At 46.6% G+C, this 115,343-nt stretch carries 113 protein-coding genes and 2 pseudogenes (2 of these 115 cut by a window edge); 44 read left to right on the top strand and 71 right to left on the bottom strand.

The genetic code is table 11. The annotated features are described in order from the left end of the window. The 11 genes from flgL to degS form a co-directional block, all read right to left on the bottom strand. Window positions 1-575: the 5' portion of a flagellar hook-associated protein FlgL gene (gene flgL / locus ACWJJ4_RS02845; RefSeq protein WP_003151396.1), read on the bottom strand. 343 nt of this gene lie to the left of the window's left edge; 575 of the gene's 918 nt are visible here — the first part of the coding sequence; it begins with the start codon at window positions 573-575; its stop codon lies beyond the left edge, outside the window. Between the two features lie 11 nt (window positions 576-586). Continuing rightward, a complete protein-coding gene (flgK, locus tag ACWJJ4_RS02840; RefSeq protein ID WP_015387629.1) occupies window positions 587-2,104 on the bottom strand; it encodes a flagellar hook-associated protein FlgK in 1,518 nt (505 codons plus the stop codon). A gap of 15 nt (window positions 2,105-2,119) precedes the next feature. Next, the gene (locus tag ACWJJ4_RS02835; RefSeq protein ID WP_003151394.1) at window positions 2,120-2,602 is read right to left on the bottom strand and encodes a flagellar protein FlgN; all 483 of its coding nucleotides are present in this window, start codon (window positions 2,600-2,602) and stop codon (window positions 2,120-2,122) included. A gap of 14 nt (window positions 2,603-2,616) precedes the next feature. Continuing rightward, the gene (gene flgM, locus ACWJJ4_RS02830) at window positions 2,617-2,883 is read right to left on the bottom strand and encodes a flagellar biosynthesis anti-sigma factor FlgM (RefSeq protein ID WP_003151393.1); all 267 of its coding nucleotides are present in this window, start codon (window positions 2,881-2,883) and stop codon (window positions 2,617-2,619) included. 69 nt (window positions 2,884-2,952) lie between these two features. Beyond that, window positions 2,953-3,372 (bottom strand): TIGR03826 family flagellar region protein, encoded by a 420-nt coding sequence (locus ACWJJ4_RS02825; RefSeq protein WP_043867469.1) that lies wholly within the window; start codon window positions 3,370-3,372, stop codon window positions 2,953-2,955. 73 nt (window positions 3,373-3,445) lie between these two features. Continuing rightward, the gene (locus ACWJJ4_RS02820; protein ID WP_217365449.1) at window positions 3,446-4,135 is read right to left on the bottom strand and encodes a phosphoribosyltransferase family protein; all 690 of its coding nucleotides are present in this window, start codon (window positions 4,133-4,135) and stop codon (window positions 3,446-3,448) included. A 5-nt stretch (window positions 4,136-4,140) separates the two neighbouring features. Beyond that, on the bottom strand, window positions 4,141-4,425 hold the full coding sequence (locus ACWJJ4_RS02815) for a late competence development ComFB family protein (protein WP_017418816.1): 285 nt from the start codon (window positions 4,423-4,425) through the stop codon (window positions 4,141-4,143). Between the two features lie 57 nt (window positions 4,426-4,482). Then, a complete protein-coding gene (locus tag ACWJJ4_RS02810) occupies window positions 4,483-5,868 on the bottom strand; it encodes a DEAD/DEAH box helicase (protein WP_109955204.1) in 1,386 nt (461 codons plus the stop codon). A 107-nt stretch (window positions 5,869-5,975) separates the two neighbouring features. Beyond that, complete coding sequence (locus ACWJJ4_RS02805; protein ID WP_003151387.1) at window positions 5,976-6,824, bottom strand: DegV family protein; 849 nt, start codon at window positions 6,822-6,824, stop codon at window positions 5,976-5,978. Between the two features lie 97 nt (window positions 6,825-6,921). Further along, window positions 6,922-7,611 (bottom strand): two-component system response regulator DegU, encoded by a 690-nt coding sequence (degU, locus tag ACWJJ4_RS02800; protein ID WP_003219701.1) that lies wholly within the window; start codon window positions 7,609-7,611, stop codon window positions 6,922-6,924. Between the two features lie 76 nt (window positions 7,612-7,687). After that, window positions 7,688-8,851, bottom strand: coding sequence for a two-component sensor histidine kinase DegS (gene degS, locus ACWJJ4_RS02795; RefSeq protein ID WP_003151385.1), 1,164 nt, complete (start codon window positions 8,849-8,851; stop codon window positions 7,688-7,690). A 222-nt stretch (window positions 8,852-9,073) separates the two neighbouring features. On the opposite strand from degS, the gene ACWJJ4_RS02790 reads away from it, so the two are divergent. Next, complete coding sequence (locus ACWJJ4_RS02790; RefSeq protein ID WP_060657503.1) at window positions 9,074-9,721, top strand: YigZ family protein; 648 nt, start codon at window positions 9,074-9,076, stop codon at window positions 9,719-9,721. Window positions 9,722-9,725: 4 nt separating this feature from the next. Next, window positions 9,726-10,901, top strand: a complete 1,176-nt coding sequence (locus ACWJJ4_RS02785) for an LCP family protein (protein WP_071392366.1) — start codon at window positions 9,726-9,728, stop codon at window positions 10,899-10,901. 89 nt (window positions 10,902-10,990) lie between these two features. Here ACWJJ4_RS02785 and ACWJJ4_RS02780 read toward each other — a convergent pair whose 3' ends face one another. The 12 genes from ACWJJ4_RS02780 to ACWJJ4_RS02725 all read right to left on the bottom strand — a co-directional run bounded on the left by ACWJJ4_RS02780 (window position 10,991) and on the right by ACWJJ4_RS02725 (window position 25,313). Further along, window positions 10,991-12,067: a glycosyltransferase family 4 protein gene (locus ACWJJ4_RS02780; protein WP_003151382.1), complete on the bottom strand. Its 1,077-nt coding sequence runs from the start codon at window positions 12,065-12,067 to the stop codon at window positions 10,991-10,993. Between the two features lie 132 nt (window positions 12,068-12,199). Then, a complete protein-coding gene (gene tuaH, locus ACWJJ4_RS02775; protein WP_070082461.1) occupies window positions 12,200-13,396 on the bottom strand; it encodes a teichuronic acid biosynthesis protein TuaH in 1,197 nt (398 codons plus the stop codon). Between the two features lie 19 nt (window positions 13,397-13,415). Further along, window positions 13,416-14,174: a teichuronic acid biosynthesis protein TuaG gene (tuaG, locus tag ACWJJ4_RS02770; RefSeq protein ID WP_003151380.1), complete on the bottom strand. Its 759-nt coding sequence runs from the start codon at window positions 14,172-14,174 to the stop codon at window positions 13,416-13,418. Between the two features lie 23 nt (window positions 14,175-14,197). Continuing rightward, the gene (gene tuaF / locus ACWJJ4_RS02765; protein WP_454021407.1) at window positions 14,198-14,878 is read right to left on the bottom strand and encodes a teichuronic acid biosynthesis protein TuaF; all 681 of its coding nucleotides are present in this window, start codon (window positions 14,876-14,878) and stop codon (window positions 14,198-14,200) included. Then, window positions 14,875-16,362, bottom strand: coding sequence for a teichuronic acid biosynthesis protein TuaE (tuaE, locus tag ACWJJ4_RS02760; protein WP_094247450.1), 1,488 nt, complete (start codon window positions 16,360-16,362; stop codon window positions 14,875-14,877). The genes tuaF and tuaE overlap by 4 nt, the downstream gene beginning before the upstream one ends. A gap of 67 nt (window positions 16,363-16,429) precedes the next feature. Beyond that, complete coding sequence (tuaD, locus tag ACWJJ4_RS02755; RefSeq protein WP_454021406.1) at window positions 16,430-17,770, bottom strand: UDP-glucose 6-dehydrogenase TuaD; 1,341 nt, start codon at window positions 17,768-17,770, stop codon at window positions 16,430-16,432. 4 nt (window positions 17,771-17,774) lie between these two features. Then, window positions 17,775-18,971, bottom strand: a complete 1,197-nt coding sequence (gene tuaC, locus ACWJJ4_RS02750) for a teichuronic acid biosynthesis protein TuaC (protein WP_173612789.1) — start codon at window positions 18,969-18,971, stop codon at window positions 17,775-17,777. Next, on the bottom strand, window positions 18,968-20,416 hold the full coding sequence (tuaB, locus tag ACWJJ4_RS02745) for a teichuronic acid biosynthesis protein TuaB (RefSeq protein ID WP_454021405.1): 1,449 nt from the start codon (window positions 20,414-20,416) through the stop codon (window positions 18,968-18,970). Before tuaB ends, tuaC begins: the two co-directional genes overlap by 4 nt. A 36-nt stretch (window positions 20,417-20,452) precedes the next feature. Beyond that, complete coding sequence (locus ACWJJ4_RS02740) at window positions 20,453-21,112, bottom strand: exopolysaccharide biosynthesis polyprenyl glycosylphosphotransferase (protein ID WP_003151373.1); 660 nt, start codon at window positions 21,110-21,112, stop codon at window positions 20,453-20,455. Window positions 21,113-21,330: 218 nt separating this feature from the next. After that, window positions 21,331-22,821 carry an N-acetylmuramoyl-L-alanine amidase gene (locus ACWJJ4_RS02735; protein ID WP_070082466.1) on the bottom strand — a complete coding sequence of 497 codons (1,491 nt, stop codon included), beginning with the start codon at window positions 22,819-22,821 and terminating at the stop codon, window positions 21,331-21,333. 21 nt (window positions 22,822-22,842) lie between these two features. Continuing rightward, the gene (locus tag ACWJJ4_RS02730; RefSeq protein ID WP_102422842.1) at window positions 22,843-24,963 is read right to left on the bottom strand and encodes a SpoIID/LytB domain-containing protein; all 2,121 of its coding nucleotides are present in this window, start codon (window positions 24,961-24,963) and stop codon (window positions 22,843-22,845) included. A gap of 32 nt (window positions 24,964-24,995) precedes the next feature. Continuing rightward, window positions 24,996-25,313, bottom strand: coding sequence for a hypothetical protein (locus tag ACWJJ4_RS02725; RefSeq protein WP_003151370.1), 318 nt, complete (start codon window positions 25,311-25,313; stop codon window positions 24,996-24,998). 181 nt (window positions 25,314-25,494) lie between these two features. Between ACWJJ4_RS02725 and tagU the strand changes: the two genes are divergently transcribed. Then, window positions 25,495-26,412, top strand: a complete 918-nt coding sequence (gene tagU, locus ACWJJ4_RS02720; RefSeq protein WP_071392375.1) for a polyisoprenyl-teichoic acid--peptidoglycan teichoic acid transferase TagU — start codon at window positions 25,495-25,497, stop codon at window positions 26,410-26,412. 32 nt (window positions 26,413-26,444) lie between these two features. Here tagU and wecB read toward each other — a convergent pair whose 3' ends face one another. Beyond that, complete coding sequence (gene wecB / locus ACWJJ4_RS02715; RefSeq protein WP_003151368.1) at window positions 26,445-27,584, bottom strand: non-hydrolyzing UDP-N-acetylglucosamine 2-epimerase; 1,140 nt, start codon at window positions 27,582-27,584, stop codon at window positions 26,445-26,447. A gap of 228 nt (window positions 27,585-27,812) precedes the next feature. Between wecB and galU the strand changes: the two genes are divergently transcribed. Beyond that, window positions 27,813-28,697 (top strand): UTP--glucose-1-phosphate uridylyltransferase GalU, encoded by an 885-nt coding sequence (gene galU / locus ACWJJ4_RS02710; protein ID WP_025853545.1) that lies wholly within the window; start codon window positions 27,813-27,815, stop codon window positions 28,695-28,697. A gap of 38 nt (window positions 28,698-28,735) precedes the next feature. Here galU and tagH read toward each other — a convergent pair whose 3' ends face one another. The 5 genes from tagH to tagD form a co-directional block, all read right to left on the bottom strand. Continuing rightward, window positions 28,736-30,280: a teichoic acids export ABC transporter ATP-binding subunit TagH gene (gene tagH / locus ACWJJ4_RS02705; RefSeq protein WP_146284017.1), complete on the bottom strand. Its 1,545-nt coding sequence runs from the start codon at window positions 30,278-30,280 to the stop codon at window positions 28,736-28,738. 20 nt (window positions 30,281-30,300) lie between these two features. Further along, window positions 30,301-31,128, bottom strand: a complete 828-nt coding sequence (locus ACWJJ4_RS02700; protein WP_003151365.1) for an ABC transporter permease — start codon at window positions 31,126-31,128, stop codon at window positions 30,301-30,303. A 185-nt stretch (window positions 31,129-31,313) separates the two neighbouring features. Further along, complete coding sequence (locus ACWJJ4_RS02695) at window positions 31,314-33,488, bottom strand: CDP-glycerol glycerophosphotransferase family protein (RefSeq protein WP_326355157.1); 2,175 nt, start codon at window positions 33,486-33,488, stop codon at window positions 31,314-31,316. 49 nt (window positions 33,489-33,537) lie between these two features. Next, window positions 33,538-35,076 carry a glycosyltransferase family 2 protein gene (locus ACWJJ4_RS02690; RefSeq protein WP_014305939.1) on the bottom strand — a complete coding sequence of 513 codons (1,539 nt, stop codon included), beginning with the start codon at window positions 35,074-35,076 and terminating at the stop codon, window positions 33,538-33,540. A 137-nt stretch (window positions 35,077-35,213) separates the two neighbouring features. After that, on the bottom strand, window positions 35,214-35,603 hold the full coding sequence (tagD, locus tag ACWJJ4_RS02685) for a glycerol-3-phosphate cytidylyltransferase (protein WP_003151361.1): 390 nt from the start codon (window positions 35,601-35,603) through the stop codon (window positions 35,214-35,216). Window positions 35,604-35,958: 355 nt separating this feature from the next. On the opposite strand from tagD, the gene ACWJJ4_RS02680 reads away from it, so the two are divergent. Both ACWJJ4_RS02680 and ACWJJ4_RS02675 read left to right on the top strand, forming a co-directional pair. Next, on the top strand, window positions 35,959-36,729 hold the full coding sequence (locus ACWJJ4_RS02680) for a WecB/TagA/CpsF family glycosyltransferase (RefSeq protein WP_015387615.1): 771 nt from the start codon (window positions 35,959-35,961) through the stop codon (window positions 36,727-36,729). 32 nt (window positions 36,730-36,761) lie between these two features. After that, window positions 36,762-37,928: a CDP-glycerol glycerophosphotransferase family protein gene (locus ACWJJ4_RS02675; RefSeq protein ID WP_454021404.1), complete on the top strand. Its 1,167-nt coding sequence runs from the start codon at window positions 36,762-36,764 to the stop codon at window positions 37,926-37,928. A gap of 60 nt (window positions 37,929-37,988) precedes the next feature. Here the strand turns inward: ACWJJ4_RS02675 and ACWJJ4_RS02670 are convergent, their stop codons facing one another. Together ACWJJ4_RS02670 and manA are read right to left on the bottom strand one after the other, a co-directional pair. After that, window positions 37,989-40,634, bottom strand: a complete 2,646-nt coding sequence (locus tag ACWJJ4_RS02670) for an N-acetylglucosaminidase (protein ID WP_454021403.1) — start codon at window positions 40,632-40,634, stop codon at window positions 37,989-37,991. A gap of 140 nt (window positions 40,635-40,774) precedes the next feature. Further along, complete coding sequence (manA, locus tag ACWJJ4_RS02665) at window positions 40,775-41,725, bottom strand: mannose-6-phosphate isomerase, class I (RefSeq protein WP_077723181.1); 951 nt, start codon at window positions 41,723-41,725, stop codon at window positions 40,775-40,777. 216 nt (window positions 41,726-41,941) lie between these two features. On the opposite strand from manA, the gene ACWJJ4_RS02660 reads away from it, so the two are divergent. The 3 genes from ACWJJ4_RS02660 to ACWJJ4_RS02650 are packed head-to-tail and all read left to right on the top strand — an operon-like array spanning window position 41,942 to window position 45,632. Continuing rightward, window positions 41,942-43,393 carry a spore germination protein gene (locus ACWJJ4_RS02660; protein WP_070082474.1) on the top strand — a complete coding sequence of 484 codons (1,452 nt, stop codon included), beginning with the start codon at window positions 41,942-41,944 and terminating at the stop codon, window positions 43,391-43,393. Between the two features lie 5 nt (window positions 43,394-43,398). Further along, window positions 43,399-44,505: a GerAB/ArcD/ProY family transporter gene (locus ACWJJ4_RS02655; protein WP_063636504.1), complete on the top strand. Its 1,107-nt coding sequence runs from the start codon at window positions 43,399-43,401 to the stop codon at window positions 44,503-44,505. Beyond that, complete coding sequence (locus ACWJJ4_RS02650; protein WP_025853555.1) at window positions 44,502-45,632, top strand: Ger(x)C family spore germination protein; 1,131 nt, start codon at window positions 44,502-44,504, stop codon at window positions 45,630-45,632. The genes ACWJJ4_RS02655 and ACWJJ4_RS02650 overlap by 4 nt, the downstream gene beginning before the upstream one ends. A gap of 3 nt (window positions 45,633-45,635) precedes the next feature. Here the strand turns inward: ACWJJ4_RS02650 and ACWJJ4_RS02645 are convergent, their stop codons facing one another. Both ACWJJ4_RS02645 and ACWJJ4_RS02640 read right to left on the bottom strand, forming a co-directional pair. Continuing rightward, window positions 45,636-47,048 (bottom strand): glycosyltransferase, encoded by a 1,413-nt coding sequence (locus ACWJJ4_RS02645; protein ID WP_454021402.1) that lies wholly within the window; start codon window positions 47,046-47,048, stop codon window positions 45,636-45,638. A gap of 92 nt (window positions 47,049-47,140) precedes the next feature. After that, window positions 47,141-48,517, bottom strand: coding sequence for a sugar porter family MFS transporter (locus tag ACWJJ4_RS02640; RefSeq protein WP_025853557.1), 1,377 nt, complete (start codon window positions 48,515-48,517; stop codon window positions 47,141-47,143). Between the two features lie 304 nt (window positions 48,518-48,821). Here ACWJJ4_RS02640 and ACWJJ4_RS02635 point away from each other — a divergent pair, with 304 nt between their 5' ends. From ACWJJ4_RS02635 to ACWJJ4_RS02625, 3 genes are all read left to right on the top strand, one after another. After that, complete coding sequence (locus ACWJJ4_RS02635; RefSeq protein ID WP_003151348.1) at window positions 48,822-49,808, top strand: LCP family protein; 987 nt, start codon at window positions 48,822-48,824, stop codon at window positions 49,806-49,808. A 154-nt stretch (window positions 49,809-49,962) separates the two neighbouring features. After that, window positions 49,963-50,820, top strand: a complete 858-nt coding sequence (locus tag ACWJJ4_RS02630) for a Cof-type HAD-IIB family hydrolase (protein WP_146275660.1) — start codon at window positions 49,963-49,965, stop codon at window positions 50,818-50,820. Window positions 50,821-50,926: 106 nt separating this feature from the next. Next, window positions 50,927-51,649: a sunset domain-containing protein gene (locus ACWJJ4_RS02625; RefSeq protein ID WP_070082477.1), complete on the top strand. Its 723-nt coding sequence runs from the start codon at window positions 50,927-50,929 to the stop codon at window positions 51,647-51,649. 38 nt (window positions 51,650-51,687) lie between these two features. On the opposite strand, the gene ACWJJ4_RS02620 is transcribed toward ACWJJ4_RS02625, so the two are convergent. From ACWJJ4_RS02620 to pgsB, 5 genes are all read right to left on the bottom strand, one after another. Next, window positions 51,688-52,923: a C40 family peptidase gene (locus ACWJJ4_RS02620; RefSeq protein WP_454021401.1), complete on the bottom strand. Its 1,236-nt coding sequence runs from the start codon at window positions 52,921-52,923 to the stop codon at window positions 51,688-51,690. Window positions 52,924-53,072: 149 nt separating this feature from the next. Then, the gene (locus ACWJJ4_RS02615) at window positions 53,073-53,234 is read right to left on the bottom strand and encodes a hypothetical protein (protein WP_003151344.1); all 162 of its coding nucleotides are present in this window, start codon (window positions 53,232-53,234) and stop codon (window positions 53,073-53,075) included. A gap of 7 nt (window positions 53,235-53,241) precedes the next feature. Then, window positions 53,242-54,390, bottom strand: a complete 1,149-nt coding sequence (locus tag ACWJJ4_RS02610; protein ID WP_017418784.1) for a CapA family protein — start codon at window positions 54,388-54,390, stop codon at window positions 53,242-53,244. Window positions 54,391-54,408: 18 nt separating this feature from the next. Then, window positions 54,409-54,858: a poly-gamma-glutamate biosynthesis protein PgsC gene (gene pgsC / locus ACWJJ4_RS02605; protein WP_003151340.1), complete on the bottom strand. Its 450-nt coding sequence runs from the start codon at window positions 54,856-54,858 to the stop codon at window positions 54,409-54,411. Window positions 54,859-54,872: 14 nt separating this feature from the next. After that, complete coding sequence (gene pgsB / locus ACWJJ4_RS02600) at window positions 54,873-56,054, bottom strand: poly-gamma-glutamate synthase PgsB (RefSeq protein ID WP_003151337.1); 1,182 nt, start codon at window positions 56,052-56,054, stop codon at window positions 54,873-54,875. A 730-nt stretch (window positions 56,055-56,784) separates the two neighbouring features. Between pgsB and ACWJJ4_RS02595 the strand changes: the two genes are divergently transcribed. The 10 genes from ACWJJ4_RS02595 to ACWJJ4_RS02550 all read left to right on the top strand — a co-directional run bounded on the left by ACWJJ4_RS02595 (window position 56,785) and on the right by ACWJJ4_RS02550 (window position 66,803). Further along, a complete protein-coding gene (locus ACWJJ4_RS02595) occupies window positions 56,785-58,254 on the top strand; it encodes a spore germination protein (protein WP_172615027.1) in 1,470 nt (489 codons plus the stop codon). Next, window positions 58,244-59,335, top strand: coding sequence for a GerAB/ArcD/ProY family transporter (locus ACWJJ4_RS02590; protein WP_071392385.1), 1,092 nt, complete (start codon window positions 58,244-58,246; stop codon window positions 59,333-59,335). Before ACWJJ4_RS02595 ends, ACWJJ4_RS02590 begins: the two co-directional genes overlap by 11 nt. Then, window positions 59,325-60,458 carry a Ger(x)C family spore germination protein gene (locus ACWJJ4_RS02585; protein ID WP_077722949.1) on the top strand — a complete coding sequence of 378 codons (1,134 nt, stop codon included), beginning with the start codon at window positions 59,325-59,327 and terminating at the stop codon, window positions 60,456-60,458. The genes ACWJJ4_RS02590 and ACWJJ4_RS02585 overlap by 11 nt, the downstream gene beginning before the upstream one ends. 93 nt (window positions 60,459-60,551) lie before the next feature. Beyond that, window positions 60,552-61,541, top strand: a complete 990-nt coding sequence (locus tag ACWJJ4_RS02580; protein ID WP_003151331.1) for a LacI family DNA-binding transcriptional regulator — start codon at window positions 60,552-60,554, stop codon at window positions 61,539-61,541. Beyond that, complete coding sequence (gene rbsK, locus ACWJJ4_RS02575) at window positions 61,534-62,415, top strand: ribokinase (protein WP_003151330.1); 882 nt, start codon at window positions 61,534-61,536, stop codon at window positions 62,413-62,415. Before ACWJJ4_RS02580 ends, rbsK begins: the two co-directional genes overlap by 8 nt. After that, window positions 62,412-62,807, top strand: coding sequence for a D-ribose pyranase (rbsD, locus tag ACWJJ4_RS02570; RefSeq protein WP_454021400.1), 396 nt, complete (start codon window positions 62,412-62,414; stop codon window positions 62,805-62,807). The genes rbsK and rbsD overlap by 4 nt, the downstream gene beginning before the upstream one ends. A 16-nt stretch (window positions 62,808-62,823) precedes the next feature. Then, entirely contained in the window at window positions 62,824-64,317 is a 1,494-nt protein-coding gene (locus tag ACWJJ4_RS02565) for a sugar ABC transporter ATP-binding protein (RefSeq protein ID WP_414094061.1), read from the top strand. Continuing rightward, window positions 64,307-65,278, top strand: a complete 972-nt coding sequence (rbsC, locus tag ACWJJ4_RS02560; protein WP_003151325.1) for a ribose ABC transporter permease RbsC — start codon at window positions 64,307-64,309, stop codon at window positions 65,276-65,278. The genes ACWJJ4_RS02565 and rbsC overlap by 11 nt, the downstream gene beginning before the upstream one ends. Before the next feature lie 13 nt (window positions 65,279-65,291). Beyond that, complete coding sequence (gene rbsB, locus ACWJJ4_RS02555) at window positions 65,292-66,209, top strand: ribose ABC transporter substrate-binding protein RbsB (protein ID WP_070082484.1); 918 nt, start codon at window positions 65,292-65,294, stop codon at window positions 66,207-66,209. Window positions 66,210-66,269: 60 nt separating this feature from the next. Continuing rightward, window positions 66,270-66,803 carry an SH3 domain-containing protein gene (locus ACWJJ4_RS02550; RefSeq protein WP_003151321.1) on the top strand — a complete coding sequence of 178 codons (534 nt, stop codon included), beginning with the start codon at window positions 66,270-66,272 and terminating at the stop codon, window positions 66,801-66,803. Between the two features lie 123 nt (window positions 66,804-66,926). Here ACWJJ4_RS02550 and ACWJJ4_RS02545 read toward each other — a convergent pair whose 3' ends face one another. The 3 genes from ACWJJ4_RS02545 to alsS all read right to left on the bottom strand — a co-directional run bounded on the left by ACWJJ4_RS02545 (window position 66,927) and on the right by alsS (window position 70,094). After that, window positions 66,927-67,451, bottom strand: coding sequence for an NAD(P)H-dependent oxidoreductase (locus ACWJJ4_RS02545; protein WP_003151320.1), 525 nt, complete (start codon window positions 67,449-67,451; stop codon window positions 66,927-66,929). 102 nt (window positions 67,452-67,553) lie between these two features. Next, on the bottom strand, window positions 67,554-68,321 hold the full coding sequence (gene budA, locus ACWJJ4_RS02540) for an acetolactate decarboxylase (RefSeq protein ID WP_003151318.1): 768 nt from the start codon (window positions 68,319-68,321) through the stop codon (window positions 67,554-67,556). A gap of 60 nt (window positions 68,322-68,381) precedes the next feature. Then, window positions 68,382-70,094 (bottom strand): acetolactate synthase AlsS, encoded by a 1,713-nt coding sequence (gene alsS, locus ACWJJ4_RS02535; protein ID WP_003151317.1) that lies wholly within the window; start codon window positions 70,092-70,094, stop codon window positions 68,382-68,384. A 156-nt stretch (window positions 70,095-70,250) separates the two neighbouring features. On the opposite strand from alsS, the gene alsR reads away from it, so the two are divergent. Together alsR and ACWJJ4_RS02525 are read left to right on the top strand one after the other, a co-directional pair. Further along, a complete protein-coding gene (gene alsR, locus ACWJJ4_RS02530) occupies window positions 70,251-71,159 on the top strand; it encodes an acetoin biosynthesis transcriptional regulator AlsR (protein WP_003151316.1) in 909 nt (302 codons plus the stop codon). 194 nt (window positions 71,160-71,353) lie between these two features. Further along, on the top strand, window positions 71,354-72,685 hold the full coding sequence (locus ACWJJ4_RS02525; RefSeq protein WP_167860489.1) for an arsenic transporter: 1,332 nt from the start codon (window positions 71,354-71,356) through the stop codon (window positions 72,683-72,685). Window positions 72,686-72,733: 48 nt separating this feature from the next. Here ACWJJ4_RS02525 and ACWJJ4_RS02520 read toward each other — a convergent pair whose 3' ends face one another. The 3 genes from ACWJJ4_RS02520 to ACWJJ4_RS02510 form a co-directional block, all read right to left on the bottom strand. Continuing rightward, window positions 72,734-73,408 carry a hypothetical protein gene (locus ACWJJ4_RS02520; protein WP_007407530.1) on the bottom strand — a complete coding sequence of 225 codons (675 nt, stop codon included), beginning with the start codon at window positions 73,406-73,408 and terminating at the stop codon, window positions 72,734-72,736. A 41-nt stretch (window positions 73,409-73,449) separates the two neighbouring features. Continuing rightward, a complete protein-coding gene (locus ACWJJ4_RS02515; protein WP_146275672.1) occupies window positions 73,450-74,343 on the bottom strand; it encodes a spore coat protein in 894 nt (297 codons plus the stop codon). Window positions 74,344-74,465: 122 nt separating this feature from the next. Further along, on the bottom strand, window positions 74,466-75,560 hold the full coding sequence (locus ACWJJ4_RS02510) for a CotH kinase family protein (RefSeq protein WP_015387604.1): 1,095 nt from the start codon (window positions 75,558-75,560) through the stop codon (window positions 74,466-74,468). A 140-nt stretch (window positions 75,561-75,700) separates the two neighbouring features. On the opposite strand from ACWJJ4_RS02510, the gene cotG reads away from it, so the two are divergent. From cotG to ACWJJ4_RS02495, 3 genes are all read left to right on the top strand, one after another. Further along, window positions 75,701-76,267 carry a spore coat protein CotG gene (cotG, locus tag ACWJJ4_RS02505; protein WP_096034907.1) on the top strand — a complete coding sequence of 189 codons (567 nt, stop codon included), beginning with the start codon at window positions 75,701-75,703 and terminating at the stop codon, window positions 76,265-76,267. Window positions 76,268-76,423: 156 nt separating this feature from the next. After that, complete coding sequence (locus ACWJJ4_RS02500; RefSeq protein ID WP_014419051.1) at window positions 76,424-77,044, top strand: flavin reductase family protein; 621 nt, start codon at window positions 76,424-76,426, stop codon at window positions 77,042-77,044. A gap of 164 nt (window positions 77,045-77,208) precedes the next feature. Continuing rightward, window positions 77,209-77,553 carry a DUF4181 domain-containing protein gene (locus ACWJJ4_RS02495; RefSeq protein ID WP_070082489.1) on the top strand — a complete coding sequence of 115 codons (345 nt, stop codon included), beginning with the start codon at window positions 77,209-77,211 and terminating at the stop codon, window positions 77,551-77,553. An 11-nt stretch (window positions 77,554-77,564) separates the two neighbouring features. Here the strand turns inward: ACWJJ4_RS02495 and ggt are convergent, their stop codons facing one another. Further along, window positions 77,565-79,142 (bottom strand): gamma-glutamyltransferase, encoded by a 1,578-nt coding sequence (gene ggt / locus ACWJJ4_RS02490; protein WP_454021399.1) that lies wholly within the window; start codon window positions 79,140-79,142, stop codon window positions 77,565-77,567. Between the two features lie 207 nt (window positions 79,143-79,349). Between ggt and ACWJJ4_RS02485 the strand changes: the two genes are divergently transcribed. Genes ACWJJ4_RS02485 through chrA form a run of 3 tightly spaced genes read left to right on the top strand, consistent with a single transcriptional unit; the run spans window position 79,350 to window position 80,963 of the window. Then, the gene (locus tag ACWJJ4_RS02485) at window positions 79,350-79,826 is read left to right on the top strand and encodes an Lrp/AsnC family transcriptional regulator (protein WP_003151298.1); all 477 of its coding nucleotides are present in this window, start codon (window positions 79,350-79,352) and stop codon (window positions 79,824-79,826) included. A 13-nt stretch (window positions 79,827-79,839) separates the two neighbouring features. After that, window positions 79,840-80,430, top strand: coding sequence for a chromate efflux transporter subunit ChrB (chrB, locus tag ACWJJ4_RS02480; RefSeq protein ID WP_077722956.1), 591 nt, complete (start codon window positions 79,840-79,842; stop codon window positions 80,428-80,430). Further along, window positions 80,427-80,963: a chromate resistance efflux protein ChrA gene (gene chrA, locus ACWJJ4_RS02475; protein ID WP_052586801.1), complete on the top strand. Its 537-nt coding sequence runs from the start codon at window positions 80,427-80,429 to the stop codon at window positions 80,961-80,963. Before chrB ends, chrA begins: the two co-directional genes overlap by 4 nt. A 26-nt stretch (window positions 80,964-80,989) precedes the next feature. Here chrA and ACWJJ4_RS02470 read toward each other — a convergent pair whose 3' ends face one another. Then, complete coding sequence (locus ACWJJ4_RS02470) at window positions 80,990-81,208, bottom strand: hypothetical protein (protein ID WP_454021398.1); 219 nt, start codon at window positions 81,206-81,208, stop codon at window positions 80,990-80,992. Next, a complete protein-coding gene (locus ACWJJ4_RS02465; protein ID WP_454021397.1) occupies window positions 81,205-81,750 on the bottom strand; it encodes a flavodoxin family protein in 546 nt (181 codons plus the stop codon). Before ACWJJ4_RS02465 ends, ACWJJ4_RS02470 begins: the two co-directional genes overlap by 4 nt. A gap of 122 nt (window positions 81,751-81,872) precedes the next feature. Here ACWJJ4_RS02465 and ACWJJ4_RS02460 point away from each other — a divergent pair, with 122 nt between their 5' ends. Continuing rightward, on the top strand, window positions 81,873-82,754 hold the full coding sequence (locus ACWJJ4_RS02460) for a LysR family transcriptional regulator (protein WP_077722959.1): 882 nt from the start codon (window positions 81,873-81,875) through the stop codon (window positions 82,752-82,754). A gap of 85 nt (window positions 82,755-82,839) precedes the next feature. On the opposite strand, the pseudogene ACWJJ4_RS02455 reads toward ACWJJ4_RS02460, so the two are convergent. The 7 genes and pseudogenes from ACWJJ4_RS02455 to ACWJJ4_RS02425 form a co-directional block, all read right to left on the bottom strand. Further along, window positions 82,840-82,902 (bottom strand): annotated as a pseudogene (locus ACWJJ4_RS02455) (endonuclease V); the annotation flags it as partial. Next, a pseudogene (locus tag ACWJJ4_RS02450) lies at window positions 82,895-83,326 on the bottom strand (DUF1963 domain-containing protein); the annotation flags it as partial. The pseudogenes ACWJJ4_RS02455 and ACWJJ4_RS02450, both read right to left, overlap by 8 nt. 63 nt (window positions 83,327-83,389) lie before the next feature. After that, window positions 83,390-84,715 (bottom strand): UDP-glucose dehydrogenase family protein, encoded by a 1,326-nt coding sequence (locus tag ACWJJ4_RS02445; protein ID WP_015387591.1) that lies wholly within the window; start codon window positions 84,713-84,715, stop codon window positions 83,390-83,392. 199 nt (window positions 84,716-84,914) lie between these two features. Further along, entirely contained in the window at window positions 84,915-85,679 is a 765-nt protein-coding gene (locus ACWJJ4_RS02440) for a tyrosine-protein phosphatase (RefSeq protein ID WP_454021396.1), read from the bottom strand. Window positions 85,680-85,724: 45 nt separating this feature from the next. Beyond that, on the bottom strand, window positions 85,725-86,414 hold the full coding sequence (locus ACWJJ4_RS02435; RefSeq protein ID WP_014305982.1) for a CpsD/CapB family tyrosine-protein kinase: 690 nt from the start codon (window positions 86,412-86,414) through the stop codon (window positions 85,725-85,727). After that, complete coding sequence (locus ACWJJ4_RS02430; RefSeq protein ID WP_070082498.1) at window positions 86,401-87,147, bottom strand: YveK family protein; 747 nt, start codon at window positions 87,145-87,147, stop codon at window positions 86,401-86,403. Before ACWJJ4_RS02430 ends, ACWJJ4_RS02435 begins: the two co-directional genes overlap by 14 nt. Window positions 87,148-87,362: 215 nt before the next feature. Next, window positions 87,363-87,506 carry a hypothetical protein gene (locus ACWJJ4_RS02425; protein ID WP_003151259.1) on the bottom strand — a complete coding sequence of 48 codons (144 nt, stop codon included), beginning with the start codon at window positions 87,504-87,506 and terminating at the stop codon, window positions 87,363-87,365. Between the two features lie 203 nt (window positions 87,507-87,709). Here ACWJJ4_RS02425 and ACWJJ4_RS02420 point away from each other — a divergent pair, with 203 nt between their 5' ends. Both ACWJJ4_RS02420 and ACWJJ4_RS02415 read left to right on the top strand, forming a co-directional pair. Further along, the gene (locus tag ACWJJ4_RS02420; RefSeq protein WP_454021395.1) at window positions 87,710-89,320 is read left to right on the top strand and encodes an SWIM zinc finger family protein; all 1,611 of its coding nucleotides are present in this window, start codon (window positions 87,710-87,712) and stop codon (window positions 89,318-89,320) included. Further along, a complete protein-coding gene (locus ACWJJ4_RS02415; RefSeq protein WP_102422822.1) occupies window positions 89,307-92,081 on the top strand; it encodes a DEAD/DEAH box helicase in 2,775 nt (924 codons plus the stop codon). Before ACWJJ4_RS02420 ends, ACWJJ4_RS02415 begins: the two co-directional genes overlap by 14 nt. 113 nt (window positions 92,082-92,194) lie before the next feature. Here the strand turns inward: ACWJJ4_RS02415 and ACWJJ4_RS02410 are convergent, their stop codons facing one another. From ACWJJ4_RS02410 to ACWJJ4_RS02395, 4 genes are all read right to left on the bottom strand, one after another. Next, complete coding sequence (locus ACWJJ4_RS02410; protein ID WP_025649370.1) at window positions 92,195-93,052, bottom strand: Cof-type HAD-IIB family hydrolase; 858 nt, start codon at window positions 93,050-93,052, stop codon at window positions 92,195-92,197. Next, window positions 93,049-93,831 carry a DeoR/GlpR family DNA-binding transcription regulator gene (locus ACWJJ4_RS02405; RefSeq protein WP_003151250.1) on the bottom strand — a complete coding sequence of 261 codons (783 nt, stop codon included), beginning with the start codon at window positions 93,829-93,831 and terminating at the stop codon, window positions 93,049-93,051. The genes ACWJJ4_RS02410 and ACWJJ4_RS02405 overlap by 4 nt, the downstream gene beginning before the upstream one ends. 209 nt (window positions 93,832-94,040) lie before the next feature. Then, a complete protein-coding gene (locus ACWJJ4_RS02400) occupies window positions 94,041-94,382 on the bottom strand; it encodes a single-stranded DNA-binding protein (RefSeq protein WP_003151249.1) in 342 nt (113 codons plus the stop codon). Between the two features lie 97 nt (window positions 94,383-94,479). Next, window positions 94,480-94,833, bottom strand: a complete 354-nt coding sequence (locus tag ACWJJ4_RS02395) for a hypothetical protein (RefSeq protein WP_003151247.1) — start codon at window positions 94,831-94,833, stop codon at window positions 94,480-94,482. A 172-nt stretch (window positions 94,834-95,005) separates the two neighbouring features. On the opposite strand from ACWJJ4_RS02395, the gene ACWJJ4_RS02390 reads away from it, so the two are divergent. Continuing rightward, complete coding sequence (locus tag ACWJJ4_RS02390; protein WP_003151245.1) at window positions 95,006-95,416, top strand: YwpF-like family protein; 411 nt, start codon at window positions 95,006-95,008, stop codon at window positions 95,414-95,416. 44 nt (window positions 95,417-95,460) lie between these two features. Here the strand turns inward: ACWJJ4_RS02390 and mscL are convergent, their stop codons facing one another. Together mscL and fabZ are read right to left on the bottom strand one after the other, a co-directional pair. Continuing rightward, window positions 95,461-95,856 (bottom strand): large conductance mechanosensitive channel protein MscL, encoded by a 396-nt coding sequence (gene mscL / locus ACWJJ4_RS02385; RefSeq protein ID WP_015418395.1) that lies wholly within the window; start codon window positions 95,854-95,856, stop codon window positions 95,461-95,463. Between the two features lie 56 nt (window positions 95,857-95,912). Then, window positions 95,913-96,338 (bottom strand): 3-hydroxyacyl-ACP dehydratase FabZ, encoded by a 426-nt coding sequence (gene fabZ / locus ACWJJ4_RS02380; protein WP_454021394.1) that lies wholly within the window; start codon window positions 96,336-96,338, stop codon window positions 95,913-95,915. Window positions 96,339-96,533: 195 nt separating this feature from the next. Between fabZ and ACWJJ4_RS02375 the strand changes: the two genes are divergently transcribed. Further along, entirely contained in the window at window positions 96,534-97,598 is a 1,065-nt protein-coding gene (locus ACWJJ4_RS02375) for a response regulator aspartate phosphatase (protein WP_003151240.1), read from the top strand. Between the two features lie 17 nt (window positions 97,599-97,615). On the opposite strand, the gene ACWJJ4_RS02370 is transcribed toward ACWJJ4_RS02375, so the two are convergent. From ACWJJ4_RS02370 to spoIIID, 4 genes are all read right to left on the bottom strand, one after another. Beyond that, window positions 97,616-98,437, bottom strand: a complete 822-nt coding sequence (locus tag ACWJJ4_RS02370) for a flagellar hook-basal body protein (protein ID WP_146284632.1) — start codon at window positions 98,435-98,437, stop codon at window positions 97,616-97,618. A 24-nt stretch (window positions 98,438-98,461) separates the two neighbouring features. Further along, complete coding sequence (locus ACWJJ4_RS02365; protein ID WP_007614310.1) at window positions 98,462-99,259, bottom strand: flagellar hook-basal body protein; 798 nt, start codon at window positions 99,257-99,259, stop codon at window positions 98,462-98,464. 159 nt (window positions 99,260-99,418) lie between these two features. Then, window positions 99,419-100,420 carry a cell shape-determining protein Mbl gene (gene mbl / locus ACWJJ4_RS02360; protein ID WP_003151237.1) on the bottom strand — a complete coding sequence of 334 codons (1,002 nt, stop codon included), beginning with the start codon at window positions 100,418-100,420 and terminating at the stop codon, window positions 99,419-99,421. 179 nt (window positions 100,421-100,599) lie between these two features. After that, on the bottom strand, window positions 100,600-100,881 hold the full coding sequence (spoIIID, locus tag ACWJJ4_RS02355) for a sporulation transcriptional regulator SpoIIID (protein WP_003151236.1): 282 nt from the start codon (window positions 100,879-100,881) through the stop codon (window positions 100,600-100,602). Between the two features lie 331 nt (window positions 100,882-101,212). On the opposite strand from spoIIID, the gene ACWJJ4_RS02350 reads away from it, so the two are divergent. Beyond that, window positions 101,213-101,626, top strand: a complete 414-nt coding sequence (locus ACWJJ4_RS02350) for a MarR family winged helix-turn-helix transcriptional regulator (RefSeq protein WP_014305988.1) — start codon at window positions 101,213-101,215, stop codon at window positions 101,624-101,626. A 24-nt stretch (window positions 101,627-101,650) separates the two neighbouring features. Continuing rightward, a complete protein-coding gene (locus tag ACWJJ4_RS02345; protein WP_024085905.1) occupies window positions 101,651-102,847 on the top strand; it encodes an MFS transporter in 1,197 nt (398 codons plus the stop codon). 36 nt (window positions 102,848-102,883) lie between these two features. On the opposite strand, the gene ACWJJ4_RS02340 is transcribed toward ACWJJ4_RS02345, so the two are convergent. The 3 genes from ACWJJ4_RS02340 to ACWJJ4_RS02330 all read right to left on the bottom strand — a co-directional run bounded on the left by ACWJJ4_RS02340 (window position 102,884) and on the right by ACWJJ4_RS02330 (window position 106,429). Beyond that, window positions 102,884-104,338: an NCS1 family nucleobase:cation symporter-1 gene (locus ACWJJ4_RS02340; protein WP_454021393.1), complete on the bottom strand. Its 1,455-nt coding sequence runs from the start codon at window positions 104,336-104,338 to the stop codon at window positions 102,884-102,886. Between the two features lie 163 nt (window positions 104,339-104,501). Next, window positions 104,502-105,866: an MFS transporter gene (locus ACWJJ4_RS02335; RefSeq protein WP_003151229.1), complete on the bottom strand. Its 1,365-nt coding sequence runs from the start codon at window positions 105,864-105,866 to the stop codon at window positions 104,502-104,504. Continuing rightward, window positions 105,863-106,429: an isochorismatase family protein gene (locus ACWJJ4_RS02330; protein ID WP_007614320.1), complete on the bottom strand. Its 567-nt coding sequence runs from the start codon at window positions 106,427-106,429 to the stop codon at window positions 105,863-105,865. Before ACWJJ4_RS02330 ends, ACWJJ4_RS02335 begins: the two co-directional genes overlap by 4 nt. A 252-nt stretch (window positions 106,430-106,681) precedes the next feature. On the opposite strand from ACWJJ4_RS02330, the gene ACWJJ4_RS02325 reads away from it, so the two are divergent. Then, window positions 106,682-107,893 (top strand): ammonium transporter, encoded by a 1,212-nt coding sequence (locus ACWJJ4_RS02325; protein ID WP_060673906.1) that lies wholly within the window; start codon window positions 106,682-106,684, stop codon window positions 107,891-107,893. 17 nt (window positions 107,894-107,910) lie between these two features. Next, the gene (locus ACWJJ4_RS02320; RefSeq protein ID WP_003151222.1) at window positions 107,911-108,261 is read left to right on the top strand and encodes a P-II family nitrogen regulator; all 351 of its coding nucleotides are present in this window, start codon (window positions 107,911-107,913) and stop codon (window positions 108,259-108,261) included. Between the two features lie 52 nt (window positions 108,262-108,313). On the opposite strand, the gene ftsW is transcribed toward ACWJJ4_RS02320, so the two are convergent. Beyond that, window positions 108,314-109,468, bottom strand: coding sequence for a putative lipid II flippase FtsW (gene ftsW, locus ACWJJ4_RS02315; protein WP_003151221.1), 1,155 nt, complete (start codon window positions 109,466-109,468; stop codon window positions 108,314-108,316). A 164-nt stretch (window positions 109,469-109,632) separates the two neighbouring features. Here ftsW and ACWJJ4_RS02310 point away from each other — a divergent pair, with 164 nt between their 5' ends. Beyond that, a complete protein-coding gene (locus ACWJJ4_RS02310) occupies window positions 109,633-110,208 on the top strand; it encodes an undecaprenyl-diphosphatase (protein ID WP_003151220.1) in 576 nt (191 codons plus the stop codon). A 16-nt stretch (window positions 110,209-110,224) separates the two neighbouring features. Here the strand turns inward: ACWJJ4_RS02310 and ACWJJ4_RS02305 are convergent, their stop codons facing one another. Both ACWJJ4_RS02305 and ACWJJ4_RS02300 read right to left on the bottom strand, forming a co-directional pair. Further along, a complete protein-coding gene (locus tag ACWJJ4_RS02305) occupies window positions 110,225-110,647 on the bottom strand; it encodes a VanZ family protein (RefSeq protein ID WP_070082500.1) in 423 nt (140 codons plus the stop codon). A gap of 91 nt (window positions 110,648-110,738) precedes the next feature. Further along, on the bottom strand, window positions 110,739-111,608 hold the full coding sequence (locus ACWJJ4_RS02300; protein WP_017418752.1) for a M23 family metallopeptidase: 870 nt from the start codon (window positions 111,606-111,608) through the stop codon (window positions 110,739-110,741). A 138-nt stretch (window positions 111,609-111,746) separates the two neighbouring features. Between ACWJJ4_RS02300 and ACWJJ4_RS02295 the strand changes: the two genes are divergently transcribed. Both ACWJJ4_RS02295 and ACWJJ4_RS02290 read left to right on the top strand, forming a co-directional pair. Then, window positions 111,747-112,238 (top strand): GNAT family N-acetyltransferase, encoded by a 492-nt coding sequence (locus tag ACWJJ4_RS02295; RefSeq protein ID WP_101563124.1) that lies wholly within the window; start codon window positions 111,747-111,749, stop codon window positions 112,236-112,238. Further along, on the top strand, window positions 112,235-112,684 hold the full coding sequence (locus ACWJJ4_RS02290; RefSeq protein WP_003151216.1) for a DUF5362 family protein: 450 nt from the start codon (window positions 112,235-112,237) through the stop codon (window positions 112,682-112,684). The genes ACWJJ4_RS02295 and ACWJJ4_RS02290 overlap by 4 nt, the downstream gene beginning before the upstream one ends. 31 nt (window positions 112,685-112,715) lie before the next feature. On the opposite strand, the gene ACWJJ4_RS02285 is transcribed toward ACWJJ4_RS02290, so the two are convergent. Continuing rightward, on the bottom strand, window positions 112,716-113,153 hold the full coding sequence (locus tag ACWJJ4_RS02285) for a DUF5392 family protein (RefSeq protein WP_007614328.1): 438 nt from the start codon (window positions 113,151-113,153) through the stop codon (window positions 112,716-112,718). 220 nt (window positions 113,154-113,373) lie between these two features. Here ACWJJ4_RS02285 and cls point away from each other — a divergent pair, with 220 nt between their 5' ends. Both cls and ACWJJ4_RS02275 read left to right on the top strand, forming a co-directional pair. Continuing rightward, window positions 113,374-114,822 carry a cardiolipin synthase gene (gene cls, locus ACWJJ4_RS02280; protein ID WP_070082503.1) on the top strand — a complete coding sequence of 483 codons (1,449 nt, stop codon included), beginning with the start codon at window positions 113,374-113,376 and terminating at the stop codon, window positions 114,820-114,822. A 135-nt stretch (window positions 114,823-114,957) separates the two neighbouring features. Next, window positions 114,958-115,343, top strand: the 5' portion of a protein-coding gene (locus ACWJJ4_RS02275) for a DUF5362 family protein (RefSeq protein ID WP_003151208.1). 1 nt of this gene lie beyond the right edge of the window; 386 of the gene's 387 nt are visible here — the first part of the coding sequence; the start codon lies at window positions 114,958-114,960; its stop codon straddles the right edge of the window (only 2 of its three bases are visible, at window positions 115,342-115,343).

The following is a 115,343-nucleotide window of genomic DNA, read 5'->3' as shown; positions in this document are numbered from 1 at the left end:
TTTTGTGCGACGCCTCCGAAAGCTGAGTTTGGATCAGAATTCACTTTCAGCACTGCTCCGTTTGAGATGTTGATGTTAACATCCGAAGCACCGGTATAATTCTCATAGTTGTACGTATATGTGCCGTCGGCATTTTCAGTGATCGGCGGGACGTCTGAATTTGTTCCGTTAAACAGATAACGTCCGTTTACCTGAGTATTCGCGACAGAAACGAGCTGCTTTTTCAGCTGGCCGATTTCTGTACCGATTGCTTTCAATTCTGTTTCACCGTTCGAATCACTTTTCGCCTGAACCATCAAATCCCGGATTTTCCCCATAATATCCGTTTCCGAGTTTACGCTTGATTCCGAGTTTTCCAGCCATGTAAAACCTTGCGAAACATTCCGCTGATACTGGTTTACCTGCGCAAGCTGAGTACGGTACTGCATTCCCTTCATTGCGACGACCGGATCATCAGAAGCTTTCGTGATTTTTTTCCCCGTAGACACTTGCTGCTGAAGCCGATCGAGCTTGTCATAACTTGAGCCGATAAATCGAAGAGAATTTTTTGCGATCATCCCTTGAGTTACTCTCATTTACTTATCTCCTATCTTCCTCCGGTGCCCATACCGTTAATAATTTTATCGAATATTTCATCCTGCATCGTTATGATCCGCGCAGCCGCATTATAAGCGTGCTGAAACTGAATCATATTTGTCATTTCTTCATCTAAAGACACTGCACTGACTGATTGTCTCCGTTCATCGGCTGAAAGGGTGTTGCTTTCAGAGTTGTTCATAAGATTGGCCGCTTTTTGTGAATTAACGCCCAGCTTTCCGATAAGGGATTCATAAAAGTCATTAATTGTAGTGGTTTCACCGTTAATAGTCAGCTTGCTGTTCTGTACGGCTGCAAGATTTGTCGCGTTTGTGCCGTCACTTTTTTCTCCGTTTAACGACGCTGCGATATTATCAGTAGACGCAAGGATTTTGTCACTGACTTTTATTTTCGCTGCCGCACCTTTTGCCGGCACCGCTTCACCGCCGCTGAAATCAAAAAATGCTGCACCCTGTTCGCCTGTATAGGTCTTCCCTTTTTCATGAACTGCATTAAACGCGTCAGCAAAGGATAGCGCCATATTGTCAAGAGCCGTCAGCATTTCAGGATAAAGACCTTTTTCTTCTCCGTTTGACATATAGCCGTATGATTCAATAAGACCTAAAAGTGAGCCTTTTCCGGTAAATGCATCCGCATTGACCGTACTGCTGCCGACTGACACACTCGACACGAGTCCGCTGTCCTTGTCGTAGTTGATTTTCATTTCTGAAACTGTTTTTGTGTTACCGTCGAGCAGCGTACCGAGAGAATTGTTGTTCCCGTTCAGCAATTCGACGTTAACCGTGCCCTCAGCAGTCGCCAAGGCATGTCCGCCCGACTTATTATATGAAACTTTTATATTTGCCATAGAAGATAATTGATCAATCAATCTGTCTCTTTGGTCATACAAATCATTAGGGAGCATACCGCTCGGCTCAACTGCCGCTATTTGATTGTTAAGGTCATTCAGCTGATTGAGAATGGAATTGACCTGATCCGCTGTGTTATCCAGGTTCTTTTTAATATCACCCTGAATGTTAGTCAAAGAGGTAGATATATAGTTAAAACTTTCGGCAAGAGATTTCCCCTGCTCCTGCAAAACTGAGCGCGCTCCCGTATTTTCCGGATTCGTCGCCAGATCCTGAAGGGCATTCCAAAACGAACTGAGCGATCCGTTTAATCCGTTATTGTCAAGCTCTTTCATGACGCCTTCCATTTGCGACAATGAATTGGAACGGGCTGTATAGTATCCTAATTTTGTATTTTCAGTTCTGTACTGATAGTCTAAAAAACTGTCTCTGACGCGCTCAACTGAACCGGCTTTTACTCCTGTTCCGATTTGTCCGGCCGTCAGATCACTGTTTTTTGATACTGCGGGATAAGGGCTCGTCGATTGTAATGTGACGCGCTGCCTCGTATATCCTTCTGTATTTGCATTTGCAACGTTATTTGAAACTGTGCTCAATGCAGTCTGCTGCGCACTCAATGCACGCCTTGCTGTTTCGAGCCCCATAAAAGTCGATGGCATTGAAAATCCTCCGTTCTAAGCTTTTGAATCGAATAATGTCAAACGGCTGACAGGCTTGCGCGCCGCTTGCGGCTCTTTATAATTCATATTCTCTTTTTCACCCGGCATGATCATATCGAATGCCCCGGAGATGAATTGTAAAGCCTGAATCGTGAGCTGTTTGTTCATCTCATTCACTTCTTTCAGACGGTCAAGAAGCGCAGACAAAGAGTGAAATAACCCTTCAAGCTCCTGTTTTTCACTGCCTGAAGTTCTGGAGATGCATGCAGCAATTGTATTGTCCTCACCGCGGCTGAGAAACTGAGAAGTTAACCTGATTCGTTCTTCCTCAGTCTGCCCGATTGCCTGAATATACTTTTGCTCTTTAGTCAATATGTTGGAGAGCTCTTTTGTTTTACCTGCTTTCAGCGCTTCCGTTTTCTCCTCAGACAGCGTGAGCAGATGTTCATGCAGTGCGCAAAGTCGCTTCAGTTGATCAATAATTGGCTTTGCTGACATTGGCTTTCTCCTTTTTATTGCTTTTTATAAAAATTCACTATGTTTTCAGCGATGCTGTTTGAATCTATTTTATATGTTCCGCTCTCTATATCCGCTTTAAGCTGAGCGATTTTTTCCTGACGTGTTTTAGTGACCGCATCTGACGCATTTTGAAGCTCTTTTGCATGAGAAGAAATTTCCACTTTGTCCTTCGGCTTTGCAGCCTCTTTTTGTACGGCTTGCTTTTCGTAATTTTTTTGGTATGGATTAACGGATTGTGTTCCGTACTGATTGATTTTCATAGGATTCCTCTCGCTTTCTGTTCGCAGTCTAATTCTTTTATCGACTGCGTTATCAGTTAGTTTAGGGAATCAGGTGTTTTTGGTATTATAGGCATAGTATGTGTCTTTTGTACTGTTTTTTTCTTTGGATTCAGCGGCTGTTTTTTGGTTCATATGGTCTAATTGTGACTCAATATCTGTCTGACAGGACTTGCAAAATTTCCCCGTCCTGATCGGATTTCCGCACCTTTCGCAAGGATATGCCAAATTTGGAAGCTGGCTGATCTGAATCCTTTTTTGTTTGATAAACTTGAGGATCAGCTCTTCATCCACACCTGTTTCCTCAGTGATCTGCTGCATCGTCGACTGTCTGTTGATCTGCTTTCTCAAAAATTTATAGACGGTTTCAAATGCTTTTTCTTCTTCTTTAATACATGCCTGGCACACGGTCTGCAGGTTCGTTTTAAAAAATAAAGCATTGCATTTTGGACAATTCGCCAATTCACCCATCGTATTAACTCCTATTCCTTCTTTAATCTGCCTTATATTTCTATCAATTATATCGGCAGAAAAAAAGAATAATTTAGCTCCTGATTAAAGTAAAAGAGGAGACCGATGACGCTTTACCCGCTGTCAGCAGGACTTCGGCGGCTTGATGCAGTGTGGCGCCCGTCGTATAAATATCGTCTATTAAGATGACGTTCATACCTTCGGCCGAGTTTTCGGCTGCTGAAAACTTTTTTTCTGCGGACAGCCTTTCTGTTTTGCTCTTTTTGGATTGTTTTTCATTGTTCAGTCGGATGAGGGGGAAAATGACGGGCATTCCGAGCAGAGAGGCCAGCAGCTCGGATTGATTGAATCCGCGTTCCGCCAGCCGTTCGCCGCTCAGCGGAATAGGGATGAGAGTATGTGTATTTGATGGATATGCCGCTTTAAAGCCGGCAGCAAAGTCACGTTCAAATGCTTGAATGATTTTCGCATCGCCCCTGAATTTAAACCGGGCCAATGAGTCCTTCATCGCATCATTATACAAATATACTGAACGGTTTTGCAGCAGCAAAAAGCGCTTTTCCGTTTTTGATTCCCGGGCCGCACAATCAGCGCATTTTTCATTTGACTCCTGAGGCCTCCCGCATATAGTGCATACGGGGCCTTCAATTTTTTCGAATCGGCTGCTGCATATGGTGCATACCTCTTGCTCGGGCGCCAGAGAAAACAGAGATCTCCAAGTCAATGAACCTGAAATTGGTGAGTCACACAATAAACAATTCAGAGATATTACGCTCCTTCCCGAGTTTCACAGAACTCGCTTGGATTAACCGAAACAATCGCCGCTGATTCAGCCAGAATGACAAGCAGCGCCGTATTTTTCTGTTTATCAACTATCTCTGCTTTTGCATAAGCAACTTTCTTTTTATCTGTAACATATGCCGGCTCAGCCCGGTTTAATGAAAGTGCCAGTACATCATTTTTGCATACCCGGCATGTGCATTTCATATGAAGCTGAGGCATATGGCGGTCGAGAAGTTCCTTTAATATGATTTCTTTAGAATTGACAAGCATGCTGACAGCTCCTCATAGGAAAGTATGAGTATACTGTATCACGTTTTCTGAAATTAACTAGTCCAACAATTTACTTTTTTGTGCCAATTTGTTCATATGTTCTATATGTTTTTTTGCTTTTTTCATTCCGTTTGTCATTCCGAAATGAAACATGACGACATCACCGCTGAAATGTTTATAATGCCTTCCCGTTCTGCCCGCGATCTGTACGAGCGCGCTCTCAGTAAAGATAGGTGCTTCTGCGCCGAGGACACATGTCTGAACTTTGGGTACGGTAACTCCTCTTTCTAAAATCGTAGTCGTTACCAGCAGGTCAAGCCGGCCGTCTCTGAACCGTTTCACTTTATCCTTTCTGAATGTGTCTTCCGCATGCACGCCCTCTGCCCTTACGTTTAATTTCTGAAAATAATCCGTTGTCTTTTTCAATACGTGTACAGACGGAACGAATAAGAAAACCGGCAGCTGTGATTGAAGTTTTTGGCGGACCCAATCCGTTACAGAGCGCGGCAGTTTTCCTTTCTGAAGCTTCTTCTTCCAATTGCCGCACCACAAAAAACGCGGCTCCGGGAGAGGTTTCCGATGATATCTGGCCGGTATTCGAACGCTTTTCAGCAAACCGGCTTCAGCATTCTTTTTTAATGTGTCTGAAGGAGTTGCCGTTACATAAACAAGGGCGCTGTTTTTCTTCCTCGCTTTATCAACAGCGAACCTTAATGTCTCATCGGCTGAAAAAGGAAACGCATCTACTTCATCTATTATCATGACATCAAAAATGTCTCGGTAGCGCATCAGCTGATGAGCGGTTGAAATCATCAGCGGAGTCAAGCGGCCTTTGTCCTCGCTGCCGCCGTACAAAGCAGAAACGTCGACTTTCTCAAATGCTTTTTTCAGCCTCGGCAGCAGTTCAAGTACGACATCTGTGCGCGGAGTCGCGACACAGACGCGCAAACCGTGATTCAGCGCAAACTCGATACCCGGAAACAGCATCTCGGTTTTCCCCGATCCGCAAACCGCCCATACTAACAGCTCTTGTCTCTCTTTTATCGCATCTGTAAGCGCTGCGGCGGCCTGCTTCTGTCCGTCTGTCAGTGTTCCTTCCCAAGAAAGCTTTACAGGCTTCCATCTGTTTTCAGGGGCTTGATTCCAAGAATATAATGATGTCAGTTCATCAGCCCTTCCCATCATGACACAGGCACGGCAATAGGTAATCTGCCTTTTGGCAGAGGGCGCCCAAAATGCCGCAAAGCAGGCTTGATCAGACTGACCGCATCGTTGGCAAACGTAACGGTTTTTCCGGCGGATGATTGACGGCTCGGCCGTTATATATTCTTTTTCTATAAAACGGTTGATGCGATGTTCTGAAAACGGTATCTCAGCTCTCAATAAATGCCGGCCGTAAAAGAAATCCCGCACCTCTGAAAATTCTGAAGCACCTTCGGACATCTCCCTGCCTCCTTTCTGCTCAAAGTATGCCTGCCGGGAATTTTTTTGTCGAATCACGAAAATTTAATAATAAAAAAATCTCCGCCCTTGAAAACGGAGATTTTCACTTAGTTTTTAAAGCACCAGCCGATTCCGATGGCGCCTTCGCCCAAATGGGTTCCGATCACGGCACCGAAATAGCTGTTATAGAATTCGACATGAGGATATTTACCGCTTAACTCCTGTATAATATCCGCCGCTTCTTCTTCCCTGTTTGCATGGATGACAGCGGCCCGCATCGGGATTCCTTTACTTGCATCCTCCCCAAACAGCTCAAAAATTCTCGAAATCGCTTTTTTGCGTGTCCGAATCTTCTCAAAAGGAACAATTACCTTATTGTCAAAATGAAGAATAGGCTTTACCTTTAACAGACCGCCGATAAAAGCCTGAGCACTGCTTAGACGCCCGCCCCGCTGGAGGTGTGATAAATCATCCACCATAAAATACGCACGGACTGTTTTTTTCATTTCTTCCAGCTCTTTTATAATCTCTTCCGGTGAGTCAACACCGTCTTTAATGAGCTGTGCTGCCTTTAATGCATAAAAACCTTGCGCCAAACAGCTGATCTCTGAATCAAAGGGATAAACTTTAATATGATCAACCATAGTGTTTGCCGAGGCGGCGCTGTTATAAGTTCCGCTGATTCCGCTGGACAAATGTATGCTTATGACTGCGTCATATGTTTTGCCCAGTTCTTCGTACAATGCGATTAATTCACCGAAAGAAGGCTGGGACGTAGTCGGCAGCTCATCATGATTTTTTACTTCTTTATAAAAACTTCTCCAGTCGAGTTCTGTTTCTTCGCGAAATGTTTTTTCACCGAAAACCACTTGAAGAGGGATCATATGAATATGATGTTCTTCTCTCATCTCTTTCGGAATATATGCTGTACTGTCTGTTACAACTGCAATCTTCATCACTTTACCTGCCTTATTAAGTACTTAATAAGTATTTTAATAGATATGAAGCAGTAAAAAAAGACTTGCCTATTATGGCAAGTCTTCTCATACATGACTAACGCATCTCTACCCAGCCGTTTTTAATGGCTACGACAACGGCTTGTGTCCGGTCATTAACGTTCATTTTCTGCAAAATATTACTCACGTGATTTTTCACTGTTTTCTCACTGATAAACAATGATTCACCGATTCCGCGGTTGCTTTTTCCGTCTGCAAGCATTTGCAGCACTTCACATTCCCGTCTCGTTAATATATGTAATGGTCTCCGGATTTCCGGGTAAACCTCATGCTGAGGATGAGCAGAAACTCCGCTTGTCGCAAGACGGCGGAATTCGTTGACAAGATTGTGGGTTACTTTCGGGTGAAGGTAAGAACCGCCCTCGGCTACCACTTTCACTGCTTCGATTAAAGTATCTGCGTCCATCTCTTTCAGGAGATAGCCTCTTGCACCTGTTTTTAAAGCATGAGTCACATAGTTTTCATCATCATGGATGGAGAGGATAATCACCTTAGATTCAGGGTACAGCTCAACAAGCTGTTTAGTAGCCTCTACTCCATTTACATTCGGCATATTGATGTCCATTATGACAACATCGGGATGATAATGCTCGACGATTCGAGCCGCCTCATCTCCATCGTCACCTTCTGCTACCACTTCAAAGGTAGGTTCAAAATCCAATATTCTTTTTACACCCTCACGGAATAGTTGATGGTCGTCGATAATAACAATATTTACTTTAGTCACACGCTACGCCTCCTTATCCTATTGTTCTATATACGCCGCTGTTCGGTCAATATGTCTTTTGGCTCTATTTAACAAATTATAGGCCGAGAGATAACGGAACCTTAATCATGATAAATGTCCCAAGACCTATTTTAGAGTCTATCGTTATCGTTCCTTCAAGCAGATCTACTCTTTCTTTCATTCCCAGCAAGCCGAATGACTTGTTTTTCTTTTGTTTAGCATCCTTAATATCAAAGCCTTTTCCGTTGTCCTTAATGATAAGAACGACAAAATCAGCGGTTACTTCCACTTTTACTGTTATTTCCTCTGATTCTGAATGCTTGAGTGCATTTGTGACGGCTTCCTGAGCGAGACGGAAAAGCGCCACTTCAAATTGCGGGGCAAGCCTTTTGTTCTCCGTGTCTCCGATACACTGAAAATGTATTTTCACCTTTCCGTTGTATTCTTCAGTTGTATAAAGATATTTTCTCAGTGTCGGAATCAGCCCGAGATCGTCCAATGCCATCGGTCTTAAATCATATATAATCCTTCTGACTTCGTAAAGGGCATTCCGCACATTCTGCCGAAGATTTCTGATTTCCTGAAATCCGTCCTCCGTGCCGCGGTCGCGGAAGATCCGTTCAATTAATTCCGATCTCATCATGACATTTGCCAGCATCTGCGCGGGACCGTCATGAATTTCTCTGGAAACTCTTTTTCTTTCTTCCTCTTGGGCTTCGATGATTCTTAAGCCGAAATCTTGTTTAGCCTGCGCATCGGCAAGAAGAAGCCCTACTTGGCGAAGGTCTTGATTCAGGTAATTCAGAACGACGGTTATTTGGCTGACCAATGATTCTGACCGTTCAATGATTTCCTGAAGCCCTAAAAGCCGGCGTTCTAAATCATCTCTGCGCTCCCGCAGCTGCTTTTCACGCTGCTGGATCATCGTCAGTTCCACTTGAAGTTTGTGCGCCTTTTCATAGGCGTTGCGAATTTCTTCTTCGCTGAACTTATGGAAATTTCTGCTTACTTCAGACAAGCGGTTTCGTGCGTGCCGCGTATGAACTTCAAGTTTGTCGCCCAGCTCAATGACTTCGTACACCTGCTGTTTGATCTGTTTGAGTTCTTCAACCAGCTGCTCATATTGCTGGCGCGACTGCTCTCCGATTTGAAAAACCTCGTCCTTGCTCCCGTCCACGGTTTTCAGCATTTTCATAAGTATAGAATCCAAAACTTTGGAGTCCATCTTCGATTTATTCATCTGTCTCCCTCCGTAACGGTGTTGTTATGTATTTTTATTATAAATGTAATTGAACTGCAATTTATGTCGAATTATAATGAAAGAATGCGTATATTCTAGAAAAAAACATTTTTATATAGTATCTTACTCTTTCATGATACCAAAATATGCGCAAAAATTCTAAAGTCTGTTCGAATTTGTAGAAACAAGTCTTTTAATGCTTGTCAGGAGGGTCCAGCAATCATGCTGCACAGCTATTTAACTGTTAAAGAAGCGGGTGAACATGAGATTGTGATTGAAAAATCACGTTTTATCTGTCACCTGAGCCGTGCTGCTTCTGAAGAGGAAGCGCAGGAATTTATACAAAAGATAAAAAAACAGCACTGGAATGCGACTCATAACTGCTCAGCTTATCTGATCGGCGAAACCGACCATATACAAAAGGCCAATGATGACGGAGAACCAAGCGGCACAGCCGGCGTCCCCATGCTGGAAGTGCTGAAAAAACGCGGTCTGAAAGATACCTGCGCGGTGGTTACCCGGTATTTCGGCGGAATAAAGCTCGGTGCAGGCGGATTGATTCGTGCATATGGGAAGTCAGTGTCTGAAGGCTTAAATCATATAGGAGTTACGGAGCGGAAGCTGATGCGGATTATGCATACATCAGCGGATTATACGTGGCTCGGCAAGATAGAGAACGAACTGAGAGAATCAGTTTTTTTACTGAAAGATATCCATTATGCGGATCATGTCGAATTTGAAACGTACGTTGAAGAAAAAGACAAAGAAGCGTTTCTAAAATGGATGACAGAACTGACGAACGGCAAGAGTAAGAATACAGAGGGAGAACTGACGTATTTAGAAACAGACGTCAGCCCTAAAGGAGACTAATGTAATGGCTGAACGTGTAAGAGTGCGTGTTCGAAAGAAAAAGAAAAGCAAACGAAAGATCATATTCAAACGGATTTTGCTGCTGCTTACCCTCGTTTTGTTAGTCGCTGCCGGATTTGGCGGATACAAAGTATACAAAACGATTAATGCGGCAGATAATGCATATGATGCCCTTTCCCGCGGAGACAAATCAAAATTGCGGGATAAAGTCATCAATATGAAGAAAAAACCGTTCTCCATTTTGTTTATGGGGATCGAAAATTATGCCACCAGCGGAAAAGGCGGACGATCAGATTCTCTTATTGTCGTTACCCTTGATCCGAGAAATAAAACAATGAAAATGCTGAGTATTCCGCGTGATACGCGGGTGACGCTTGCCGGTGACACAACCGGTAACAAAACAAAAATCAATGCGGCTTTTGCTAAGGGCGGAGCGGATGAAACCGTCTCAACCGTCGAAGACTTATTAGGCATACCGATTGATAAGTATGTCACTGTCGACTTCAATGGCTTTAAGGATGTTATTGATGAGGTAGGCGGGGTCGATGTAAAAGTGCCGTTTGACTTCGACGAGATGAGTGACGTCAGTAAAAAGAAACGGATCTATTTCAAGAAAGGAAACATGCATTTGAACGGTGAGCAGGCTTTGGCTTACGCGCGGATGAGAAAGCAGGATAAGCGCGGAGACTTCGGCCGGAATGACCGCCAAAAGCAAATCTTAAACGCACTGATCGACCAAATGTCAAGAGCTGGAAATATTGCTAAAATCGATAAAATCGCTGAAACAGCGAGCAATAACGTCCAAACAAATATCCGAATCACTGAAGGACTCGCTCTTCAGCAGATTTACAGCGGCTTTACCAGCAAAAAGATTGATACACTGACCATAACAGGATCAGATTTATATTTAGGCGGAACCGCAACTACGCGCGGAACATATTATTTCCAGCCGGATCCAGCCAATCTCGAAAAAGTACGGCAGGAATTGCAGAAGCACCTGGATTACCCGTCCGGAAGCAGCACGGCGTCCGATCCCGCTTCTGACAGCACCGGAACGGACAGTACGACTGATTCGACTTCCGGCAGCACAGGAACAAGCGGCACAACCGATTCAACCAACGGTACTGCAGGTGCAAACGGTACGGACAGCACACAGTCCGGCGGCACAACAGGCTATTAAGAGTAAACCCGATCCTTTGAGCAGGATCGGGTTTTTCTATATAATAAGAGAATAGCAAAAAAGCAGACCATTCGCATGATCTGCTCTTTTTAATTTTTCTTTACCAATCTTTTGTAAAACTTGGTAAATGGTTTAAATTGTTCATTTACTAACCCTGTGACCTCTGCTATGATTTGCATAAATACAATCAATACAAAAATAATAAACAGCGAAAGCCATATGGTCGCACTTTTCAGCAGGATGGCACTGACGCTGAAAATAAAGCCGATTAAATAAATGATAATGACAGCCGTGCGGTGTGACAGCCCGAAGGCCATCAGCCGGTGATGTATATGTGACTTATCAGGCGCTGAGATCGGCTGTTTGTTTAAAATCCGCCTGATGACGGCGAATGTCGTATCAAAAATCGGCACGCCCAAAATGATGATCGGAATGATGATACTGAATAAAGTAACACTTTTATAAAGACCTAATAATGAGAGTACTGAGATGACGTATCCGAGAAAGAGCGATCCGGTATCTCCCATAAATATCTTTGCCGGGTGAAAATTATAAAATAAAAATCCGAGTGTGCTTCCTATCACGACAAGTGAAAGTGACAGAATAAGGATTTTCCCTCCGGACAACGCCATAACGGCGATAGTGGAGAGTCCGATGACCGACAGGCCGGCAGCGAGTCCGTCCAGACCGTCAATCAGGTTCATCGCATTCGTAATACCGACGATCCATAACACAGTCAGCGGGTAAGCGACCCATCCCAATTCTAAACGTTCCGTTAAAAACGGTACGGAGAAAAAGTCCATTTTCAGTCCCGTGCTCACAATCATAATGGCCACGGCCAGCTGGACGAAAAACTTTACCTTTGCGCTTAATTGGTATTTATCATCAAGGATTCCTAAAATAACAATAATAAACGCACCCACCGTAATGGCGGTCATTTTTGTTTCATTATATATGCCGGCCGCGAGCACACCCGCCGCTACGCCGATAAAGATGGCCAAGCCGCCCATACGGGGCATTATTTTATCATGTACTTTTCGGTTGCTGGGCTGGTCAACTGCACCTATTTTGATCGCAATTTTTTTTACGATAGGAGTTAGGATTAAAACCGTTAGCAGAGAGACAAAAAACGCAACAACTATGCGAAACATGCGTTCGTCAAGCATAAAGAAGTCTCCTTTGGAATTATATGAAGTCTTTTCTGATATTGAACCGTTCCTTCCATTATAATTCTTACTAGTTATTATAACAAGCATCATCAAAAAGAAACACGCAAATCAAAAAATGCGCTTTCCCTTTTAATGGGATTGCGCATTTTTCAATATACCCGTGCATTCGAGCATTCGGCCGAATAAAACATTCCAATCTCGTCTCCGGGCCAATTCACGGCGCAAAGCCTCGTATGATCCGCGGCGGTCCGCTGCCAGAAGCGCTTCGCAGGCCGCGATGAAATCTGCGGGGTCGCTCCCTTCAACGTATTCATAAACGTAAGGCCTTTTGATTTTTGACGTAGAAGAAAGGTTGCAGCCGACAACCGGTTTCCCGGCGGCTAAAAATTCAAAAAGCTTAAGCGGAAATACCGCGTCATTATAAGGTGAATTTTTATACGGCATGATGCCGATGTCGACAAGCTGCATATAGGACGGCACTTCATTCGGCGCGGCAGGTCCCGTCCAGATGACATTCGGGCGTTCCAGAAGCGACTCGAAATCCGGATCGTCCTGAGCCGTGTTCGGGCCCACCAATAAAATCGTCCAGTCAGGCCGCACATCTGCCGTTTCCGCCATAAGCGCAAAATCGAGCTTCGGTTTGATTCCGCCGATAAAACCGAGAACCGTTCCGTTCCGTCCCCGTAAAATGTCTTCATCCGGCTGTTTATTTTCCCGTGAAAACAGGTCATATTCCACTCCGTTTTCAATGGTGAACACTTTCTGGTGCGGGTTCTCCAGCTTTTTTCCGACCTCCCGGTGCAGACAGTCAGATGTGCAGGTGATGGAATCGGCACGCTGAATGATTCTCATTTCCGCCTGTTTAATGATGTTTCTTCTTACATTTGACAGCACACCGGCCCGGCCGCTGATCGGAGCGGCCCACAGATCACTGCAATCGTAAATCACTTCATCCCAAGGAAACAGATCTGCCAGAAGCGGAAAACCGGGGAAGGTGTACCATAAGCAGCAGCGGGCCCCTTCTCCTTCTTCCTTCAGCATGTGCAACAATGGTGAAAGTTTATGCCTGTAACACATGTCTGTATACCTGCCGAAACGGAATGCTTTTTGCTGCATGAGATCCTTTACAGTGAACTGCCGGATTCCCTCGGCGATCCCGGCCGTCTGACCATCATTGGCTCGCGGGGACGGGCATACCCAAATGACGCTTTTCGTTTCTTTTTGCCGGGCGAGAAATTCAGCCAGCCGGTGCCGTCTGTATCTCAGCCGGTCATGCCCCCATTCCGCCGCTCCGACGATTACGTGAATAATCGGTTCCACCTTCATCACCCAGCTCCTCTGACGCCTACAGTCTTTTCAAGACCGCGTTTTTCGCATATTGCATAAAACACCACGAAGCCTTGATAAAATGCAGGCGCTCAATTTCTCTATAAACAAACCACGTTTTTTTTGCGGCTTTCCACTTGTTGCTTGAAATCGAATTCTGCACAAGCCTGTATTCTGAAAGGCACTCATTCAGGCCGTAAGCCGTAAATCCCCTTTTCAGCAGGGAAAGCCATGTCGCTAAATCCTGCCGCGTTCTGATATCAGGCATTTGAATCTGCCCCGTCTGCTCTCTGTCAATCATAACCGTTAAACATCCGATAATCGTGTTTTTTAAAGCTTCATCATATGACAGGCTTTCAGGGGCTTGAATCGTTTTGTCCGTCGGCGTTCCGTCCTGCTCCATGACGCTGTAGCCCGTAAATGAAAAAGCGCAGGACCGCTCTGCCATAAACGCAAGCTGTTTTTGAAGCTTTTCCTTTTTCCATCTGTCATCGCTGTCCAGAAATGCGACATAACGGCCCTTGGCATGTTTAAGGGCTGTATTTCTGGCAGCCGCGGCTCCCCCGTTTTTATCTAAATAAACGACGCGGATCCGCTCATCTTTTTGTTCATATTGCCGTAAAATATCTCTCGTTCCGTCCGTTGAACAATCATCCGCGATAATCATTTCCCAATGCGGGTGGCTTTGATGTAAAACGGACTGAATCGTGTCTTCGATATATTCACTTGCGTTATAAGACGGTGTAATGACAGATACGAAAGGTTTCCAGTTTGTCATGGTCACATCTCCATCGCAGATTTTTACAAGGACTCTCTAAAAAGCTCCGGAATGACAATGAACATAAAGGCAACTGCAATGCCGATTAAAACGCCCAGAACCGCTTTCTTTTTCGGCGGCATGCCTTGTCCCGCCGTTTCATTCATCGGCTCTGAATTGATGACGCCGGCCGCTTTCAGGTTCAGCTGCGTATTTTTCAATTCGTATAAAAATCGTTCCTTATCCACTTTGGCGTCCGCGCTGACGGTTTCTCCTTCAAGCGCAGCAATACTCTGCCGCACTACTTTTGCCCGTTTTTCAAACAGGTCCTGATCATTCTTCAGAAAAGTTGTTATGACGGCTTGAAACACCGATTCGGTCTCCTGTTTGTTTTGGCCGCTGTAGCTGACCGTGATCAATGAATCTGATTGTGTTTCGACAGTCAGTTTACTTTTCACGGCCGCTCTTTCTGCGTCTGTTTTATCAGGCAGAGCCTGCTTTAAAAAGGCATCGCTCGTCAAAAGGAGCGGGATTTCTTTTGTATTGTTATAAAGCGGATGATCATAATTTCCCGCGGCGATCGCGGCTTCTGATGTAAAACTGCTGTTTCCGCTGATTTTTGACGGCAATACATATCCCGCCGCCCCTAACACAACGGGCAGCGCAATGATCCAAATGATATTCTTTTTGATACGCCGGGTTATTCTTGTCAACATATCCTTCATCTCGCATCTCCCTGTTTTTCATAGTACGCCGTGACGGCAGACTCCTTTTGTAAACGCCTCAATATATTGACCGCCGCGATCACGAGCGAGAGAAATACCCAGTGGAAAAATAAATTTGATACGGAGCTTGGGCTGATGCTGCTTACCAAAAAACCGGCCATCGCCGTGATAAGTCCTTCTGTGATCAGTCTTGACTGATTTTCCGATTTTCTTTCATGACATTTATAAAGTGTCCAAAAAAGGAACAAATAGACTGTCAGGTAACCGAGCATCGTAAGCACGCCGAAGTTCGCCATAATCTCGACGAGCCAGTTGTGCACCTCAACTACCCCGCCCGTATCATAAACAGGCTCCGCTTTTAAATAGTAAGAGACATTTCCGGCACCCACTCCGAACCCCCAGGAATCAATCACATAGTGAAAGGCGTTCTTTAAAAGATTCGCCCTCGCGAGGTTGGAAGGAAGCGGCTGCTGTCCCGGCATCGCCTGCGGAGCTGAAAACAGATTCAAGACGGCATTGGTGATACGGCCCGCAAATAAAACCGCAAACAGCGCAGCACCCGCTCCCGCAGCGTACAGCGCGAATTTTTTCAACACGGAAGGCAGCAGGATGAAGACGTATACAGCCGCCCCCGCGCATATGCCCAGCAGACTCGCGCGCGAACCGGTCAAAATGATTAAATACAAAGCGCAGATCGCAAAGAGCAGGCTGACGGCCTTCACATAGCCGTTTTTCATATTTTTCACCGCCGCCGCATACAGAAAGAAACTGATGCACAAAAACGTCGCGAAATCATTTTGGTTAAAGAAAACGGACGTCGGATAATGCTGTTTGTACTGCGGGCCGTTATAAAGCGTGGAGCTCGGCAGATGGTTGTGTGTAAAATGGTTGTAAAAGCCGATCGCCATCACAAAAATGGTCATCACAAGCCATATGCCGTAAAAAACCATCAGCTGATCAAAGCGCTGAATGAACATGACAATAAGATAAATCAAAAACATGCCCATTCCCATTAAAGCTAAATATTTAATCCCGTACGTCACGGATTTTGCCCACAATAACGATAGGAGACCGTATGTAAACCATAAGGCGAAAAACATCAGAACCCCTTTTACATTCACCCGATTCCATCTGTCAATATGATGACGGTTTGTCAGGATGCCGGCGATGTGAAGGGCGCCCGCTCCGATTAATAACAGCCGGTATATAAATAAGCTGAAAAATCCGAGATGAACCGCAAAGAAGGCCTGGTTTAAAAATGTACACGCGATCAGTATATAAATGAGCCCCATAAACATCTGACCGTTTGTTGTAAAGGCGGATAGCAAAGCAAGTCCGGCAATGCCGATCATGGCGGCAAGCAGCAGCACGGTGATTTTTCCGAAGCCGGCATCCGCCCTGACCGCCCCCAGCATGATGCATCCTCCTGTAATGACAGCGGCAAGCAGCACAAGAACATGTGCCGCTGAACGTTTGATACTCACATGGCAAACCCCTTTCCAAAACCGGCAGCCGAGCCGGACTGCCGAGAGCCTGAAAACAAATCTTTTTCTATCTTGCCAGTTCTTTTATTTGCTGATCGGCATGAACCGCCGGACGTCCGACGGAATGATAAGTGAATCCTGAAACCCTCATATACTCCAACGGAAACATATTTCTGCCGTCAATGATGACCGGCTGTTTGAGCAGCTGCTTCACTCTCTGAAGATCCATCTCCTTGACTTCCGGCCAATCTGTTGTAATCAGGCATGCGTCTGCGTTTTTGATGGCACTGTACATCTCTGTGTGATATTCAATGCCGCCTTCTCCTAATATCGCTGACGCTTCGGGAATCGCGATCGGATCATACGCTTTCACGTGAGCACCCTGCTCTTTAAGACTTGTGATGATATCAAGAGCCGGGGCGGAGCGGACGTCATTTGTATGCGGTTTAAAGGCCAGCCCCAGTACGGCCACGGTTTTCCCTTTTAAGGGACCGATGGCGCGGTTCAATTTTTCCGTAATACGGACCCGCTGCTTCTGATTGGTTTCAATGACGGCTTCCATCATTTCAAACGGATAGCCGGCGGCGTTTGCGATATGCAATAAAGCCGTTGTATCCTTCGGAAAGCAGGATCCGCCGAATCCGATGCCGGCCTGCAGAAATTTATTCCCGATCCGGCTGTCAAGGCCGACGCCTTCTGACACGTGAGAAATGTCCGCCCCGACACGTTCGCAAATATTGGCGATATCGTTAATAAAAGATATTTTGGCGGCTAAAAAAGCATTTGCGGCATACTTAATCATTTCCGCGCTTTCAAGATTGGTCTTTACGATCTTCGTACGGAACGGCTTATGAAGCTCTTCAATGACCGAAGCGGCATGTTCGCTTGTGGCGCCGATAACCGCCCGCTCCATCTGCATCGTATCCCGCACCGCCGAACCTTCGCGGAGGAATTCAGGATTTGACGCGACATCAAACGGATATGTTCCCTTTGACGCTTCGCTGACGATTTGGTAAACGAGCTTTCCCGTCCCGACCGGAACAGTGCTTTTGGTGACAATGATTTTGTATCCGTTCAGCTGTTCTCCGATTGTTTGCGCCGCTGCCTTAATGTAGGTCAGATCGGCTTCACCCCTCTTTGACATCGGCGTACCGACGGCGATATAGATGATATCAGCGGCTTTCACAGCCGGCTCAATATCGGCCGTAAAGGATAACCGCCCGGCACTGACATTTTTTTCGGCTAATTCCTCAAGCCCCGGTTCATATATCGGGATGACTCCGTTTTGCAAGCTTCTGATTTTCGCTTCATTGATGTCACAGCAAGTCACATGATGGCCGATTTCCGCAAAACAAGTTCCAGATACAAGACCTACATACCCTGTTCCTAATACAACGATTTTTTTCACAGCTTCATCCCTCTTTCGAAAGGTTCTCCTCTTGCCCGGCCCGGTTCATGACGGACCGGTATTTCTCTTTCAGCGTTTTCGCGTTTTGGCTTGCGTCAAAATACGTGCGGACGGTTTGATAAAGTTCCTCGGCTGTTTGCGGCGTCCAAGCCTCTCCTTCGTCATATTGCAGAATGGATTCTGCCAGCGTGTCAGGCGAACCCGGCTTGATCAGCAAACCTCTATATTTCCCAAATAAAGAAGCCAATCCTCCGACATCGGTACAGATCACCGGCACCTTCAGAGCGAGCGCCTCAATGACCACAGTCGGCATGCCTTCGCTGTAGGACGGCAGCGCCATTATATCCGAGGCCAGCAGATAGTCCTGTACCTTGTCGTTCGGCACTTGCCCCGTGACGATATGAGCGGCTTCACGCAATGAAGATGCGGCTGGACCGTCACCGACAAAGACAGCTTCATATCTTTCATCCAATGACTGAACGGCTTTTGATAAGTCGAAAACACCTTTCTCTTTGACAAGCCTGCCGATGAACACGATCAGTTTTCTATCCGGAGGAAGGCCGAGCCGTTTTCTGACGGCTTCTTTCGTCTCGTTCCTTTTTCGGAAGGCGTCAAGCGTGATGCCGATCGGAAGCACGCTGCACTCCGCTTCGATGAGCTTTTTCATTTGTTCCCGCAGACTGCCGCTCACAGCGTAAATATCGGCTGCTTCCCGCACCGCAAATGTAAATGCGCGATGAGCGCTTTTGCTGTAATGCGGATAGACATTGACATCACTGCCATGCAAGGTCAGCACATACGGGATGCCTAAAGCCTTTGACACAATGGCCGCCGCTCCGCCTGACGGCATGGCGAAATGCGCGTGAATCAGATCGGGCTTCAGGCCATGATTTTTAATTTCGGAAAGAACCGATGACGCCATTCTTTTATGCGGCTGCGCCCATTTCAGCTGCCCGGGAACCGCCTGATAAAACGGCCGGTGGACGGACACACCTTTCCGCCATTCATGCGCCGGCCTTATATCCTTTTGCCGATACGTCTTTTTCAGCACCCGGAATGGCGCGGCGAGTTTCGGCTGCGGACAAATGACAGTCATCTCCGCGCCAAGCTTTCTCAGTTCTTGGGCCTGCGTCTCATGAAAAACGCCTTCTCCCGGCTTCTCACTGCTCGGATATACACTTGTCATCCACAATACCTTCATAGCAAACGTCCTTTTCTTAATTTACTTTTCATATGCGGATAAGCTTTTCCTAACAGGAATAAATAACACAACGCGCCGCAGGCTACGGAGATCGCCAGCCGCAGCTTGACATCAAGGCTGATCCGCTCCGTTCCGAAGCTGGCTGTAAAGGCGATGACACCCATTGCCGCCGTAAGCAGAAACGGTTTGGCCACGGCTTTGAAGTAAGCCGACAGCCGCAGCTTAATGACATATGCCAGCAGCCAGCGCCCGATCAGGAAATTCAGGATGCTGATGAAAGCGTACGTCCAGGCTACCGTCAAGAGATTTCCGGACAGCACGGCGGCGTACAAAGATGCGCTATACAGCAGCATCACCCCGGCGTCCCAATAAAATGCCAGATCGGCCCGCCCTTTTGCCAGCAGCACAGATCCGTTCGGATTCATCAGAACCCTTAAAATCCCGACGATGGCGAGAACGTTTAAAACCGGGACAGCCGCCAGCCATTTTTCTCCGAAAACCGAAGCCACGAATGCATCCGATACTGAAACCAAACCGAGCAAGAGCGGAAAGGATATCAGCGCGAGTATTTTGGTCATATTGAGAAACCCTTCTCTGATCACGCTGTTTTCATGCTTGTTTTTCGCAAAGACGGGAAACGCGACTCTCGTAATGATCGGATTGATTTTTAATACCGGAAGCGTGACAATCTGGTAGGCCAGATTGTAAATGCCGAGCGCCTCGGCGCCGATAAAACTGCCGATCAGAATCATATCAATATTCGCCCCGAGCCGGTTCACAAGCCGGGAAGACAGCTGAAAGGCCCCGAAAGAAAAGAAGCCTTTCATTCCCTTCAGATCAAAAACGAACGCCGGTCTCCATGTTTTTCTGCAGGACACCCAGTACAGAATGCCTTTTGACGATTGCAGCAGCACCTGGGAAATCACATAGGCGAGAATCGGGTCCGTATAAAAAACCGCAGCCGCCAAGTAAACGAAGGACAGCACATTTGAAAAGATTTCAATCTTGCTTAGCGTGTTAAATGCCAGCGCTTTTTGCAGCATATACTGATATTGCTGACCGATCGGCGCGATTAAAAACATGACGGCCAGCACGCGGATTAAATAGACAAGCTCCTCCCGCCGATAAAAATCGGCAATGAGCGGACTGCTGAAAAACAGCAGCGCAAACAGCGCAAGCCCCGTTATGATATTCAGCCAGTACAAGGAAGACATCTGTTTTTCAGTCACATGATCTTTTTGAATGAGCGCGGCGCCAAAACCCATATCAAGCGCAATTTGGGCAAACACCACTACCGTTATGATCATGCCGACAAGGCCGAATTCAGCCAGTGACATGACCCGCCCGAGCAGGGCGAATTGGACGATTTGAATGACCGTAATACACGCTGTCGAAATACTTGTCCATTTGGCGCCGCTCAAAATTTGATTTGTAATACTAGGCATCGTTTTCCCTACTTTTTTGTCTGCTGACCAGAATTTTTATCGCGCCCCGTCACCGGTCCAGATCACTTTGCACGTTTTGAGCATAATCTTCAGTTCCAATGAAAAGGTCAGGTTGCGGATATAATATAAGTCAAACATCAGTTTTTCCCTCGGTGTCATGTCATATCCCCCGTTGACCTGCGCCCAGCCGCTTAATCCCGGCTTAACGGCCAGCCGCTCCGTAAACCCCGGAATCTCAGCCTGAAACTGTTCCGTAAACACGGGACGCTCGGGACGCGGGCCGATCAGGCTCATTTCTCCCCGAAGCACATTTACCAGCTGCGGCAGCTCATCAATACGGGTCCTTCTGATAAAAGCGCCGACCTTTGTCACGCGGGGATCCTTTTTCAGCGCCCAGACCGCCCCCGATTTTTCAGCATCTATTTTCATAGAGCGGAGCTTATACAAATAAAACGGCTTCCCGTCTTTGCCTACCCGCTCCTGTTTATAAAAAGCCGGGCCGGGCGACTCCAAACGAATCAGTATGGAGAACAGGCCCATCACCGGGAGCGCCGCCAAAAGCCCCGCAAGCGCAAACACAATGTCCATGAATCGCTTAAAAGCCAAATAACGGGCCGTTCTTTCCGTAACGGCAGCGGAAGTCCCCTGCCGCACTGCATAGTTATTATTTACATTCATGCTTTTCTCTGCTCCCACTGACACACACCTCACGATTTGTTGGGATGTTTGATGACCTATGCCGTGAGTTTAGCAGATGGATGTTAATTGGAAGTAAAGGAAACGTTAATGTTTATTAGAATGTTTCGATTATTGTTTTTTTATTGTAAATCTATTCATATCCATATTTGAGACAAAGCATAATGAAAAAATAAAAAAACAGACCGGTATGAACCGGTCTGTTTCCATGAAAAAAATTATCTGAAATAGGAGGAAACGCCTTGGGTGATCCCCGCCGCGAGTCTGTCCTTTTTCGTTGATTGTTTTAAAATATTGGCATCAATCGGGCTTGTGACAAAACCGGTTTCTAACAAGACACTCGGCATTTTAGAATACTTAATGACGTAAAATCCGGCGGTTTTCACACCGCGGTCACGCGTGCCGAGAGCAGAAACCATTCTCGGCTGAATATTTTGGGCAAGCCTCAGACTGTTTGCCGATTGGTAGGTTTTATCATAATACGTCTCCGTACCGTTTGCACTGCTGTTATCATTCGCATTTGCATGGACGCTGATGAAAATATCGGCGTTCGCCTTCGCCCCTTTGTTCACTCTCTCCTCAAGCGAATCAAAGGTGTCGCCCTTTCTCGACATTACAGTAAGCGCGCCCGCGCCGTATAATTGATTGTTAAGACGCGTAGCGATATCAAGGTTTACATTTTTCTCAAGCAAGCCGTTTCCGGTTGCACCTGAATCCTGATAGCCGTGCCCCGGATCAATAAAGACCGTTTTGCCGACAACGGGATTTTTAAGCTGCGACGCGGCATTGTTGCTTAAAGATGAAGCACTTCCTATGACGGTGAAGCTGGTGATGTTTTTACTTCCGATATACGTCCGGACGTCTTTTGACAGACTGTCTCCATTCGTCAGCAGGTGAACTCTTCCCTGTTTGGCGCTCAGCACGCCTCCGACGATGGTATCCGCCTCTTTAAAGCCATTGGTAACAAACGTATAGCCTGTGCTTAAGCCTGTCTTTTTTGCAAGATTCACAGACAGGTTATAGCGGTTTTTGCCGCTGATTCTTGAAGGGTTCGGCAGCTTATTATAAAGTGAGCTGCTGATGCTGCTTGTCCCGCCGATGACAATCGTGTTTTTAATCCCTAAGCTTTTGATCGCATTGGACGTAGAACCATTTAACGTTGAATCATTAGTGAATAAAATCGGATATTTTTTAGCGGACGCATAAGAAATCGCAGCCATTCCATCTGCATCAACAAACCCGTTGACCACAAGGGCTGTAGAAGATCTTGTCATTTCACCCGCCACTTTTGCGGCTGTGGCATATCTCGTGCTCCCTGATAACCGTTTGACACTGATGCCTAATTTAGCAATTTGATTTGCGGTATTTTTAGAAACGGCAGGTGTGCCGCCTACGATAATCACATTTTTCGTTTTTAAATCAATTAATCCCTTTTTTGTGCCGGCAGACAGCTGATCTTTATTTGTAAACAGCAGCGGCGCATTTTTTTGATATGCAAGCGGCGCAGCGGCAATTGCATCGGCATATGAAGTTCCGCCGGTGATAATTACCGTTTTCGCTTCACCCCATGATTGTTTTGCCGCCAGTACAGCCGTATCATACCGGGTGCTTCCGCCGATTCTTTTAACCGTGTTGTCAGCCAAAGCGGAAGGGACAAATAGAATGACCCCGAGAATAAAGACGGGGAGACATTTTATGATGAATTTCAATCCGATCTCCTCCACAGAAGTTTAGTAGTTTGTAAGTGCTGTATTAGGATAATAGAACGCAAGAATAGAAGTATACGGCTCTCCGGCCTCCGCTCTTTCTTTTGCTCCGTATTGACTCATTCCTACGCCGTGACCGTATCCCTTTCCTGATATCGTGATTTGCGAAGAATTACCGGACGCACTGGCGTATGTGCTTTTAAAAGATGAAGCTCCGATCATCGTCCTGAGTTCAGACGCTTTCACCTCAACAGATGCAGTCTTGTTCATGACATAGCCCTTCGACTTGTCATTCACATGGTACGTGACCTTCACCGCGGCGTCTTCCGCGCGCTGGCCTTTTGTTTTTCCGGTGAGCGAGAGATCAGAGATGCTTGCAATTTTTATGGAACTTGCATTGGTTTCTTTATTTTTCATCAGCCAATTTTTTATTCCGTTGAGCTGCGCAGCATTTGCTTCGTTTGTTTTAGACCACCAGGATGCGGGATTTTTCATATCCAGACCCGCTGGCAGCTGCTGCTTCTGCAATGTTAAAGACCAGCTGATTTCCGGATCTTTTGTGTCCTTTTTGGCTACTAAATACGGCACGTTCGATCCCCACACTTCATCGCCGGCTTCCATGTAACCGCCATTGCTTGATGAGTAAGTGGCATCTATCAATCTGCCGGAATAAGTGAGCACTTTCCCTTTTGTTCCGTTAACGGCTGCGGTGGCGTTTGGATACCAGCTGTATCCCCCGTAAACCTGAAAGGCCGTTGTATCCGCGACTGTTTGTCCCATCTTGCCGATAGAGTAGGTGCGGGCGGCAACAGCCTGGGCTTTCAGCGCTTCTGTCGGCCAACTTCCCGGCATTTCATTCGGCAGGACACCTTTCAGATAATCCTCAAAAGGAATGTTTTCATTAACAGGTCTTACATATTTGCCGGATTCAGCAGTGAAACTCATATTCCCCAGATATGGCTTCCCGTCAATGCTGATTGTGTTTGCTGTTGAATATTTTTCAGGAACCGCCTTGAAAGACGTTTTTCCGCTGTTAATGCCTGCAACGCCTAATTTGCCGCCGGACGTTTCAATACGGTACGTCTTTCCGTTTACGAGATAAAACTCTTTTGCGTAAGCAGCCTTAACTGAATCGGCAATTGAATTCGCGCTGCCTATTAATGTATAAGAATAGGTGCCTTTCGTTTTAAAAAGGCTGGCCTCGTCGGCGGGTGTTTCGCTTTTTTTGATGTATACAAGCGGCATGTGATTTGCGGCCGCAATATTTGATCCGACTACGATGTCCGCTAATTTAGTCCCGTTGGCAGCCACCGTTTTGCTTGCATCCATGCCAAGCGAAGTGACTGCGTTTGCTGATATTTGATATCTGTTTGATCCGGTAATTCGTTTGGTGACCGAGGCCTTCTTTTTAATTTGATTCTCCACATCTTTGCTGACGCTTGAAGTGCCTCCCATGATGATCACTTTTTTAGGCAGATTGTAGCTCGGAAGGGAGTCTTTTTTCGTCAGAAGAATCGGATAGCCGTTTTGCGCGGCATATGGCGCGATTGCCAGCGCATCCGTATATACATCTCCCGTTACTACGACCGCCTGGTCATAGCTGCCCATTTCGGCCGCAATATTTTTGGACAGATCATATCTGTTTTTTCCGCTGATCCGTTTCGTGCGGCCGTATTTCTTCAATGTCTTTTCCGCGGCTGACGAAATACTGTTCGTCCCGCCGATGATTAAAATATTATCCGGATTGAATTTCTTGATTTGCGCTTCTGTGCTGCTGCTCAGTTTTTTCGCTTCAGTCAGCAGAACAGGCGCTTTCAGTTTATTCGCTAAAGGAATGACGGAAAGCGTGTCCGCAAAATAAGCGTCCGTATTCACGACGACCACGTTGGACGGGTTTTTCCAATACTTAGATGTCGCGGCGTTAGCCGTATCATATTTGGACGCGCCTCCCAATCTGACAACGGAGGAGACATCGCTTCCCGTCAGTTTATAAGTTCCTGAAGGTTCGATATTCAGAGTCGATTTATTACCAATATAATTCGTCAGTTTTACTGAGATATCAGAACTGGCCGCAAAAGTGCTTTCCGGTAATAAAGCCAGGCTGAATATCACAGAAAAACAGACAGCCCATATTGTTTTCTTCAATTTTTATCCCGCCTTTTGCTGATCATGGTGTATTATTTTGCTTTCTCGATTTCCTTGATCTCTTTTTGGCCTTTATCATTTGTGAAATAAGTAATGCTGACTTTGTCATTTTCGCTGAATTTATTCAGAACATCAGAGAAGTCATCAGAAAATTCAAAGCTGACGGGCTGATCATCCACTTTTACTTCAATTGTGTGCGTATCCGCCATACCGACATAATATGCCGTTTCTTTTTGAGCCTGGTTCTCCGAAGAACCGCTTCCCTTCTTTGATTGTTCCGCCGTTCCGCACGCTGCCAATACAACAGAAAAAAGCAGTATTAAGAACGAAGCTGCAATAGTTTTTTTCATTTTTTTCACCTCATCTTTATGTATCGTCTTATACTAACTTTTTTTTAAGGTAATTTTAAGGTCTTTTTGTAACCTTTTTTTAAAGAATTTCGTCTATTACATGGTTATAAGTAAAAATATGACTGGGTTTATAAAGATTAGTAAATTGCATCATGAAAGTTAATAGAAAAGGTGATGACAAATGAGAGCTGAACGAAAAAGAAAGAAGAAAAAGGTTCTTCTGACAATCGTAACAATCATCGGGCTGTTAGTTTTATCATCAGGAGGCTACGTCTACTACTTGTGGCACAAAGCGGCTTCAACGGTGGCAAGCATTCAGGAAGACTTAAAAAAATCGGACAAACGTGACACGGATATAGATCTCGGAAAGAAGGATCCGATTTCTGTTTTAATCATGGGAGTCGATGAGCGGAAAAATGACAAAGGGCGCGCGGACACGATGATTTATATGACCGTCAATCCTAAAACGAATACAACGGAAATGGTCAGCATCCCGCGCGATACGTATACGAAAATCTCCGGCAAAGGTACGATGGATAAAATCAACCACTCCTATGCCTTCGGCGGGACGCAGATGGCCGCGGATACCGTCGAGGATCTGCTTGATGTGCCGGTAGATTACTTTGTGAAGGTAAACATGGAGAGCTTTAAAGATACCGTGGATACACTCGGCGGAATTACGGTGAACAGCACGTTCGCCTTCAGCTACGACGGGCATTCTTTCGGAAAGGGAAACATCAGCCTGAACGGCGAAGAAGCACTTGCCTACACCCGCATGAGAAAAGAAGACCCCCGGGGGGATTTCGGCAGACAGCAGCGGCAGCGCCAAGTGATTGAAGGGATTATTTCTAAGGGGGCAAACATCTCGTCTGTCACGAAATTCGGAGATATGTTTAAGGTCATTGAAAACAATATGAAAACAAACATGTCATTCGATGATATGTGGACGGTTATGACTGACTATAAAAACGCCCGCAGCAAAGTCACTCAGCATGAACTGAAGGGAACGGGGACGAGAATCAACAATATCTATTATTACAAATTAGATGAAGCAAGCCTCGCTTCAGTCAAAAAAGAATTAAAAGAAAGCCTGAAATAATAAAAAAACTCTGCATATGATGCAGAGTTTTTTTATTCTGTAAAAGGCTGCGGACGCGTTTTTCTATAGCCGTACCGATAAAGCAGTTCTTCCGCAATCCGTTTTGAGGCCGATCCGTCACCATAAGGGTTTGACGCCTTTGACATCCGTTCATACTCGGCCTGATCGGTTAAGAGCTGTTTTGTCAGCTGATACACCGTTTCTTCATCTGTACCCGCCAGCTTCAATGTCCCGGCTTTCACTCCTTCGGGGCGCTCGGTTGTGTCCCGAAGCACCAAGACCGGCTTTCCGAGAGAAGGCGCTTCCTCCTGAACCCCGCCTGAGTCGGTCAAAATGAAATTTGCTTTCGCAGCGAAGTTATGGAAATCCACGACCTCCAGAGGTTCTATTAAATGCACCCTGTCCGAATCAGCAAAATGGGCTTCTGCGGCCTCACGAACTGCGGGATTCAAATGAACGGGATAAACGACTTGTACGTCCTCAAACTCTTCAACGATTCTTCTGACGGCCTTAAACATCTGTTCCATCGGCCTGCCTAAATTTTCACGTCTGTGCGCTGTCAAAAGAATCATCCTGCTTCCTTCCAGCTTGTCAAAAATCGGATGAGAATAGTCTTCCCGCACTGTCGTTTGAAGCGCGTCTATCGCCGTATTTCCCGTGATAAATATAGAATCCGGCTTTTTATTTTCAGCAAGCAGATTCTGTTCTGCCTGGCTTGTCGGCGCAAAATTCACATCAGCGATCACGCCCGTCATCTGCCGGTTGATTTCTTCAGGGAAAGGAGAGTATTTATTTTGCGTACGCAGACCGGCTTCCACATGGCCGACGGCGATTTGATGATAAAAGGCGGCAAGGCTTCCGGCGAACGTTGTCGTCGTATCTCCGTGGACCAAAACGATATCTGGTTTTACTTCTTGAAACAGCTTGTCCAGTTTCAGCAAAGCATGAGATGTAATTTCTGAAAGCGTTTGACGCTCTTTCATAATATTCAAATCAAAATCAGGCGTGATGCTGAATGCTTCAAGCACTTGATCCAGCATCTGTCTGTGCTGTGCGGTTACAGTCACCAGCGAATCAATTTCCTGATATTTTTCAAGCTCTAATACGAGCGGAGCCATTTTAATTGCTTCAGGTCTTGTACCGAATACGGTCATTACTTTTAGTTTTTTCAACGGTTTGTCTGCACCTCGTTTTATATGTCGGATATCCCTTCATGTTAACATATTTATGCCGTTTCTTAGATATTGTAAAGCTTAATGGCAAACAAAGCAAAAACCGTTACAAGACTCTTTGAAAGCGGATTAAAAGGTGTGAATTTTAATCAATTGTGGTAAAGTGGAAAAAGACTAGGTTATAGTTCTGAAAAAAAGATTTTGCAGAAACAAGGATGGTGTTATTCAGTGAAGAAAGTACGCAAAGCCATTATTCCGGCAGCAGGTTTAGGCACTCGTTTTTTGCCGGCCACAAAAGCAATGCCTAAAGAAATGCTTCCAATCGTTGATAAGCCGACAATTCAGTATATTATCGAAGAAGCTGTCGAATCCGGAATCGAAGATATTATTATCGTAACCGGAAAAGGAAAAAGAGCAATAGAAGACCATTTCGACAATGCCCCTGAACTGGAACGCAATTTAGAAGAAAAAGGGAAAATCGAACTGCTTCAAAAAGTGAAAAAATCGTCAAATATTGCGGATATCCACTATATTCGCCAAAAAGAGCCAAAAGGACTCGGTCATGCCGTTTGGTGCGCACGCAACTTCATCGGCGATGAACCTTTCGCCGTTCTTCTCGGCGATGATATTGTCCAGGCTGAAAAACCGGGACTTCGTCAGCTGATGGATGAATACGAAAAAACATTGTCTTCCATTATCGGTGTTCAGCAAGTTCCTGAAAGCGACACACACCGCTACGGAATTATCGATCCGTTAACAAATGAAGGCCGCCGTTACCAGGTCAAAAATTTTGTAGAGAAGCCTGAACCGGGCACAGCTCCTTCCAACTTGGCTATTTTAGGAAGATACGTTTTCACTCCTGAAATTTTCATGTACCTTGAACAGCAGGAAGTCGGTGCAGGGGGAGAAATTCAATTAACGGACGCCATCCAAAAGCTCAATGACATTCAGCGTGTCTTCGCTTATGATTTCGAAGGAAAACGTTACGATGTCGGTGAAAAACTAGGATTTATCGAGACGACGCTTGAATTTGCCTTACAGGATCAGGATATCCGCCATAAATTAATTCCGTTCATGAAGGATCTTCTTGAAAAAGAAGAAGCTGGCGAATAGAAAAAGCTGCCGAATCCGGCAGCTTTTTTATGTGATCTTTACTTTTTAGACGTTACCGTCAGTGTTTTATCAGCATTGTTCACAGAAAAAGTATATTCCTGATTTTTAAGCATGAGCAAATTCTGATTGATTTTGCTGCCGCCTTTTTCACTTAAAGCTGAGATGTCTGCAGGACGCGATAAATGAAAAACCACTTCGGAGACTGTATCATTGTCAATCACTACATCCGTTTTTGCATCGGATGCTTTTAATACGTTCCGTCCGTCAGCCGTTTGTCCCGCAGCTGGATTTTTCAATTTGCGCTGCACATCGTCCCGGCTTTTATTGAGATATGAGAGAAACTCTTCTGCTGTTTGGCTTGATAAACTGCCGCTGAAATCGCTGAGTTGAACATCCGTCTTTTTTAAAGCGTTCACTTTATGCAAATCAGTCTTTTTCATAAAGTACTCTTTATCGTCTAATCTCACTTTGGCCGCTTGGTTATTCTCGGCTTCTATCTGCACCTTCGTGCCGAAACTTACACTTGCGGAGGCTTTTCCTTTTATATCTTTTTCAGTGTAAAGGTCCGCCTTTTCAGCTTTTACCAAAGCAGGTTTATTCACAGACTCATAAAGGCCGGCATCGCTCTGTTTGACATCACCGAAAGATGTGATCGCACGCAGAGGCTTGTCTGAAAACATCGAAGCGCCTGCGCCGACAGCCAGCAATGCAAGCAGCGTAATCTGTATCGTATTGGCAATGAATTTAGGCTTCGCTTTCTTTTGCTGCGCCTGAGTGATTTTCTGTTCCTCGGCTGCCCGCGTTCTGCCTTCAATCTGCTCGTTTTGATATTTCTTTTTTTCTTTCTTTGAAAGCTTGTTGAACCAATCCACAAAAGCTTTATATTCTTTTACAACGGCTTTCGTTTCGTCGAACATACGCATTTCGCCGTAATGCATCCAAGCCACCCGGTCACACATTTTCTCAATCTGTCCGATGGAATGACTGACGAAAAAGATCGTTTTGCCGCGTTCTTTAAATTCCGTAATGCGGTCCACACATTTCTGATAGAAAGTCTGGTCCCCTACTGAGAGCGCCTCATCAATAATAAGGATGTCAGGGTCCATGTGCGCCGATATGGCAAAACCGAGACGGGATTTCATACCGCTTGAATAGCTTTTAACAGGCTGATCTATAAAGTCGCCGATATCCGCGAATTCAACGATTTTTTCATAAAGCTCGTCTATCTGCCGATTGTTGAGACCCATCATCAAGCATTTTAAACGGATGTTGTCCTTGCCGCTTAATTGATTGTTTAATCCGGCAGAAATCGCGATTAAAGACGGCTGCCCGTTCATATCAATCTCACCGCTTGTCGGCGGAATGATCTTTGCAAGCAGATTGGACATCGTTGATTTTCCCGAGCCGTTGATACCTACGAATCCGATCGTTTCCCCTTCATAGACGTCAAAAGAAACATTTCGGACAGCGAAAAAACCTTTTTGATTTCTGTTTGGGAAAAACAATCCTTTAATTTTGTCAGACTGTTTTTTATATAGAAAATACTGTTTTGAAACATTTCTGAACGAAACTTTTAGTTTCATCGTATAATCTCCTTACTATATTAAAGAAAGTCAACAAACTTATCTCTGAATTTCATATGAAGAAGTGAACCGACTGTTAACAACAGCAGTGTGACGAACCAGAAATACAGCGTGTATTTCACATCATGGAAAAACCACTGCCCTTCCATAAAGCTGTCTCTGAAGCCCTCGATAATATAGAATAGAGGGTTTAACTTCAAGATGGTCAAAACTTCAGGTCTGTTTCCAAATTTCTCCGCAATGTCCCAGAAAATCGGCAGAAGAAAAAAGAGAAGCCTTGTGACGGCTTGAAGCAAAAACTGATAGTCCCTGATTAATACGCTGATGGTTGAATTAAACAGGCCGAAAGCAAACATAAAACTGATCATGCAAAACAAGTAATAAATATATTGCAGCCAGTGAAGCGTCGGAAACAGTCCGTTGCTCAGCAGCACAATAATATAAATCGCCATCATCACAAAGTAACTGAATAAATTCGATGCTATCACTACAGAAGGCAGTGAACTGATCGGAAAGTTCATTTTCGACACTAAATTTATCCGTTTAAAAACGCTGTTAGATGCATCCAGTATCGTCGGACTGATAAAGAACCAAGGAATTAAGCCGGCCAGCATCCAGACGATGAACGGTACGCTGTCTCCATTTCCAAGCACCATATCATGTCCGCCGCGAATCCCGAGACCAAATACGAACCAGTAAGCCAGCATTTGAATCATAGGGTTGAGAAACTGCCACAATATACCCAAATAGTTCACTTGATACTTTGATTTCGTTTCGTACACTGCAAGCCGCATAATCAGCGGAAATGAGTTGAATTGCTCTTTCAGAATTTTTACCAATGCATTCATTCTAATCTTCCTTAGTCGTAAGTTTTAGGTAATAGCTTTGACTTACAAAAGCACCGCTCATAATTGTAACAGATTACGATGTATTTTTCACTTCATAACAAGCCTGAGTCCCATGAGCGCAACATGCCGTCACTTAAGCAAAAAAGCATAATTAACGTGGTTAAATTATGCTTTTTTACACTTATTTACTTGTCCCCGAAAATCACTTTTACGGCTTTTTCAGACGATTCTCCGGTTTCTAAATAACAGAACTTCTCGTAAAAAGGTCCGAACGAATCCGGAAGCTTATAATCATCTGATTCCGTTTCATTGACCCATTTGATAACGTCACCTGTTTCTTTGACAAGCGGGCCGGGCGCTTCTTTTTCAAAGTCAAAGTAAAACCCTCTGAGTTTATCCCGGTACGTTTCGATATCAGGCACATAAAACAGCATCGGTCTTTTCAGATTCGCATAGTCAAAAAAGACAGAGGAATAGTCCGTTATGAGTAAATCAGAGACCATATACAGCTCACGGATATCTTCGTAGCTGGAGAAATCATACGCAAATCCTTCATACGGTCCGAGATCAAAGTTTTCCGCCACGAGATAATGCATCCGTAAAATAATGACATAACGGTCGCCGATCGCTTCTCTCAATTGGTGAAGGTCTAAATCAAGGTCAAACTTGTATTTTCCCTTCTTATAAAATTGGTCATCCCGCCATGTCGGTGCGTAGATAATCACTTTTTTATCTTGCGGAAGATTCATTTTTTCTTTCAGCGCTTTAATGACAGAAGGGCTGTTATCCGTTTGAAGGAAGTCATTCCGCGGATATCCCGATTCAATCATGGTTTTATTAAACTGAAACGCCCGGGCGAATATTTCGGTTGAATATGCGTTCGGTGAAATCAGGTAATCCCACTTTGAAGCCTCTGTCGTAAAGTTGCGCTTATATTTTTCAGTGTTTGTTCCGGGCATATGCACTTCATCCATATCTACGGCAAGGCGCTTTAAAGGCGTGCCGTGCCATGTCTGGACATATGTCGTATGCTCAGGTTTCGGAATCCACAGCGGCATACGGCTGTTGACAACCCAGTACTCGGCTCTTGCCATGGCAAACAGCCATTTGAACGTAAAGCGTTCGATATAAGGAATTCCTTTATCTTTAAATGTCTGTGAGTAAGCGGGGTTTACACTCCAGCAGAGACGGTATTCCGGCATCTCTTTGCTCATGTATTCATAAATCGCCCGCGGGTTGCAGCTGTACTGTTTTCCGGCAAAGCTTTCAAACATGACAAGTTTCTGTTTGACAGGCAGTTTTCCTGCAAATCTGAATCCTGCTTTGTAAGTGTTCTGTATTCTTTTCTCAATGAACTTTTTCAGCTTATTCTTTCTCCTGCGTACAAAGGAAGCGCCCCGTTTCAGCTTTCCTTTCACAAAATACTCCACGCGGGTGCTGAAGCTGTAATCGTTCATTCTCAGGTGGAGATTTTTCGTTTTCTTTTTCGTGAAAACGTGAAATCTGGCAGGCCCTTTTTCCGTTTTCAGAATCGTGAATTGGTTAGGGTTTACATGTTCAGATTTCAGAACCTTTAACGGTTTGCTGTTGGTGATAATCTCTTCAGCTGTCCCGGCATCTTCAAAAATGAATTGAATATGGAATTGAAAGATGAGCTGCTGATTCAATTCTTTATAAACGGCATTCAAATCAATTTTTGTATCAAAGCCTATCGTGTCAAGCATCGTTGTGTCCTGAACATATTCATCAAGGTCGTGTCTCGGCACGTCGTGAAGCGGATACTTCAGAATGAGAGGCTCCTCTTCTTTTCCTTTTTTCATTTTCAGAATCAGGTTTTTTTCTTTTATCTTTAAGGTTTCTGCCGCATTCAGCCGGAATGCAAAACCTTTCAGATGTAAGCTGCCGTCAGATTCGAGCTCCATTTCATCAATCCGCGTGACGAACTTTTTCTGCAGCAGCTTTAAGGAGAAATTCCCTTTCTTCGTCGTGTAAGGGAAAAAGTACATATGATGAGCCTCATCTTTATAAGAAGACAGTTCAATAGGTTCAAGGCTGGATTTTAACCGTTTTTTACTGATATCACTGTCATCATTGATAAAGGAGACATAGAAATCCAGACATCCTTTGCCGTCCGTATGGTCAGAAAGCAGATCCGTGCTCATGACAGCATGGTACTCTCCGCCCTCTCCGGCCAACCGTTTCAGAGGGACGGAAAGTTCCGCTTTTGTTTTACGATTTATAATCTGAAGAGAAGGCTCTTCCCCTGCAGTGACATTTTCACAGGATATCGTAATGCTGAATGTCTCTTCCTTTATGTTAAGATGTTTTAACTTGTATCTGACAGGATTTTCTATACCCATAAAATAAGTCTACTCCTCTGTTTCAATTAAACATATCCAATCACAATCATCATTTTGTTACTTTCAGTGAAAGGTTCTCCTTCACCGTCCGGTAGAATTGATATTGCAGTCCGTTCGCTTCTGCCGTCACCTTTTCACCGTCTTCTCTGTTTAACATGACACGTTCATAATCGTTATAAATGACATACATAATATAACCGCCAAGTCCGACTTTTTCAATGTCACTTAACGGGATTTCAAGGACGTACCGCCCGTCTCCCAGTGACTGAACCGGAAACTGGTGGTGTACTTTCATGTTATCTCTGTGCTGAAACTGAATATATTGGGCATTATTTCTGTCCTGTCCGAACAAGCGGAACGTAACGGTGAATTTATGATCGGCGAACACCGCGCTTTCCGTTTCTCCGTGCATGCGAAGTTCGACCAGTTTATTTTCTTCATCCGTCAGCGGGCTTTCTAAATAAGCCAGTCCGTCTTTCGTCACGATGTTTTTATCGGGCTCTTTTTTGGACCAGCGGAACAGCTTTTCGACCTCATCATACCGTTTTTGAGTCAGCAGACGGTAGGCTGTTTTATGAATCGGATGAAAAAATGTCTCGGAAATATCGTATTTCGTCTTCTTTAACACATTCAGAATTTCATTGAATTTATTGTAGTAGGCTTCTTTGTTTTCGCTTTTCAGGAAGTGCATCCGATCGAAAAGCCGCGTAATGGAATCGAATTCAATCAGGCGGTTCATCGCCATCTTCTCTTTTTCAGTATCTAATTTTTTGTTCAGAATATACTTCATTACGGCTATGTTCGTGTCGGTTTTTTCCATTATATTGGTCTGCTTTGTCAGCGACTCATTATTGTCCATTCTGTTCAGATAATAGACCGGTTCGGTTGACGTTGAAATATCTCCGCACGCCAAAAGAACATCCATAAAAAATTGCTTATCTTCAGCAAATTTCATTTCCGGATATCTGATATCGTTATCTTTTAGAAATTGTAAGTTCATCATTCTTGCCCGCGGGCCCAGATGATAGAAAATATGCCGGATTGAAAAAGGCGATACCTTCGCTCTGTTCAGCGAAGACTCATGTTTCCCGATCGTTTTTTGACCGTTCACCTGCATTTCGATCGTTTTTCCGACCGCATAATTTACATGATCTCTTTCAAGCATGTCGAATAAGATTTTAACCCCGTTCGGCGCAAACCAATCATCCGCATCCAAAAATGTAATGTACTTCGCATTTGCCAGCTCAATTCCCAAGTTTCTCGGATAAGCCGGAGTTCCCGTGTTGTCTTTCAAAAAGACGACTGTAATATTTTCATACAATTCGGCGTACTCAGTCAGGATGTTTCTGGAATCATCAGTAGAGCAATCATCTACCAGAATTAAAGAAATATGCTGAAAGCCGATGTTTTGAAGGATCACAGAATCAACTGTTTTCCTTACATATTCTTCTGCATTATAAACAGGAACGACTACCGCTACCTTCTTCTCTTCCGCCAATGCTTCTTTGTTTAAAATGGTATATTCGCGTTCTTCTATGGACGGCTTGGACTCTTTTTTATTCAACTTAAAAAAGTTACTAAGATTCATCTTTAAATTCTCCTCTTATTGTCTAGCTTTTTTTCAAAAGCGCATAACAAATATAGCGAAAATAACCTTATATTACAAGAAGTACTCCCTATCCGGAGGGAGTACTTCTTTATCATCTGTATATCCGAATGTTTCAATTACACCCCGGCAATTTCTTTTTTAATCTGTGTGGTGGAAATGCCTTCGGTTCTAGGGAGATAGATGACTTCGCATTGATCTTTAAGGAAATCGAATTTGCCTTCCCAATCGTCTCCCATTACGAACACGTCGATGTTGTGATCCGCTACGTCACGTACTTTTTGATCCCAGCTGTTTTCCGGAATGACTTCGTCGACATAACGGATCGTTTCCAGAATCAGCTTTCTGTGTTCATAGCTGTGGTAGGCCTTTTTTTGTTTTTGCAGGTTGAACTCGTCTGTTGAGATGGCAACAACTAGGTAATCTCCAAGCTGCTTTGCGCGCTCAAGCAGTTTAATATGACCCCAATGCAGTAAATCAAACGTTCCGTAAGTAATGACCTTCTTCATGAAACAAAAGCTCCTTTCTATCATCATACGTATAACAAGCAACTGCCCTGAAATGCTGCGCAGCTGTATCCTTAATCACTAAAGTGCCAATTTCGTACTCATGGAACCTCATTATATCACATAGCCCTGAAAAGGTTAAGCCAATGTAAAACGAAGTTAAATTCCACTTATTAACAAATGTTATTACAATAGGAGTTTAGCAGGGTTTTTGCGCGGTTGATTAAAGAAATTGTTATCTTATTTATATTTTTGTAAAACTATTGTTAAGTTTATCTGAAGGTATTATGTTAAAATAAAGCTTAGCCTAAGTCACGAAAAAATGAAAGAAAATCCCGTACAAAAAGGAGGACGGCAGATGCAGACTGAAATGGTGCACAACCTTTCTTATGTTAATGGAAATTTACAGGAGTTTATTTCATATTTAGACACTTATTATATCGCACAGAAGCAAGGAGCCGTCATTGCGACGGTCAACCCTGAGATCGGATACGCTGCGGCGAAAGACAAAGGTTATCATCAAGTCATTTCTTCCGCGGATTTCGTCCTGCCGGATGGTATCGGCGTCGTGTTAATGTCACGTTTGACGCAGCACCCGCTGAAATCAAGAATTGCGGGATTCGATGTGTTTCTGTCGCTGCTTGGTCTCGCAAACCGGCAGTCTAAAAAAATATTTTTATACGGAGCTAAGCAAGACGTGCTTGACGCCGTTTTGGACCGGATCGGCAAAGAGTATCCGAATATTGAGGTTGTCGGAGCCAGCAACGGTTATGAAGCGGATAAACGCTTCGTCGCCAAACAGATTTCCCGGGCGAAACCCGATCTCGTGTTTGTCGCCTTAGGATATCCCCATCAGGAACAATTTATTTATGAATACAAACATCTTTTCCCTCAGGCTGTATCGATCGGTTTGGGCGGAAGCTTTGATGTGTTCAGCGGAACGGTGAAACGCGCCCCTGAATGGATGATCAAAACGAATCTGGAATGGCTGTACAGACTGGTGACGAATCCGTGGAGATGGAAAAGGATGCTGAACATTCCGAAGTATGCTTTTACCGTTTTGAGAAATAATAAATCAAATAAAAGCCTGTATTCCGAGCAGGCAGAAGATCAAACGAAACAGCTTTAAACAAATAAAACAGCAAAAGAGATTGGTAATCTATGAACTTGCGATCTTTATTCGCCGCTTTTTATTCTATATATCTGTCTGTTCTGGGCGTTTTGTTCAAGCCTGTAAAGCCCAAGAACCATCTGACCCTGCTGGTATCTTTTGAAGAGAATGCACAGGCTCTCATCCGTTCTTACAAAGCGCACGCTGAATCGCTTTCTTATGAAGTGACGGTTTTGTATACGAGACACGCCGTCAGTCTGAAAAAAGAGCTGGAAGGACTCGGCTCTTTTTATCTGAACGAAAAACATCCGCTGCATCTTTTGAAGGCGGTTTTGATCCTTTTTAAGAGCAAAGCGGTGATAACGGATAACTATTTCCTCATGACAAGCGTCTTAAACCGCCGGCCGCAAACGACATGTATTCAAGTGTGGCATGCGAACGGCTCTTTGAAAAAGTTCGGCCTTGAGGATGTGACGAATCAAAACCGTCCGGCATCAGACATCAGCCGTTTTAAAAAAGTGTACCGCTCGTTTGACTTTGTCACCGTCGGTTCAGACGCGATGGCTGACGTTTTTAAAAAGTCGTTCGGCATACGGGACAGCCAGCTGTTAAAAACGGGTGTCCCCCTGACTGACGTGTATTATGAAGAACACAAGCCCGAACTGAAGCACAAATGGCCGAAAAAAATCATCCTGTACGCACCGACATTCAGGGATTATGATATGCAGTCCTTTCGGCTGCCATTCACCGAAGAACAGCTTACAAACGCGTTAAACGGAGAGTATATGCTGCTTGTAAAGCTTCATCCTGCCGTTTTGCATCATATTTCGGCTTCGTTTGAAAGCGAATTGATCAAGAACGTGTCTGACATGCGTCTTCATGATCTCTTGAAAGCGGCTGATATTTTAATTACGGATTACTCTTCCGTGCCTTTTGAATTCGCGCTCTTAAATAAACCGATTTTCTTTTTCACGTATGATCTGGAGGAATATGATCGAAAACGCGGTTTAATCGACAATTATACTTCCGTCATTCCCGGAAAAGCTTGTCATGACAGCGAAGCTCTTCTGGAGGAAATGACGAAAAAGCCATTTCGTGCAGAAGAAATGAAGCGGTTCTCGGACAAATGGAATATGTATTCAGATGGGAATTCGAGTGAAGCGTTATTGAAATTTGCGGAAACAAAAATGAAAAATTGTGCTGAAGCACCTGCCTGAATCTGAGGCGGGTGTTTTTTGCATGAAGAAAGGGCTGAAGTATACACTTCAGCCCTTTTTTTATACTTTCATATACACGGGAACATCATAGTAAAGCGTATAGTCATCCAGCAGTGAGTATAAGCTGTACATGCGGTTTACCTGCTTATACGCCCAGCCGATGTCTGTCGCATACTGATGAGCCGCGGCTGGAGACCATCTCATTTTATACAGCGTATCCTGCTCGTATGAGGGATTGTGAATATAAGACGCACCGATAAATTGGGCTCCGCCGATAATCGCGGCTTCCGGAGTAAACCAGCCTTGCTTATATGCGTATTGTGCGCCGTAGTAATTCGGGTTGCTGTCATAAGCCCCGATGCCGTACATGTTGTAAACCTTTTTACCATTATACATAATGCCGTTCGCAAGCTCTGACGTGCCATTGCCCGTTTCAAGCAAAGCATGCGAAATCAAATACACTTCATTGATGCTGTATTTGCCGGCGGCTGTAATAAAGGCCTGGCCTTTCCCTGTCAGTATTCCTTTATTGACCAGCACTTTTTGATTCAGTTCCGATGCGTTCAGTCCGGCTGTCTGAGAGAGCTTCAGAAATTGAAAGTAATACTTGCTGTCTTGTGCGAAGTGAGCCGGATTGACGTACTGCCCGACTTCGTCACTGCTGGCGTTTCTCCAGCCCATGCTGAGTTTGGCCCAGCCGTTTGTCTGGCCTGTGATGCTGACTTTATCGCCTTTTTTCAACTGCCCGATAATATTGCCGGAGCTGACTTCCGGGGTTGACCGGACGTTCAGGACGTCGGCTGTGACCGTTCCGGAGGCCGTATTGATGTACGTAAGCGATGCATAAGCCGCGGCATCAGTCTGCGGGCTGACTGTCATTTGTTTTTTGACCATATCTGCCAGCGAGATGTTGTAATTGGTATTCATGATTTGCGGTCCGTTTTTTATTTTCAGAATAGCCATCGTCCATCCGTACAGCTTTTTCAGCTTTTGGGAGGCGGAGTCCGCTGACTGCGCTCCCGTGAATTGATTGCGAATGCGGAGTTCATAAACCGGATGGCTTTCACTCGTATAGCCGGCCTGTAATTGTTTGGCGCTGAAAAAGCTCATGCTTTTATTTAAAACGGTTTTACTGCTGAATGTTTCGGTTTTGATGACGTATTGTGCAGAGCCGGTTTTCCCCGTCTCCTTCACAGTGCCGGCCGCTTTGTTTTGCTTGAAAAAAGCAGTCACGCGGTCAATGTCTTCCTTCTTAAGCAGCGGTGCCGTTTCAATTCTGAATTGTGTATACGCCGCTTCACCTGTTTTCTGTGCGGAGGCGGATACTTTTTTCCCTTTAAAAAAATCCAGCGATTGATTGATCTTTGCCGTATCAAGCAGTGATTCGGTTGTGACTTGGTACGTTGTGTCCGTCTGCTTGGATATCGTTTTTGAAATGGCAGTCAGTTTATATCCCGCCAGCAGATTCAATCCTTTTTTTATCTTCGACTGGTCTGCCGTCTGCTGAGAAAGCAGCTGATATTCGTTTTCTGCTGTTTTTCCCGCCGCTGTTCTTGCCGTCTTTACATGCTGCTGGCGGAAAAACGCCTCCGTTTGTTCTGCCTTTGCAGCGGTAAGCTGCCCTGCCGTGATCCGGTAAACGGACACTGATGCTGTCTTTTTGACAGGCGATGCGTCGCAATGCCATTTTTTCTTTTTAAAGAAAGCTTGCACGCTTTGCAGCTGTTTAGCCGTCAGTCCGCTCATCGCGACCGTGTAATTATTCTTCTTGCCGGCTTTTTGATAGCTTCCGCTGACACCCGTATTCTTCTTGATTTGGGTGGTAGCATTTTGTACGGCGCTTACTCCGTTAAAATATCCTGACTGCACGTTATACACGGTTGCTGTTTTGCTTTGGGCATACTTTTGAACGTTCCCTTTGACGCCTGTTTTCTGCTGCAGCTGTTTCGCTAAACCTGCCGCATCAGTTGCATTTGAAATGCCAGAGGCTGTCACGGTGATATTCGGACTGGCCTTTGCCGTGACTTTCAGCGACGACTGCAATCCTGTTTCCTTTTGAAAATCAGTTTGAATTTGAGCGGCTTTTTGATCGCCGGAGATTGTTCCCGATTGGATCTGAAACCGGGCTGTTTCCCGTTTGATCTGACGGTATGACGCTTTCACGCCCGTCTGCTTCGTCAACGCTTGCGAGAGCGCTTTTGCATCCGCATCGGCCGCCATCTCAGAAGTCACGACCTGCATATACGGCTGTTTTGTCCCCGCCGGCTTGACGGCGCCGGTCACGCCCGTTTTTTTCGTCAGTTCGGCAAGAAGATTTTTCGTCTGCCGCTCGTCTGATAGAACGCCTGATGTGACGGTCACGTACGGCTGTTTGCTTCCGCTTGCGCTGTAAGTGCCGGCCACGCCCGTCTGCTTCGTAAAGTCTTTCAGCACGGTTTTCGCATCCGTTTCATCGTGTAAGCCTGAAGCTGAGATTTGATAAGTGAGCGGCGCATTTCCGGCTTTCTTTGCGTCAGCCTGCCACCCCGTATCCTTTTTCAATTTCGCTGCCGCTTGAAGCGCCTCGTTCTCAGAAGCAAATTGCTGCTTCGTTTCCAGCTCGTAAACGGAGTAGTCGCTGTATGCGGCCTCGGCGTGCTGTGTAACGGTGCTAAAGACAAGGAAAACGGCGGACAATAACATAGGTGCAACGAATCTCTTTTTCATTCCTTCTCCTCTTTCTGATTCAATTGGTTTCTATCAAACTAGTTTATTTATCGGCCCGCTTTCTTCATTTTTACAGAGAGAAATCATCCAATTATCCAAATAAAAAAAACTTAATCCCAGAGCTGGGATTAAGTTTGGTTTTATATATGAGAAACGATGATCGTGCAATCTCCGTTTATCGTAAAGTCAGGCATCTGATCCGGCAGTATGAAATGCGCGCCTTTTTCAAGCTTGGCGGACTTGCCTTCAAAGATGATGGAGCCGCTTCCTTCTGTGACGCTGCACAGCATAAACGGAGCGTCCTGGGTCATTTCCGCCGTCCCGCTGATATCCCATTTGTATACAGAAAAATATTCTCCCTGCACAAAGGTTTTAATGGTGATGCCTTTTCTCGTTTCAGTTGATTCATCCAAAAATCCATCCACATGAGGAACGGTGGCGGCGTTGACGGCATCGCGGATATGCAGCTCACGCGCCCCGCCGTTTTGATCTGTACGCCCGTAATCATATATCCGGTAGGCGGCGTCTGAATTCTGCTGTATTTCCAGCACGAGCGCCCCGGCGCAAATGGCATGGATGGTTCCGCTCGGCACATAATAAAAATCGCCGGGTTTGATCTTCACGCGGCGCAGCAGGCCTTCCCAGTCACCGCTGTTAATCATGGTGACAAGTTCCGCTTTCGAACGGGCCGTATGACCGTATATGATTTCCGCATTTTCTTTACAGTCAATAATGTACCAGCACTCAGATTTCCCCGTTTCGCCCTGTCCATGCTCCTCGGCGTCATAATCGTCAGGATGGACTTTAACGGACAGATGATGTTTGGCGTCCAGTATTTTCGTCAGCAGCGGAAACCGGTCCCCTTCCGTTCCGCCGAATAATTCTCTATGCTGATCCCACAGTTCCATCAAGGTTTTCCCTTGATACGGACCGCTTTTGACCGTGCTCATTCCGTGCGGATGGGCTGATATCGCCCAGCATTCGCCGGTTGTTTCTGAAGGTATGTCATATCCGAATCGTTCGCGTAATAACGTGCCGCCCCATATTTTTTCTTTGCATACAGGCTGTAGAAAAATCGGCTCTTGCGTCATGTTCGTTCCCCTCCCCTTAAAAAGCGGCTCATATCCCATTCCCCCTGTGTCTTTTTTAAAACACGGAGAGCCGCGGTTAAAAACAATATGTATAAAATGGCTGACCTGCTCATTATACCATTCGGATGGGGCGGAATGCTCAGTCATTTCCTATTCCAGAATAAAATGCCTTGTTTGTCGCAAATTAAAATAACTGATGGAAAAGGGGGGAACATTATGACGATCCATGCGGAGCTCGGCAAAAACCTTGAAGCGCTGAAAAAACGGATCGGCCAAAGCGATGACATGATGTTTTATTCGTTTACGTACGGAAACGGCAAATGTGACGCCTGTCTTATATATATAGACGGACTGACCGACAATCAATTGCTTGCGGAATATATTATTTCGCCCGTGCAGGCGGCCGCCCTGCATCAAGAGGATCCGGCTGAAATACCGCCGTCATCCATCTCTTTCGGCTATCGTCACACCCGGCTTTCTTCACTTAAGGACGCGGAGGCAGACATTTTTTCCGGCAAATCGGTTTTGCTGGCGGAGGGATGGGAGGAAGCCCTTTCGTTTGAGACGGAAACATTTAAAATGCGTGATATTGAAGAACCGGCTTCAGAAGTGCTTGAACGGGGGCCGAGAATAGGTTTTGTCGAAAAGCTCCGAACGAACACGGCGCTTTTGCGCGAGCAGTCCGGTGATCCCAACCTCCAGATCAAAGAGATCACACTCGGCGAACGGACAAAAAAGCGGATCGCCGTTGCCTACATTCGGGATATTGCGCCTGATGATGTTGTAAAAGAAGTGATGAAAAGACTGGATTCGATCACCATTGATGACATTCCGGAATCAGGAACGATCGAGCAGCTTATTGAAGATAACACGTATTCCATTTTCCCGACCGTCTTGACGACCGAACGGCCCGACCGGGTTATGGGCGCTCTTTTGGAAGGAAGGGTCTCCATTCTTGTAGACGGAACGCCTTTTACCCTTTTGGTGCCGGCTACCATTGATGAATTTATCCACTCACCTGACGATTATAATCAGCGGTGGGTTCCGGTTAACTTTCTCAGGCTGCTTCGGTATACATGCATTTTAATCACGATTTATTTACCCGGCCTTTACATATCGCTCGTTACGTTTCACACGGGGCTTTTACCGACGAGAATGGCGGTGACGATTGCCGGAAGCAGATTGAATGTTCCGTTTCCCCCTTTTGTTGAAGCGTTTATTATGATTTTTACGATTGAGATGATCAGAGAAGCCGGACTCAGGCTGCCGAAGCCGATCGGACAGACGATCGGCCTGATCGGGGGCGTGGTGATCGGGCAGGCCGCCGTTCAGGCGAACATCGTCAGCGCGATGATGGTCATTATCGTATCCGTTACGGCATTGGCTTCTTTTACGGCGCCCTCCTATGCGTTCAATTTTCCGCTGAGACTCATCCGTATTTTTTCGATGATTTTGTCGGCGATATTAGGTTTATACGGACTGATCATGTGTTATCTGCTTGTCGTCGGCCATCTGATGCGCCTGAAAAGCTTCGGCCAGGACTATCTTATTCCGATCATGGCGCAGCCGGGACAGGACTTAAAAGATACGATCGTCAGACTGCCGACGCCTCTTTTGAAAAAACGGCCGACCAGAAAAGAGACGAAAGATAAAATCAAGCAAAGGTGATCACCATGAAAAAACCGGAAGACAAGCTGTCGTTTATGCAGACACTTCTCATGGTAAGCGGAACAATGATCGGAGCGGGCGTGTTAACACTGCCGCGCTCCGCCGCAGCAGCGGACAGTCCGAGCGGATGGATCATTATTCTTGTGCAGAGTCTCGTGTTTATCGGCATCGTCCTGCTCTTTATGCCATTTTTGCAGAAAAACAGCGGGGAAACCATTTATGAGCTGAATCAAAGCATTATGGGACGCGCCATCGGTTCTCTTCTGAATTTATTCATCAGCTGTTATTTTGTCGTCACCGTCTGTTTTCAAGCCCGTTTTCTCGGTGAGGTCATCAATTACTTTTTACTGAAAAATACGCCGATGGGTGTCGTTATATTCATCTTTCTGGCGGTCGGCATCTACCATGTGACCGGCGGGGTGTATCCCATTTCAAAACTCTATGCTTATCTCTTTCCGATTGCGATCGTCATTCTGATTGTGCTGCTCATATTCAGCCTGAGACTGTTTAAGCTGGATTTCGTCCGCCCGGTCTTGGATGGGGGCTACAAAAGCTTTTTTGAGCTGTTTCCGCGGACCCTTCTGTATTTTTCAGGACTTGAGGTGATTCTTTATCTGGTGCCGTTTATGAAAAATCCGAAGCAGGCGAAAAAGGCTGCCGTCTTCGGCATCGCATGCGCAGGCTTATTTTACAGCTTTACGCTGCTTGTCGTAATCGGCTGTATGTCGATCGCTGAAGCCAAAACGGTGACATATCCGACCATTTCCCTGATTCACGCCTTGGAAATCCGCGGTATTTTCATCGAAAGGTTTGATATCTTTCTTTTAATTACGTGGACATGCCAGCAGTTCACCTGTATGCTCGGTTCTTTTAAAGGAGCGCATCTCGGGTTAAACACCATTTTCAGACTGAAAAATAAAAACAATGCCTGGCTGCTGGGGGGCTTATTGGCAGTGACATTCGGCCTTTCAATGTACCCCGATGATATCAACAGTGTGTTTGCATTCGCGAATATTCTCGGATATGCGTTTTTTGCCGTCATTATGATTCCTTTTCTCATCTGGTTTGTCAGCTGGATGAAAAAAATAGCCGGGAGGAAACAGACGTCATGACACATTTCGTAAAATGGGCGGCGGCGCTTTTCATACTGATGACGCTTTCAGGGTGCTGGGACGCGAAGGAAGTCGAAAAGCTGTCTTTCGCCCGGGGACTGGCGATAGACGAGACGAGTGACCGCCGATATAAATTAACCTATCAAAACCTGCTGCCCCAAAGTGAAAACAGCCAGGCTTCCGGCCGGCCCGTGTTTGTCAATGTGACGTCGCGGGGGGATACCATTCTTGAAGCCGTCAGTGAAGTCGCTTTAAAAGATCCGCCCGTTTACAGCGATCATTTAAAAGTGCTGATATTCAGCGACAAATTGCTGGCCGACCAAAATATACTGCAGATGATGAATCATTTTATCCGCGATGATGAATTAAGGCGGAGCAGCTATCTCTTCGCGGCAAGAGGCAAAGCGTCCGATATTCTGACGGAGCCGACGCCGAATCAGCAGCAGCCCATGCCCGCGGAAAAGCTGATCGACCTTACGAACAACGGCGGCTACAACGGGAAGATTTTAAAACCGCTCCGAATCGGGAGAGCTTCGATTTACTGCCATAATAAACTCAGTTTTCTCATTCAGGCCGTCAGCAATCAAAAAGGAAAAACGGTGTATGACGGAGCGGCCATTATCAAAAACGCAAAACAAAACAGATTGGCGGGCTTTCTGTCATCATACGAAGTACAGAGCCTGAATTGGCTGACGGGGACGATACGGGGCGGCGTGCTGCCCGCTTTGGATAAAGGGGGGCACCCGATTACCTTCGAGATCAAAAAATCAACATCCTCCATCACCCCCCTGCTGAAAAACGGGAAGCTGTCATTTCATGTAGCGGTGAAAACAAAAGGCCTTTTGTCAGAGGATCAATATGCCGGAGAAGATTCATTCGATCAGCACTATTTAAACGGGCTGGAAAAGATTTTCGAAAAAAAACTGAAAAGCGATATGAAAGAAGTCATCGATAAGCTGCAGAATCAATATGAAACGGACCCTGTATTCTTTTCTGACAGAGTCCGCATTCAATATCCCGACTATTGGAAGAAAGTGAAGCACCGCTGGGATGAGACCTTCTCCGAAGCGGCCTTTGACTATGATGTTTCCATTCAGATTACCAACTTCGGAACGATGGGACGGTAGCCTTCAGCGTGTTTTTTCGACACGAAGGAGAATTTGATAAATCCTGCTTTGTTCGGGCAGCTGTGTCACCGGAAATTGCATCGATTGCGCCATTCGTGTGATTTCCTGTAAAAACAGCTGCACCCGCTCATCTACGTGAACATACGTATAGGACTGCTTTTTCACGTCAAATGTCTCTTCCGGAAAGAGCGTGTGCACCGTCTGCGGCGTAAAAAACCGCAAGTGGGTGCGGTCGAGAATACCGGCGTCTCTGTATGTCCAGTCACCGAGCAGAAGCGGGAACAGCGCTTCGGCGTGGGAAATATTCGGAATGCTGCAAACGATTGATCCGGCAGGCGACAAATAGGATGAGTACGTTTCAATGACGCGCCACGGGTCTTTTAAGTGCTCAAGGATGTCCGCGAAAATGATGCAATCAAAAAAGCCTTCCGGATAAGGCAGGTTCACTTTTTCGACATCTTCCTGCAGCACGGCTTCATAGTGTCCTTTTGCCGCTTGCGCCGCCAGCGGGTGCAGTTCTATTCCGTACAGTTCGCAAGGCTGTCTGTTTTGAAGTTCCAGCCCCGTAGCTCCCGCACCGCAGCCGACATCAAGTATCCGTTTCGCCTCCCGGGGAACGAGCTCCGCAATTTCCGGTCTCGGATGAGTAAAGTACGTAAAATCAGTGCCCCATTTTTCCGTAAAACGCTGGCGGTTCTCCGAATATAACTGATTGATATTGATATCCTGATTAGCCGTAAACGTCGCATGCCCGTGGTGATGCACAAAGGCATCGAGAGCGATGTGCAGGCTGTATCCTTTTTGCAGGGCGCGCAGACATAGGTCATCATCTTCAAAAGAACCGTATCCGAATTGCTCATCGAACGGGCCGATGTCTTCAATGACGCTTCTTTTCACCAGAAGACAGAAGCCGACAAGGCGCAGCACCCGCTTTGTATGATGCTTTTCCCGTGCGCAATATGCCTCTGCGAATGACTCCAGCTCATCAAGCGATTGATACGCGTCATGGATCATTTGCGCGCCGCTGACATAGTTGCTGACGGGCCCGACCATACCGGTTTTTTCAGATTGATACAGCACCCTCAGCATGGAGGTGAGCCAATTTTTCGTGACCATCGTATCGTTGTTCAGAAACAGCAGATTTTCTCCCCCTGCCGCTTCGATTCCCTGGTTGCACCCCTTGGCGAACCCGAGGTTTTTTTCATTAAGGATAACTTTGACGTCAGGCAGATTCGATATGTATTCTCTCGTTCCGTCTGAGGAACCGTTGTCAACTATAATCAGTTCAATCTTATCTTTGTCGGTGTATCGTTCAATGCTGGCCAGACATTTTTTCGTCAGCTCAAGTTCATTATATGTAAGGATAATAATACTCGTTTTCACCGGCATCCCCGCCTTTATCGTGACTTTATACAACGTATGACATATCCCCGTCATTTATGTGACCGGGCGCCCGCTCGGCATCCGTTTTGAGGGGCCGGTGAATAACCGCCCCCCTAAACTGAATATTACGGATGAACTGTCCGCCGATTTGATTCTGATCCCGAGCCTCCGTTACGGCTTTTCAGATCCTGCTCAATTTCTTCAAGGCTTTTCCCCTTCGTCTCGGTCACTTTAAACCGGACGAACAGGAATGCCAGTATCCCGATCGCGGCATAAATGAGAAATAAATAGCTGATGCCGACTGCTTCCATTAACATCGGATAGGTTAATGAGACAATCAATGTTCCGGCATGCAGCATCAAAGTGGAGACACCCGTCCCGATCCCCCGGACATGCAGCGGGAATAATTCAGGAAGCATGACCCACACGGCAGGCCCCCAGCTGACCGCAAACACAATGATAAACAGGCCTAAACAAATCACCGTTGTCCATGATGCGGCTGCTGAATGTTCAAAGAAAAGATTGACCGCAGCCAATACGAGCAGACTGATGACCATGCCCGCATTTCCGGCCAGCAGCAGCGGCTTCCGGCCGATCTTATCAATGACTTTAATAGCCGCAAGCGTCATGATGACATTGACGGCGCCGATTCCGACCGTTCCCAATATAGACGCGGAATTGCCGAACCCGACACTGGTAAATGTTTTCGGTGCGTAATAAATAATTGTATTTGTCCCGATGAATTGCTGCAAAAAGGCAAGTCCGAGGCCGGCAATCAGCGCGGGTCTCACCCACGGCTCAAACAATTCTTTCAAGCCGCCTTCGTTTTCCTTTTCCGCTTCTTTCATCTGATCAATCTCATCATCAATATTCTTCGTTCCCCGCAATGATGAAAGGATTTCTCTTGCTTTCTCTTCTTTGCCGATCGTAAACAGCCAGCGCGGGCTTTCCGGCATAAATAAGATTCCGATCAGCAGAATGACTGACGGCACAACCGCAAGTCCAAGCATCCAGCGCCAAGCGCCTGCATCGGCAAATATATAGTTCACGATATAAGAAACGAGGATTCCGACCGTAATCATCAGCTGATTCAGCGAAGAAAGCGCCCCCCGTTTATGCTTCGGAGCCAGCTCCGATAAATAGAGCGGGACGATCGTTGTAGATGTTCCGACAGCCAGTCCGAGAATAATCCGGAAAAGAACCATCACCCCTGTATTCGGGGCAAAAGCGACTCCTAAACCGCCTATACAAAACAGCAGCGCCGCTCCCATGATGGCCTTCCGCCTGCCGAACCGGTCGGTCAGTTTGCCGGCGAATCCCGATCCGAGAATCGCCCCCGCCAATAACGAACTGACGACGAGGCCTTCTGTAAAGGCGTTCAGTCCCAGTTCTTTTTTCATAAACAAAATAGCTCCGGAAATGACTCCGGTATCATATCCGTATAACGCGCCGCCGAGTGCGCCGAAAAAATAGAGCCATTTATTCGAGTGTATGCTTTTCATGTTATATAGACTCCCTTCATCCAACGCTGTATCCGCGCGGAATTGTTCTACTGCTTCTTTTGCCTGTTTCCGATCGTTTCAAACCTTCCGCACCGTTAATATCCATTATTTTACTGATTATTTTTTACAAAGCGCCGAAACATTTCCCGCTTCCTGCCGTCCAATATAATGTGAACCTGATGCAAAAATAACAGTAGATGTTGTCGAAATAGAGAGAAAGATTTAGAATTTTCTCATTTGCAGAGTTGCTCCAAGTCAACAATTATGGTACGCTTCACAAAGAATAGAAACGAGAGGTAATGATATGGAAGAACGATCTCAACGCAGAAAAAAGAAAAGACGCCTCAGAAAATGGGTGAAATTTGTACTGGTATTCGCCGCTTTCTTATTGGTGATCGCCGGTTCCGTCGGCACCTACGCATTTGTGAAATTGAATAATGCGACCAAAGAAGCGCACGTCAGCCTTGACCGCGGCGACCAGTCCGTAAAACGGATCAAAGAATTTGACCCGAAGAAGGATTCTTTCACCGTATTGCTTTTAGGAATAGACGCCCGTGACAATAAGGGCGAATCAGTAGATGACGCAAGAAGTGACGCCAACGTGCTCGTCACCTTCAACCGGAAAAAGAAAACAGCGACGATGCTCAGCATTCCGCGGGATTCCTATGTCAACATCCCGGGACACGGCTATGACAAATTCGCGCACGCACATGCTTACGGCGGTTATAATTTAACTTATAAAACAGTAGAAAACATGTTTGATATTCCGGTAGATTATGTGGTTGAGAGCAACTTCGACGCGTTCCGCGATGTCGTCAATGAGTTGAACGGCGTTACGGTAAATGTGAAAAGCCAGAAAATTGCCGATCGTATTAAAGTCGATACAAAAGGAAAAGTCGTGCTGAAGCCGGGCGTCCAGACGCTTGACGGTGAGCAGGCACTGGCTTATGTAAGAACACGCAAAGCGGACACCGATCTGATGCGCGGACAAAGACAGATGGAAGTGCTGAGCGCCATTATTAAAAAATCTAAATCGTTAAGCTCGATCCCATCGTATGACGATATCGTCGACAGCTTAGGGAAAAACTTGAAAATGAACTTATCTCTTAATGACGCCATCGGTCTGTTCCCGTTTATCACATCGCTGAAATCGGTGAATTCTTTGCAGCTGACAGGTTCAGACAGCTACATTTACACTCCTCAGTACGGCAAAAATATTTATTACTTCAAGCTGAATGAGGAAAACCTTCAAGAAGTAAAAACGAAATTAAAAAATGATTTAGACGCGTAAGATGTCACGGCGGGATTAGCAAATCCCGCCGTTTTTCTGTTGAAAAAAAGGACATGAAGGTATAGCCTTTTAACTGACGGCTTTCTGCTGATTTCGCACAAAGCTGAACATACTACATGAAGCAGCTTTATTTTTAAGGAGGGCATCCATACATATGAAATTGATAGCCATTGACTTAGACGGCACATTACTGAATTCGGACAGTGTGATTTCTCCGGAAAACAGAGCGGCTTTACAAAGAGCGGATGAAGCGGGCATTCTCGTGGCCATCTGCACGGGCAGAGCCACGTTTGATGTAAAAGCGCTCTTAAAGGATTTGGATATTCCGATCATTGCGGCAAACGGCGGGACAGTCCATGACAAAGGATACCGCCTCGTCAGCCGGCTCTTAATGGATCAGCAGGCCGGGAAGGATATCGCCGCTTATTTAACGGACAAAGACATTTACTTTGAGGTCTATACAGATGATCATCTGCTGTCCCCGTTTGACGGCGAGTCCAAACTGCAGGCAGAACTGGACATTCTGAAAAGCGCCAATCCCAAGGAAGATATTCAGACATTATGGGAGGGCGCAAAGACGCAGTTCAAACAATTCGGCATTAAACCCGTACAGGATATACAGGCGATTTTTAACGGAGACGAACATGTTTACAAGCTTCTTTGTTTCTCTTTTGATATGGAAAAATTGAGAAACGCCAAAGAAGAAATTACACATCATCCGAAATTATCCCAGACATCTTCCGGAAAACACATTATCGAAATCCTCCCTGCCGGTTCCGGAAAGGGACGTGCTCTGACGGAGCTTGCCTCACTGTACGGAATTGAAAAACAGGATATTTACGCCATCGGCGACAGCCCGAATGATTTCTCCATGTTTGAAGCGGCGGGAAACCGCATCGCCATGGGCAATGCGATTGATGAACTGAAAGAAAAAAGCACGTATATTACAAAAAGCAACGATGAAAACGGCGTCGCATATTTCATCAACCGGCTTCTCGACAACGGGCAATAAAAGGTAAAAGCCAGGTCTTTCACGGCCTGGCTTTTTCATGTTTTCTAAAAAAGAAATTTCCAAAATTGAAAATAAATTGTAAGATAAAGAAAAAAGGAGTTTCATGATGTCGAATGCAATCGCTATTATAGGATTTTTAGCTTTTCTCTGCGCAGTCGGATACGGAATGTTTCATCTCATATGCAAAGCGGCAAAAAAAGAAAAACATTTTTCAAAAAAGCTGTTTTGGCCTCTTCTCATCGGCGGATTTATCCTGCTTCTGACCGGTGCATCCCTCGCAGAGCCGGACGCCTCGGCCGTGAAGGCAGAGGAGAAATACAGCACCCTTGATACCGCTTATCAAAAATTGACGAAGGAACACCAGGCGCTTGAGAAAAAATATGAAAGCATCAGTGCCGCGGCCGAAAAGGAGAAATCCGAAGCTGAAGCTGGCAACGAAGAAAAACTCAGCAAACTCAGCCAAGAGATAAGCGAGCTGAAAAAAACAAACAAATCACTCAAACAAGACAATGAGAAATTAAAAAATTCACAAAAGAAGCTCGAAAAGACCGCTGAAACGCTTCAGTCAGAAAATAAAACTTTAAAGCGGCAGAAAGCAAAAACAAAATCCGAAAACGCGGAAACGGCGCAAAACAACGCCCCTTCCTCCGGAGGACATGCCGAAACGAAAGCAGCCGGCACCTCACAGGGATGCGACATTAAAGGCAGCCGGAACGGCATTTATCACACGCCGGGAAGTACATACTACAACCGGACGACAGATCCCGCAGAAATGTTCTGTTCTGTAGAAGAAGCGGAAGCGGCCGGATACAGAGCGCCGAAACGATAAAAGAAAAAGACGTCAGAGACACTCTCTGACGTCTTTTTTTACGGAAGCCGGATGCCGCCCGCATATTTGTCCTTCCAATAAGCGCTTGTGTTCATATTTGTTATGGTAACGCCTGCGGACACGGTGACATGAATCACTTGTCCGTTCCCGATATAAATGGCCGGATTCAGGCTTTCCGCTTTAAAGAAGACCAGATCGCCGGGCTTCAGATCTTGTTTATCGACCGGAACGCCCGCCTGCATCTGCTTGTCGGCATAACGCGGCAGGCTGATTCCTTTCGCTTTTTGATAGATGTATTGAACAAATCCCGCCGTATCAAAGCCGGTTTCCGGTGAAGCGCCGCCTTTCAGATAAGAAATTCCGATATGATCGGCCGCTGTGGACACAACGGGATTGTCTTTAGAAATGGCTAAATTGCTGAATCGGCGCACTCCTGTGAAATGTTTTTTCCAATAATCTTCCGCCAAGTAAGAAATGGTGACTTTTTCGGAGCGGCTTGCTTGGATGAACCTTCCCTCTCCCGCATAAATGCCCGCATGGGAAATTCCTTTTTTATACGTGTCGCTGAAATAAATCACGTCCCCGGGCTTTATGTCGCTCAGTTTGATTTTCTCACCGACCAGCCACTGCTGTTCCGCAGATCTCGGCAGGTAAATGTGAAGCTTGTTTTCAAAAACATATTGGACCAGCCCCGAACAGTCGAATCCCGCCTCGGGCGTGCTTCCGCCGAATACATACGGAATGTCGAGGTAACGGGCTGCCTCCTGAACGATCGGATCATCAGCCAGTTCCGGATCTTTTGTCATCCGCTTTGCGCCAAGATATAAATTCATCCAATAACTGCTTTTTTGAAAGCGTGTGACGGTTACGCCTTCTGACGGAGAACTGTGTATCATCTCTCCGTTTCCGATATACAGACCGTCATGGGCAGGCGTATTTTGTGTTGAATCCGACTTTTTGAAAAACACAAGATCTCCCGGTAAAAGGTCATTTTCTTTGACGGCGGCTCCGACTTTCCATTGATCACTGACCGTTCTCGGCAGATGGATGTTCTGCCTGCTGAAAAGATAATGCATCAATCCGGACGGATCAAAACCGTCCTCAGGCTCTTCGCCTCCGTAAACATATTTATTTCCGACAAGTTTTTGCGCGTCTGAAACGATCAGGACAGAAACTTGAGAATCCGCTTCGGCAATTTCCGTTCTCGTTACTGCAGGTGCCACAAGACAAATCATAAGGCCGGCAAGGATGTACTTCCTCCAGCTTGTGAGCATGTTTTCTATTCACTCTCCTCATTTTTAGTAGTTTTTACATCGGTAACTTTTAACAAATGTTTAGGAGAGCACAAAAAAAAGAATGCCCGATATGGGCATTCTTTACTGGATTCGGAACAAACAATATGCCGGCAAGCGGAATCATGAGCTTATTTTGCGCCCGCTGTGTCCTCTTGCTGAATTTTTTGCATTTCCGTGTCAATTTTTTGTTTTTCCTGATCTGTGAGCTGATCATTGTATTTAAACGCAGACATAAACATAAATACCATAATGATCGCGGCAAACGGCCATCCCGCTTTAATGATTTTCATTTGTTTTTCACTCCGCTTTCTTTTTTAAGATATCGCTGTGATCCACATCAAACGTTAATTTTCCATCCTTGACGCTCCACTTGAAATTCGATTCTTTCGTCAGTTCACGTACGATCGTTTTATGATTGATGCTGCCTTTTTTAACCGGTGCAGGCGTTGCTTCATGAATGTTCATCGGCGTGACTTCAAAGCGTCCCGTGCCGTTTTTCTGCAGATGATATTGAACAAGCGCCGTGTCTCTCGTTCTTGTCCACCCTTGGTCAAATACGAAGTTGCCCAGGCTGTAGAAAATAACGGTGCCGTGGTACATTTCGATCGGTTCCAGCACGTGCGGATGGTGTCCGACGATAATATCCGCTCCGGCATCTGACATTGCTCTTGCCAATTGGCGCTGTCTGTCATTCGGATCATTATCGTATTCCTGTCCCCAGTGTGTTTGAACAATGACAAGATCGGCTTTCTTTTTGGCTTTAGAAATCATCGGAATAAACAGCTCTGGATCGGCCGGAAGCACACCCGGCGCATTTCGTTTAGCTGCAAAACCTTTTCCGGAAACATCAGTGAAACCCAGTGTTGCGATTTTGATTCCGTTTACATCTTGATAAGAAATGTTCTGCTCGGCTTCCTTCAGCGTGAGGCCCGCTCCGACAAGTTCAAGATTTTGCTTTGAAAACTCTTCAACCGTATCCCGCATTCCTTGAGGGCCGTAATCCATCGCATGGTTGTTGGCTGCCGTGAGAACGGTGAAATTCATGTCCTTCAATACTTTTACGGCATCTTTGTTTGACTGAAGGTGGATATTTTTTTCTGCTTCTTTGTAGTTCTTTTTATATGTAACCGGGTTTTCAAAGTTCCCCGACACATAGTCGGATGCTTCGAAGAATGGCTTTGCGTAACGGAAGACACTCTCCGTGCCTTTATGCTTTGTCACTTTCTCGACATTCCGGCCCATCATAATATCTCCGACGAATGAAGCTGATACAAGGTCATCGGCATTTCTTTTCACACTCGGCGTTTCCGCCTTCCCTGTCAGGATGCAGACGAACATCAGGCAAAAGACGATCGGCAGCGCGATAAAAACGTGAAGATTGGTCTTCTTTTTCTGCTGTTTGGTCAGCTTCAGCAGTTTTTCTTGAAAGCTTAATTGTTTTTTCATCGTTTGACACACCTTACATTAGATTAAGTAGTAAGCAAACATAATGGCAAAAGTTGCGCCGCTTAAGAACAGCGTGCTGGCGAATGTAATCGTTAATCCCTGTTTCTGAATGGTATTGGCGATCAGACCCGGTACGATGATACCGATTCCGCGGAATTCTGATATCTCAAACGGTACGATCGGGTAAAGAAAATCAAGGGCGATTTTTAAGCAGATTCCCGTTATCAGCATAGCTGCGAATTTTCTGCGTCCGTACAAAATCATAAATCTGGATAAACCGTATTTGACGATCACGTATGTAAGAAGACTCACTAACAATACGAGTAAAATAAAGACCGGCTGGTTAAAAACGAGCCCTAAATAACCCGGCACGACTAAACCGGCAGGTACGATACCTGTTTTTTCCGCGAAAATTAAACTGATTAACACGCCTAAAATAAGTGAAATGTATAAATCTGATCCGAACATTTATCCTTTTCCTCCTAGCTAACGAGCTGTTTCACCTTATACTCTTGGATTTTTTCAATTAATGGTTCCGCTGAACCGTGGATATTGCCGACGCCATATATGACACGGTTTTGCATTCTTGTTTTCAGCACGTCCATGATTTCGTCTGTTGATTTATATTCCAGATCGTGCAGTGTATCGGCAGGAATCTTGCCTTCTTCATAAGCTCTGACGATCGGTTCTGTCGTTTCGCCGATGAGTATGAGTTCCTTCGTTTTAATGTACGGAAGCACGTCGTTTGCGAACTGAATCGTTCTGTCCACACGGTCGGCGCGGCAGTTCATGATGACGATCGGTTCATCTGTCGGGTAGCCGATTTCCTTTACACGTTTCCATATATTCAAAGTAGAAGATGCATCATTTGCGGCAAAGCCGTTTACGAAATGACCGGGCTCCTTCGTGCTGAGCAGCGGCAGGATTCTCATGGCGCCAGGATCAGGCGGCGCGTTCAGCATTCCTTTAAACGCCGTTTCTTCATCTATCCCAAGAGCCTGGGCAACGCCGAGCGCCAGGGAAGCGTTATCAGGAAAGACCATATATTCAAATTTTCGAAGGTATTCATCTGTAATTTTAGAGTTATCCGCAATAATGACTTCGGTATTCCGCTCTGCGGCTTTTTCTTTAAAGAAGTCTGTGTATTCACTGTCTGTAATGACAAGGTGACCGTTATACGGTATCGTCGCGGTAAAAGCTTCAGCTATTTCATCAAGCGTCGGCCCCATGACATCCATATGGTCTTCAAGCACATTCACGATGACGCCGATGTTGGCTTGAAGGAGTTCTTCCTGAAAGATAATCTGATAATCCGGGTTTACCGCCATACATTCACTGACAATGGCATTGGCGCCCCGTTCTACGGTTTCCTTCATTACTTCTTTTTGCTCGCCGATATTCGGGCCCTGCGGTTTCCGTTTGATCGGTTTCTCCTCAGGTGTATCCCAATAGATCATCCTTGCATCTGTTCCCGTCGTTTTTCCGACTGTTTTGTAGCCCGCCTCCATCAGTATTCCGGTCGTCAGCCTCGTTACGGTTGACTTTCCGCGGATACCATTAATATTGACGCGTACTGGCAGAGCATCGATATTCTTCTGATGCCGCCTTTTTTCAATGATTCCGATGATTAGTACGGCAGCACAGGCTATAATGAGTAACCACATTGATTTTTGACATCTCCTTCTGTATTGATAAATTCATTCATCAGTATATAGCTTCACTATGAATTCTCAATCGGCATTATGTAACATAATCTTCCCGCTTTCACTGAGCCAAACTTCTCTATTAGTGACGCTATTCTTCCTATGATCGAATTGCTTTTTTTGGGAATAGGCAGGACTTAAACCTTACTTCAATTTTTCAAAAGAAAAATGTATGCGTTTACATTCCCACGCAGAAATTCATTTGGACCAATGGGACTATACGCGTTCCGGAAGAAAAAGATGTAATGATAATCCATCTTTTACAGCCTGTTATATCAGCGTTTTCCGCACTGCGCATACGTTTCGGGACTCTATGTCCGCTGTGTGCAGACTGCCTGTTTTGTTAAGGATAAGGTCTTAAAGTCATTCATTTTTCCCCCGTATCCTGCTTTCAGTCCCATTCCAAAATAACTAGCGGAATGACTGGTACGTGACAGAAAAAGACGGGTCCGGAGTGTTTACAAGAAATACACATTTTATATGCGGAAAGCCTATCTCCTTTCAAAGCATTTACAGGACATTTATCACTCTTTTGAAATAATTTTAATAAATCTTTATATTCGTTCAAGAAATATTCATCCATAATTGTGAAGTTCTTGGTAAAACATCGAGAAACTCCTCTATTTTATAAAATGCATAAAAAAGGAATACCCGCTGAAAACTACAGATAACCGGGAAAGGAGGCGGTCTGATGTCTGCGGATAAACAAAACAAACGGATTCCCGGCGATTTTGAATCGGCTGTACGGAAAATGCAGGAGCTGATGTGTGTTTGCGGCGATTTTAAAATACGAAGGATCAAACTGCAGGACCGTCATACCGCTTTCTTTTATATTGAACAAATGATAGAAGAACAGAAGCTGAATGAGTTTCTGTTAAGCGACACCCTGCAGAACGGTCCGCTTGAGGAAACGATGAATGCCGTCAGCAGTGCGGAAACGGATGAAACCAGAAAACTCATTGACGGGATTTTGGCAGGCCAGGTTGTTTTTCTCAGCGATGCGTCAAGGAAAGCGAAGCTGTTTTCCGTCGGGCAGAATCCGCTGCGTTCCATTATGGAACCCGAATCTGAAAGTATCGTCCGCGGCGCCCATGACGGGTTTGTGGAAAGTTTGGAAACGAACATTCATCAGCTGCGGTTTCACATACAGGACCGCCATCTCTCCGTTCATTATATGGATATCGGGGAAAGAGCCAAATCAAAGGTTGCGGTTATCTTTGTTGAGAATATCGCCAATCCGGAGATTGTGGAGGAAGTGAAGCGGCGCCTGTCATACCTGCGTATAGACAGCGTGCTTGCGCCCGGGATTATCGAGGAATCAATAGAAGATAATTCGTTTTCCATTTTTCCGCAGATCGTTCATACGGAACGGCCGGATAAAGCAAAAGCATGCGTGATGGAAGGCTGTGTGCTGATCATGATGGATGGGAGCCCGTCGGCCTTGATTGCCCCGATCACGTTCTTTTCTTTTTTTCAATCGCCGGATGACTACAGCACGAGGTGGATTTCCGCCAGTTTTTTGAGAGTGCTGAGATTTTCCGCCTTTATGATCGCGATTACGCTGCCCGCTTTTTATATCGCGCTGATTGCGTTTCATTTTGAAGTCATTCCCAACGATCTGATTATCACTATGAAAAATTCGATAGTTGATATTCCCTTCCCTCCGCTGATAGAAGCCATGATTATGGAGATTACCATTGAACTGATCCGCGAAGCCGGTATCAGGTTGCCGAAACCGATCAGTCAGACGATCGGCATTGTCGGCGGTCTCGTGATCGGTGACGCGGTCGTTCAGGCGGGACTCATTTCTAATATGATGATTATCGTCGTAGCCGTTACGGCTGTTTCTTCTTTTGTGCTTCCTTCATATGAAATGAGCACGTCCATTCGAACGCTCAGATTTCCGCTTATGTTTCTGGCATCCTCGTTCGGTTTTATCGGCATCGGACTCGGCTTCGGACTTATTCTGATGAACCTGTGCAAGCTTGAATCCCTCGGCGTTCCGTATTTATCATCTCTGACGCCGTTTCATTTCAGTGACTTGAAGGATGCATTTATCCGGCTGCCGGCTTGGTTTATTAAAAGAAGGCCTTTTTATTTGAGACCGCAAGACTCAAAGCAGATGAAACATGTTCGGGGGTGGAGAAAAGATGAAGCCTAAAAAAATAAGCCGGCTTCAAGGCGTGTTTTTCATTAATCAGACGCAGATCAGCATCGGCATTTTGGCGCTGCCCCATTTACTGATGATGAAATCGGGAAGCAGCGGGTGGATTTCCATTCTGCTTACCGGATTGCTCGTCCAGCTTACATTCAGCCTGTATATGATATTATTCCACCGGTTTCCGAAGCTGAACCTGTACGAAATGCTGGAAGAGGTGTTCGGAACACTTGCCGGCAAAGGGGTGCAGGTGCTGTATATTTTATATTTCGCGTTCCTCTGCACGCTCATTCTTTCTGTATTTACACGGATATTGGATATCTGGGTGCTCCCTCAGACTCCGAATTGGGTGATCAGCTTAATGCTGATCCTCGGTTCTGTCTATATCGCCCAAGCTCCGCTGAATGCGATCGCGAGGTTCAGCTTTATTTTAACGCCGTTTTTGCTGCTGATCTCTCTGCCGCTTTTATACACGCTGGGAAAAGCCGATATCACATACATTATGCCGATTTTTCACGGAACCGCAAAAGACATGCTGACCGGGGTGCAGCAAACACTTGTCAGCATTACCGGCTTTCAGGCGGCGCTTGTGATCGGGCCCCTAATCAACTGCACCGTCAGCCAGCGCTACAAAATACTGACGATTTCAAACGGCTTGATTATCCTTTATTACCTGTATATCACTCTTACTTGCTTTGTCACCATCAGCCCCGAAGAAATAAAAATGATCCCGGAGCCTGTGCTGTACCTGTTAAAAACCGTTTCATTCAGAATTATCGAACGGACGGATCTGCTCTTTTTGACGTTTTGGTTCGTGACCGTCTTTTCAACGCTGGCCAACGTGTTTTACTTGGCAAGCACCGGCATCGCCAAGCTGTTCAATCAAAAAGATCACAGCCGGTTTGTTTATCCGCCGGCCCTGCTCGTCTTCCTTCTGTCTATTTGGGCCACAAGCACAGATAAAACGATACAGCAGCTGGATCAGTTTTTCCGCATTTCCGATATTGTGTTTGTGTATTTGTTTCCGTTGTTTATGGTATTGATTGTCCTTGTACGCAAAAAGGGTGTCCGCCATGCGCATTAAAAAAGCGGTTCTTATCAGTCTCATGTGCGCAAGCCTGACACTTGCCGGCTGCTGGGATCAAAATTTGCTGAAAGATATTTCTCTCGTGCTGACCGCAAGCCTTGATGTTGATCAGGACGGTAAAAATAAAATCGCCATCACCTATCGGAAGGTTCAGTCCTCCCAGGCGGAACAGGAAACGGGCGGCTCATTCATTACGACGGTGCTCAGCGCTTCCGGGCACACCATCCGTGAAGCGCGGTTTCAATTGGATAAGCTTGTCGACCAGCGCATTGACACGTCCAAGCAAAGAGTCTTATTAATCGGTGAGAAAATGGCGGAAAAACCGCTTTTTCCTTATCTCGATGTCTTTTACAGAGATCCGAAAAGTCCGCTTCTCGCTCATCCGGCGGTTGTAAAAGACGGCGAGGCGATTGAAGTGCTGAAGCTGATCGTCCGGCAGAAATTGATCGTCAGCAAGTATTTAACGAATTTATTAACAAGCGCTAATGCGGAATCAAATATCAGCATGGAAAATTTGCAATCCATCCGTTCAAGCATGCTGACGGCTGATAAGGATTTCGCCCTTCCTTATTTATCGATTAACGGACAGACGATAAAGGTAGAGGGTTCTGCCCTGTTCAGCGGCCAGCGGAAAGTGACTGAGGTGCTCGGTCAGGATTCGACCCTCCTGACCCTTTTAAGCGGGCAATTTAATAAATCGGCTAATATTAATCTGAAGCTGTGGGACAAATACAAAATGGATATTGAAAATCATCTTTCTCTCGGCATCACGGATGCCACGCGAAAGATTGTATTTATAGATACAGATCCGCAGCATATAAAAGTGAAAATCCGTTTAAAGCTGAACGCACGCGTCTTGGAATATCCGAAGGACAAGCTGAATTCTTATACGGCAATCAACCAAATGAACAAACAAGCATCAGCAAATTTGAACAGCCAGGCCAGATCGGTGATCAGCCATATTCAGGAGCACAACTCGGATATCCTCGGCATCGGCCGGAAATATCAAACCCATTATTATGAGCGGGGCAAGCGGCTCAATTGGCGTGAGGTCTATCCTTCCATCGAAATCGTCCCTGATATCAAAGTGAATATCTCGCAAATCGGCATCGTGAACTAAAAGAGACCCCGGTCTCTTTTTTTGTTGCCAACCGAAATGATTCGTGTTACTCTTTTTGTGTAAACGGTTACATAAATGAAGGAGGAGTGTTTGTTGGCAACGATTAAAGATGTCGCAGGCGCTGCCGGCGTCTCTGTTGCCACGGTCTCGCGTGTCCTCAATGACAACGGCTACGTGCATGAAGATACACGAACGAAGGTCATGCTTGCCATGGAGAAGCTGAATTATTATCCGAATGAAGTTGCCCGCTCTCTTTATAAAAGAGAATCCAGACTGGTCGGGCTTTTGCTTCCGGATATTACGAACCCCTTTTTCCCGCAGCTTGCCCGCGGCGCTGAAGACGAGCTGCAGCGGGAAGGATACCGGCTGATCATCGGCAACAGCGATGAAGAATTGGAAAAAGAACTCGACTACCTGCAAACATTTAAACAAAATCAAGTTGCCGGTATTTTGGCGGCCACCCATTACCCCGACCTTCCCGAATACAGCGGCAGCCTTTACCCGGTCGTATTTCTGGACCGGACAAAAGAAGGCGCCCCATCCGTATTCAGTGACGGGCGGGCAGGCGGAAAACGGGCGGCTGAGGAAATGCTTCGCGGCAAAAGCACAAGCATCACGCTTGTCAAAGGCCCAGGCCACCTTCCGACCGCTCAGGAACGTTTTAACGGCGCACTTGATGTGCTGCAAAAAGCGGGCGCGCAGTTCAATGTCATCTCCGCCGCTTCATTTTCCATCAAGGATGCCGCCGTTTTAGCAGAAGAATTGTTTGCAGCATACCCGGAAACCGACGGAGTCATTGCCAGCAACGATATTGCGGCGGCTGCCGTCCTCCATGAGGCGCTGCGGCTCGGCAAAAAAGTTCCGGAGGAGATTCAGATCATCGGATACGACGATATTCCGCAGAGCAGGCTTTTGTTTCCGCCGCTTTCAACCATCCGCCAGCCTGCATATGAGATGGGAAAACAAGCGGCAAACCTGCTGTTGCAATTGATAAAGAAAGAGCCGCCGAAAGAGACGGCCATTCAAATGCCCGTGACTTATATAAGAAGACAAACGACGAGAAAGGATGATCACCATGAGTGAAATTTGTGTTATCGGAAGCTGTTCTATGGATCTGGTCGTCACATCCGAACGGCGTCCGAAAGCCGGGGAAACCGTACTGGGCACAGACTTTCAAACCGTGCCCGGGGGAAAAGGCGCAAACCAGGCCGTAGCCGCTTCCCGCCTTGGCGCGAACGTATATATGGTAGGAAAAGCTGGCAGTGACAGCTACGGAAAAGCGATTATTGAAAACCTGAAGGCAAACGGCGTCAATACGGACTATATGGAAACGGTTACACACAAAAAAAGCGGAACGGCTCATATTGTGCTCGCAGAAGGAGACAACAGCATCGTCGTCGTAAAAGGCGCAAACGATGACATCTCACCCAATTATGCCAAAAGTGCGCTAGAAAAACTTCCCAGCATTGATATCGTGCTGATCCAGCAGGAGATTCCTGAAGAAACCGTTGAAGAAGTGTGCAGCTACTGCCGCGCGCAGCAAATTCCGGTTATCCTGAATCCCGCGCCGGCCCGGCCGCTGAAACAATCGACGATTGAGAATGCCGCATATCTTACGCCGAACGAACATGAAGCATCCATTTTATTTCCTGACCGGACGAAAGAAGAAGCGCTCGCCGGCTATCCCGGCAAACTGTTCATTACCGAAGGAAAACAAGGGGTACGCTACTCAGACGGCACCGCGGAACGGCTTGTTCCCGGCTTCCCTGCAGAAGCGGTCGACACGACGGGAGCCGGCGATACCTTTAATGCGGCACTTGCCGTCGCACTCGCGGAAGGACGGGACATCGAGCAAGCGCTCCTGTTTGCCAACCGCGCCGCCTCCCTGTCCGTGCAGCACTTCGGCGCCCAAGGCGGGATGCCGGCCAGAAAAGAAGTTGAGGAGCTGCTGTCATGAAAAAACACGGAATGTTAAACAGCCACATTGCCAAAGTATTAGCCGATCTCGGGCATACAGACCTCATCGCGATCGCCGATGCGGGTCTCCCCGTCCCTGACGGCGTCCCTAAAATTGATTTGTCTTTAACGGCGGGCGTTCCCGCCTTTCGGGATGTGACCAGCCTGGTAGCCGGGGAGATGGCAGTCGAAAAGGTGATGGCCGCTTCCGAGATCAAAGACGAAAATCCTGAGAATGCAAGTTTCATAGAAAGCCATTTCTCAGCGCAGACGATCGAGTACATGCCCCACACGGAATTCAAACGGCTCACACAGAAAGCAAAAGCCGTCATCCGAACGGGTGAAATGACACCATACGCCAACTGCATCCTGCAGGCGGGTGTGATTTTCTAGAAAGAAGGGATCCAGCATGCATATCGGCATGACAGACATTCATAAAGCATTCGGCAAAAACCAAGTGCTCTCCGGCGTCTCATTTGAGCTTCTGCCGGGAGAAATCCACGCTTTAATGGGAGAAAACGGAGCGGGCAAATCGACGTTAATGAATCTGCTCACCGGGCTCTACCGGCTCGACAAGGGAAACATTACGATAAACGGAACAAATATGAGCTTCTCCAATCCAAAGGAAGCCGAAAAGCACGGAATCGCCTTTATCCATCAGGAACTGAATATATGGCCGGACATGACGGTGCTTGAAAACCTTTTTATCGGCAAAGAGCTGACGACGGCGTTCGGCGTTTTGGAAACGAAGAAAATGAAAGCGCTAGCAAAATCACAGCTTGAAAAACTGAGAGTCTCTCTTCCTCTTGACCGGGAAGCCGGACAATGTTCCGTCGGCCAGCAGCAGATGATTGAGATTACCAAAGCGCTGATGACAAACGCCGAAGTCATTATTATGGACGAACCGACCGCGGCGCTGACCGAACGGGAAATCAGCAAACTGTTTGACGTGATGACGGCGTTAAAGCGGGACGGCGTATCCATTGTCTATATTTCTCACCGAATGGAAGAGATATTTTCGATTTGCGACCGGATCACCATTATGCGGGACGGCCTCACTGTCGATACGGCGCATATGAAAGATACTACTTTTGATGAAGTGGTCAAAAAAATGGTCGGGCGGGAGCTGACCGATCGGTATCCAACCCGCACGCCGTCACTCGGCGATAAGGTGCTCGAAGTGAAAAACGCCTCAAAAAAAGGAAGCTTTTCACAGATCAGTTTCCATGTGAGCGCCGGAGAAATCCTCGGCGTTTCCGGCTTAATGGGTGCCGGACGGACAGAAATCATGAGAGCGCTGTTCGGAATTGACCGGCTCGATTCCGGAGAGATCTGGATTTCCGGCCGAAAAACCGGCATTCGGGGTCCGTACGATGCCATCCGCAAGGGACTCGGCCTGATTACGGAGAACCGCAAAGATGAAGGGCTGCTGCTGGATACGTCCATTCGTGAAAATATCTCATTGCCGAACCTGACCAGCTTCTCTCAGAAAGGCATCATTGACCGAAAACGCGAGGCGGAGTTCGTTAAGCTGCTCATCAAGCGTCTGACCATTAAGACTGCATCTCCGGAAACCGCCGCCCGGCATTTATCAGGAGGAAATCAGCAAAAAGTCGTCATCGCCAAATGGATCGGAATCGGCCCGAAAGTCCTCATCCTTGATGAACCGACAAGAGGCGTCGACGTAGGCGCGAAAAGGGAAATCTATTCATTAATGAATGAACTGACCGATCGCGGAGTCGCCATCATCATGGTGTCTTCCGAGCTGCCGGAAATTCTCGGTATGAGTGACAGAATCATCGTCGTCCACGAAGGGCGCATCAGCGGAGAAATCAATACGGCAGACGCAACACAAGAACACATCATGACACTTGCCACGGGAGGGCAGCAGTATGAAAACTGAACCAATGACATCAACTGAACAAAAGCGATTTTCCATTCACACCTTCACGCAAAAACTCGGTCCGTTTCTCGGCTTACTGATTCTTGTGCTGATCGTTTCCGTTTTAAACCCGAGTTTTCTTGAACCCCTCAATATTCTCAATCTTCTTCGGCAGGTTGCGATTAACGCTCTGATTGCATTCGGAATGACGTTTGTCATTTTAACGGGAGGCATTGATCTCTCTGTCGGAGCCATCCTCGCCTTATCGAGCGCATTGGTCGCAGGTATGATGGTATCAGGCATCGACCCGATCTTAGCCGTCATCATCGGCTGCGTGATCGGCGCCGTACTCGGCATGATAAACGGATTATTAATCACAAAAGGAAAAATGGCACCGTTCATCGCCACTTTGGCGACAATGACCGTCTTTCGCGGACTGACCCTCGTCTATACGGACGGAAATCCGATTACGGGGCTCGGTACAAATTACGCATTTCAATTATTCGGGCGCGGTTATTTTCTCGGCATACCCGTACCTGCCATTACGATGCTGATTGCATTTGCGGCCCTGTGGGTTCTTCTGCACAAAACACCGTTCGGCCGCCGGACATACGCCATCGGCGGCAATGAGAAAGCGGCGCTGATATCGGGAATCAAAGTGCCCCGCATCAAGATCATGATCTATTCTCTGACAGGTTTATTATCGGCGCTGGCGGGAGCGATTCTGACATCACGCTTAAATTCCGCACAGCCGACGGCCGGAGAATCATACGAGCTGGACGCCATCGCAGCGGTCGTTCTCGGCGGAACGAGCCTGTCCGGCGGTCGAGGGCGCATCATCGGTACGCTGATCGGGGTTTTGATTATCGGTACGCTGAACAACGGCTTGAACCTTCTCGGCGTATCATCGTTTTATCAGCTCGTCGTCAAAGGAATCGTCATTTTAATCGCGGTGCTGCTGGACCGCAAAAAATCGGCATAGTAGGAGGACCATTATGAAGAAAGCCATCATCACGATCGCGGCATTATCACTGTTTTTGCTGTCCGCCTGTTCACTTGAACCGCCGCAATGGGCAAAACCGTCAAACACAAAACATAAAAAAGAATTCACTATCGGGCTCTCCGTCTCCACATTAAACAATCCGTTCTTCGTTTCATTAAAAGAAGGCGTTGTAAAGGAAGCCAAAAAACGGGGCATGAAGGTCATTATTGTCGATGCCCAAAATGATTCATCTAAACAGTCAAATGACGTAGAAGATTTGATCCAGCAGGGAGTCGATGCGCTGCTGATCAATCCGACCGATTCATCAGCGATTTCAACAGCCGTCGAATCGGCAAATTCCCTCGGCATTCCCGTCATTGCGCTGGATCGTTCAGCCGAACACGGCAAAGTCGAAACGCTTGTCGCCTCTGACAATGTCAAAGGAGGAGAAATGGCGGCTGACTACCTCGCCGATCAGCTCGGAAAAGGCGCCAAAGTGGCTGAATTGCAAGGGGTGCCGGGCGCATCCGCGACACGGGAACGCGGAACGGGCTTTCATCATATTGCCGACAAAAAGCTGGATGTCGTAACAAAGCAAGCGGCAGATTTTGACCGTACAAAAGGATTGACCGTCATGGAAAACCTGCTGCAGGGACATCCGGATATCAAAGCCGTGTTCGCCCATAATGATGAAATGGCACTCGGGGCGCTCGAAGCGATTAACAGCTCGGGCAAACACATTTTGGTCGTCGGTTTCGACGGAAACAAAGATGCGATTTCTTCCATTAAAAACGGGAAGCTGACAGCCACGGTCGCCCAGCAGCCGGAGCTGATCGGAAAACTGGCGGCCGAAGCGGCGGAGCAGGTGCTCAAAGGAGAAAAAGTCAAAAAAACCATTGCCGCTCCATTGAAACTTCAAACACAAAAATAATCGGCCGATGTTTAGACTTCCGGTAAAACGTGAAAGGATGAAGTAAAAGGAGAGATACAGATGAAGAAAACAGCCAAAGCGGCATCCATTCTGACCCTTGCAGCGGGAATATCAGCGGCTTCAGCTGCCGGAATAACGCCTCTTCCGGAGACACACGCGCAAGAAGCGGTCAAAATTGACGATCTGTACAGCTACCCGCTTGACTCTTATCTCGTTTCCGCGGAAGCATTGAACGTCAGAACAAAAGCATCAGCAGCCAGTCCGAGAGCTGATACCCTTCATTTAGGCGACAGCTTAAAGATCATTTCATTCCAGAACGCTGACTGGGCAAAAGTACATTATAAAAACGGAAAAACAGGATTTGTATCTACTCATTATATTGTTAAAGAAGCAACAACCGTAAAAACGACGGCAAAAACAAAAGTATATACAGACAAACAAGCGGTCAAAGCTTCCCTTGCCAAAAACACGAGCGTTTCTTTCCTCGGATGGAAAAAGACAGCCGGCGGCGGCATTGATTTCGGCTGGGCGCTTGTCGATTACGGGGGCGCAACGGGATATATCAGCACAAAAGATCTGCAAAAACTGACATAATATCAAAACGGATTTCGCAAATTCAGCGCGAAATCCGTTTTTTCTTTCTGAGCAGTCAGAAACGTCTAAGGTTCGAAATATTTCTCAGGAAATATTGTCGGATGAAGATGAATGTATACGACTCTAAAATGGCTTCTTTATGTAATCCGCCAGGCGTTTGGCATTGTCACGGATAGCCGCAGCATCGGCGCTGCTTACCCCGTACATCGCGAAAGCCGGCAAATAGGTCATTCCCGTAAAATTAGCCATTGCCTGAAACGGCCTTAAGAGCTCGCTCAGTGAAAAATGGTTAGACCCGCCTGCCTGATATGCATCCTCCCCGGCACCTACAGAAACAGCCAGCAGCAATTCTTTGCCGTGCAGCGCCTTTCCTTTGGAACCGTAAGCCCAGCCATACGCCAGCACATGATCCATCCATGTTTTTAAAAGCGGAGGCGCACTGTACCAGTACAGCGGGAATTGAAATACGATCCGGTCATACTGTTCACACAGCTGCCGTTCCTTTTCCCCATCTATTTTCCCGTCCGGATATTCTTTATAAAGCTCACGGACCGTGATGTCATCATGATTTTTTAATTCTTCTGTCCACGCCTTATTGACCGCTGAGTTGTCCATGTCAGGATGAACCGCTAATACCAATACTTTCACAGCTACCACACCTTTCCCTTTTGACTGTATTTTACCTAATCTTTGCCGGTTCAGCCAAATAAAAAGAAAGCCCCCGAGAAAAATGAGGCTTTCTTTTTTATTTTATTCCGGGCTTCCTTCGGTTGTTTCGATATCCTTCGCAAAATTCGGATTATCTAAATTTGCGTTGAAAAAGTCCGCCGTATTCGGAAGCTTGAGGTTCATATTCATTTTTTGAGAAATGGTCACTTTACAATCTTTAATGACATAGTCAAACACGTGTCCCCCGGAATTGCGTCCTTCATCAATGAAGTGCAGGTGATATCCGGAAACAGCGATGCCGTTTGCGTAACCCGGCGTCCAGAAGCCGGCGATTGTACCCTGAATGTCGTCAAAGTTGAACACAGGCTGTGTTTTCACCGCTTCGATCATCGGAACGTACGGTTTCTCCTGGCGTTCTACCGTTCTTGTCTGCACCTTTTTAAATACGCCGTCTAAACGGATCGCATAAAATAAGTTTTTACTAGGCAGAAGGCTGGCGATTTCCTGCTCGAATTCTTCACGGGTCATTTCGCCGTCGATCGTATGCGTCATGTCCGGCGTGAAAAATGTGAATGAGCAGAATGGTGACAGGTCTCCGCCTTTAACAGGCGTAGCCGTTCCGTCGCCGCGCAGACGGTAAAATTCGCCGTCAAATCCGATTAATTCGCCGTCCAGTTTGTTGAACGTGCCGATTCCGAAATCACCGAACTTCGGAATGTCAGCCATATCAAAATCTCCGTCATATACTCCGTCCAGCAGAGATGTCATTGTGGATACTTGATAGATCTGATCCTCAGGTGAGCCTTTTTCTCCGCGGCTCATCATATGGATGTCGCTTGCGTTTTTCATATTCCCTTCACTCCTTTTAAATTGGGCTGTTTTAGAAAACAGGTCATGGTGCGCAGAGTGCTAGAGAGCTTTTGCTTTCATTTTTTCTTTGAATTGCTTCGGAAGCATGTCGCTTGATAAATGGACATTGTCACTGTAATCGACAGGAATGTCAATGATAACAGGGCCTTCTGTGTTCAAGCCTTTTTGCAGCACGTCTGCCAGCTGTTCCGGTGACTCAACGCGCAAGCCGGTGGCGCCGAAGCTTTCTGCATATTTTACGATATCAATGTTTCCGAAATCTACGCATGATGTACGGTTATATTTTTTCATTTGCTGGAATGCGACCATATCATATGTGCTGTCATTCCATACAAGGTGAACGATCGGCGCTTTTAAGCGGACTGCCGTTTCCAATTCCATTGCAGAGAACAGGAATCCTCCGTCTCCTGAAACGGATACGACTTTTTCACCCGGATTCACCAATGTGGCGGCAATCGCCCAAGGAAGCGCTACGCCCAATGTCTGCATGCCGTTGCTGATCAACAGCTTCAGCGGCTCATAAGCGCGGAAGTAGCGGGACATCCAGATCGCGTGAGAACCGATATCGCAAGTGACGGTTACGTCGTCATCAATTGCATTGCGCAGTTCTTGGACGATTTGCAGAGGATGCACTCTGTCGGATTTATGGTCGCTTGGCGCCTTCTCGCTGTCTGAGAGCATCTGTTTTAATTCGCTCAGCACTTCTTTTTCACGGCTGCCCATATCAAATGTCACAGCGTCGTGTTCAATTTGTTTAACCGTAGCGGGGATATCGCCTAATAATTCTAATTCCGGCTGATAGGCATGATCGATATCGGCCTGAATTTCGTCAAGATGGATAATAGCACGGTCACCGTTTACGTTCCAGAACTTCGGATCGTATTCAATCGGATCATAACCGATCGTTAATACGACATCCGCCTGTTCAAGCAGAAGATCGCCCGGCTGGTTGCGGAACAGTCCGATCCGGCCGAAATATTGGTCTTCCAGCTCTCTGGACAATGTGCCGGCCCCTTGGTACGTTTCTACGAAAGGCAGTTTTGTTTTGGCAAGCAGTTTGCGGATTTGTTTTACCGCTTCCGGTCTTCCACCTTTCATGCCGACTAACAGAACGGGAAGTTTCGCCGTCTGGATTTTCGCGATAGCCGCGCTGACCGCTTCTTCCGGTGCAGGGCCTTGTTTCGGCGCCGGCACGCTGCGTACGTTTTTCACATTTGTGATTTCATTCACAACATCCTGCGGAAAGCTCACAAAAGCCGCGCCTGCCTGACCTGCTGACGCTGCCCTGAAGGCGTTTGTTACCGCTTCTGGTATATTCCCTGTTTCCTGTACTTCTACACTGTATTTTGTAATCGGCTGAAATAGCGCCGCATTGTCCAATGATTGGTGTGTCCGTTTTAACCGGTCTGCGCGAATTACGTTACCCGCCAGCGCCACTACCGGATCACCTTCTGTATTAGCCGTTAACAAGCCGGTCGCCAAGTTGGATGCCCCCGGGCCTGAAGTAACGAGACAAACGCCTGGTTTTCCAGTCAGTCTTCCGACAGCCGCAGCCATAAATGCAGCGTTCTGTTCGTGACGGCATAAAACCAGTTCAGGTCCTTTATCTTTTAACGCATCAAATACTGCATCAATTTTTGCACCCGGAATGCCAAAAACATGTGTGACACCTTGCTCCACTAAGCAATCAACAACAAGCTCCGCCCCCCGATTTTTTTCAGAGGTTTTTAGTTCATTTGTTGCTTTTGCCAACACCCTCACTCCTTATTATGCATATTAAATATAAAATTTTAAGTAATTTGTGATATTATTCACTATACACTCTTTGGAAATTGACCTCCAATATCAATTCGCCGTATGATTAATATGTTTCACGAATAATTAACAAAGAGAAAGGAATGGATAAGGATGGAGCTTCGCCATCTTCAATACTTTATTGCCGTTGCCGAAGAACTTCATTTCGGCAAAGCTGCGCTTCGGTTAAATATGACACAGCCGCCTCTCAGCCAGCAGATCAAACAGCTTGAGAAGGAAGTCGGCGTGACCTTATTAAAGCGCACGAAACGGGTTGTAGAGCTTTCAGCTGCCGGAGAAAGTTTTTTAAAACACAGCAGAAACGCGATCGAAGAAATAGACAAAGCGATTGAAATGGCGCAGAGAACGGCGCGGGGAGAGCTCGGCCGCCTTGTCGTCGGTTTTGTCGGCTCGGCCACATATGAATTTCTGCCGCCGATCATTCGGGAATTCCGCGAAAAATTCCCCTCCGTCAAGCTTGATCTGCGTGAAATTTCTTCTTTCAGACAGCAGGAAGAACTTCTGAAGGGGAACATTGATATCGGCATCCTTCATCCGCCTTTACAGCATTCCGCGTTACATATGGAAAAGGTGCAGAGCAGTCCGTGCATTCTGGCTTTGCCGAAGCAGCACCCGCTTACCGCTAAACAGACAATCGACATTCAGGATTTAAAAAATGAACCGATTATCACACTGTCGAAAGAAACATGGCCGACTTTATACCTGGAGTTTGTAAACTACTGCGAGCAGGCGGGCTTCAAACCGAAAATCGTTCAGGAAGCGACGGAGTATCAAATGGTGATCGGATTGGTTAGTGCCGGTATCGGTGTAACCTTCGTGCCTTCTTCTGCTAAAAAGCTGTTTAATCTCGAAGTCGCCTACCGCGGCATTAATCAGGCGCAGCTCACTGCCGAATGGGTCATTGCCTACCGCAAGGATAATCAAAATCCGATTCTGAAACATTTTCTGGATATTATGAATAAACGCCAGGCTTTATTGCAGGCGGATAAGGAAAATGCATAAAAAAGAGGGCCGCCGAAAGCAGCCTCTTTTTTTGTGCTTTTATGGATTTTTACTAAATTGGTAGAAACGCTCAGTACACCTTACGACCTGTACCCGTATACATACAGTACAACTGATCAGGAGGGATAAAAATAACGGGGCGGCAATGACCCATCTAAAAGGAGGCAGAACACATTACACATATTACCGTCATTTTGACCCTGATTTCTTTCTTTGTGACCATTATTTTTATATTTTGGAGACCCGGGGGATTAAATGAAGCTGTTCCGGCGTCGCTGGGCGCCATTCTCGTTTTGTTATGCGGAACCGTTTCCTTTCATGATTTGGGGGATATAGGGTCAAAAGTCACCGGAGCATCAATCACCATTATCTCCACAATGATTATGGCGATCGCGCTGGAAAGCTTCGGTTTTTTTAACTGGGCGGCGGCCAAACTGCTTCACCGCGCCAAGGGATCGGGCATCCGGCTTTTTTGGCTGACCAACCTGCTCTGTTTTTCAATGACGCTCTTTCTGAATAATGACGGCAGCGTCTTAATCACCACTCCTATTTTACTATTGGTCTTACAATATCTCGGACTTAAAAGACATCAGAAAACACCGTATTTAATAAGCGGCGTATTAATTGCGACGGCGGCAAGCACCCCGATTGGCGTCAGTAATATCGTCAATTTAATTTCTCTCAAAATGATAGGCATGGACCTTTATTTGTACACCAATATGATGTTTATCCCCGGCACGCTGGGACTGGTGTTTATGGCCTTTCTGCTGTTTGCCGTTTTTTACCGCCGTTTGCCGAAACAGCTCCCCGATATTCCGGTTCATTTTGACTCGCTGGAACACAAACGATATCATCCGCTTCAGCCTCCGCCGGACTTGAGCCAAAACAGCCGTACGAACATCATGTTTTGTGTTTTGATATTTGTATTGTTCGTCCGGATCAGTCTGTTTGCAGCTTCTTACAACGGCATATCCGTTTCGCTCGTGGCTGTCATCAGTTCAGTCATCCTGCTTTGCTGGAGATGGTTTTATTTAAAAATCGGACCGGCAGACTTATTAAGAAAAGCGCCTTGGCATATCTTTATTTTTGCCTTCACGATGTACATTATCATCTACGGACTGCATAATATCGGACTGACGGCGCTGCTTGTTCAGTCTATTGAGCCTTATGTCTCACAAAGCATTGCCCACGCCGCAACTATTATGGGCATTGCTACATCCGTCCTCTCTAATTTGTTCAATAACCATCCCGCCTTAATGATCAGCACTTTGACATTAACTGAAATGTCCATCGACCCATTAACCGTAAAAATCATTTATCTGGCTAATATTATCGGCAGTGATATCGGATCATTGCTTCTGCCGATCGGGACATTAGCCACGCTGATCTGGATGCATATCATCAGACAGCACGGCGAAAAAGTTTCTTGGTCAGAATATATCAAAACGACCATTGTCGTTGTCCCTCTCACCGTCGTGTTTACCATTACCGTTTTATATGTTTGGATCAGTTGGATTTACCTTTAGCTCCGATTAAAAAAACTGCCTGCTGTATAAGAGAGGCAGTTTTATCATTTATGGCAGGTGCATGGTTTTTAAATGATTCAATTTCCAAAAAACAGTATCGCCGTCTGCATTGGTCAATTCAAGAATATTATCTGAGACATCCTGTAACAGCCCCACTTTATTCGGTATATCTCCTAAATCCAGAATAATCAGCTTCCCGATATATCTTTTTAATTGCTCCTCAAAATTCCGGACAAGGGGCACATTAGCGGGAACAACCGGCAGCTCTGAACTGTTTAATGTATACGGCGTCTGCTCATCGGAATAGGGTGTCAGCCATTTCAAATGATGCATCGAGATGAAAAGGGTCTTATAAACCGGAGAGAAGAAAACAAAATAATCATTTAAAACACTTGTCACATACCCATGGATGGAACGGTCTCCCGTAACAAATATTTCTGTAAATCTGCCTTTTATATGCTGGAGGGTATTCCGGTAAGAAAATGAATGTTCCTGTTTTTCGGGATGCGGACTTTTTTTTCTTGCGTACGGTTCTTTATTCTCTTCGTCCGGGAGCGTCAATGTCATCCTCTGAAGATGCAGCAGCGGAATATAAAGAAACGTCCGGCCGTCATGAATCACAATGATATCCTGACCGATATCCAAAAGAGTTCCTGAAAATGTCGTATTCCCCGATATCTCAATATCGACTTGTTTATCCAGAAATCTGCTTAATCCAGCCATTTCATTCCCCCCTCTCCCGCGTTTACGGACAATCTTTCCAATCATTTACGGCCGTGTTTCCACCGATAATCTATTGTCCTTAATACAGTGGCGTAGCTATAAGAGTTCTCTTCCTCCCGTTTTGAGGATCGAACGGATCTTGATGATCTTTTCGACTTTTTAGAGGAAGTACGCTGCTCTTCGCGTGATTCTTCTTCATGTGACTTTTCTTCTTCGGCGCTCTCTTTCTCACCTTTATTCTCGTCGTCTTTATTCTCCTCTTTTTTAGCTGCTCCTTTTGCCCCTTCGCTGATGCTCTTGATATGAAAAGGATAGATCCGCAGCACTTCTTTATCTTTCACAAGAGTGTAGTGGCCGTCGGAATTATCCACAAGTATACCTTCAACGGCTTCAGGACCTCCGCGGTTGATGGATACCCATTTGTGGATCAGGCGTTTAAATATGCCGTGAAAATCATCAGCCATTTCAAATTCCGGGCGCTCCTCCTCTTGGCCGTCCTCTTCTTGTTCCGCGCTGATGCTTTTGACATGGTCGGCGTTAAAATATACGATTCCGTCATCTTCCGTTTCCAACACGAGAAAATCCTCCCCTGTTTCGTGAAGCTTTCCTCTTTTCGATTCGGGACCTCCCTGATTCAATTGCACCGTGCGATTGGTCATCCGGCTGATCAGGTCTTGAAAATCATCAGCTTTTTCACATTCTGCCGCTTCGGCCGGCGATACGGTTTCACTCGTATTTTCCGTCACACTTTTCACGTGTTTCCATTGATAATAAACGATTTTATTATCAACCTGAAGAGCGATATAATCCGATTGAATGTCTGCTAATCTCCCTGTCTTGGACTCCGGGCCTCCCCGGTAGACAGTAATTACTTTTCCTTCCATTGCATGCAAAAAGTTGTCATCAGACCGATGCCGCTTCGTATTGCGTTTCATCTATTATCCTCCTAGTCATTTTTCTCATAATGTAAAAAGCATAATGCATATATACGTATCACGATTATTTTCGGGAACTGATTCACCAGCCTATTTGTAAAAAATCTTTCTTCATTTCCAAATCAGATATTCCACCGCTCTAACTCACTGCTGATGAAGGCGGACCGCTCCTTAATGTATTCGCAAATCACATCAGGCTCCCGGTCAAAGCAATCAATCTCCTCTTTCTTATAAGGATCCTTTGCGACATGCGGCCTGATCTGCTCATACAGTGACATGACCTTCGGCTTCATATGTTCAATGGTAAACCGGGTCTGAAGCGTTTCTTCCAAAAGCTGTTTGTACGCTTTGCGGAAATACGGTTCATCCAAAAGCCTTGCAGTCAAGGTATTAAACCCTTGTATTCTGACATAATCGGCGTCCATCCGATCACCGTGAATGTCTCTTCCCCACGTCGCATCGTAATCCCACGGAATGACTTCAAAAAGTCCCGTTTCATGATTCCGGTACAAAGCGTAATTATGAACAAATCCATCGTAGTTTGAGGTAAACACGATGCCCGCAAGCCACCGCAAATACTTATCGGCGTCCAAGTGTTTGACGATCTCCCCCTTGAACTCTGACTTCGGCACGGTATTAATTTTATAGATCATGTCCTGCAAGTATAAATCGTCTTCTTTCGTTCCCGTTTTCTTTTCATAACCAAGTTCGAGCGATGTTTTCGTATCCCGCTCCAGATCACTGACAAGGGAGAAATTGGCGTCGTCATCAACCGCGTAAAAAACAGCCCCTTCCGCCAAATTCCGTTTCGCCAGAAAATATTCATCCACTGACTCCAGCTCAAGATACACCCCCTCATGCCTGCCATTGATTTGCAGGGTTACGAAATTCGCCTTTGGTGACAGCGTCCCAAGCTCCGCGAAGAAATCGAGAGACAGCTTATTCCGCATCATCGACGGATCTTTGTATTCAGCGTTTAAATGTATCTCTTTCGCCCTGCGAAATGTTTTCGGCGAATAAAAAGCGATGTGATACGATTTTTTCTTGAAATCTCTTATATGAGAGCCGCGGTACGCCAGATCAATGTCAAGCCGTTTTTGATTCACTCTCAGCACCGCGGGCACCGGATCATCATCCCAAATGTCTTTTTTCAGCTCCATTAAGTCTTTCGGGTGAATAAACAGCTGGTACAGAGGCAATGTTGATTGGTCTTTCATCAGTAACCCTCCCTGTATTAATTTAGGCTGTGCTTTTTATATAAAACTCAGCGAATCACACATACACTTTTTTCATTCATGCGTACTATGTGGTAGTAAGGATCGCATCCTTAAAACATATATCATGAGGAGGTTTCAAAATGGGCCACTATTCCCATTCTGATATCGAAGAAGCAGTAAAGTCCGCAAGCACCGAGGGATTGGAAGATTATTTGTACCAAGAACCAAAAAGCAGTAAGAAGAGAAAATCTCGCAGTCATAAAAAATCGTGCCGCTCTCACAAAAAATCTCGCAGCCATAAAAAATCGTGCCGCTCTCACAAAAAATCTCGCAGCCATAAAAAATCCCGTTCTCACAAAAAATCTCGCAGCCATAAAAAATCCCGTTCTCACAAAAAATCTCGCAGCCATAAAAAATCCCGTTCTCACAAAAAATCTCGCAGCCATAAAAAGTCCCGTTCTCACAAAAAATCTCGCAGCCATAAAAAATCCCGTTCTCACAAAAAATCTCGCAGCCGTAAAAAATCGTGCCGCTCTCACAAAAAATCTCGCAGCCACAAAAAATCATGCCGCCGCAAGAAAAAACGCACGCAGAAAAAACCTTATCGTCCTCATAAAAAAGACCCTTGCAAAAAAGACGATTACTGCAGCAAAACAGAGTACTGGAAAGACGGGAACATCTGGGTTGTAAAGAAAAACTACAAGTAACGCCATTTGTAAATAGGCTGCCGGCTAAACGGAAGCCTTTTTCCTCAATCAGATATATGCCACGTGATAAGATATGCAGCCGGTTTTCTTTTGTTGTGTTTCCGAATTTTCTTTCTGTATAATCAGGTCATACGATAAAGAAAGGCGGCCGAAATCATGCATATCTTACGAGCAGACGAACTGAACGCAAAAGACACTTACAAATTGCTTTCGGGCACAGTCGTTCCCCGGCCGATCGCATTTGTCACGACGCGGTCATCCATCAACGGCGCCGTAAACGCGGCGCCCTTCAGTTTCTATAACGTTGTCTCCGCAGAACCGCCGCTTCTGGCCATCTCTGTCAGCCGCGCGGACGGACGGCAGAAAGACACCGCGAGAAACGCAATCGCTCATCGGGAATTCGTGGTGCACGTCAGTGATGAGTCCATTATTGAAGACATTAACAAAACGGCGGCAAGGCTTGATCCTGATGTCAGTGAACTTGGCATGACAGACCTTTCTGTGACAGACAGCGCCTGCATCAGCGTACCCGGTATAAAAGAAGCAAAAGTCAGGTTTGAATGTATACTCGAACGCCATCTTCCGTTTCAAAATGACAGCGGAGAAACGACGACAGACCTCATCATCGGCAGAGTCGTTTGTTTTCATTTGAATGACCAAGTATATGACGCCGATAAAGGCTACATACGGACAGATGAGCTGAAGCCTGCGGCAAGGCTCGCGGGGAATGAATACGCCAGACTCGGGAAGACATATACGCTTGTCCGCCCGACCTGAAGCAGGAACCATTATAATAGAAGGAACTAGTCAAAAAGACCCCTTTCGAAAGGGGTCTTTTTTGAGTCTTTTACCATTAAACTCAGCCTAATGTCTTATAGAATGCTGAAACTTACAAGGCCCTCACCCGTATGAAACGAGTGACACATTTTTAGGAGGAGACGATGGATTTCATTCAGTTACTGATTTTTTCAATCGTATTTATTTTGCTCAGCCTTATGTTTCAAGTATTTGCCGTCAAAGTTCTTCATTTTCCAAAGGCTGTTAAAAAGCAGAAGCCGATAAACGGCACACATCGATTAATCGAAATCACACTGCTTATTACGGGCATCGCAGCGGTGACTTTTTTCAATGAAATGTACGTATTTGCCGGAGCTGTTTCCATGCTATTTTGCTGCAGCGGCTTAATGGAATGGCGGCACCGGCGGGAGGAAAAGCAATATGTGTACGATTCGTTTTACGCGGGTCTTTCTGCCGCTCTTGGCGTGCTTATTTTTTTCATCAGTTAGCGTATCATGCTCTATACTCCTGCGGCCGCTCCGTCGCCGCGCGGGTCGGCCCCGCCTTGGAGAAAGCCTTCTTCATCAATGACGATCGCTGCCGCATGGCCCATAAGCCCGTCAAAATCACCAACGGTCTCGACGCGGTGGCCGCTCTGCCTTAGGGCTTCTCTCGTTTCAGGGCTGATTCTGCTTTCAACCCTCAGCCCTTCATACTCCTCTCCCCATGTCCGTCCCCAGACCCAGCGAGGCTCATTGATCGCCTGCTGCGGGTCCATTTTGTAATCAATGATGCGCGTAATCATCGCTGTCTGAGTTTGCGGCTGGCCTTCTCCTCCCTGGGTTCCGTACAGGATGTGCGGCTTTCCTTCTTTACAGGCCATCGCCGGCATGAGGGTGTGGAACGTCCGCTTGCCGGGTTCGAGCGTATTGACATGGAATTCATCCAGCGAAAAAAATGACCCGCGGTTTTGCAGTAAAATACCCGTCTCCCCCGCCGTAACGGCAGATCCGAACTCGAAATAGAGGCTCTGTATAAAGGAAACGGCATTTCCTTCCGCATCTCTGACGGCGGCATAAGCAGTGTCGCTTCCGACCGGACGGCTTACCGCCGGCGCAGCCGTGTAACCGATTTCTTCCGCCAGCTGCTTTGCATACCGTTTATCAAGCAGCCGATCCAGCGGAATATGAGAAAATGCCGGATCAGTCAGCACTTCATTCCGGTGGTGAAAACTCTTCTTCAGCGCCTCGATCAGCAGATGATAATATTCAAAGGAGCCGTGTTCAATCTGAGAAAAATCATAGTTTTCCAATATATTGAGCGTCATTAAGCCTGTAAAGCCCTGTGAATTCGGCGGAGCCTGATAGATGCGGTACCCGCGGTAATCAGAGGATACCGGGTTCGTCCACTCGCCGCGGTGGGCTTTAAAGTCATCAAGTGTCAGACGGCTGCCGTTGTTTTGCAGAAAGGATGTGATGCTTTGAGCGAGATCTCCTTCATAAAAAGCGCCTCTGCCTTTCTCGGCAAGCTGTTCCAAGCTGGCCGCCAGATCCTTCTGGACAAACCGTTCACCGGGCATGGGCGCTTTTTTGTTTCTCGTAAAAATGGCTGAGGTATAAGGTGTTGAGGCTAAAAGAGCGAGATTGCGTTCTGTGTGGGCGCACTGGTCGGCGGACACTGGAAATCCGTTTGCCGCATAATCAAGAGCAGGCTTCAGCACCTCAGCGAGAGAAAGACGCCCGTACGCCGAAAGCACGGCATCCCAGCTGTCCGCCATGCCCGGAACGGTAATGGCGCTTTCTATCCCGCGCAGAGGGATCGCTTCTCTGCCCCGATACAAGTCTCTCGTCACATGCTTCCCTGAACGGCCGCTCCCGTTATAAGCTTTGATTCGTCCCGTTTCTTTATGGTAAGTGAGCCAAAATGAATCCCCGCCAAGACCCGTCATATGCGGATACACGACTGCCAGGCAGGCGCTGACCGCCACTGCCGCGTCAAACGCGTTTCCGCCCTTTTCCAGAATGCCGGCCCCCGCCTGAGAAGCAAGATAATGCGGACTGACGACCATTTGTTTCGTTCCGATGGTTGAAGTATTCATGGCAAGCCCCTTTACAAATTTTCTCAAGTATAAAAAGCGGCATCGCCGGCATCCACTTTCCTGAAAGAAAAGCTCACACACTATTTACTTTCCGATAAGAAATAATCCTCAATCATTACGTAACGAAAACATTAAAAAAATTTCTCCTTCATACCGTAACATTTCATGATACAATAATATCCACCAAATGAAGGAAGGTGAAGCCGGTTGGAACATGAGTACAGCATTCCGAATCTTGTCCTTGATGAAACGGATAAACAGATTCTCTCGATTTTGCACGAGGAAGGGAGGATTTCCTATACAGACTTAGGAAAGCGGGTTAACCTGTCGCGAGTGGCGGTTCAGCACCGCATTCAGCATTTACTGGATGCCGGTGTGATTGAAAAATTCACCGCTGTCATCAACCCGGCGAAAATCGGCCGTCATGTGTCCGTGTTTTTTAACGTGGAGGTGGAGCCGCAGTATTTGGAGGAAACCGCATTAAAGCTTGAAAAGGAGCCGGCGGTGACAAGCCTTTATCATATGACCGGACCGAGCAAGCTGCATATGCACGGCATTTTCGCAAATGATCAGGAGATGGAAGAGTTTTTGACAAAACGGCTCTATACGCAAAAAGGCGTCGTCAGCGTCGACTGCCAAATGCTGATTAAACGGTATAAAAGCAGAACGGGCATGAAGCTGTAAGGAGGACATAGCCATGAAACATCCCTATTGGGACATTACGGCGGCGATGGTCCGAACGGGCATTCTCGGATTCGGAGGCGGCCCGTCGGTGATCCCGCTCATCCGCCATGAAGCCGTCAATAAATACAAATGGATAGATGATGATGAATTCGGAGAAATACTAGCGATCGCTAATGCGCTTCCCGGACCGATTGCCACAAAAATGGCTGCGTATCTGGGCTTTAAGCTGAAAGGCATGTTAGGCGCAATCGCGGCAACCCTTGCACATATTCTGCCTACATGTCTCGCTATGGCGGGCTTGTTTGCGGCTGTCAATGTCTTAAGCCGCTCAGCAATTGTTGCCGGCATGATTGGCGCTGTAACACCGGTGATTGCGGTCATGCTCGGCATCATGGCGTACGAGTTTGGCCAAAAAGCGCTTAAAGGTTTCGGCTGGGTCACGGGCATCCTGTTTTTTATCATCGCTTTTATCGGCCTGCAAACGTTACAGATCAATCCCGGCTTTGTCATTATCATTTTCTTGGCGTACGGCGCGTTTCATTTTAAATTAAAGGACAAAATCACAAATAAACGTTCAAAAGATAAAGGAATGTCTGCCTCATGATCTTGATTTATGTATTTATGGCGTTTTTTGTCGCAAACGTACTCGGATATGGAGGCGGACCGGCGTCGATCCCGCTGATGTTTGAAGAAGTCGTCAACAGATACAGCTGGCTCTCAAACGATCAATTCTCAAATATGCTCGCACTTGCGAACGCATTGCCGGGCCCGATCGCAACCAAAATCGCGGCGTATGTCGGCTACAGCGCAGGCGGATGGCCCGGGTTCCTGATTGCGCTGATCGCCACCGTCGTACCGTCGGCGCTCGCATTGATCGTCCTCTTGCGCATCATTCAGCGCTTCCGCCAATCCCCCGTCATCAAAGGTATGACGCTGTCCGTCCAGCCTGTCATCGCCGTCATGATGCTCATTCTTACCTGGCAAATCGGCGCAGACGGCATCAAAGCGATCGGCTGGGTACAAGCGATAGTGATTGCGGGGATCTCCCTCCTTGCCTTGACAAAATTCAAGATGCATCCGGCCTTCCTGATTATCGCGGCGTTTTTGTATGGAGGGCTTGTGATTCCTCATTTATAATGAAAAGCACCTGGACAGGTGCTTTTTTATTTTGGCCCCACAATGCCGTTTGATATGACAACTGTTTCTTCGCCTGCATCACTCTTGATGATTTGCTTAACTTGCAGCGTTGCGCCTGCCATTCTCACAGATTGCTGAACCTGAGGCGAATTGGTTTCAGCCTGTACCCAAACAGAAGTCGGCGCTTTCCAAGCTAGAAAGAGTGCAAGAATCAATATACCAGAGATAACCAGCAGCAGCTTCATATCGCATCACTTCTTTTCAATAAACGGCTCGCAGCGGACAGAGCCTGATGATCATGAAGAATATCACCGGGACGATTGCCTTCTCCCAGCACATAGCCTTTAAAGGACATCCCCATAAAATGAAAAATATGTTCAAATTGCTGAATCAGCGGCAGCCCTTTGAGTTTAGGGTTGTCCCCTCCCACTGCTGTTACATATGCCTGCTTCACTGACATTTGCTGTTTAAAATCAGGAAACCTCGGATCTCTCAGCGTCTGTGACCAGCGATCAATAAACAGCTTTAATGTCCCTGACATGCCAAACCAATAAATTGGGGTGGCGAATACAAGAATATCGCGCGATAAAATCCGCTCAATGATAGAATCGTAGTCATCTTGAACAGGACGAAAGCCGCCTTGGGCGTGACGCAGATCTTCAATTGGCCGGATCCGATATTTCCGCAAATGAATGTGCTCCGCATCGAATCCTTGAACAGCCTTCTCCGCAAGAATATCCGTATTTCCGTCAGGCCTCGTTCCGCCATGAATAACCGCAATGTTCATGATGCATCTGCTCCTTTGTTTACGAATGATTTTCTTCATCATATAATGGATTCATCGATCAATACAGATGATTATTTCGATTGTTTCAATCGATAAAAACGATTTAGAAAGGGCGAGATCAAATGGAATTGAAGCAGCTGATCACCTTTATTACCGCAGCAGAACACGTAAACTTCACCCTAACGGCCAAGATGCTTAACTATGCACAATCAAGCGTTACCTCTCAGATCAAATCACTGGAAGAAGAAATCGGGACTCCTTTATTTGAACGGCTCGGCAAGCGGCTTTTCCTGACAGAAGCCGGCAAAACGTTCAAATCCTATGCGGAGAAGATCATTGCGTTAACAGAAGAAGCAAAAATGGCCGCAAATCAAGCAAGGGAAACAACCGGAACCTTGAAAATCGGTGCGACGGAAAGCCAGTGCACATACCGCCTTCCGCCTATCATAAAAGAATTCAAACAGGCTTTTCCTCAAGTAAAGCTCATATTCAAACCGTATATTTCCAACGAACAAGCGAAAGAACAGCTCTTGCAGGGCCAGCTTGATATCACTTTCATTTTGGATGTGAACCGAACGGAAGACGCACTGCACGTTGAATCTCTGATTCAGGATGAAATCAAAATGGTAGCCGCCAATGACCATCCTTTTCCAGCAGACTCACCAGCAACATTGAAGGATCTTCAAAACGAAACCCTTCTGCTGACAGAGGACGGCTGTTCATATCGCACGCTCTTTGAGAACACTTTACATGACGCCGGAGTCTACCCTAATAAATTAGAATTCGTCAGCATAGAAGCCATCAAACAATGCGTGATGGCCGGACTCGGAATTGGACTATTGCCTGAAATGACAGTAAAAGACGATATTGCCGAAGGACGGATGAAAGAACTCAACTGGCAGAATGAATGCCCCGTTTTTACTCAACTAGCATGGCATAAGGACAAGTGGATGTCTGCACCATTAAAGGCATTTATCGATTTGACGCGAAAAACATTCAAATAAAAACCTGCTGCGAGGACGACAAAGTTTTTAATAAAGCGGACACCAGGCATACAAAAAAACACTTGGTGGCTTAAAGCCCCAAGTGTTACACGTGATTTTTCCGATAAAACGTTCGCAAAACATGCGTTTCAAGGTCAGCCAGACGGACTCGGAAAATCGTACTCCTCTTCAACCTGAACGAAAGAAAAATCATCCATGAGCTCCTCTTCCCGATCTGTCACGTGCTCAAAATATTTGACGCAGAAACCCGTTTGCGCGCACCCGTCGTCAAAATTCAAACCGTATACGTCATCACTGACCGATATGTAAAACTGAAGAATGCCGGTGTCCGGAAAATCAGGTAGTCCGGGCATATCCGCAAAATTGATTTGGGCGAGAAGCTTCATCGGCCTGCCGCTTTCATCTTCAGGGTATGGTTCATGTTTCGGAAAATAGGGGTCTCCGGCAATTTTACTGTCATACCGTCCCGTTTCAGCTTTTTTGACGTGCAGTTTGATAAAGGGCCGTGCTGACGTTTCCAGCAGACCGCGGGATGATTCCATTTGCTTCGGCAATTTCCATGTGTTTTCCACGATTAATATCCCCTTCGTCTCTAATGATTGTATGATAAAAGGCCGGCGCGGACCGCCGGCCTTTTAAGTGACAGAATCAGTCTGAGGCACGACGGCTCTTCTTCCGATTGAGATATATTCCACGCCCGCCTGTTCCGCTTCCTCAAGCGAGTGGCAGTTTCTCCCGTCGAAAATAACCGGGGTTTCCATCAGCTCTTTGTACGCTTCAAGCGGGAAGTGTTTAATTTGTTCCCAATCTGTCAGAATCAGGACGGCATCCGCTCCCCTGACGGCTTCTTCTATGGACTCCCGATAGGAAACCGCAGCCGGAAGCAGCCCGGAAGCCCGGAATGAAGCGATCGGATCGTACGCTGTCATCCGGGCGTCAAGAGCCGCCAGACGATCCGCAATGACAATGGACGGGGCATCCCGCATATCATCTGTATTCGGCTTAAAAGACAGCCCTAATAACGCGATGGTTTTCCCCGTCACACCGCCCAGCCTGTTCAGCACTTTATCAACCAGCATGGACTGCTGGTTATTGTTGACTTTAATGACGGACTTCAGCAATTCAAAATCATGCTCCACATGTCCCGCGATCTGCACGAGGGCGTTTGTATCCTTCGGAAAACAGGAACCGCCGTAACCGATGCCGGCTCTTAAGAATTGATTGCCGATCCGTTTATCCAATCCCATTCCGTGTGCGACTGATTCCACATCCGCACCGACTTTTTCACATATATGAGAAATTTCATTAATAAAACTGATTTTTGCCGCTAAAAATGCGTTTGACGCATATTTGATCATCTCAGCGCTTCTGATGTCCGTATGATATACCGGAATCGCAAGCGGCGCGAAAACCCGGTCAAGCGTTTCCCGCGTCTGCCGGTCTTCAGCCCCGATTACGATGCGGTCTCCGTGAAAGGTATCGTGAATCGCCGAACCTTCACGGAGAAATTCCGGATTCGAAGCGATTGAAATGTTCACGTCCGCTCTCAGCCGTGAATGAATAACTTCGCTGATTCTGTCATTCGTTCCCACGGGAACCGTGCTTTTTGTCACGACGATCGCATCTTTAGAAATATGTTCGGCAATCTGTTCGGCGACATTTTCAATATAAGTAAGGTTTGCGTGCCCGTCTTCTTTTTGCGGCGTTCCGACCGCTATAAAAATAACGTCCGCTTCCGCAAGCCCTTTTTCGTAGCTCGTTTCAAATGCCAGCCGATGCCGGCCGATATTTCGTTTCATCATATCTTCAAGGCCCGGTTCAAAGATAGGGGACAATCCCTTTCTCATCTGCTCAACCTTACGTTCGTCAATATCTATGCATGTTACGTCATGGCCGATTTCTGAAAGAGACACTCCTGTCACAAGACCGACGTAGCCTGTTCCGATCACTGTTATTTTCATCGTGTTCCCCCAACCGTTTAGAAATTGCTGCTGGGCAGCTTACCGCTATTATCATATGATCCCGGCGCCGGCGGAATGCCGGGAGCCTGAGGCCATGATAGGAAAAAACGGCGCCGGCCGCTGATAATAGCATAAGCATAAAAGAATCATCTTGCAAAACAGCCGCTTACGCTTCATTTAAACGGGATGGAGACGACGATTAAAAAAGACCCCAGCGCTTACGGCGGGCCACAGGCAGCGGAGGTTCCTTATAAACGGCTTTGTTTTCAGCGAGAAGCGCCGCATTTTCCGCGAGCATGTAAATCAGCTCCGCCCCTGCTTCTTTTTTCAGAACGCTGATCGCCTCCTGATAATAAAAATTTCTCGGTCCGAGATTATGGGCGTCAGATGCGAGAAAGTGGATCAAATTCGCTTCCATCAGCTGCAGCGAAAAGGATTTCGCTTTCCGCCCGAATGCTCCGGCAATGCAGCCGGCCGTCACTTGGGCGGCCGCCCCTTTCTTCACAAGACTGTAAAGGACGGAAGGGTTTTCGCGAATTTCCCTGTTCCGCTCCGGATGGGCGATGACGGGGACATATCCGTTCAGCTGCAGTTCATAAAACAGCCTTTCAGCGTAGGCCGGGATATGATCCGCCGGAAATTCCGCCAGCACATACTTTGTATTATGGAGCGGGGCAAGCGAGCCGCTTTGAAGACCTGCCAGCAGATCTCCGTCTATTCTGATTTCCTGGCCGGGCAGGACAGTCAGCGGAATGCCTTCCTTATTCAAACGTTTGTTTAACAGGCTGACCGCTTCGTTGACCGTATGCCGATCCGTGTCATAGCGGTATTTCACATGATGCGGCGTCGCGATGATCGTATCAATCCCCTGTCTGACCGCTTCTCTCGCCATCTTCAGGCTTTCTGTATCATCCGCCGCGCCGTCGTCTATGGAAGGAAGGATGTGACAATGGATATCTATCATATTTCAATCCCTCCTTAAAAAGAATGGACCGCGCCCATTGTGACATTATTGTCCGTAATAGGCGTAGTCCGAATGTTTCGTTTGTTTCTTCCCGTTCATAACGGCCCCAAGGAGCTTGCACGGGCAGTAATCGAGCGCTTCTTTCGCCTTGGCCGCTTTTTCCTTGTCCGTTTTCCCGCTTGAGATCACCATAATGGCCCCGTCAGTGTAGCTGCCTAATATTTTCGTATCAGCTACAGCCAAAACGGGAGGCGTATCTAAAATCACCTTATCATAAACTGCGGCTGCTTCTGACAGAAGATCTTTCATGGCACCCGTCGATAAAAGCTCCGCCGGATTGGGCGGGATCGGCCCGCTCGTTAAAATATCCAGGTTTGCTTCATCAGCCGGCAGGACGGCTTTCTGAAACGGCAGCTGTTTTAACAGCAGCGACGTTAATCCGGTTCCGTTATCCAATTTGAAGGTGAAATGAACCGTCGGTTTGCGCAGATCCGCATCAATTAAAAGCACTTTTTTCCCCTGCTGTGCAAATACGACGGCAAGGTTGGCCGCGGTTGTCGATTTTCCTTCTTCCGGACCGGCGGATGTGATCAAAAGGGACTTCACCTCCGTATCAACGGAAGAAAATTCAATGTTTGTGCGGATCGTGCGATATTGTTCTGAGTTGATGGATTTCGGCTCAGACATCGCAATCACGCTTCGTTTTCCGGGTTTGTCTTTTTTACGCGTCAACATGTCCGCCTCCCGCTTGTTTGGTTTCCGCCATCCTCACATTTTTGGCAACGCTGTCTTTTGTACTGATTGAAGTAACCGTTCCCAGGATCGGGATGCCGAGCAGCGCTTCCAGCTGTTCTTCCGATTTGATCGTATTATCCAGATGTTCCAGCAAAAAGGCGAGACCGATTCCGCCCAAAAGTCCGGCGGCAAACGCAATCGCGATGTTCAGCTTACGGTTAGGCTCTGCCGGTGACTGGCTGTCCGACGCTTCGGCCTTTGAAAGGATGCTGACATTATCAACGTTCATGATGGCGGTGATCTTGTCCTGAAAAACGGATGCAACCGCATTTGCCATAACGGCCGCCCGCTTAGCATCCGTATCCCGAACGGCAATCGTCACAACTTGTGAATCCTGCTCGCTGGATACCGTGATTTTCGATTCCAGCTCTTTCGAAGTCATGGACAGATGCAGCTGTTTAATCACCTCATCGAGGATGACCGGGCTTTTGATGATGACATTATACGTGTTGATTAATTGGAGGTTGGTTTGAACGTCATTGAATTGGACTTCTTTTTGATTGTTTTTGGATTGGCTGACCAAAATTTGAGTTGAGTTTTCATAGACCGGCGTAAGAGCGAAGAAACTGATGAGACCGCCTGCGGAAGATGCCGCCGCGGTAATAATAAGTATAAACAGCAGACGCTTTCTCAGTATTGCGAATATTTCCTTTATGCTTGCAGATTCTCCCATATAACCTCCATATCACTTTCCGTGTATTCCCATTCCCTCCAATGATCTTTTCCAATTACGATTATACAGCTTTGAACTGTCATTTCTAACCTTTTCAAATGACAAAATTCGACAAAAACAGACAATCACTTCAATCCGATTTATATTTGTAAGCGCTTTAAATGCTGGTGTCACAGGAAGATTAAAAAATCCCGCGGCCAAGAGCCTGCGGGATTTTATGTTGCATATCCATTTTTAATATAAGAAATCAAATTCTCAAGCATTTCTTTTGTGGTCATCTCAGAGGACTGCTCACCGATGTCGTGCGCATGCATTAAAATCTTCAGAAACTCCTCTTGATCTAACTTCGTTTTCTTCATCATTCGTTTCCTTTCGGCTTCCATTAAATTGAAAACAAGATTATTATATGCTGTCGGGTGCTGTTTTGCAATCTCTAATACATCATTCGACACATTCGGGTTTTTATGTCCTTTTTTAGGAAAAACTTTTTCCGGGCCATGTGTTGCGATATAATAGAGGAATTGGAATCTTTTTATTTTGTGACTCGTTAGGAGCGATAATCATGCTTCAGGATATGATTGCTAAAGAAGATGTGCTCGCAGCGGCTGAACAGCTTAAAGAACTTCTTCCTTACAATGAAGACAATGTTCAGCTGATGAAGAAAGCACTCATTTTATATCGGCAGGATTCCGTCTATCGTATACAGGTTCAAACCCCGACAGAGATTTCCGCATATGTGCAGGATGTTGTGCCTGTAAGGGTCACGCTGAACTTATTTTTCATGGTGAAAAGCGGCTGCGCATGCCCGTCTGAGGCGATCTGCCGCCACGTGCTCGCCGTTTTTCTTTACGTATATGCCCAATTCGAGCGGGTCGGTACCTTTACCGAACATTGGCTGGAAAGAGAAAAGCTTGAGGAAAGCAGGGAGCTTGTCCGCCGGCAGTTTCAGGAAAAAGTGCTGCCGAATGAAGAGTCGCTGTCAAGCTGGCTCGCTTTTTTTGATTCGGAATTCTCGCTGTGGGAGGCGCGGACGCCGGCCGGAAGCCAGACGATGCAGGGACTTTATTACGGCTATCTGTCAGCGCTCAAAAAACACGCCCCGAAAAAACCCGAGCTTAAAAGCTTATATCAGATTCATTCGGCGCTTGCCGTCTGGCTTCACATGTTCACTTTGATTGAGTCAGGCAGATTGGATGCCGAAAAAGATTATTACAGCATCAATCCATACGTGGAACAGCTGATGGATACGATTTATTCCTCCATTGACAGACTGAAAACGTACGCCTTGTCTTTTTCACTCGATCCTTTTTTAGACCGGACGCCTCCGGTGCTCCGCAGACTGCTTGTGAAAGAAGAGCTTTTTCAATACGAACGCCTCCGGGTATTCGGTGAAATGTGGAGCGCGCTTTTGAACCGGCCGAAATGGGTCGCGCGTGAACAGGAGATTCTCGAACAGGAAAGCGGGCGCCGTTTTTCGCCGGAAGTGCGGTTCGGACGGCTTCATCTGGCCTTTTTGCAAAAAGATGATGAAGCGGTCTTTGAAGATATATCCCGCTTCCCTCCTGAAGCGCTGCCGTACACCTTTCAATGGCTCGGTGAACTCACCGCGAAAAAAGACTGGAAACGGCTGAAAGCATGGTATGGCCGGATCGAACCGCTTCCCGTGAACTATACGAAGCTTGATAAGCCGTTTAAAGAAATGCGCGACATCATCGGAGAGCTGTTTGCGCTGTTGGCGGATTATGCGCGGCACTCACGGGATGATCAGCTGTTTGAACGGTTTGCTTCCGGCTGCCTTCCCTATACCTTTACCGAATACAGCCAGTACCTGTACGAAAAACGGCGGTACGCGGAATGGGTGGAGATTCACAGCCTCGTCGGTTTTTCCGTCTGGGAAATTGAAAAGGACATCCTGAAGGAAATTGCCGCCAGTGATCCGGAAGCGCTCATCCCCTCCTATCACCGGGCGGCGGCCTTTTTTATCGACCAAAAAAACCGCAGCGCCTATAAAGAGGCTGCGCGCCATCTGAAAAAACTGCGGACGCTTTATAAAAAGGCAAAAAAACAGCAGGTTTGGGAGCGGTATATCAGCCGGCTGAGCGCAAGCTACAAGAGGCTGCGCGCCCTTCAAGAAGAATTGCAGAAAGGAAAGTTGATTGATGGCGAGTCTTAAGGAAATTTTCATTCATGTAGAACAAATGGAAGATTGGACATTTACGCTGTCAAGCCATGATGAGAAGGAGCAGCCGCTTACTCTCAGTCAGATGAAGACTCATTTGTTCCAATGGCATGAGTCCACCTTTTACGGAACGTTTCTTGAAGACGTCAGCTTCATCGGCACTCCGGCCGTTCTGCTCAGCCCTTGGATGACCGTCGAGCTGCTTGGAAAAAACTCGTTCAATTCATTCAGCACCGTGCAGCTGACAAAGGAAACGGAACCGTTAATCGAAGCGGCTTCGACGATATACGAATTTATTGCCGACGGCGATTTTCTTCCGGATTATGACGCATGGCAAAATGGCGTCCTGCGCTTCAAAGACCGCGAGCTTTTGCTGGAAGGCTTTACGGCAGACTGGTTCTCAGCCGCGGTACAGGACTACATTCAGTACAATGATGACCTGCTGGAAAAATGGCGGCGGATCGAAACCCGTTCGCCGGCCGTTCATACGTTTAAAGGCTCCTTTTTGGATGAAGATGATTTTCTCGAGGGAATCGGCTGGCATGACGATCTGACGCCGTTTACCGTCGGGCTCCGATTAAACGAGCCTGATTTCGACGGTGACGACTGGAAAATCGAGATGTTTTTACGTGAGAAAAAAACCGGCTCCATCACCTTTTTCGACGGATTGAAGGGTCTGAAAAAAGCGTGGCAGGCATACAGCGGAAAAATCGCGCGCGAACAGGACCGCTTCCGCAGAACGGTTCCCTGGCTTTCGTTTGATTCAGGAACGACGCTGATCTCTGAAGAAGAGGCTTGGATCTTCTTATCGGAAGCGAGTGAGACGCTTGTCGATATGGGTGTGGAGATTCTTCTCCCATCATGGTGGCAGATTGTCCGGGACAGCAATATGATGCTCAAGGCGAAAGTGTCATCCTCCCCGCGGGGCGAGTCCTTCGTCGGCATGAACGCTCTGCTTGATTTCAACTGGAGATTCGCCACAAACGGAATTGAGCTGACAGAGGATGAATTCAATGAGCTTGTCGCAAACAACAGACGTCTCGTCAACATCCGCGGCCAATGGGTGAAAATTGATCCGCAATTTATTAAACAGATGAAAATATTGATGGAAAAAGCGGAATCTGAGGGCCTCCACATGTCCGACGTGCTGGCGCGCGAACTGATGGATCACGGGGAAAACGGAGCCGAGGACACGGACATCATTGACTCATCGGCATTTGCCGGGATCAAGATCGAATTATCAAAGCATCTCAGAAGCCTGATCCGCAAACTGACGGATGCCGGGGATCTGCCGGAGCATGAAGTCAGCGCCGCGTTTCAGGGCCAGCTCCGCCCTTATCAGATGTACGGCATGAACTGGCTTCTGTTCTTACGGGAAAACGGCTTCGGCGCCTGTCTCGCAGATGACATGGGACTTGGAAAGACGATTCAGATGATCGCTTATTTTCTCCATGTGAAGGAAAGCGGCCGGCAAAAAGCGCCTGCCTTAATCATTGCGCCGACATCGGTGCTCGGCAATTGGCAGCGTGAGCTCCAGACCTTCGCGCCGCAGCTGAAGGCCGTGCTTCATTACGGCCCCCGCAGGCCGAAGGGCGAAGCATTTGTCCCGGCATATCAGGACGCGGATGTCGTTCTTACTTCTTACGGCCTCTCGCACGCCGATCAGGAAGAGCTTTCTTCCGTGACATGGAGCACCATCTGCCTTGATGAAGCGCAAAATATTAAAAACGCGCATACGAAGCAGTCCCGCGCAATCAGAAAGCTGAAAGGCGTCCATCATATTGCGCTGAGCGGAACACCGATGGAAAACCGCCTGACAGAGCTTTGGTCGATCTTTGATTTTATGAACAAAGGCTATCTCGGCAGTCTGACCGGCTTTCATAAACGCTATGTGCTGCCGATTGAAAAAGACCGTGACGAAAAAAGAATCAACCAGCTTCAGCAGTTAATCCGGCCGTTTTTACTGCGCCGGACAAAACGGGATGAAGAAGTGGCGCTTAATCTTCCTGACAAGCTGGAACAAAAAGAGTTTATCCCGCTCTCAGCCGAACAGGCATCCCTTTATGAACAGCTTGTCAAAGATACATTTGAACATATGGCTTCTCTGACCGGGATGCAGCGGAAAGCGCTGATTCTGAGCATGCTCGGCCGCTTGAAGCAAATATGCGACCATCCTGCGCTCTATTTGAAGGAAGAACAGACAGAGCTGTTAAACGGGAGATCCGTCAAACTGGAAAAGCTGCTTGACTTAATGGCGGTGATCCGCGGACAAGGGGAAAGCTGCCTCATTTTCACCCAATACATTCAGATGGGCAACATGATGAAGCGCCTCCTGGAAAAAACATTCGGAGAACCGGTTCAGTTTTTAAACGGAAGCCTGTCCAAGCAGGAACGCGATTCTCTCGTCGAACGGTTCCAGAAGAAAGAATACCCGACGCTGATTTTGTCACTGAAAGCGGGCGGAACCGGTCTGAATCTGACGGCTGCCAATCATGTCATTCACTATGACAGGTGGTGGAATCCGGCGGTGGAAAACCAGGCGACCGACCGCGCCTACCGAATCGGCCAGGAACGGTTCGTCCACGTTCACAAACTCATTACGACGGGAACGATTGAAGAAAAAATTGATGCCATGCTCGAAACGAAACAAACGCTGAACGATCAGATTATCCAAAGTGAAAATTGGATTACCGAGCTGTCATCCGATGAGCTTGAAGAATTATTCACCCTCAGCGCATCGGCGCAATCACATTAAACGCAAAAAGACCGGCTCTCTCGGGAAGAGCCGGTCTTTTATGTCGTCCTTACTGTTACGCCGCATTTGCCATGAATGCGTCACGCCAGTCATGAACAGTATCGCCATACCTTTCACAGTAAATTCCTGATCATATACGCAACGCCGTTTTGATCATTTGTCAATGTAACGGCATCAGCGATCTCTTTAATATCTTCTCTCGCATTCCCCATCGCTATGCCTTTTCCGGCCGCCTGAAGCATTGAATAGTCATTTAAGCTGTCACCGACCGCAGCGGTTTCAGCCATCGGAATGCCGAGCTTTTGCGCCAGCCGTTTGAGCGCCTGCCCTTTAGAGGCGTTTCGAGACGCCAGTTCGAAGTTGTGATCGGCAGAGCTGACAAGGGTGAGATCTTTCTGACCGCTGAATCGGTCCCAGCCCGCTTTCAGCTTCCGCTCATCAAACGAAAATCCGAGAATATTATAAAAATCCAGATGCTCTTCTTTCTCAAAGAGCTCACGGTATGAATGAATGTAAGCAAAGCCGGACTGGCTGTATTGCACTGAAGCCGCCTGTTCCAAAACAGAAAGATCGGTTTCCGGATTGGCGCTTTTCACCCGGTCCATTTCGATATCGAGCAGCTGCCTGCCGGTTTCAGGCGTATAGATGGCTTTGTTTGTAAACACCTCATAATAATATTGATTCTCTTCAAGCCATGACAAAATGCCGCGGGCTCTTGATTCTTCAATCGCTTCACAGTGGTACAGGCTGCCGTCAGGAGCATGAATGGCGGCTCCGTTTGCGCTGATAATCCATGTTTTTATGCCGAGCGGTTCGAATATGGAGTGCACATCAAAATGCGCGCGTCCCGTGGAAACCACGATTTCAATTCCCGCTTGCCGGGCTTCCCTTAAAGCCCGCTTGTTTTCATCGCTTACTTGATGACTGCTGTTCAGCAGTGTGCCGTCCAGATCTATGGCAATCAGTTTCACATGTCCTCATCCTCTTCTTCAGATTCAGTTACAAGCAATTCTACGCCGTGCCGGTCGAGCAGATCGCAAAAATCCTGATCAGGCAGCCGATCGGTAATCAGCAGGTCAACCTCGTGCAGGTCTGCATACTGATAAAAACTCGTACGGCCAAGCTTGGAGTGATCGCTCAGCGCAATCACCTGTTCAGCCTGTCGGATCATTTTACGCTTTACCATGCCGTCTTCTTCATGCGGAATCGTCAGGCCGTTTTCCGAGATGCCGACAACGCCGATCAGCACCTTATCAGCGTGATAATCCCCAAGTTTTTCTACGACGGAAGCCCCGTATAAAAACCGGTGTTCCTTCTGGAGCTTTCCGCCGAGCAGGTGAATATCAATTCCCTCTTTTGCGGAAAGGATATCGGCCTGATTGATCGAATTTGTAATAACAGTGCAGCCGGTGACATTTAAATGCTCCGCGCAGGCCTGCACGGTTGTCGAGGTGTCCAGGATGATCCGGTCTCCTTTATGGATCAGGGATGCGGCCAGCTTGCCGATTTTGTTTTTCTCTTCAGAAACGGTTTTCAGCCGGCCCGAATAGCCCGGAACTTCCTGATTCACCGACGGCAGAATCGCGCCGCCCCGTGTTCTGATAATGGCCCCTCGCTCTTTCAGCTTTACAAGGTCCCTTCTTGCGGTATCTCTTGAAATATGAAGCAGCGAACATATCTGTTCAGCGGTGATCCGCCGATGCTGTTTCAAATATTCCATTATCGCAATCAGTCTTTCTTCTTGATACACGTCCTCATTCCCTTTTTTCGTCACTTATCTGTAAGTAATTATAAGTTTTTATCCCAATATATTCAATGTTTTTAAGTATTTATAAGCGAAATCACTTCTTTTTAACCATTTTTCAGCTCCCGCACAAAAAAACCAGTCTTTCGACTGGCGAATGGGAAGGAGGTATTGCGGGGCCCGCTGAAAGGCGGGAAATCGAGGAAAAAAGCATGCTATTCAGCCAGCGGCTCTTTCCGTTTCTGATCCATAAACCGAACGGTATCAGCCATGACCTCGGTCACATAAACTTTTACGCCGTCTGTCTTTTCATAGCTTCTCGTCTGGATTCTGCCGCTTACACCGACCATTGACCCTTTTTGGCAGTACAATGCCGTGTTTTCAGCGTTTTTTCTCCAGATGGTGCAGTTGACGAAGTCGGTTCCGGTTTCACCCGACGCGCTTTTAAAATTGCGGTTTACCGCCAACGTAATATGCGCGACGGGAATGCCCGCTGATGTAAAACGGAGCTCCGGGTCTTTCGTCAGCCGGCCGACAAGCATAACGTGGTTAAACAAGCCGTCTCCTCCTCTCTTTTTCGAGGCTGGCTTCATTGTAGTACAAAGGCTCATGAAAGCAAAAAGCGGAAAAAGCCGTTATCTGTTTAGGCTGCTTTTATGTTTTTGTTTTTCTTTCTGATAAAAAAAACTTTTGTTTTTGACCGCTTATGTAATATGTATTTTTGAGCAGCCGCGAGAAAAGTTTCGTTTTGAGCCAGTCTTTCTCAAACATGCGGACAAACTTTCCGCCGTCCCATGCGAACCAGTAAAAACTCAGCTTTTTATCAGTCAGTGAAAGCTGAATTTTATACTGTTCCATGCGGTCTTTTGTTTCATATAAAAAGACGACATTTCCCCTTCTGTTAAGATGCACCTCACAATCTTCCTTTTTGCATACCAAGTAGGAATGATCGTCTTTTCGCCTTGAACCGTCTTCTATATAGATTTCCTTCAGGCGCAATTGATTCATAAGCATCTCTCCATGACCATATTCTTTTACATTATAATGAAAAAATAGAAATGATTAAATGTTGACCGCCTACAAAAATGATGAAGCATGTCTTACAGCATTTTCCCGGGAAAAATGATATGTGTTATAATAAATGAACGAAAAACATGGACAACAGGGGTGAAAATAAGAGATGAAAACCTTTAAACTGGTTGATCTGAATGTGGAACGTTTAGATAAAGACGATCAGCCGATTGAACAGTTTCCCCTTTTAGACGGATTGATTATCAACAAAGAGGACGGAGAAAATCACTGGTTAATTGAAGCACTGGTCCCGGCCGAACACTTTTCTTTTTTTGACATGCTGATGAAAAGCCAGAAAGAAGCGAAGGTGTTTGTAACGATTACGAAAAAAAGCAACCGCCCCGCCCAGCTGACGGGAAGCATCAAAAATATCGTGGAGCTGGAAAAGAGTATACAAGTTTTAATTTACGGTCAAATGGTGTCAAGAAACCACCCCGGATCAGAAAGCATTCTGGAGTCGCTCGTAAAAGAAGGCTACTCGGGCAGCCGGCTGATTGAAGCGTTTAAACAAAAATTATAATCATAAAAAAGGCCGGACGTTAATCATCCAGCCTTTTTTGTGCCCTAGTCATTGTGAGGAGCCCGCTGTTTCAGCAGATCTCTGATTTCAGTCAGCAGTTCTGTCTGCTGATCTGTGTCTTCTGCTTCTTCAGCCTCTTCTTCTGCTTCTTTTTTACGTCTCAGCTTGCCTATTGTGCGGATCACGATAAAGATAGAAAATGAAATAATGAAGAAGTTCACAATCGTTTGAATGAAGCTTCCGTACTTGATATGGGCATCGCCGAATGTCACCGCCAGCCCTGAAAAATCAAGACCGCCAAGAAGCAGGCCGACAAGCGGCATGATGATGTCTTCAACGAGCGACGTCACAATTTTGCCGAAAGCGCCGCCGATGACGACACCGATTGCCAGGTCCATGATATTGCCCCGCATCGCAAAGCTTTTAAATTCTGACCACATTACATTCACCCCTTTCTATACAAAATGGGCTTTTTTATAAGCCCATTCGTTTGTTTTTATTCTCCGAGCGCAAAGGTTAATTCAGCTTCACACACGAGCTCGCCGTCAACTTTGGCAACGCCTTTTCCGCGTCCGATCGTACCGCGTGCACGTGTAATGTCCACTTCAAGCTCCAGCTTGTCACCCGGTTTTACCTGCTTTTTGAAACGGCAGTTATCAATCCCCGCAAAAAACGCGAGTCTGCCCCGGTTTTCTTCTTTAATCAGCATCGCAACCGCTCCGACCTGCGCCAAGGACTCTACGATTAAGACGCCCGGCATAACAGGGTAATCAGGAAAATGGCCGTTGAAAAAATCTTCATTCGCCGTCACATTTTTATATCCCGCCGCCCGTTTTCCTTCTTCGACTTCCGTAATTCTGTCTACCAGAAGAAACGGATAGCGATGGGGAATAATTTCTTTAATTTGCTGAGTATCAAGCATTCTCTTGACATCTCCTTCATCGACAATAGTATGTATAGAAGGTATATACGGCAACCAATCTGTACATTTGGAAGTATATTATGAATCAATTTCTTTTTCAACCGCGCTGTAAACTGTAACCAGCTGGCAATGAGCCTCGTCCATTAATGTGTTATGATAAATAAAGATTTTTACCCTATGCAAAGAGGTTGGAAGATGATTGCTAAGTTTACTGAAAAACGTACGCTGGTGATGCTGAATGAATGGTATGACGCCATGGGAAAACGCCAATTCGATCTAGCCCGTTCCCTTCACGAACAAATCAATCAGCATCTCCCCAAATTACAAAAGAATGCAAAGCTCAAACTCAGATATCAGCTGTTTTTCGCACGGTTTCAGCTGCTGTTTGAGAAAAAAGACGGTCTGACTAAATTGTTCTGCGAGCTGAAGCGGCGCAAAGATGAGATGGATCATGAATTAACTTATTATTTCTATTTTTTCAAAGGGTTATTCCATATGGTGAATGGCGCTCCGAACCGTGCTGTCTGCCGCTTTAAAGAAGCTGAACAGTACCTGCCGGCCATTCAGGACCGTTTCGAAGCCGCTGAATTTTATTATAAAACAGCGGGTGCATATTACATGATGAAGTCGCCTGCGCTCTCCATTCAATATGTCAACAAAGCGCTGGAAATCTATCAAGGTGAATTCGGCTACATCAAAAAAACACTCAGCTGCCGGCTGCTTCTCGCCGTGAATTACATAGACGAGGCACGCTATGAAGACGCAGAACAGCTCTTTAATGAATCCATAAAGATAACGGACCGGATCAATGACAATAACCTGCTGTGCCACGCCTATTATAATTTTGGTTTTTTAAAGACCGCCCAGAAAAAAGATAAAGAGGCCCTCCCTTTTTACAAAAAGGTATTGGGCAATCAGCGTTTCGAGAAAGAGTCTCCCGTTTCCTACCTGCATTGTGTATACGAAGCGGTCAGAGCACTTTTTAAAACCGGATATGCCGCCGAAGGACAAACCGTGCTGCAGAAAGGTTTATACATATCTGAAAAAGTGCAGAACAAGATTATGAAATTGAAGCTGACCGCGCTCAACATACTGTACACCGCTCAGGAGGACCCGTACGACCGATTGCAGAAGCTCGTGCTGGAGCTGCAGAAAATTGAAGCGTGGGTGGATTTGGAAGTGCTGCTTCAGGATATTACTGATTACTACAAAAAAAAGGGCGATTTTGAGAAAGCCGCATTTTTTATCATGCGCGGCTGATCAAAACGCCCCTTCTTTTATCTGACTGAGTTGATTAAGCCCAGCATTTGGTCTCCCAATGTAATCGTGCGGCTGTTCAGTTGATAGGAACGCTGAGACACGATTAAGTCGGTCATTTCTTTTGACATATCGACATTTGAACTTTCAAGCGCGCCCTGCTCCATGCCGATTGCCTGCCGGTTTGCGCCGGTAAGCTCTTCAATCGCTGAAGCCCCCGCTCCGTTTACGGAAAACAGATTATCCCCTTCCGCATGAAGGGCCTGAGGATTATTGACATTGACGATGCCGAGATTAAACGTCTGCGAACGGGTTCCTGCCGGGTCTGAAGCAGTCAGCGTTCCGGTTTTGCTGATTTTCAGCTGATTCAGCGAACTGTCAATTTGTATGGGCTGGCCGTTCTCATCGAGAATGGGATTGCCTCCCGCTGTCATCAGCTGAAGCAGCCGGTCATTTCCGCCGGCCGGCTTGAGGGAAAGTGAGCCGTCCCTTGTATACACCCGCCGTCCGTCCGCTTCTGCCTGAAGATATTGATAAGGTGATGTGAACGCGATATCAAGGTCACGGTCGGTTTTTTTGATGCTTCCCTGCCCTGAGTCCAGCTGCGGAGTCATGACCGTCCCGGCGCCGAGACGCAGGCCGGGCGGCGTTTTCCGCATGTTCGGCGAATTTTCCTTTTTGTCATCTATATGGTCATACTGCTGTCTGATCAGCTCGGAAAAGCGGGAGTCCCTCGCTTTATAGCCTGTCGTATCACTGTTTGAAAGGTTGCTGCTGACTGTATCCATCTGCTGCTGAAGCTGATTTAAGGCTGTTGAAGCCGTCAGCATTGATCTGAGCATCATAATTGAACGTCCCCCATTTTGTTACACTTTGCCGATTTCATTTGCGGCTTTATCCATGCTTTTATCGTAAGCCTGAATGACTTTCTGATTGGCTTCAAATGATCTGTATGCTTCCGTCATTTCTGTATACGTGCTCGTCACGTCCACGTTCGAAAGCTCCGAGACGCCTTGCTTTAATGAATACGAGACCTGGGGATTCGCCGCCGCGCTCGGCAGTTCAGAGCCGTCGGCCGTGCTGTATAGGTCATTGCCGTCCCGTTTCAGATTGCGCACGTCTTCTTCCATTCTGATGTCAATCTGCCCCGCCGGCCGGCCGTTTGTCGTGACCGTTCCGTTTTCTGATACGGTGAATTTTTCATTGTCGACTGTAATCGGCTGTCCGTTTGTTGATAAAACAAGGTTTCCGTTTATCGTAAGCTGATTGTTTTCATTTAATGAGAAAGTGCTGCTTTTTGAATAGCGGACGCCGCCCGCGGTCTGCACGGGATAAAACAGCTCGGCGTTTTCATTCGTTTCGGCATTCTTGGGAACCTGATTCTCCATAAGCGCGATATCGGTCGGCTGATCGGTCGTTTTCAGGCTTCCCTGCGTAAACAACGGTTTCAGCTCCTGCATGTATACGCCTGTGTTGACGGAACCGATTTTCGTTTTTTTGTCGCCTTCTATTCGGCTCAGAAGCATCTCGGGAAAGGCGCGGATTGAACCTTGATCCTCTTTGTATCCTGACGTATTCGCGTTTGCGATGTTATTTGACAGCATTTCCGTTCTTCTCTGCTGTGTAATCATTGCGGACGTTGCGGTATATAATCCTTTTAACAAGTCTTCCACCTCTGAAATAGCATTATTTCCAGTTGCCTCACCGGAACATTTGTTCTATAATGAAAATCAGCATTTTTTCTTATTATCGGATTTACATTCCCGTTCGTGAAGGGTTTGACAGAAAAAAACCCCATTCTTTTTCAGAATGAGGTTTTATCATCAGCTCAGTTTGCGTTTTGGAAGCTTGTCCATGTTATCCAGCATGACGCCGGTTCCGACCGCAACACAATCCATCGGGTTCTCAGCGACAAGAACCGGCACCCTCAGCTCTTCGGCAAGAAGCTGATCAAGCCCGTTTAACAGCGCTCCCCCGCCGGTAATGATAACGCCGCGGTCGATGATGTCAGCGGACAATTCAGGCGGTGTTCTTTCAAGAACCTGCTTGGCGGCCTGCACAATGACGGCAACTGATTCACGAAGGGCTTCTTCCACTTCTTTGCTGTTTACTGTAATCGTTCTCGGCAGACCTGAAACCATGTCACGGCCGCGGATGGTGATTTCTTCATGACGTGCGTCTGGGAAAACCGTTGCGACCTTCACCTTAATATCTTCAGCGGTACGTTCACCGATCAGCAGCTTATACTCGCGTTTGATATAATTTAAGATTTCCATGTCAAACTTGTCCCCAGCCATCTTAATAGAAGAGGAGGTGACAATATCGCCCATAGAAATAACTGCGATATCTGTCGTACCGCCTCCGATGTCAACAACCATGTTACCGCTCGGCTGGAAGATTTCCATACCCGCGCCGATAGCGGCAACTTTCGGTTCTTCTTCAAGGTACACATGCTTTCCGCCGCTTTTTTCAGCTGCTTCTTTAATCGCTTTCTGCTCAACGGACGTAATATTCGTCGGGCAGCAGATCAGCATGCGCGGTTTTGAGAAAAGTCCTTTTACATTCAGCTTATTAATGAAATGTTTCAGCATAGCTTCAGTTACTTCGAAGTCTGCGATTACGCCGTCTTTCAGCGGACGGATCGCAACAATATTCCCAGGTGTACGTCCAACCATTCGTCTGGCTTCTTCACCGACAGCCAGCACTTTGCCGCTGTTTTTATCAAGTGCCACAACGGAAGGCTCATTCAGAACAATTCCTTTTCCTTTTACATGGATCAGTACATTTGCAGTACCGAGGTCAATTCCAATATCCCTTGCAAACATCTATTTATATCCTCCTTGATATCTGTTTCACAGTAAAATATCCACATTGTGCCCTAATTATATATATTATCATAATTTATCAAAAAAAAGCTGCTGAACGATATAAGTTCTTGACAAAATTTTGCGGATATTCGCGAAACCGCCCGGAGGAGAAAAAAGGGCCCGGCAGACGTCAGGCGCTACGGCTGCTGAACGGGCTCCCCTTCAAGAATTTCATCCTTCTTGTACTTTAATTTCGTCGCCTCGCCCCCCCTTAAATGTCTGATGGATTTATGATAATCGAGTATTTCTTTTACTTCATTCGCCAAGTCAGGATTGATTTCAGGCAGGCGTTCTGTCAGATCTTTGTGTACGGTACTTTTGGAAACACCAAACTCTTTCGCAATGACACGAACGGTTTTTTTCGTCTCCACGATATACTTACCAATCTTGATTGTTCGCTCTTTGATGTAATCGTGCACACCACTCGACCTCCCCAGTTGGATGTGAGAAGTGTGAAATGAGATCCGTATTCTGTAACAGATTCACTGATGATGCAGCTTCTTCGTTGTCCGATTATATAAGAAGGTTTTAGAAATATGCCCACGATCCCTCACCTCAAACACTCTCTTTGATAGGTTTGTAACAGTGTATTAGCAATGAATTGGGAATATGCTAAAAACTCAATAAGGACAAGGGGCGGGTCATAATTTTCTGCTTTTTGAACGGGGGGTTTACATCCGCGCGATCCTGCTGTAGAATGAAACAGCACAATTAGTTACTTAGGTAAGTTTTTTGAAAAGGAGAACGGAAATGATCCACGTCAACAGACGCCTCATTCACCAAATCAATCAATGCGCCCGCCTGATTACGAAGAAAGCCAATGAACGGCTGGAACCATTCGGCCTGTACTCCTCTCAATGGTCAATCCTATATTGCTTAAAAACGATCGGACCGATGACCCAAAAAGAAATCTGGTCCTATCTGAACGTAGAGGCGCCGACCGTTACCAGAACGATCAAACGCCTTGAAGAAAACGGCTGGATTCAGCGGGAACAGGGAGAAGACAAGCGGGAAAAGCTCGTCGTCCTGACGAAGGAAGCTGAATTGAAATACAACAGCATCAATCAAGAGATGCTGAAGTTCGAGGAAGACATGCTTGCGGATTTCCAAGATGGAGATAAGGAAGCTTTTTCTGAGTTTCTGAATGTGTTTTTAACGAAATAATAAAGAAAGGGAAGTGCTGTACTTTTGAGTAAATCTGACTCGATCTGGACCAAAGATTTTATTATGGTCGTACTCGTGAATTTATTTGTCTTTGTGTTCTTTTATACATTTTTGGCCGTGCTGCCTATCTATATGATTCAGGAGCTTGGCGGCAGTGAATCGCAAGGAGGGCTTTTGATCAGCCTGTTCCTGTTATCTGCTATTATCACCCGTCCTTTTTCAGGGGCGATTATTGAACGGTTCGGTAAGAAAAGAATGACGATTGTATCTCTGGCGCTGTTCGCCCTGTCTTCTTATCTGTATTTGCCGATACACAATTTCTATCTGCTGCTCGGACTGCGTTTTTTCCAAGGCATCTGGTTCAGCATTTTAACGACGGTCACGGGCGCAATTGCCGCTGACCTTATTCCCGCCAAGCGGCGCGGCGAGGGGCTCGGTTACTTTGCGATGTCTATGAACCTTGCCATGGCGATCGGTCCGTTTCTCGGACTGAGCCTTGTGAAAGTCATATCGTTCCCGGTGTTCTTTACGCTTTTTGCTGTATTTGTTTCTTTAGGCTTGCTGATTGCTTTTATGATTCGTGTGCCGGATCAAAACAACAGCGGAACGACTGTGTTCCGTTTTTCTTTCTCCGACATGTTTGAAAAAGGCGCGCTTAAAATCGCGATTGTCGGGTTGTCCATTTCTTTCTGTTATTCAAGTGTGACTTCATATTTATCCGTTTATGCAAAGACGATCCACCTGTTGGATGTCAGCGGCTATTTCTTCGTCTGTTTCGCCGTGACGATGATGGCCGCCCGTCCTTTCACAGGAAAGCTGTTTGACAGAGTGGGGCCGGGAATCGTCATCTATCCGTCGATTATCGTGTTCTCCGCGGGGCTTTGCATGCTGGCGATGACAAACAGCGCCCTCATGCTTCTCTTGTCCGGTGCCGTAATCGGTCTCGGATACGGCTCTATCGTACCGTGTATGCAGACGCTGGCGATTCAGAATTCGCCCGGACACCGTTCAGGCTTTGCGACGGCGACCTTCTTCACTTTCTTTGACAGCGGGATTGCCGGCGGGTCATATGTATTCGGCCTCTTCGTCGCTTCGGCCGGATTCCATTCGATTTATCTGGCAGCGGGGCTGTTCGTCCTGATTGCTTTGCTCCTGTATGGCTGGAGCCAGAAAAAAAGAACGCCGCTTGAAGCGGACGGAAACGTTTCAATCGCAGACTGATATGACAAAAAGCCGGGGGGCAGCCCCCGGCTTTTTTTATTCGGCCGCTCTTTCCCGCACGATTCGCCCCTCCGCTTTTGCATAAGGAGGATGAATGTACATAAGCGCCGTATAACCGAGACATGACAAAATGACACCCGCAAACCAGGAGATATCATAGATGCCGGCGAACGCCGGGACGTACATCCCGATTAAAGAAATAAACGCGCCGAGAAAGGTCGCGGCAAAGGCCCGGTAATTATAGCCTTTGTAATAAGTGTACTGTCCGGTTTCCGAATAAAGGTCTTCAACTGAGAGCTGCCTTTTTCTGATGATAAAATAATCAGCCATCATCACCCCGGCCACCGGTCCGAGCATCCCGCCGATGAATCCGAGAAACGCATATACATTCGTGGCGCTCTCCATCAGCTTCCACGGTATTGTGAACAGAGCCAAAACGGCGGTCAAATACCCTCCCCTTCTGAATGTAATATACTTCGGCAGGACATTCGCCAAGTCATAGGCCGGTGACACGATGTTTGCCGCCACGTTAACCGAGACGGCGGCGATGCAAAGTGTGATGACCGAAAGAGCGATGACGAAAGGATTATCAAACCGGGCCAAAATCTCCACCACATCCCAAATCGGTTCTCCGAATGCTACCTGTGATCCGGATGTCACCGTGATGCTTGCAAACGCAAACAGCGCAAACGTTCCCGGCAGCCCGTAAAACTGGCCGCGAATCTGTTCTTTTTGCGACGCGGCGAACCGGGTGAAGTCAGGGATATTCAGGATCAGCGTCGCCCATATTCCGATAATGCCCGTCACTCCGGCGGCGAACGGCCAAAACGTTTCAGAAAAGGTATGGAACTTTCCCGGCTGTGAGTAAATCGGACCGAGCCCGCCGGCAATATCTATCGCCCACCAGACCATGCCGCCGAAGACGAGATATACAAGCGGGCCCGCCCACACTTCAAATTTTTTGATCGATTCCATGCCGTGCCGCAGCACAAGCAGATGAATGCCCCAAAAGAAAATGAACGACAGAAAGCCCGGCAGATGAAGCCCGAATATATTCCAATCTCCGCCGAGACTCCCCCAGCCAGGCCATATGTTCAAAAGCAGAATGTGTAAAGCCGTGCTCCCGGCAAATGTTTGAATTCCGAGCCACATGATGGCTGTAAACGCCCTGAGAAGCGCCGGAATGTTAGCGCCGTATATTCCGTAAGAGGCCCTGATAATGACCGGAAAAGGCAGGCCGTATTTCGTTCCGGCATGGCCGTTCAAGGCCAAAGCGGCGAACAAAATCAGTGACGCCGTCACGATAATGGCGAGCACCTGCCACGGAGAAAGGCCGATCGCAATGAGCCCGCCCACAGTCGCGTAGGTCGGGATATTATGAATACACCCCATCCAGATGGATGCAAAATTCATTGCTTTCCATGTCCGTTCGCCGTCTTCTAAAGGCAGTAAATCTTTGTTGCTCAGCCGATCACTCATTGTTTTTTTCATTTTCTCCCTCCCGCATGTACGTTTTCCTTACATCACATGTGAAAAAATATAACTGAAAATTCCGTAAATAACATTGGTTGCTGTCGACAATAATCGTTTTGTTTTTTGAGCACATTACACAAAAAAAGAGACGGGGAGAGCCCGTCTCTTTTTTTTGCGCCTGTTAAGAGGCTTTTTTGAGGAGAACCGAAAACCGGAACGCCATCAAAAGGCTTACGGCGCCGACAACGATAAGAATCGTCCCAAGCATATGAAAATGGCCGGCGGTAATTTCTTTCCCGAAAAGAATGCCCAAAATGACAGAAGACAAAATCGAACCGAGATACCGGCAGGTCTGAAACAGGCCGGACGTTGTTCCGACCATGTCGGCGGGGCTCGTTTTCAGCATGGCCGCCTGAAACGTGACATTTCCGAAGCCGTAGCCGACACCCAGCACGGACAGGATCAGCCCTTTTCCTATCATGGGCGCCTGAAGGAAGAAAAACGTTAACAGCACCGCTCCGATCGCGGTCAGGCAGGTTCCGGCAACAATCGGCTGAAGAAGCCCTTTCTTATCTATCCATTTTCCGGTCAAAGGCGACACCAGAATACTCATGCCCGACATAAACAGCATAATCAATCCGCTTGTCTGAACGGACAAATGCATTTCATCCTGAAAATAGCTCGGAAGCCCGAAAAAGATGCAGTAAAAGAATATATTCAGCAAAATAAATTGAATATACACCGACGATAGTTTCCGATGCGTTTTAAACAGCCTGACATCAATAAACGGCTTCTCCGTTTTCAGCTCGCGCCAGATAAACAGCCCGACAAACAAAAGCCCGAATACGCCTTCTGTATAGTGAGGCTTCGTACTGAAGGACAATAAAAACGACAGGAGAAGGATAATCGCTCCGGCAAACAGAAGTATCCCGATCGTATCAAGCTGGCGGAGCACGCCTTTCAAGCCGCCGATCTCGCGTTTTTCATCTTTCGGAAACATATACATTCCGAGAAAAAAGCTGAGAATGATAAACGGCAGATTGACGAAAAAGATCGCCGGCCACCCTCCCCAAACGATCAGAAAACCGCCGAGAGTCGGACCGAGCGCCGTCATGGCTGATGCAAAGATTGACAGGACGGCCAGCGCCGAAGCCTGCTTCTCCTGTATATTTGAACGGATCAATCCGACGCCGGACGGATATATCGCGCTGCTTCCGATCGATTGAAAAAGCCGCATGATCAGCAATGTCATAAAAGTCGGCGCAAACGGCGCGCCGACCGCCGAGACGGCAACAAGCAGAAGCCCGATCAAAAACAGCTTCTTCCTGCCGAGCATATCACCGAGCTTCCCGGTAACAGGCTGCGCCACCGCGCTGGCAAGATAAAAGGACGATATCAGCCAGGACACCGTTGTAAACGACAGGTGAAATTCATGCTGAATACTGTGAAGCGCAAGAGAAATCATCGACGAGTTCAATGGGTTCAGCATCGTCCCCGAAGCCACGGCCGTCAAGAACAGGACGCGGCTTTTTTTGGAGATTGTCATTTTGTCTGTGCGATAAATTCTTCCGTCGTCCGGCTTCTGCCGATTTTCGGGAAGATAAACTTGAGTGTCGCTTCGTGCTGTTCATCGCTGAATGTCGCCATCGCGTCAGTTACGAAAACCTGCTGATACCCGAGCTGAAAAGCTTCCCGCGCCGTGCTTTCCACACCGATGTTTGTCGCAATCCCGCATAACACAATCGTGTCGATTCCCCGTCTTCTGAGCTGAAGGTCCAGGTCCGTGCCGAAAAACGCGCCCCACTGCCGTTTTGTTACCGTATAATCATTTTCTTTCACTCCGATTTCAGGCACAAATTCAGCCCAATCCGCCGGCGGAGCCGAATGGCCCGCCGCCTCTTCATCCGTCAGCGGCTTCAGCGCATCCGCTCCGTCATGAAAATCCACGTTCACAAAGCTGATAAATCCGCCTTTTTCCCGGAACACATCAATTAATTTTTTCGCGTTCGGCACAACGGTACCGCTTTTATCCATCGGCACAATGCCTTTTTGTAAATCAATAATGACCAAAGCCGTTTTTTCAAATTGCAGATTCAATGATGTTGTCATAATGATTCCTCCTGATACAGTTAGTGTTTCTCACCCCGTTTATTTTACTCTTTCCCGGACAGGATTTCTTCCGCCATGCTCTGGCGCTCTTTTTATGGATATAAAGTCGCATGACCCCCCTTTGAAAAAGCGACATTATGAACGCAAAAAACCATGTTAGATAACCTTACACGAAAATGTTTTATCGTTCTTTTTTCTCTATAATAATGAATTAATCACGATTACATTTTGAATGAGACGGAGGAATACAACATGCAGATGGGCGATACAGTATTTATGTTCTTTTGCGCTTTACTCGTGTGGCTGATGACCCCCGGGCTGGCTTTGTTTTACGGCGGAATGGTAAAAAGCAAAAACGTGCTCAGCACGGCGATGCACAGTTTTTCTTCCCTCGCCATCGTATCCGTCGTTTGGGTTTTGTACGGATATTCACTTGCTTTTGCCCCTGGGAATACATGGCTTGGCGGGATTGAATGGGCCGGACTGAAGGGGGTCGGCTTTGAACCCGGAAGTTACAGTGATACGATCCCGCATTCATTATTCATGATGTTCCAAATGACGTTTGCCGTACTGACGACGGCCATTATTTCCGGAGCATTTGCTGAACGCATGAGATTCAGTGCTTTTCTTGTATTTTCCTTTTTGTGGGCTTCCCTCGTATATACGCCCGTTGCGCATTGGGTATGGGGCGGCGGCTGGATCGGCCAAATGGGCGCTCTTGACTTCGCAGGCGGAAACGTCGTCCACATTTCTTCCGGGGCCGCCGGGCTCGTGCTGGCGATTGTGCTCGGGAAACGCAAGGACGGCACGGCGGCTTCGCCTCACAACTTAATTTACACGTTCTTGGGCGGGGCGCTCATTTGGTTCGGATGGTTCGGCTTCAATGTCGGCAGCGCCCTCACGCTTGACAGTATCGCGATGTTTGCCTTCATTAACACAAACACCGCGGCTGCGGCCGGAATTATCGGCTGGATTTTAATCGAATGGATGCTGAACAAAAAACCGACCATGCTGGGTGCTGTATCAGGCGCTATTGCCGGGCTTGTCGCCATTACGCCGGCTGCCGGGTTCGTTACGCCGTTCTCTTCCATCGTAATCGGCTTCATCGGCGGGCTTGTCTGCTTCTGGGGCGTGTATTGGCTTAAAAAGACTTTCGGATACGATGATGCGCTTGACGCTTTCGGCCTGCATGGAATCGGCGGGACATGGGGCGGCATCGCGACCGGTTTATTCGCCACCACTTCCGTCAATGACGGCGGGGCAAACGGGCTGTTTTACGGCGATCCGGGACTGCTCTGGAAGCAGATTGCAGCCATTGCGGCAACCTACGTATTTGTATTTATTGTCACTTTCGTTATCATTAAAATTGTAGGTCTGTTCATTCCCCTCCGCGCCAGCGAAGAAGAAGAGTCACTTGGGCTTGATTTAACGATGCACGGGGAAAAAGCATATCAGGACTTATAAAGTGAGGAGTGGCTTAGATGAGCGGTCAAATGTTCAAGGTAGAAATCGTTACGCGTCCGGCTAAGTTTGAAACATTAAAACAGGAACTCGGTAAAATCGGAGTCACATCGCTGACCTTCTCCAACGTACACGGCTGCGGCCTTCAAAAAGCTCACACCGAACTGTACCGCGGAGTCAAAATTGAAAGCAATGTGTATGAACGGCTGAAAGTGGAAATCGTTGTCAGCAAAGTCCCCGTTGATCAAGTCGTGGAAACGGCGAAAAAAGTGCTGAAAACGGGAGAGCCCGGAGACGGCAAAATATTCGTCTATGAAATCGGAAACACGATTAATATCCGCACCGGAGAAGAAGGACCAGGAGCTTTATAAACAGACAGAACGCCCGGAGACAGAAATATCCCGGGCGTTTTTTCTGGCTTCATTAAAAAGAAGAAGCCTTTTTTTCATGCGGGGCAGGACGCTTATGCCGTACGGTTTGTTTTTTCGCATATGTACTGATATTGACCAGTATGCCGCACAAAAACAGCGTCATAATCAATGAAGAACCGCCATAACTGATAAACGGAAGCGGCACACCCGTAACCGGGAGGAGTCCGCTCATCGCTCCCAAATTCAAGACAACCTGAAACATCAATTGAAACGTAATTCCGATGGCAAGAAGCTTCCCGAACGGGTCATCAGCCCGCACGGCCGTTTTTACGCCGAGAAGCATTAACGCAAAATATAATCCCAAAACGATCAGAACACCGAATATCCCCAGCTCTTCGCTGATCACGGCCATAATGAAATCGGTATGCGCCTCAGGCAGATAGTTCATTTTTTCAACACTGTTTCCAAGCCCTCTTCCGAAAAACCCGCCTCCGGAAATAGCAAAATAGGATTGAATCAGCTGATAGCCGTCCCCGTTCGCGTCACCAAACGGATTGGTAAAGGAAACGAGGCGCTTCACACGATAGGAAGCAGAAAATGCGAGATAAACAACCCCCGACACCGCCGTCGCGCCGAGCACGAACAGATGGCGCTTTTTCAAGCCGGCACATAATAAAATCGACCCGCACGCCGCCAGGATTAAGGAAGCCGTCCCTAAATCAGGCTCCGCCAATGTCAGCAGAAAAGCGGTCCCCAAAATCACTAAAGGCGGCAGAACCCCTTTCACAAATTGATGAATGTACGGCTGCTTTTTCGTATAAATCGAAGCGAAATACAAAATCATGGCGATCTTCGCCAATTCAGACGGCTGTACGACAAGCGGGCCCGCTCCCAGCCACCTGCGGGAAAAATTCCGCTCCAGCCCGATTCCCGGTATCAATACGAGCAGCAGCAATACCAGCGAACCGACCACAAACAGCGGTACAAGCCGCGCATACCGCTTATACGGCAGACAGGCGGCAAATAGAAATAAGCATAATCCGATCAGTAAAGAGGCACTTTGTTTATGGAAGAAATAGGATGGATCTCCGTACCGCTGAGACCCCATCACATCACTGGCGCTGTACACCATTAACAAGCCGAATCCGCAAAGCAGCATAATGACAAACACAAGCGGCAGATCGGCGTTTTTCAAACGTTTCAGCAACGGACAAAACTCCTTCGGCTATTCTTTTCCCGCATACTTGACGCACAGTAATACAGTCACGTTTCATTCTGTTTACTTTTTTATGATTATTTTTAATACCAATTGTGTCTCATAGAAAAAAGCATTACACTGTTCATATAAAATAAAGATAAAAGGTGATATTTGTGAATTACGAACTATTTAAAGCGATCAATGGTTTGTCGCACCATAGTGCCATTCTCGACTCTATCATGGTATTTATAACGGAATACGCCATTTACGCCTACGCCCTTTTCCTGCTTGCCATGTGGCTGTTCGGAAGCACAAAAGGCAGACAAAACGCCCTGTACGCGGGCTTCACGGGTGTTGCGGCGCTTATCATCAACTACCTCATCACGAAAGTCTATGTCGAGCCGCGCCCCTTTGTCGAGCATACGGTTCATACGCTGATCCCTCATGCCGCGGATGCTTCATTCCCGAGTGACCATACGACAGGCGCTTTGGCGATTTCAATTGCGATTCTGTTCCGCAACAAAAAACTCGGCTGGCCGCTTGTGATTTTCGGCCTTTTGACCGGCTTCTCAAGAATTTGGGTCGGCCATCATTATCCGATCGATGTGCTCGGAAGCATTATCGTTTCCCTCATTGTCGGATTCCTGCTGTTCAGATTTTCAAATGTGCTTCGTCCGATTGTCGATCTGATCGTGCGAATCTATGAAAGTATCGTTCATAAAAGCAAATCGACAAACCATAATATATAAAAAAAGCCGGCGTCTGTCACAGACTGCCGGTTTTTGTATGTTTGGCTGTATGCTTTTTCCTTTGTAAAGCACAGAATGCGGCAATGCCGAGACTGTCAATCATCACATCGCGGAGGCATCCGTTTCTGCCGAAAAAGAGCTGGACGATTTCTGTCAGGAAAGCGGCGGCCAATGCATACAGCACCGCCCTCTTCATGCGCCTGCGCTCCCTGAAAAACAAATAGGCGAGCACAAAAAATGAAAACGCGTGCCCAAGCTTTTGAATCGCCGCTTCCGGTATGGCGAGCTCCGCCATATCGAACACAAAGAAACCGGACACATCTGGATGGGACGTGAAACGGAAGGACACCGTCTGCGACACAATCATATCGTGAAAGCTTTCAGTCAAAGCAGAAACGAAAACAAAGACGAGCCACCCGGCCGCCAGACATTTATTCATTCAGCATCTCCTTCGTTTTCTACTAGTATAAAGGCACATGCGGCAATATGAAAAGCGCCTATCAGAGCTGATAGGCGCTTTGGGATTAAGATTACTTGCCCGAATCTTTCATTGAGCCGTCATCTTTACCATCTGTCTTGTCTTTTGTGCCGTCCTCTTTGTCACCTGGTTTTTCTTCGGTTTCTTTTTTAGGCGTCACATCTTTTTTCTCGGAAGACTGCTGAATTGACCCTTCCGTTTCTTCTGTTACAGCGTTTTTCTCTTCAGCCGCCGCTTTTTCAATTGATGTTACCGGCTTGTCCATAAAATTGAGCGGGTTCATCGCTACGCCGTCCTTGCGGATTTCAAAGTGCACGTGATTTCCGCTTTCTTCACTGTAAAGATTTTTTCCGGATTTACCGATGACCTGGTTCTGCTTTACTTTGTCGCCCTGATCGACGCTGACTTCAGATAAAGACTGATAGACAGTAGACAGGCCGTCTGAGTGTTCAATTTCAACCACATACCCCAGTACAGGGTCTTTAGCAGCTTTAACAACCGTACCGCTCAGAGAAGCAGAAACATCAAATGATTTTCCGTCTTTCTCAGCTAAGTCAATTCCTTTACTGAGGCTGTACGTGTTATTATAGTTAACAAGTGCTGCTTCTTTCTCTTTTTTTGCGGCATCAGATTCGTAAAACTTTTTCACAACAGAAACATTTTCAGAATGAGCAGCCGGCATTGCGACGTTTTCCATTGACTTGCCTACTTCGACGGCATCGTCTTTGCCGCTGTCATACGCGGAGTTTCCGCCGTTGTTCGTCAGATTGTCCTTCACATCATTCGAAACGGATTGATACCAAAGGACAGCTGTTAAAATGACGGCCGCACTGACTAAGTAGATTGCAGGGAATATCCAGCGTTTGCGAAAAAACCGCTGAAGTTTTTTGACTTGAGAAGTTTTCTTTTCTTCCTCTCTCATTTGTTCATCACCTCAGCAACATTCTGAACACTTTTCTGAAAATATATACACATCCATAAAAAACTTTTTTGGAAGTAGTATGTGCAGATTGCACTTAATTATGTAATGAAATGTGAAGGGAGATCCCGGAATATGAATTTGACCCTGCGCAAAGCCGTATTGGAAGATTTAGATGCGGTGGTGGCCATATACAACTCGACGATTGCCTCACGAATGGTAACGGCTGATACGGAAGAAGTGACGCCCGCAGACCGGATGGATTGGTTTTTGCGGCACACGGACCGGCGCCCGCTGATGGTCGCGGAAGATGAAACCGGCAAAGTGGCGGCCTGGATCAGCTTTGAAACGTTTTACGGCCGTCCGGCCTATGACAAAACGGCGGAGATCAGCATCTATCTGCATCAGGATTGCCGCGGCAAAGGAGCAGGAAGCTTTCTGCTGAAAGAAGCCCTGGCACTCGCTCCGACAATCGGCATCCGCAGCCTGATGGCTTTTATCTTCGGACATAACGTGCCGAGCATTAAGCTGTTTGAAAAATTCGGTTTTACCGAATGGGGCGTATTCCCGGGTATCGCCGAAATGGACGGAAAACGATATGACTTGAACATTTTAGGGAGAGAACTGTCATGATCACCATCGATAAAGACAAAGACGAAAACCAGCCGCTCAATAAAAAAGCCCGTTCCCTTGCCGACATCGCCAAATGGGGAAAGATCACCGCCGTGTTTCTGATCATCACGGGCTCTCTTTCCGCTCTGTCAGCCATTGTGACGCTGCTCGGAGCCATTCCGGGTGTTCTGCTCATCATTTCCGGCGTCATGCTGATGCGCTCGGCAAAAGCGGCTGCCGCCCTTCAGGAAGGACTAGAAGAAAACGCGGAAGAAAATATGCTTGCACATTACGCGTCATTTATCAAAATGCAGTTTTTTTACGCGGCATCCAGTGTGGTACTGGGCATTCTCGCTTTTATTTTAGTCGTCATCTTCGCTGTCATCGGAATTATGGCTTATTACAGCACTGATACGTATGACACGCCTGATTCATATTACTATGAGAACGACCCTGTGTTTGAATGACAAAAAGAGCTGATCGCGCGTCAGCTCTTTTTTAATAAAGCATTTCTTTTTTCCGGTCTTCTTCCGTTAAAAATTCAATAAAGCTCTTCATCGCAGACGGCTCCTCGGCAATCAGCCGGGTATAGGCGCTTTTCCGTTCCTCAGACAGAATATCGCTTTTTCTGATCCTGTTCAGCATATAAAGGCGGATCGTTTTTTGCACCTGTTTCCGCTGATAGCCGGCTTCCTTAAAAAACGCAAGACCCAGAGCCGCAAGGAGGGCAAAAATGCCGGCCGATACGAGAGCTCCTCTCCCGGAAGGGGCCTGAATCAAAAGCGATGCCAGATGAAACAGACTAAAAGCGGCGAGCGGGAAAGCAAGAAAACGGTAAATGATGCTTTTTTTCATCAGCGGCGCGATGGCGATTTGTATTTTCTGAATTTCTTTTTTTATGAATCCCGGCAATTGTTCCGCATGCTCCAGCTTCATGCCCTCTCCCCTTTGCTGTCATTTTTGTCTTCTTTTTCATATATGCATATTTTACCGCACCCGGAACTTTCTTTGAAAGAAAACTGCATTCATCTTTGATTCCGGCTCTTTATTCTTTCAAAATGTCAATGTTATAATTTGAAATGGGAATCAGATTGCTGCACTTGTCGGAATACTAATGGGCACAGTCTTGATAAATATGATATAGCGGGGTTGCAAAGTGAGCATTTCATTTATTTTATTCGGATTTTTTTTCGTTTTAAATATACTTTTGGCCATCATCATGATTTTCAAAGAAAGACGCGATGCCAGCGCTTCATGGGCTTGGCTCTTGGTTCTTTTTTTTATTCCCATTTTAGGGTTTATTTTATACCTGTTATTCGGCCATAACCTGAGACGCAAGCATCTGTTTCAATGGGAAGACCGTAAAAAAATCGGAATAGAAAAGCTGCTGAAGTTTCAGCTGAAAGATCTGAAGTCGAGGCAATTCCAATTTAACAACAGGGCGACTGTGGATAATAAAGACCTCATCTATATGCTTGTCATGAACAACCACGCAGTCTTTACAGAGGATAATTCGGTGGAGATTTTAACGGACGGGCGCGATAAGTTCAAACGCTTAATGAAGGACATTTCCAACGCAAAAGATCACATTCACCTTCAATACTATATTTATAAAGGTGATGAACTGGGAAAAAAATTGCGCGATGCCTTAGTGAAAAAAGCACGGGAAGGCGTAAAGGTCAGAGTGTTATATGATGAACTCGGTTCAAGATCACTCAGAAAAAAATTCTTCAAACCGCTGCGGGACGCCGGCGGCCATGTGGAAGTCTTTTTTCCTTCCAGGCTTCGTCCGATTAATTTGCGGCTCAATTATCGGAATCACCGCAAGCTCGTCATCATTGACGGCGAAACCGGCTATGTCGGCGGCTTTAACGTCGGAGATGAATATCTCGGCCTGAATCCGAAATTCGGCTACTGGCGCGATACGCACCTCAGACTTCAAGGCACGGCGGTACACGCCATTCAGACACGGTTTATCCTCGATTGGAACCAAGCGTCCCATCACCATACGCTCACTTACGTTCCGAATCATTTTCCGGAATGCGAGCCGAAGGGCAATGTCGGGATGCAGATTGTCACGAGCGGACCGGACTCAGAATGGGAACAAATTAAAAACGGCTATATCAAGATGATCTCAACGGCCAAACGGTCGATCCTGATTCAGACGCCTTACTTTATTCCAGACTCAAGTCTTTTGGACGCCCTCAGGATCGCCTGTCTGTCAGGCATCGACGTCAAAATCATGATCCCGAACAAACCGGATCACGCTTTCGTTTACTGGGCGACTTTATCTTACATCGGCGATCTTTTGAAAGCCGGAGCCTCAGTCTACATTTACGATAACGGCTTTATTCATGCAAAAACGATTGTCGTCGATGATGAGACGGCTTCAGTCGGTACGGCGAATATCGACGTCAGAAGCTTCAGACTTAATTTTGAAGTCAACGCCTTTATTTATGACGTCACCATCGCGAAAAAACTCATTTCCTCATTTAAAGAAGATCTGCTCGTCTCCAGAAAATATACGTATGAAGAATATCAGGAGCGTTCGCTGCGGATCCGCATTAAAGAATCGATTTCAAGACTTCTTTCGCCGATTTTGTAATTCCCGGGATGTTTCTCGGGAATTTTCTGATATAAAAACGGACACGGCATGAAAAAGCACATTTTTTATTCAAAAGAATGACCGAATAGTGTATAAATGAAAAGTGAGTATTTTTTTGTAAAGGAGTGCCATAGTTTGAAACCTGAATCAGTGAATCGTTCGCTTATTTCTATTTCGAAATGGGGAAAAGCGACAGGTATTTTGTTTATTATTATAGGCGCGTTTGCGGCGCTGTCGGGCGCGTTTTTCTTTTTAATCGGAGCCATTCCCGGCGTTTTGCAGATCATTGCCGGCATTTTTCTGATGCGCTCGGCAAATGAAGCGGGACAGATGGCGGCGCAGTTCAATGAACTGACAGAGGAACATATGCTGGAGAATTATGCAAAGTTCGTGAAAATGCAGGGGATCTATCTGATCGTGACGGTCGGCTTGTCCGTTCTCGGTATCGTTCTTTTCATTGTCCTCATGACGCTCGGCATCGTGGACGACGCGTTTAATAATATTGATGCCAATACATATTA

The sequence above is a fragment of the Bacillus sp. JK62 genome (genome assembly GCF_053663455.1).
This window is presented reverse-complemented; position numbering and strand designations above follow the sequence as displayed.

Coding starts and splice junctions, on each gene's coding strand:
- ACWJJ4_RS02610 (WP_017418784.1), bottom strand. CDS start 54,390: ATGAAAAAACAATTAAGCTTTCAAGAAAAACTGCTGAAGCTGACCAAA.
- ACWJJ4_RS02680 (WP_015387615.1), top strand. CDS start 35,959: ATGCAGACTGAAATGGTGCACAACCTTTCTTATGTTAATGGAAATTTA.
- pgsB (WP_003151337.1), bottom strand. CDS start 56,054: ATGTGGTTACTCATTATAGCCTGTGCTGCCGTACTAATCATCGGAATC.
- flgM (WP_003151393.1), bottom strand. CDS start 2,883: ATGAAAATCAATCAGTACGGAACACAATCCGTTAATCCATACCAAAAA.
- ACWJJ4_RS02625 (WP_070082477.1), top strand. CDS start 50,927: ATGTCGAATGCAATCGCTATTATAGGATTTTTAGCTTTTCTCTGCGCA.
- ACWJJ4_RS02805 (WP_003151387.1), bottom strand. CDS start 6,824: ATGAAGATTGCAGTTGTAACAGACAGTACAGCATATATTCCGAAAGAG.
- ACWJJ4_RS02810 (WP_109955204.1), bottom strand. CDS start 5,868: ATGTCCGAAGGTGCTTCAGAATTTTCAGAGGTGCGGGATTTCTTTTAC.
- ACWJJ4_RS02460 (WP_077722959.1), top strand. CDS start 81,873: ATGGAATTGAAGCAGCTGATCACCTTTATTACCGCAGCAGAACACGTA.
- budA (WP_003151318.1), bottom strand. CDS start 68,321: ATGAAAAACGCAAGCGACATCCATATGATGAGCCGCGGAGAAAAAGGC.
- tuaB (WP_454021405.1), bottom strand. CDS start 20,416: ATGCCTAGTATTACAAATCAAATTTTGAGCGGCGCCAAATGGACAAGT.
- ACWJJ4_RS02520 (WP_007407530.1), bottom strand. CDS start 73,408: ATGGCTGGATTAAGCAGATTTCTGGATAAACAAGTCGATATTGAGATA.
- tuaH (WP_070082461.1), bottom strand. CDS start 13,396: ATGAAGGTGGAACCGATTATTCACGTAATCGTCGGAGCGGCGGAATGG.
- ACWJJ4_RS02655 (WP_063636504.1), top strand. CDS start 43,399: ATGAAAAAACCGGAAGACAAGCTGTCGTTTATGCAGACACTTCTCATG.
- ACWJJ4_RS02290 (WP_003151216.1), top strand. CDS start 112,235: ATGATCACCATCGATAAAGACAAAGACGAAAACCAGCCGCTCAATAAA.
- ACWJJ4_RS02675 (WP_454021404.1), top strand. CDS start 36,762: ATGAACTTGCGATCTTTATTCGCCGCTTTTTATTCTATATATCTGTCT.
- ACWJJ4_RS02835 (WP_003151394.1), bottom strand. CDS start 2,602: ATGTCAGCAAAGCCAATTATTGATCAACTGAAGCGACTTTGCGCACTG.
- manA (WP_077723181.1), bottom strand. CDS start 41,725: ATGACGCAAGAGCCGATTTTTCTACAGCCTGTATGCAAAGAAAAAATA.
- ACWJJ4_RS02690 (WP_014305939.1), bottom strand. CDS start 35,076: ATGAATCTTAGTAACTTTTTTAAGTTGAATAAAAAAGAGTCCAAGCCG.
- ACWJJ4_RS02375 (WP_003151240.1), top strand. CDS start 96,534: ATGATTGCTAAGTTTACTGAAAAACGTACGCTGGTGATGCTGAATGAA.
- ACWJJ4_RS02585 (WP_077722949.1), top strand. CDS start 59,325: ATGCGCATTAAAAAAGCGGTTCTTATCAGTCTCATGTGCGCAAGCCTG.
- ACWJJ4_RS02390 (WP_003151245.1), top strand. CDS start 95,006: ATGAAAACCTTTAAACTGGTTGATCTGAATGTGGAACGTTTAGATAAA.
- fabZ (WP_454021394.1), bottom strand. CDS start 96,338: ATGCTTGATACTCAGCAAATTAAAGAAATTATTCCCCATCGCTATCCG.
- ACWJJ4_RS02305 (WP_070082500.1), bottom strand. CDS start 110,647: ATGAATAAATGTCTGGCGGCCGGGTGGCTCGTCTTTGTTTTCGTTTCT.
- ACWJJ4_RS02370 (WP_146284632.1), bottom strand. CDS start 98,437: ATGCTCAGATCAATGCTGACGGCTTCAACAGCCTTAAATCAGCTTCAG.
- ACWJJ4_RS02780 (WP_003151382.1), bottom strand. CDS start 12,067: ATGCTTGACGAACGCATGTTTCGCATAGTTGTTGCGTTTTTTGTCTCT.
- mscL (WP_015418395.1), bottom strand. CDS start 95,856: ATGTGGTCAGAATTTAAAAGCTTTGCGATGCGGGGCAATATCATGGAC.
- ACWJJ4_RS02790 (WP_060657503.1), top strand. CDS start 9,074: ATGCTGCACAGCTATTTAACTGTTAAAGAAGCGGGTGAACATGAGATT.
- ACWJJ4_RS02395 (WP_003151247.1), bottom strand. CDS start 94,833: ATGAATCAATTGCGCCTGAAGGAAATCTATATAGAAGACGGTTCAAGG.
- rbsK (WP_003151330.1), top strand. CDS start 61,534: ATGAGTGAAATTTGTGTTATCGGAAGCTGTTCTATGGATCTGGTCGTC.
- ACWJJ4_RS02440 (WP_454021396.1), bottom strand. CDS start 85,679: ATGATAGATATCCATTGTCACATCCTTCCTTCCATAGACGACGGCGCG.
- flgK (WP_015387629.1), bottom strand. CDS start 2,104: ATGCCATCGACTTTTATGGGGCTCGAAACAGCAAGGCGTGCATTGAGT.
- ACWJJ4_RS02515 (WP_146275672.1), bottom strand. CDS start 74,343: ATGAAACGCAATACGAAGCGGCATCGGTCTGATGACAACTTTTTGCAT.
- ACWJJ4_RS02550 (WP_003151321.1), top strand. CDS start 66,270: ATGAAGAAAACAGCCAAAGCGGCATCCATTCTGACCCTTGCAGCGGGA.
- ACWJJ4_RS02420 (WP_454021395.1), top strand. CDS start 87,710: ATGCTTCAGGATATGATTGCTAAAGAAGATGTGCTCGCAGCGGCTGAA.
- ACWJJ4_RS02595 (WP_172615027.1), top strand. CDS start 56,785: ATGTCTGCGGATAAACAAAACAAACGGATTCCCGGCGATTTTGAATCG.
- ACWJJ4_RS02695 (WP_326355157.1), bottom strand. CDS start 33,488: ATGGGTATAGAAAATCCTGTCAGATACAAGTTAAAACATCTTAACATA.
- ACWJJ4_RS02430 (WP_070082498.1), bottom strand. CDS start 87,147: ATGGGAGAATCTGCAAGCATAAAGGAAATATTCGCAATACTGAGAAAG.
- ACWJJ4_RS02335 (WP_003151229.1), bottom strand. CDS start 105,866: ATGACAATCTCCAAAAAAAGCCGCGTCCTGTTCTTGACGGCCGTGGCT.
- tuaG (WP_003151380.1), bottom strand. CDS start 14,174: ATGACAAACTGGAAACCTTTCGTATCTGTCATTACACCGTCTTATAAC.
- ACWJJ4_RS02650 (WP_025853555.1), top strand. CDS start 44,502: ATGACACATTTCGTAAAATGGGCGGCGGCGCTTTTCATACTGATGACG.
- tagU (WP_071392375.1), top strand. CDS start 25,495: ATGAGAGCTGAACGAAAAAGAAAGAAGAAAAAGGTTCTTCTGACAATC.
- ACWJJ4_RS02340 (WP_454021393.1), bottom strand. CDS start 104,338: ATGAAAAAAACAATGAGTGATCGGCTGAGCAACAAAGATTTACTGCCT.
- ACWJJ4_RS02785 (WP_071392366.1), top strand. CDS start 9,726: ATGGCTGAACGTGTAAGAGTGCGTGTTCGAAAGAAAAAGAAAAGCAAA.
- ACWJJ4_RS02435 (WP_014305982.1), bottom strand. CDS start 86,414: ATGTTGACGCGTAAAAAAGACAAACCCGGAAAACGAAGCGTGATTGCG.
- ACWJJ4_RS02300 (WP_017418752.1), bottom strand. CDS start 111,608: ATGAGAGAGGAAGAAAAGAAAACTTCTCAAGTCAAAAAACTTCAGCGG.
- ACWJJ4_RS02630 (WP_146275660.1), top strand. CDS start 49,963: ATGAAATTGATAGCCATTGACTTAGACGGCACATTACTGAATTCGGAC.
- tuaF (WP_454021407.1), bottom strand. CDS start 14,878: ATGAAGGATATGTTGACAAGAATAACCCGGCGTATCAAAAAGAATATC.
- ACWJJ4_RS02500 (WP_014419051.1), top strand. CDS start 76,424: ATGCATATCTTACGAGCAGACGAACTGAACGCAAAAGACACTTACAAA.
- ACWJJ4_RS02565 (WP_414094061.1), top strand. CDS start 62,824: ATGCATATCGGCATGACAGACATTCATAAAGCATTCGGCAAAAACCAA.
- rbsB (WP_070082484.1), top strand. CDS start 65,292: ATGAAGAAAGCCATCATCACGATCGCGGCATTATCACTGTTTTTGCTG.
- pgsC (WP_003151340.1), bottom strand. CDS start 54,858: ATGTTCGGATCAGATTTATACATTTCACTTATTTTAGGCGTGTTAATC.
- ACWJJ4_RS02445 (WP_015387591.1), bottom strand. CDS start 84,715: ATGAAAATAACAGTGATCGGAACAGGCTACGTCGGTCTTGTGACAGGA.
- ACWJJ4_RS02320 (WP_003151222.1), top strand. CDS start 107,911: ATGAGCGGTCAAATGTTCAAGGTAGAAATCGTTACGCGTCCGGCTAAG.
- ACWJJ4_RS02465 (WP_454021397.1), bottom strand. CDS start 81,750: ATGAACATTGCGGTTATTCATGGCGGAACGAGGCCTGACGGAAATACG.
- ggt (WP_454021399.1), bottom strand. CDS start 79,142: ATGAATACTTCAACCATCGGAACGAAACAAATGGTCGTCAGTCCGCAT.
- ACWJJ4_RS02425 (WP_003151259.1), bottom strand. CDS start 87,506: ATGAAGAAAACGAAGTTAGATCAAGAGGAGTTTCTGAAGATTTTAATG.
- ACWJJ4_RS02660 (WP_070082474.1), top strand. CDS start 41,942: ATGACGATCCATGCGGAGCTCGGCAAAAACCTTGAAGCGCTGAAAAAA.
- ACWJJ4_RS02350 (WP_014305988.1), top strand. CDS start 101,213: ATGATCCACGTCAACAGACGCCTCATTCACCAAATCAATCAATGCGCC.
- ACWJJ4_RS02620 (WP_454021401.1), bottom strand. CDS start 52,923: ATGCTCACAAGCTGGAGGAAGTACATCCTTGCCGGCCTTATGATTTGT.
- alsR (WP_003151316.1), top strand. CDS start 70,251: ATGGAGCTTCGCCATCTTCAATACTTTATTGCCGTTGCCGAAGAACTT.
- ACWJJ4_RS02640 (WP_025853557.1), bottom strand. CDS start 48,517: ATGAAAAGCATACACTCGAATAAATGGCTCTATTTTTTCGGCGCACTC.
- ACWJJ4_RS02700 (WP_003151365.1), bottom strand. CDS start 31,128: ATGAATGCATTGGTAAAAATTCTGAAAGAGCAATTCAACTCATTTCCG.
- ACWJJ4_RS02325 (WP_060673906.1), top strand. CDS start 106,682: ATGCAGATGGGCGATACAGTATTTATGTTCTTTTGCGCTTTACTCGTG.
- ACWJJ4_RS02815 (WP_017418816.1), bottom strand. CDS start 4,425: ATGCTTGTCAATTCTAAAGAAATCATATTAAAGGAACTTCTCGACCGC.
- rbsC (WP_003151325.1), top strand. CDS start 64,307: ATGAAAACTGAACCAATGACATCAACTGAACAAAAGCGATTTTCCATT.
- ACWJJ4_RS02590 (WP_071392385.1), top strand. CDS start 58,244: ATGAAGCCTAAAAAAATAAGCCGGCTTCAAGGCGTGTTTTTCATTAAT.
- ACWJJ4_RS02330 (WP_007614320.1), bottom strand. CDS start 106,429: ATGACAACATCATTGAATCTGCAATTTGAAAAAACGGCTTTGGTCATT.
- tagH (WP_146284017.1), bottom strand. CDS start 30,280: ATGAAACTAAAAGTTTCGTTCAGAAATGTTTCAAAACAGTATTTTCTA.
- ACWJJ4_RS02495 (WP_070082489.1), top strand. CDS start 77,209: ATGGATTTCATTCAGTTACTGATTTTTTCAATCGTATTTATTTTGCTC.
- mbl (WP_003151237.1), bottom strand. CDS start 100,420: ATGTTTGCAAGGGATATTGGAATTGACCTCGGTACTGCAAATGTACTG.
- chrA (WP_052586801.1), top strand. CDS start 80,427: ATGATCTTGATTTATGTATTTATGGCGTTTTTTGTCGCAAACGTACTC.
- ACWJJ4_RS02285 (WP_007614328.1), bottom strand. CDS start 113,153: ATGAAGCTGGAGCATGCGGAACAATTGCCGGGATTCATAAAAAAAGAA.
- cotG (WP_096034907.1), top strand. CDS start 75,701: ATGGGCCACTATTCCCATTCTGATATCGAAGAAGCAGTAAAGTCCGCA.
- tagD (WP_003151361.1), bottom strand. CDS start 35,603: ATGAAGAAGGTCATTACTTACGGAACGTTTGATTTACTGCATTGGGGT.
- ACWJJ4_RS02470 (WP_454021398.1), bottom strand. CDS start 81,208: ATGAAGCTGCTGCTGGTTATCTCTGGTATATTGATTCTTGCACTCTTT.
- degS (WP_003151385.1), bottom strand. CDS start 8,851: ATGAATAAATCGAAGATGGACTCCAAAGTTTTGGATTCTATACTTATG.
- chrB (WP_077722956.1), top strand. CDS start 79,840: ATGAAACATCCCTATTGGGACATTACGGCGGCGATGGTCCGAACGGGC.
- ACWJJ4_RS02615 (WP_003151344.1), bottom strand. CDS start 53,234: ATGAAAATCATTAAAGCGGGATGGCCGTTTGCCGCGATCATTATGGTA.
- ACWJJ4_RS02725 (WP_003151370.1), bottom strand. CDS start 25,313: ATGAAAAAAACTATTGCAGCTTCGTTCTTAATACTGCTTTTTTCTGTT.
- ACWJJ4_RS02825 (WP_043867469.1), bottom strand. CDS start 3,372: ATGGGTGAATTGGCGAATTGTCCAAAATGCAATGCTTTATTTTTTAAA.
- ACWJJ4_RS02415 (WP_102422822.1), top strand. CDS start 89,307: ATGGCGAGTCTTAAGGAAATTTTCATTCATGTAGAACAAATGGAAGAT.
- tuaC (WP_173612789.1), bottom strand. CDS start 18,971: ATGAAGGTATTGTGGATGACAAGTGTATATCCGAGCAGTGAGAAGCCG.
- ACWJJ4_RS02670 (WP_454021403.1), bottom strand. CDS start 40,634: ATGAAAAAGAGATTCGTTGCACCTATGTTATTGTCCGCCGTTTTCCTT.
- rbsD (WP_454021400.1), top strand. CDS start 62,412: ATGAAAAAACACGGAATGTTAAACAGCCACATTGCCAAAGTATTAGCC.
- ACWJJ4_RS02510 (WP_015387604.1), bottom strand. CDS start 75,560: ATGAAAGACCAATCAACATTGCCTCTGTACCAGCTGTTTATTCACCCG.
- ACWJJ4_RS02635 (WP_003151348.1), top strand. CDS start 48,822: ATGGAAGAACGATCTCAACGCAGAAAAAAGAAAAGACGCCTCAGAAAA.